This window comes from Pedobacter caeni (genome assembly GCF_900129215.1).
Taxonomy (GTDB): Bacteria; Bacteroidota; Bacteroidia; order Sphingobacteriales; family Sphingobacteriaceae; genus Pedobacter; species Pedobacter caeni.
In genome coordinates this window covers 115,343-230,685 of sequence record NZ_FQUQ01000008.1, presented here as the reverse complement: position 1 = coordinate 230,685, position 115,343 = coordinate 115,343, and the positions used below count along the sequence as shown (strand labels likewise).

The window sequence follows — 115,343 nt, the reverse complement described above, 5'->3', positions numbered from 1 at the left end:
TCCCCATTTTCCCTGATAATAGATGACCTCATTCAGATGGATGTCTTTGGCGTTCCTGATGATGATGGCCTGTGGTTGCACGCTTGATTTCAACATTTTTATATCCTTCAAACGGGCACCTTCAACATCTTCCAGGAATATGGCTGGCCTGTCATCTTTCTGCTCGAAATTGAAACTGCTGTTTTCCAGCGTCAGGTCCTTTGCATGCCGGGTCCAAAGGCCATAGGCCGGGATCGTCTTCAGGTTGGAAACATTGTATTGTCCAACGCCCAGTTCCGGCGGGGTCTGCTCCGAATCTGAAAGCGGATTGCCTCCTTTATCAAGAAAGTGAACATCTTTAAATACCACATTTTTTATATGCCCGGTATGCAAACCATTGGGCAAGCGAAAGTCGAGTCCTCCCTCAACAGCGGCAGAAGAGGGGAGTTGGTAACCGGCAATAATGGACGTTGATCTTTTTTGTGTGCCGTCATAGGCTTTCCAGCGATTTCCATTATATGAACTGCCATTGTAAACTTCACAAATGTCAATTCCCTGAATAATGATGTTTTCTACCCGTCCTATGTTTACATTTTTTACCAATAATTCTTCTCTTCTTTTTCCGTTTTCCAGGAAGGCATATTTTCCCACATCGGCACCCAGAATTCTTCCCCGGTTAGAGATAGAAATAAAGAAAGGAGCAGTAGTCCGGAACATCTTTGAACGGGAATGGATCTTTCCGGTATGGCCGCAATTGAGGTGAATATCCCTGATCAGTGCCCCATCATTGGTTGATATAGAGAATCCTGCTTTATTTGCGCCAAGAATATAGATATTATCTATACATATGTTTGTGATGTCATCCGCAGTTTCGGAACCAATCTGAAAGAGGTTGCAATTGGTATCCCCAATGATGTTTCTCACCCTGTAATTCTTCGCTGGTCTGGTAAAGCCGAGGGAACAATCAGAACCGGGCTTTACAATATCATCAGAACTTACCTTTGAGTAAATGTTGGTCACCTTTACCTCGTTACATCCCATAAAATCGTATATGTCCCGGGCATTAGAAACCTGATTCTTTCCAAAATAGGTGTCATGAACATTGATGGAGTCCGTTCCTGTGGCCAATAAGACAAAATGGCCTGCCCGTTCAATTTTGAGCATATTTTCGGAATCAAAGCGTTTAGTCCCATTTTTTGCCAGATAATAGGGCTCGTCTTTATCGGGGTCGTACCAAAGATCGTCTGAAGTATGGAGGCCGCCAATTTCCAGATTGCTGCAAAGTTTAAACGTAAACATCTTATCTCCGCGTTGCTCAGGGGGGTTGTTCATCACTTTATCGCTTGTTGCGAGGTTTCCATCTCCTGTGATCAAGCCCCGGCCTATGATTTTTACATTGTCCAGCCGCTCTCCGAAAAACATCGAATTCCTAAAATAATGATGGCCTACATCCTGTTTGGTCAGGTAGTTTTCCGGATCTTCATATGGACCAGGATCAGTAGGTGAAAGGCCGGATCTGTACTTTTTATCACTGAACCAGGTAGCTTCGGGGGCATCTGTCCCTTTGATTGCCTTGATGACGGCATCTTTAGCTACATACAAGTATACATTACTTTTCAAATGTACTGTCCTCACCCGATAGGTCCCCGGACTAAACAAAAGTGTTCCACCACCATTTTTGCTCAGCGAATCTATGGCCAGGTTGATGAGTTCAGTGTGGTCTTCCTGTTCATTACTCTTAATTCCAAATTCCTTAACATCGATTTTTCCAGTATAAAACTTAACCTCATTTGAAAAGTTCCGGGTGCTGCCATCAGTAACTTGTAGCTTAAAACGATATTGTTGATTTGGGATTAATCCTGAGATAACAGCGGTGGTGCTTTTTAAGCTTAGTCTTGCCGGAATAATTTTCCAGATTTTCCCTTCGTCTGTTGACTGAAGGACCTGTATTTTGCTGGCTTTAACAGGGCCACTCCATTTGAAATTCAGTTGAGTGTAGGTTTCGGGACCTTCTTTGTAATGTAAATCTCTGTATGGAAGTCTTTGGAAATCTGAAATATGAGCAACTGCAGAAAGAACTGCGACTTCAGTTCCTGTTCCGGGGCTTTGCAATGATTGGGGTTTGAAACTGCGGTATTGTGCTTTAAAAACATAGGTGCCGGTTTTAGCCAGGTTTACATTGCTAATGGTGATTTTAAGGTCGCTGCCATTGGCAGGTCGTAAATCCAGATGACTGAAAACCAATGTCTGGCCAGCAGATGGGCTCCCCCCAATTGTAACATTTCCTACTTTGGAATAAGAATAGTTTGTTCCTGTTCTTCCGATAGATTGGCTACCGAGATCCTTTAGTCTTCGCGCTCCGCGGCCAATTACATCAACGGTTGTATTTTCCATTGTTACCTCGATGCCTGCCGGAAGTTGAATGTTTATTGCTGCATCGGGACTCCGTTGTCCGGCAGTAAAGTACAGGGTTAGCTGCTGCGGACTATTGATGGTGATGTTTTGTCTGGACAGTGAGAGTTTCCCGGAAATTGCCATCTGTTTTACTGAAATATAATATGTCTTTTCGGATTTTCTATCTTCTGAAAATACAAAAAGACGATCTCCTTCAGCCAACTCTCCTGTCTCCTTTTCTAAACCGGAGCCATTGGTTACTTTATATTTTTGCAGGGAGTGATCTGCAGATCTGATTTGCCTGAACAGTCCTTTTACCCCGATGTTGGTGGAAACCAATCCCTGGTCTGTCGGGGTGTCCACGGTAAAAGAGTAGGTGCTGCCAGTGATTACAGTAATGGTGTCTTTATGAATTCCTGCAATATGGCTTGCATGATCAGCGACCAGTATGGCTGTTCCTGATGCCTTTTGGTTGGTAATCTGGGCATTTATGGGATTCAGCATCCGGCTGAAGAAAAATATAAGCAGAAGGAAGGACTTCTTCATTTTTATGAGGTTAAGAACAAACGTTAAAAATCGTCAATAAGTAATAAACTTTCCTGCCTAAGTACTCAGCAATACTGGCAATTGCTCTCTTTATCAGGGGAGTTAAAAATTAAATGAAAATAAATTCTATTAAATTAGTAGACTTTATTATATTTGCTCTCAGTAAGCTTAGAGAATAGAATTCTCAGCCCGCCCGGGCTGATGCTTAAAAAAAATTAGATGTTTGGTTAGATCTAAGTTTTGTTTGGTTAAAAGCCAGGTTGGATGACCTGGCTTTTTCATTTTCTATGCAGATTAAAGCCTGGGTGTTGTGGAATAAAATCTTAAATTACGACACACAAATAAATGAACTTGAAAATGACCAAACAACCATCAAAAAACAACATTTTTCCGATCCATGAAGACTGGGCAGTAGTTATCCTCGGACTCCTCGTCATCTTAATTTCTATTTTATTTTTCCAGGTTCCTGTTCCTGCTTTTAAATGGGATAATTCTGCTACCTTATTCGATAAAGTGCTGCATTTTGATAACCTTAAGGCTGTATTCCTGCAGTTCTTATTTATCCTTTCCATAGGAGCGGCAGGGACTTTGATCATGGGGAAATCGGTCAAAAACTTTGTCCTGGGTTTTCCCGTAGTTTACGTGCTTACCATTATTGCGTTGGTGATTGCAGGCAGTTCTACGATGCGTTCTTTCAACCTGGAGGCTGTAATTTTTAGCCTGATCATTGGTTTGGCTATTGGTAACTTCTTTAAATTGCCCGATTGGTTCCGTACAGCACTTTCTACTGAACTTTTCGTGAAGATCGGATTGGTGTTACTGGGAACGACAGTGATCTTTGCAGACATTCTGAAAGCAGGTTCTCTTGGTTTGATCCAGGCATTGGTAGTGGTGCTTTCGGTTTGGTATTTCGCTTTCTGGTTATGTAAAAAACTTAAAGTGGATGATGAGCTGACTATGATGATCTCCAGTGCAGTATCTATATGCGGGGTGTCCGCAGCGATTGCCACTTCCGGAGCGATTAAAGGGGACTCGAAAAAATTATCTTATGTCATCTCTATGGTGTTGATTACTGCAATTCCTATGATGCTCTTTATGCCCTATATTGCCAATTACTTCTCTTTCCCGCAGGCCGTAACCGGAGCCTGGCTTGGTGGAAGTATCGATACCAGCGGAGCGGTGGTGGCATCCGGCTCTATGGTAGGTGAGGAAGCCCTGAAGATCAGTACCATCGTTAAATTTTCACAGAACGTATTGCTGGGAATTGCTGCTTTTGCCATTAGTATTTATTGGTCATACACCAACCATAAGGACGAAAGCGGGGAACGGGTTAAGCCAACTATAGGTGTGATCTGGGAACGCTTTCCTAAATTTGTACTGGGCTTTATCGGGGCCTCTCTGCTGTTTTCTTTCTTCCTTTCGAAGGGGACGGTGACTGAGGTGAAAGACAGCCTGAAAAACTTACAGGGAGCCTGGTTTGCATTGGCATTTACCAGCATCGGACTGGAAACGAATTTTAAGGATCTCTTTAAGAACAACAGCAAAAAACCGCTTTATGCATTCTTAATTGCACAGCTTTTTAATGTGATCATCACCTTGATTGTAGCTTTCTTTTTATTCGGTTAATGTCATTCTTTTCCCGGAAAAGCGGATAATGGCAGGTTCCTTGCTGTTCTAATTACTTAATCAATAATTGTGATCCTGAAAAATGAGTAATACCTCCAAAAAGAGTTTATTTAAAGCGATTAAAGGAAAGATCATCATCGCGGTGTTATTGGCCTGTTTTGCACTGGTCATGGCCTGGGGGGTGAGTAAAGTAGCCTTTAATGAGATGCTGAATACTGTTGAAAACATCTCTGCTCCAAGTGAACGTCTGAGGATGGTGAATCTCATTTCACTTAAGATCAGTAGATTGGATCAGATGCAAAAGCGGCAGGCCTCCAATGATCCGAAAAACTATGGGAAGCTTTTCAAAGAATCCAGACAATTGAGAATGGTGCTGGATTCTTTGTCTATGTTGTACCATAAGGATACCGTGCAGCTTCACCGCATTGCAAGTATCCAAAAGCTTTTAAGTGAACGGGACAACCAGTTTGTGAACTATTTAAAGGTAAGGGAAGGATTGGTGAACAATAAGTCTTTTTCCACGCAGGTGCAAAACCTGAGCGATCTTGTGAATAAAAGTGGGAATGACAGTACCATCCTTGCTTCTCAGCAACAGACTTCAACCACTACCATTTACTCTACCGAGGATAAGAACAGAGGATTTTTCGGGAGGCTGTTTGGAAAGAAAAAAGAGAATACAGAAGACAACAAATCTTATAAAATCATCAACGAACAAAACGTAAAGGTGGACACCATTGCGCTTTCAAATGAGGAGAAAATCTCAAAAAGCCTGGAAGAATCCCTTCGGACTATTGAAAGAGAGCAAAGGATGAAAAGTGCAAGATTCCTCAATAAGGAGGCTGAACTGGCAAATGCAAATAACAGGCTGATCAACCAGATGCTGGATATCCTTAGGAAAGTGGAGTCTGAAGTCGTTACCCAGATTGAGCTCAATGGTATTCAGGCTAAACATGTGGTCAATACAGGAATCAATACCATCAGTATCATCATGCTGGTGTTTTTTCTGTTGATGTTGTTATTGCTATATTTCATCCTGACAGACATCACGCGAAGCAACCGGTATAAAAATGAACTGGAACTTGCCAGAGATGAGGCCGAATACCATGGACAGGCGAAACAGAGGTTTCTGTCCAATATGAGCCATGAAATACGAACCCCACTGCAATCTATTATCGGATATGCGGAAGTGATCCGTCAGCAGGAGCATCCCAAGGCCAAAGACATTGATGCGATTTATCATTCTTCTGAACATTTGCTGCAGATCGTAAATGAAGTGCTGGATTATAACCGGATTATTTCAGGCAAATTTACCTTCGCAGAGCAGCCTTTCGATATCATGAAGCTGCTCGATGAGGTCGTGTCGGTGATGCGGCCACAGGCAGAGCGGAAATCTCTGGGACTCTTTACAGAGGTAGCCCTTCATGATACCAGATACATTACCGGAGATGCTTTTCGCTTAAAACAGATCTTATATAATTTGTTGGGAAACGCCATTAAATTCACCAATCAGGGAGAAGTATTGCTGTCTGTGTTTTATAAAAGACAGGCAGAAAATCTCCATTTTACTTTTATGGTGAAGGATACCGGCATTGGCCTTTCTGAAGCTGCAACCGGGGTGATTTTTAATGAATTTGAACAAGTAAATGCGCCGGATCATGAAGTATTAAACCAGGCCGGGACGGGATTGGGATTAACCATCATCAAATCCTTAGTGGAGCATCAGGGAGGCCGGATTTATGTGAAAAGCAAAGAAGGAGAAGGAAGTGTTTTTACAGTATATCTTACTTTTAAAGTTGCTGAAGAGCCTAAAGAAGAGATTTTGCTGAGCGCAAAGGAAAAAGTATCCTGGAAACCCTTTAAAGTATGGGTGGTCGATGATGATCCGCTCATTCTGGATCTTTGCGGAATTATTTTTCAAAGGAATGGGATTGAGTATAAAAGTTTCAACTCGCCGTTGGAATTGTTGAATGAGGAGCCTGTTGATCATTTGAAATATATTCTGGTGGACATGCGGATGCCTGAGATGAACGGAATCACACTTTGTAAGCTCCTGAGGGAAAGAATGGGGGCGGAGGTAAAGATCTTTGCCATTACGGCACAAGTGCTGCCAGATGAACGGGAATTCCTTTTGAACAATGGTTTTGATGGTTTGGTGATGAAACCATTTAGGGAGAATGAGTTATTGGGGGTGTTTTCAGACGAAATTAGCTTTTCGGTCGCCACAGAAGTGCATATTGAAAAGGAAGACGGGAGAGGTGTGGAAGCCGAAAAAGCTGGTGATGAAATAGAACTGGATCTCGGACCACTCCGGAAGATGACTTTCGACGACGAAGATCAGTTGAAAAAGATACTGGCCAGGTTTACACTGGATTCTGAAAATGATGTGCTGGAAATCCAGGATGCCTTAAAAGAAGAAGATTCAGGAACACTTCGTCTGGTTACGCACCGTCTTGCGGGTAGAATTGCTCAGATTGGTGCAGGAAAACTCGCTGCTGCTTTCCGGGAAATGGAAATCACCTTATCTGAACAAAAGGTTCCTGATGAAAGCACCCGGAACCTCATAGCTGAACTATCAGCGAAATTAGAAATACTCATTAATCAGATCAAAAAAATCTGATTCTTATTCTATTTCATAACGTTCCATTTTACTGTACAGGGTCTTACGATCTATATTCAATAATTTGGCTGCCTTTGACTTGTTGTATTTAACTTTTACAAGGGTTTCTATAATCAGCATCTTCTCATTCACCTCGTTGATGGCCTTCAGGTCAGAGCCATTAGGCTTTGGAATCTGGTTAATAGAAATGATCATTTCTTCAGGTAAAGAATCTACTTCTGCCGTTTCAGTAGGGGTCAGTAAGACCATTCTTTTGATCACGTTCTTAAGCTCACGTAAATTACCTGGCCAATCGTACTGTAATAAAAGATCTTTTGCCTGTTGAGACAGGTTTTGCACATTCCGTTGTAACTCTGTATTGGAGAGTTTGATGAAGTGATTGATGAACAGTTCTATGTCTTTGCCTCTATCTCTTAAAGCAGGAAGCTGGATCTTAAATTCGTTTAAGCGATGGTAAAGATCTTCTCGGAAGGAGCCATTGGCAACACTGGATTTGAGGTCGTCATTGGTTGCGGTAATGATCCTTACGTCAACTTTTACTGTTTTTGTACTCCCCAGGGGTTGGATCACACGCTCTTGTAAGGCCCGTAGCATTTTTACCTGGACTTCGTAGCTGAGGTTACCCACTTCATCCAAAAATAAAGTGCCACCATTGGCTGCTTCAAACTGGCCTTTTTTATCGTTCAGGGCACCTGTAAAAGCGCCTTTTGCATGTCCGAATAATTCGCTTGCCGCCAAGTCTTTAGAAAGTGCGCCGCAGTCAATTGCGACAAAAGGTTTGTCCTTACGTTTGCTTTGCATATGTAGGGCCCTTGCCGCATATTCTTTTCCGGTTCCACTTTCCCCCTGAATGATCACCGACATATCTGTTGGTGCAACCAGGTTGATGTGCTCATAAAGTTTATCTGCAATGCTGCTTTTTCCTTTGATGGCATCAGCATGTTCTATAGAGTTGCCGGAACTGACCGTTTCTTTTTTACCCAGAGAGTTGTTGATGATCATCAGCAATTCATCAGGGTTTACGGGCTTGGTAATATAATCGAATGCGCCTAACTGGATTGATTTTACTGCAGTTCTTACATCATTGAAGCTGGTCATGATAATGACTGGCTGGGTTAAACCCTTCCCACGAACGTGGGATAAGACATCAAGACCTGTTCCGTCGGGTAAACGATAATCAACCAATAAAAGGTCAAAACTTTGCTGTTCTATTAGTTTTAGACTTTTTTTTACATCATTTACCGGAGTTGGTTCATGACCATGTTTGGTCAAAAATCCTTCCAATAACTGCGAAAAAGTGAGGTCGTCTTCAATAATCAGTATTTTTGCCATAGGGATTTCGCTTGTAATATATAGCAAAAATACAAAAGCCGGAGGACATCCGGCTTTTGTGAAGTATATTTAATTGATATTTATTGTGGGCTTACTCAATAACTGCACCTTCTTTAGATAATTTCAAAGAAGCAGTTTCTTCTCCTTTTTTAGCATCAACCTGATAGTATTCTGATTTATCTGCTTTAGTTACAAGGAAAGCAGCAGTTGGAGTCCACTCTTTATATTTATCAGATGCCAGTGTAGTTTTAACTGCATCAGGAAGATCTTTCAATTCAACCGGTGCTTTTGTCACACTGTCTTGTTTTACAGTTATTGCAACCGGACTTTTAACGTCACTTGCTTTTACTTGTGTTAACCCTGCGAATGCTAATAATGCTGCTGATAAGATGATCTTTTTCATAATGATATATTTTAAAAGTTTATGATTCTCATTTCAATGATGATCAGATAGGTTACATAATGATGCCAAAAGCACTGAAATCCTTTAAACTGCTTGTAATCAATGGTTTTTGGTGTTTCATCAGAAAAGACCTGTTGAATTATTCCACACTTTGTTGCTAAAAGAAACAGCGGAAGCTGGAAGAGCACAGACCTTGTCCGGGTTTAGAATCACGAGGATATCCGAAACATGCACGAACAATAGGAGTTCTGTTTCCCTACTTTATGTGGCGATCTTACGTTATGAGAAAGTAATGTATTTTTTCTTAACTTTGTATTTATGCTATCTAAGAAGACTAAATATGCAATAAAGGCGCTTGTTGCGCTCGGAAAAAATACTGGAAATCCTCCTATGCAAATCGTAAGGTTGGCAGAACAGGAAATGATCCCCAGAAAATTCTTAGAGCAGATCCTGTTGGACATGCGTAATGCAGGTTACCTATACAGTAAAAAAGGTGCTGGTGGCGGTTACAGTCTGAACAAAGAACCGGGTGATATTTACCTGGCAGATATTCTACGCATCACTGACGGACCTATTGCGATGGTTCCTTGCGCCAGTCTTAAATTCTACCGTAAATGCGATGAATGTCATGATGAAGTGACCTGTGGTATTAGAAAAACTTTTATCGACGTTAGGGATGCTACGCTAAAAGTGTTGGCTCAAACCTCTATTGCAGACGTTATTGCCCGCGAAACTGACGAAAGTATCGTCCAATAAAAGGTAAAATATACCTCCGCTAATATTTAATTTCAAATAAAGTCTACTACTTCTATAGTCTTTTTATATATTTGTATCCCGAAGACAAATATGTGATACCTATAAACGTAAGGCTATGATTTTAAATAAAATAGAAAGTGGTGTAAAAGAACCTAAAATTACATTGGTAGGAGCCGGTCCCGGTGATCCTGAACTCATTAGCCTGAAAGGTGTTAAAGCAATCGCAGCTGCGGATGTGGTTTTGTATGATGCACAGGTAAATGAAGCCTTGCTCAATCATGCCCCTGAAAAAGCAATTAAAATATTTGTTGGGAGCAAATCTGATGATGAATCATTTTCGCAGGATGCAGTAAACAAGTTGATGATAGACTACGCTTTGAACTTTGGTCATGTGGTCAGGTTAAAAAGTGGTGATCCCTTTGTTTTTGCCCGTGGTTTTGAAGAGGTTGATTATGCAGAATCCTACAGTATTCAAACGGAAATTATTCCGGGTATTTCGAGTGCTTTAGGCGTTCCCGGATTACATAAAATTCCAATGACCTATAATCACCTGAGTGATAGCTTTTGGGTGCTTAGTGGAACCAATGCTGCGGGAGAGCTTTCTCCTGATTTGCAGGTAGCCGCAAAATCAAAAGCAACGGTTGTCATTTTAATGGGAATTGAGAAAATCAGAGAGATTACCGCGATCTTCCAGGCAGAAGGTAAAAACAGACTACCTGTAGCAGTGATCGAGAACGGATCTTCTGTAAACGAACATATAAAAATAGGGGTGGTAGACACCATCGCTGAATTAATCGAAGACCATAAGATTTCAGCTCCGGCATTGTTGGTGTTTGGAGATGTGGTTTCCCTGCATCCTTCATTTGCCAGGATCAAGGATTTTTATGAGCTCTTGTCCCTGCAATAGGAAATTACCTTATTTTGTTGAAAAAGCCAGATATTAGTATCTGGCTTTTTACGTTTATGGGGTAATAGTTTGGTGATTGTCGCATATCTGTTATAAACACCATAACCTATTTATTAATTAACTTTGTTAAAATATCAATTTATGAATAAAATAAATGCAAATTTTTGCTACCGTGGGATTTTAGGATTGTCCTTATTGGCAACTATCCCATTCCTGTCGATGGCACAAAAGCCAAACTGGCAGAACCTGGACCTTAAAACAGATTCTGCTTTTGGTATCAGTACGGAAAGAGCGTATAACGAATTGTTAAAAGGAAAAAAATCCAAGCCTGTGATTGTTGCTGTTCTGGATGGGGGAGTAGATACCAACCATGAAGACCTGAAAACGATCATTTGGGTCAATAAAAAAGAAAAAGCAGGAAATGGAAAAGATGATGATAAAAATGGATACATCGATGATATCCATGGCTGGAATTTCTTAGGTTCAGCAAAAGGTTCTGTAAACCAGGAAACACTCGAGTTGACCCGTCTTGTACGCAGAGACAATGCTAAGTTTGGTAACGCGGATGCGACTTCCGTAAAAGCAAACGACCTGACTGCTTTTGAAACGTATCAGAAAAATAAAGCAGAGCTGGAGAAAGAACTGGCTGAAGCCAAAGACGGATATCAGCGCTTATCTGCAATTAAAACTGCAATTGATGATGTCGTAAAGAAAATAGGAAAAGAAAATCCCACGGCTGCGGATTTCGAAAGCTTTGTTCCTACCAATGATATGGAAAAGAATATTCAGAGAATCATGGTTCAGCAGTTGAAAAATGCGACCTATAAAGAATTCTATGAAGGACAAATTGCAGCGGGCTATGATTATTTCAAAACAAAGGTTGATTATAACCTGAACCTTGATTTCGATCCGAGAAGTATGGTAGGTGATGATCCTAACAATACAAAAGAACGTTTTTATGGCAATAATGATGTTGCAGGTCCTGACGCACGTCATGGTTCCCATGTTTCAGGTATCATTGCTGCAGTAAGAACGAACAACCTGGGCATTAAAGGTGTTGCTGATAATGTAGAGATTCTGGCTGTCCGCAATACACCCAATGGTGATGAACGTGATAAGGATGTGGCCAATGCCATTCGTTATGCAACAGACAATGGTGCTAAAGTGATCAATATGAGTTTCGGTAAGTCTTACTCATGGGATAAAAAAATCGTAGATGAAGCTGTTAAATATGCAGTTTCTAAAGATGTTTTGCTGATTCATGCCGCTGGTAATGACAACAATGACCTCGAAGTAGAGAAAAATTTCCCGAGTCCTCAGTATGAGGACGGTGGTGTGGCGAGCTCATGGATTACAGTAGGTGCTTCCGGCTGGTTAAATGACGAGTCAATTAAAGCGAGTTTCTCTAATTATGGTAAAACTACTGTAGATGTTTTTGCACCAGGCGTGAGAATCAATTCTACTGTTCCGGGTTCTAAATATGAAAATTTAGACGGAACAAGTATGGCTGCACCGGTTGTTGCAGGTTTGGCTGGTTTGATCCGTTCTTATTACCCTAAGCTGACCGCAGTGGATGTAAAGGATATTATCCTTAAATCTGTAGTGAAAGTAGATCAGGTAGTGAAGGTACAACAGGGAGAAACTACTAAGGATATTCCGTTTGCTGATCTTTGTGTAACTGGAGGTATTGTAAATGCTTACAACGCTTTAAAACTTGCGGCTGAATACAAAAAGTAGCAGGTTCATTCCGCAAAAAAAGAAAAGCCATTAATCAAATTAATGGCTTTTCTTTTTTTAACTGACGGTGACCAGTAATTTATGTGGTATTTTTCTTTCCTCCATAAAACATAAACGTTCATATTTATATTCGTTTACTTTTACAGGATCTTTCAGGTCTTTGAAGATGGAAATAATGACATCATACATCATGATACAATTCAGGTTCAATTCATTTCTTTTGAAAATCTGAATGCATTCATTTGAATATTCATAGGCAAGTACATATTCCCCTCGTGTCCGAAGTTGGTTGGCCTGCATCATCCTTAAAATGGCTTCAGAATATTCCGTTAATTTAAACCTTGTTTTGTTGTTATGGATCTCTATCAATATATGCTCTATCTGATCTGTTTTCTTTCCTGGATTTACCTTTGAACTTGATAAGGCAAAGACATTCATCATAAAGATGGTAAAGGCCGTTCTTTTGGAGAATACACGTGGGTGCAGTCTGGAAATTGTCCTGATGATTTTGATGGTTCCTTCATCACTGCCATAGAATGTATTGAGGATAAGGAACAATACATAAGCAATTCCTTGTTTAGTATCGAGTGCCGCTTTTGTCTCTAAGAAAGGGTAATTGAAATTTTCCAGATCCTGAATCATAGGGTGTGGTTCAATAGCCCTGTTGCTCAGCTTCAGGTAAATCAGCCAGGTCATTTCGTAAGGATTTACCGGCCATCCTTTTGTATCCAGCGAACTTAATTTGTTTAGTCTCAAAGCTACCCGGTCCTGGTCCATACTCATGATGTCAAAGATGGCGAGTATCGACTGATAAATTAACCTGTTTTCATCGGTGTCGGCAACATCGGCAAGCACAGTAACTGCTTCTTTATAACAAGAATCAACGAAATCAAAATTGATCAGTTGTTTGATCAGGATATCATGAAGTTTGTGCTCGGCTAAGAGCTTGGTGGTATCCGGACTATAGCGGGCACGGAACCGCAGGTTTTCTGCAATAAAAAGAATGAGGTAATTGCGTTCAAAATAGTTTAATTGCAGGTCGAAAATATGAGAAAGGGACCTGAAATCCCCAATCCTGATGATAAAGCGGATCGTCCACTGTAAAAGGTGGAAACGGACATTGTTGCTTTCATAGGAACTCTGGATAAACTGAAAGAAAGTCCAGTCTACCTGCAAATGAAATTTCTCCAGTAATTCAATAAACAGGAAGTACTCAAATATATGGGGATAGATAAAACGGACGTATTCCCTTGGCTGGTAATCATCCTGACTTTTTTCTTCCATCAGAATACCTTCCGACAAGAGTTCCATGTAAGCATTTTTAAATGCCGACAGCTCACTGATCAAAAGATCCTTTGGAACAGCATCTACTTTTTTGCCATAATCTGTAAGCTGAATCACTTTTTTTAGAAAAAGGATTTTCTCTGTGTAATAATTTGACCTGTAAATCTTCTCCTGAATAAATCTGGATATCAGTTCGTGAAAGGTGATACTCGTTGAATAATTAAAATACGGGTCTTCTTCTTTCAGCTGATAATACAATTGTATATATAAGGGAAACTTTAGCTGTGACTTAAGTTTAGGGTTTAATTCGTATACGTCTGAATGGTTGATTTTAGAAATAATCTGATCAACTTCTTTGCCCGTCAGGGGAGGGACGTTGGATACTTCATTTTGATTGAAGTAGTTTCCGGTAAACCATTTGGATTTTAAAAAAGCTGAATGTCTGATGCAATCATAAAATCTCATCCAGGTGGTGGAGCGCATACTCATCACCAGTTTGATGCAATCTATGTTTTCAATGGAACAAATGAAACTGATAATGCTCTCAAATAATTGTTTCTTTAAATCTTTCTTAATGATGAGTTCCGAAAAACCATCCAGGACAATGACGAATTTTTTACCAGTCTGACTATAGTTTTCCCGGATGTGATCCAGCAAACTCTCTTTATGATAAATCCCCAGTTGTATTTTTAGCTGGTCTTCGAAGTTGAGTGTAATGTGGTCCGCGTTGAAAAAACTATTTGCGGTGATGAACATTACAGTGGAGTCTTTGTGTGTCGAAAATTCGCTATTGAAGAATTTTTCTACCAAATGGCTAAGGAGAATTGTCCTCCCGTATCCTGGTTGAGAGATAAAACAGGTATAAGTGTAATTGCTTTTGAAGAAGTCATCAAAGTCGTGTTCTGCAAATTTTCTGCTGATGGTCATCTCATAAGGAATGCCAGAGCGGTTTTTAATCCCTTTTAAGGTAAAGTCTGTGATCTTTCTGGCATTGTGCCTGATATCTGTCCAGTTGGTGGCGCTTTCCTGTGCATTCAAATGAACGGGTGCAGACCAGTTTCCAATTTGCTCTTTATTAACGTATTCGGATAAAGTCGTTAGGGTGAACTTTGAAAAGTTATGTTTGACCACTGCAAATCCAAACAACCTTTTAATGGTTGTCTCACTCACATTCTTGTTTAACGTTTTACTGATTTCAATGGAGATCCTCTTACAATCAGCAGGAGTGATAGTTCGAATTCCTGTTTTTAATAGGATTAGACTCTTTACTTCATTTAAGGTAGATATATCGTCCATATACAGTACGAGTGAGCATTAATTTCTTCAACTAAACGAATATAATGCTTTCGGGACAATAATGAACGCGAAGATATGAAGTAAATAAATGAATGAAAATTGTTTTTTGGCACTAATGCATTGTCATATAGTGCTTTAGCTTAATTTTCGACAACTGAATTGAAATGGGTGTGATCGAAAATGAACAAAATGAATAGCCGATTCATTTTTCAAAATAGAAATGAACAATTCGAACGGGCATTGCGACGCATTCTATGATTAAAATTGCATCAAAGTAAAATTTTGACATCTCAATTCCGTTCATATGAAATGCACATCTACCCCGCCAGGAAAACTTAAAAAATCCTTTCTCGTCTTTTTAAGTATTATATTAGCTATAACGCTGATAAATCTAAAATCGTATGCCCAATCTCAACAACGTGTTTACGCGACGACCGCAGATGACGGAACTTTCGGCGTTTGTTTACTTTGTAGCGTATCGGCCCCAGGTCAGGCTGTGGATAACAATGTAAATACAGCATCGACTGTTACTGCCGGAGTCAGCTTGTTAGGAGGAGGAATATATCAGAACCTGATATTTCCAGCTGGTAACTTACCTGGAAATAACACCGGAGTAGTAGTTAAAGTATCTACGGGCACAACTTTATCACTAAGTGTGCTTGGTGCCATAAAAGTTCAGGCCTATTTTAACAATACGCCGGTAGGCGTTGTCCGCGATGGGGGAACAGCTTTATTAAATCTTCTGGCAAATGGGAATCAGGCGGAGATCTTTGTACCCGGTCCTGGTGTACCTTATAATAGAGTGCGGGTGACCGTGGATGGAGGGGCCTTGGCCGCATTAACTTCTATTAATGTTTTCCATGCTTATTATCTGCAGAATACCACAAACATAAACTGCGATGCACCGATAGATGAATTACATGGAATTTCCGGAACTGTTGGTGCACTTGGTGGGGTAAACAATGCGGCGAATGCCATAGATGGTGTTGAAAGTACTTACGCAACTTTAGGATCTGCATTAGGCCTGGTTGGCTTTGCTCAGGAAACTGTTGTTTTTCCGGGTTTGTCTGCAGCTACAGATTCGGTGAGGATGCTTGTTTCATCGGGACCAACGCTGCTCTCTCTTGAGTTACTGGGCTCGGTTAGCATAGAAACTTTCAACGGCAATGTTAGTAACGGACTGGTCCCTGGTACAGGCGGCTTGCTGAAGCTTAGGTTATTGAGCCCGGGAAGTAGCATCGGTGTACTGAGTTTTGCACCAGGCGTTCCCTTTGACCGGGTTCAACTGAGAATCGGTGGAGTAGCCAGTTTGCTAAATTCCATTAATCTCCATGAGGTTTCCCGTTCGATGGCTTTGCCAACAATAATAAATATAAATAGTACGGCTTCAGCAACTGGTATTGCATGTACAGGTGACGGAGTAGTTTTAAATATCAATTCACCTGAAGTAGGTGCCATCTATACCTGGTATACCCAGGCTACAGGAGGTACAGGAGTTACAGGTACAAGTTATACCCCTACAGGTTTAACGACTGGTGTTAATAATTTTTATGTATCTGGAAAAAGAAATGGATGTACTAATGAATCTCCACGCAAGCTGGTAAGTATCACTGTAAATAATCCAATCCTGCCGGTAGTCTCAACTGTTACTCCTATATGTAGCGGATCTAAAGCAACCTTGCAAATTGGTGCTCCGGTTGTCGGAGAAACTTATCGTTGGTATGATGCTGCTGTTGGCGGAACATTAGTATTTACCGGAGAGACTTTTTTAACACCAATATTAGCAGCTAACACTAGCTATTATGTAGAGTCTGTAATTGGTGCTTGTTCCAGTGCACGTCAGCAGGTAGATGTAACCGTCAACCCACTTCCGGCAGATGCACAGGTTTCTTCAACGAACGTAAATATCTCTACCGGACAAACAGCAACACTTACAGCAACGGCGCCAACAGCTGGAAGTACCATCAACTGGTATACAGTTGCAACAGGTGGAAGCCCGGTTGCAACGGGAACCAGCTTCACTACTCCGGCGCTAACTGTAAATACTACTTACTATGTAGGCACACAAAGTGCTGGTGGTTGCCTAAGTCAAAACAGAGTTGCAGTTAATGTGATCGTAACGAATGTCACTCCAGGGGTAACCTGTAAATCTGCGAATGCCCAAAGTAATGGTATTCAGGGAATCTGTATCGGCTGTGAAGTGTCGGACCCTAATTTTTCAGTAGACGCAGACCCTCTTAATTTTAGTAGCATTCGTCTTGCGGTGGGCGTATTAGGGGTTGGTTATCAAAAATTGATTTTTCCTACGGCAGGTGTACTAACAGATAGTATCCGTCTTGATTTAAGATTACCTGGAAACATCGTGGATCTTTCCCTTCTTGGAGGAATATCTGTGAATGTGAAGAATGGCAATGCTACGGTAGCATCTTATGATCTTAACTCTGCGCTGATACATCTTACGCTTTTGGGTGGCGACCGCTTTAAAGTAACTGTTCCTGCGGGTGGAGCTTATGATGCTGTAGAAGTACGCTTCGGTGCGGTACTCTCAGCAGTAACTGCACTTGATATTTTTGGTGCAGAAGTTATTTATCCAAAACCAACTGTTGCCGCTGCAGGTCTTAACATTTGTTCAGGTGCATCGACTACACTGACTGCAACCCCAAATGGTGGAACAGATCTGAAGTGGTATGCCGATGCAACCGGTGGTGTGGCCCTTGCTACAGGAAATACATTTTCTCCGGCAAACCTGACTGCAACCACTACCTATTATATAGAGGTAGGTAAAGGAAGCTGCGTAAATACAGAACGCGTGCCTGTTACAGTAAATGTAAACCCGGCGATTGTTTTTGCAACCGCACCTTTAAGTAATGCCACACTTGCTTCAGCTTATTCAAAACAAATTCCTGTTGCTACCGGAGGAACACCAGCATTTAATTATACACTGGCTCCAGGCAGTACACTACCTGCGGGATTAACACTATCGGCAACCGGACTGATTTCCGGAACGCCGACTGCAGTAGAAGGACCTTATACATTTTCTGTTCTGGCAACAGACAGTAAAGGTTGTACTGCGACCGCTGCATATAACTTAAACGTAACTGCTGGTTTATCTCTTCCGGCTGCAACCCTTCCAAACGGAACGGTAAATACAGTTTATCCAACACAAACCCTTCCGGCTGCAACTGGCGGAACAGGTCCATTTACTTATGTTGCTACTAACCTTCCTCCGGGATTAACCTTTGATCCGGTTACCCGTGAAATTACAGGTACGCCAACTCAAGCCGGAACTTATCCGGTTCATGTAACGGTAACGGATGTAAATGGAAATACTAAAACAGCAGACTATACCATTATTGTCAGAGACCCTCTTGCTTTACCTACGGCAACACTTGCCAATGGTACTGTAGGAATTCCTTATCCAACTCAGGCTATTCCAGCTGCGACAGGTGGGATCGGACCTTTTACTTACAGTGCTCCGGCAGCAAGTCTTCCTCCGGGATTAATCTTTGATCCGGTTACCCGTGAGATTACAGGTACACCAACCTTGGCCGGAACCTATACCATTCCGGTAACCGTTACAGATGGAGACGGAAAAACTACTACCAGAGATTATACCATTGTAGTAGGCAGCCCACTGGTTCTTCCTCCGGCAACACTTGCTGATGGAAATGTAAATGTGGGTTATACCTCGCAGCCTATTCCTTCCGCAACTGGTGGAACAGGCCCTTATACCTATGCTGCAACAAACCTTCCTCCGGGACTGACCTTTGATCCGGCTACCCGTGTCATTTCAGGCACGCCAACGCAATCGGGTTTATACTCAGTGAGTGTAACTGTAACTGATAATACAGGCACTACCGCAACAAATACTTATCCACTAAGGGTAATTGGTGCTTTGAACCTGCCAACAATGGTTCTTGCCGACGGTACAGTAGGAACTGTCTATACAGAACAGACTTTACCTGAAGTAACAGGCGGAACAGGACCTTATACTTATACATCAGCTGATCTTCCTCCGGGATTGAACTTTGATCCGGTTACACGTAAGTTAACTGGTACACCAACACAAGGTGGAACATTTACTTTCTCTATAACTGCGAAAGATGCAGCTAACAACTCAACAACAACAGCCTTTACGGTAAAAGTGAAAGTTGATGCGCCGGTTGCGGCATCAGTCAGCATCTGTTCAGGAAGCACAGCTACCCTGAGCGTAAGCAACACCTTACCGGGAGTAACTTATAACTGGTATGCCTCAACTGGAAATACACCTGTATTTACCGGAGCTACCTATACTACCGCTGCACTAAGCAGCAATACTACTTACTATGTAGAAGCGGTTTCAGGAACAGCAACAAGCAGTCGTACCGCAGTTACTGTAACTGCACGTCCAACTCCTGCATTAGCTGTAGTTTCTGCCGGACAATCCATCAGTGCCGGACAAACTGCTACCCTTACCGCTTCTGCTGAAGCAGGAAATACCATCAACTGGTTTACTACCCCAACAGGTGGTACTGCAGTTGGTACTGGTACCAGCTTCACCACACCAGCATTAAATACAACTACTACCTATTATGCCGAAACAGCAAACAGCACTGGTTGTGTGAGTGCCACCAGAGTTGCAGTTGTGGTAACTGTGACCAGCGGTCCGGTTAATCCTAACTGTAATGCAGCAACTGCTCAGGTAACAAAAATTGAATCTCTTCTCTGCTTACTTTGCGGCATAACTGATCCGGCTGGTTCAACAGATGCAGATCCTGCAACATTTACAACCATTAATCTTGGAGTTAATGTAGCCGGGGTCGCTTACCAAAAACTAATCTTCCCGAATCAGGGTGCAGCCACCGACAGTATCCGTTTAGATTTTGAAACTCCGGTAGGTCTTGCAGACATCGGGTTAATTAACGGTGGTACCATTACCGTTTATAATGGAAATACTGTGGTAAAAGTTTACCCGCTAAGTTCTCCTTTATTAAATCTTCAGCTTTTAAGCGGCAATAGAATTCTGGTTACAGTTCCTGCAACCGGCGCTTTTAATGCGGTCGAAATTCGTGTTGGAGCGGTGGCCAATTTGTTAAGCCGCTATAATATTTATGGTGCTTCTATCATCTATCCTAATCCAACGGTTGCTGCAACTGGCCAGACCATCTGTGCCGGAAATACAACAACATTAACTGCTACTGCAAATGGTGGTACTACTTTAAAATGGTACGATAGTGCCACCAGCGGAACAGTGTTGGGAACAGGTGAGACTTTCACTACACCTGCACTAACTGCAACAACAACTTATTATATTGAAGTAAGCAAAGCTGGTTGTGCGAATACTGTACGCGTTCCTGTTAAAGTAACCGTAACTGCCGCTCCAACAGCACCAGTGTTGGCAACTGTATTACCGGTATGTTATGGTTCTACAGCCAGCCTGGCAGTAAATGCCCCGGGAGCTGGAGTAAGCTATAAATGGTACACTGTTTCAACAGGTGGTACTTCAATATTTACCGGATCTACTTTCGTTACTCCGGCATTAACTGCAAATACTACTTACTATGTAGAAGCTTCGAATCCGGGATGTGGTACCTCTACACGTACCGCAGTTCCTGTGACCGTGAACCCGATCGTAACCTTACCACAGATTCAGGCTTCGGCTACAACTGTTGGTTCTGGCCAGACTGTAACTTTAAATGCAACTTCACCGGATGCAAATGTGACCTTTAACTGGTTTGATTCTGCAACAGCAACAACACCGAAATTTACTGGTGCAACTTATGTTACCGAACCACTTACTGCAACAACAACTTATTATCTGGAAGCAAAATCTAATGCAACAGGTTGTACTTCTGTGAGCCGTGTACAGGTGACGATTACAGTAGATAATAGTTTACCTAGCCCTGTTCCTTGTCAGGCGGCAGTTTCTGAAACACATGATGTGGTTGGTGTAGCATTGCTTTCTGCAATATTCAACCCACAACTGGCAATTGATAACGATACCAGAACTGGTTCTTCATTGGTGATGCCAGTTGGCCTTTTGGGTGCTGCGGTTTATCAACGCCTTGGTTTCGGTTCTGTATCCAGCATTGGAGATACTGTTAAAGTATTGCTAAGTGCACCAGGCAAATTGTTATCTCTGGGATTATTGTCCAGCATTCAGGTTGGAACCTATAACGGAGCAACAAGTAACAACGATGCCGTTTCTATTAATAATTCATTAATCCATCTGGAACTGTTAAGTAATAACAGTCAGGCTCTGATTAGCTTTGTGCCAACAGCAGCGTTTGATCAGGTGGAAGTTCGCTTAAATTCAGGTCTTGCAGGGGTACTTTCAACTGTAGATGTGAATTATGGAAGACGTGTTTTAGTCGCACCAGCATTAACTGCTGCTAACCCTACGATCTGTGCTACACAAACTGCAACTTTAACTGTACAGAATCCGAATGCTGCACTTACCTATAAATGGTATGACTCAAGATTACCGGCAGCAGTAGCTTTGGCTACAGGAACATCGTTCACTACTCCTGCATTAAACGCAACTACTAATTACTATGTAGAAGCCAGCAGTACTTCTGGTTGTGCGAGCTACAGAACACAGGTGACCGTAACCGTGACTCCTGCTCCGGCAGTACCAGAACTGGTAACAGCTAATATCAATACTTGCGTAGGAACGACGGTTACCTTAGCCGTGAAAAATCCATTAGCTGGAATTACCTATAAATGGTACGATGCTACCGGAGTTACTGAGCTTGCAACAGGAACAACATTTACTACTCCTGCGATAGCTGCAAGCATCAATTACCAGGTAGCTGCAGTATCAACGGCGTGTAATGTGCCTTCTGCTTCAAAAGCTTTAGCTCAAATTACAGCAACCGGTTTAGATAGCCCGGTAATTACGCCAACAAGTGCGACCGTAAGATCGGGATCTGCAGCAGCGTTAACTGCGTCATCAAGCACTGCAGGTGTCATCTTTAAATGGTACGATTCACAAGCTCCAGGTGCGACCCCGGTATTCACTGGTGCTAATTTTGTGACAGGTCCACTAACAAATACAGGTGCCACACCAATCGTATTTACTTACTATGTATCAGGAGAAATTGCTGGCGGATGTACATCTACCACGTTGACCACTACAACTATAACCGTATTGCCAGCTGTTAACCCGAATAATGACCTTCCTTGTGAAGTGGCCACTATTCAGAAAAGAGCAGGAGTCGATGGCGTAGCACTACTGGGAGGAGTTTTTAATCCTGGACTTGCAACAGACCTTAGTTCTACAACAGCTTCGTCACTGGTGATTCCGGTAGGACTTCTCGGTGCTTCGGCTTATCAGCATATCGGATTTACCGGTCTTTCCGTTGTCGGAGATACTGTCCGTATTGGTATCACTTCCCCTGGTAAACTGCTTACTTTAGCCGTTTTACCTTCTATAGAAATTACCACTTATAAAGATCTTGTAAGCAATGGTGATATGATGGTGCTGAGCAATAGCAATCCATTAATCAAACTGGAACTATTCAGTGACAATAGTGGCGGAGTTATTTCTTTTGTTCCTTCGAAACAATTTGATGGCGTAGAACTGAGATTAAGATCAGGTCTTGCTTCAGTTCTTTCGACTTTAGATTTTAATTATGCCAGAAGATCACTGGTTGTACCAACCGTATTAAGTGCAAACGTTTCTGCTTGTTTGGGAACTGCTGCAACATTAAGTGTTCAGAATCCAATAGCAGGAACTACTTACACCTGGTATAAAGGAACAGCGCCTGCTTCTGTCGGAACAGGAACTACTTTTGCAACAGAGACTACATTGACAGCAGGAACATATGATTACTATGTAACTGCAGACCGTAATGGTTGTGCAAGTGCGAAAACCAAAGTTACCGTAACGATACTTGCTGCACCAGATGCACCGGTAGAACTTGCTGGTAATCCGAAAACAACTTGTCCTAACGTTTCAGTATCACTTGGTGTGACTCCGGTAGCGGGTATCAGTTTCAACTGGTTTGATGCCTTAACAGGTGGAAATAACCTGGCAACAAATACCAGTACTTATACTACTGCTGCGAACCTGACTCCGGGAGTGTACAACTTCTATGTAGAAGCTTCGAATGCAAATTCATGTACCAGTACAGCTGCCCGTACAAAAATCACACTTACTGTTAACCCGCCTGCAACTCCTGCTGACATTACCGTAACAGGAGCTGATGCGCCATTGTGTAAAGATACCAAGGCAACTTTAACGGCGAGCAGTACAACTGTAACCGCTCCAGTATTTACCTGGTATAGGGATGCAGCTCTGACCGACCTGGCATTTACAGGTCCGTTATATGAACCGGTGATTACCGCCAGCACTACCTTCTACGTAAGTGTGAATGGTACCAATGTTTGTGCAAGCACTCCTGCAAACGCAAAAGTGGTAACCATTACGGTGAACCCACCTGCAATCGCAAGCGACATTACCGTAACAGGTGCAGGTGCTCCATTATGTAAAGGATCAAAAGCAACACTTACTGCAAGTTCAACTACAGTAACCAATCCTAAGTTCACCTGGTACGCTGATGCTGCATTAACTACTGTATTGGCCAGCACTGCCATCTATGAACCAACATTAACTGCAACCACTACTTTCTATGCAACTGTTAGTGGCGACAATAAATGTCCAAACCTGCCTGCTGATGCTAAAGCGGTAACCGTTACAGTGAACACTCCTGGTACAGCAGCAGACATTGCTGTTGCAGGAAATGACGCTCCGTTCTGTCTGGGAACAAAAGCAAGCTTTAAAGCCAGCACAACAACAGTAACCAACCCTACATTTATCTGGTATACCGATGCGGCCTTAACAACTGAAGTGTTCAGAGGAGCAACCTTTGAACCTACATTAACAGCAAGCATCACTTATTATGTAACCGTTAGCGGCGACAATAAATGTCCGAATGATCCTGCAGATGCAAAAGTAGTGGCCGTTGTGGTCAATACTCCTGCAACAGCCGCAGACATTACCGTTGCCGGAAATGATGTTCCATTCTGTAAAGGAACAAAAGCTAAATTCACTGCAAGCAGCACCACAGTAACTGCCCCGGTATTTACCTGGTACAGAGATGCTGATCTGACAGATGTTGCTTTTACAGGTCCGGTATTCGAACCAGTATTGAACGCAAATGCTACTTATTATGTAACTGTTCGCGGAACCAACAGATGTGAAAGCCTGAAAGCAGAAGCAAAAGTGGTAACTGTAGTGATCAATCCACCAGCAGTGTCCACAGACATCACGGTTGCCGGAAATAATGCTCCGTTCTGTAACGGTGCAAAAGCGCTGTTAACTGCGAGCAGTACTACAGTAACAAGCCCGGTATTTACCTGGTACTCTGATGCTGCTTTAACAACCGTAGTATCTACAGGACCAGTGTTTGAACCTACATTAACCGCAACAACTACATATTATGTAACCGTTAGCGGAACAAACAAATGTGCAAATCTATCTGGTGATGCAAAAATTGTAACGCTGATTGTGAACACGCCATCAGACGCCTCTGATGTGATCGTAACAGGAGCAGACCTTGCGGTTTGTGCAGGTGCAACCATTAAACTAACAGCAACCAGTACTACGGTAACAAGCCCTGTGTTTACCTGGTACACCGACGCTGCCCTGAGCAATGCGATATTTACAGGAGCAGTATTGGAAAGACCGGTTACCGCTGCAGTTACTTACTATGTAACGGTAAAAGGTGCTAACAAATGTGAAAACCTTGCCGGAACAGGTAAAGCAGTTGCAGTTTCAGTGAATCCACCTGCTACGGCTGCTGACATTAATGTTACTGGAAATCAAGCTGCCGTTTGTGCGGGAGCAAAACTGACCTTAACGGCTACAGCACCAACAGTAACCAATCCTAAATTTATCTGGTACAGTGATGCATCCTTAACAACCGAAGTGTTCAGAGGACCAATCTACGAACCAACAGTTACTGCAAACACTACTTATTATGTAACCGTTAGCGGAGACAACAGATGTCCAAACGGACCGGCAGATGCTAAAGTGGTAGCAATTACCACAAACACACCTGCTACCGCTGCAGATATTACTGTTGCAGGAAATGACGCTCCATACTGCGCAGGAACAAAAGCAACCTTAACTGCAGGTACAACGACAGTAACTAATCCGGTATTTACCTGGTATAGCGATGCCGACCTGACTACAGTAGTTGCCAATACTGCAGTATTCGAACCGACACTAACCAGTACCACTACCTTCTATGTAACTGTTCGCGGATCAAACAGATGTGAGAACCTAAAAGCAGGAGCAAAAGCGGTAACGGTAGTGATCAACCCACCTGCTTTATCAACAGATATCACAGTTACCGGAAATAGCAACGCATTATGTGCAGGCTCAAAAGCTTTATTGACAGCGAGCAGCACGACAGTAACCAGCCCGGTATTTACCTGGTATACTAATGCGGCCTTAACAAATGTTGCAGCTACAGGAGCGATATTCGAACCAACACTTACTGCAACCACTACTTTCTATGTAACCGTTCGTGGTGCCAACAGATGTGAGAATGCAGCAGCAGATGCTAAAGTGGTTACGGTAACAGTAAACACTCCGGCTGACGCTTCAGATGTAGTCGTAGCAGGAGCAGATGTCCCTGTTTGTGCTGGAACAACTGTTAAGTTAACTGCAAGCAGCACCACAGTAACGAATCCGGTATTTACCTGGTATACTGATGCTGCCTTAACTAATGCAGTATTTACAGGAGCAATACTAGAAAAAGTACAGAATGCAACCATTACTTATTATGTAACTGTAAAAGGAGACAATAAATGTGAAAGCCTTCCTGGCACAGCTAAAGTGATCACCTTAACTGTAAATCCTTTACCGGATGTACCAGTGATCGCAAATGCAAACAGCCTGGCTGTATGTTCGGGAGATGGAATCACATTGAATATCCAGAGCCCACAAGCAGGAGTTACTTTCGAATGGTACAATGCAGCAACAGGAGGTACCTTATTAGGTACCGGTACGAGTCTGCCAACAGGACCATTAGCGATAGCTACTGATTTCTACGTGCTTGCGAAAAGTGCTTCAGGTTGTGGTAGTACAACAGGCAGAGTTAAAGCAACAGTAACGGTAAGCCCTAAACCAGCTGTACCAACAGTAACTTCTGCTACAGCCACCGCCTGTCCTGGAAGTACCACCGTATTGAGTGTTTCTGGTCCGGTTCCCGGCATTACCTATAGCTGGTACGATGTAGCAACTGGTGGTACAGCACTGGGTACAGGTACCAACTTTACCACACCTGCAATTACTGCCGGTAAAACATTCTACGTAGGTGCATCAACCGCTACTTGTAGTAGCGATAGCCGTACCGCAGTGAGTGTGAGTGTACAAGTTTCTCCAAACGCACCTACTTCGGTGAATGGAGCAACAGACCCAATATGCGCCGGTAATACCACTGTCCTGTCTGTTAACAATCCGGATGCGGCACTTACTTATCGCTGGTATACTTCTGCAGCCGGAGGTACTTCATTATCCGAAGGAAGCAGTTTCACTACTCCTTCATTAGCCGCAACCACTACTTACTATGTTGAAGCGGTGAATAAAGCGACCGGATGTTCAAGTGCTACCCGTACATCGGTAGTCGTTACCATCCTGCCTAAACTGACTGCCCCGGTAGTATCAGTACAAGCAGCAACTGCAACAACTGTGAACTTCGCATGGGCTGCGGTAGCAGGAGCTAAAGGATATGAAGTCTCTGTTGACGGAGGAACAAACTGGATTGCACCAAGCTCAGGAGCTGCAGGATTAACACATCTGATCAGTGGTCTTAAACCAGATCAGGCAGTAACGATCAGGGTAAGGGCTGTAGGCCAGTTGCCTTGTCAGCTAAGTGATGCTGCAAGCCTGAACTCGAAAGCAGAAAATCCATTGGGTAATCAAATCTTTATCCCGAATACGTTCACGCCAAATGGTGATGGTAAGAATGATGTCTTGTATGTGTACGGAAATACGATAGCTAAATTGAAGCTTCGTGTCTACAACCAGTGGGGACAGTTCATCTATGAATCATTAAATGTTCAAAGCGGATGGGATGGAACCTATAAAGGAGAGATACAGCCTAACGGAGTATACGTATACATCGCAGAAGTAGAGTTCAATGACGGAACAAAAACAAGTAAAAAAGGAACAATAACCCTATTGAGATAATAAACACAATTGTTATGAAGAACCTAGTAAAAATTATAATAGCAGGAGCGTTTTTGAGTTTAGGAACGCAAAGGGTTATCGCGCAGATTGATCCTCATTTCTCACAATATTACGCACATCCACTGTGGTTAAACCCGGCATTGACCGGGGTAACCGATGGTGAGTACAGAGTCTCCATAAATGCGAAACAACAATGGGGCGGTGTTTCTAATTCATTCTTAACGGGGGGCGCGTCATTTGATATGGCCCCCGTTAAAAACCTCGCCTTTGGGGCTATGGTGCTGAACCAGAATGCGGGAGATATCAGTTATAACCACCTGAGTGTCCTGGCTTCTGCAGCCTATCGGATTCACTTTGGTGAAACCGGACAAAATATGGTCAACTTCGGTGTACAAGCCGGAATTCTGAACAAAAGTTTTGATGCTTCCAAGATTACATTGGGTAGTCAGTTTAATCCGGTAACGGGTTATGACCCTAATTTTGGAATCAGTGAATCTTTTGCTTCATCTAATACCCTTGTTCCAGATGTGAATGTCGGAGTGATGTATTTTGATGGAAACCCGGATCAGATGATCAACGTTTTTGCCGGTGCAACGGCCGCTCACCTAACCAGACCAATCGATAAATTTCTGGGAACAGACGTCCGCATGCCGATCCGTTACGCGGGTCATGGTGGTGCAAGGATTAAAGTAACCGACATGTTGGACATCACTCCGAATGCATTGTATATGAGACAGGGGAATGCGAAAGAAACCTCTGTGGGTGCTTATGCTAAAGTGATGTTGAACCCGGAAGCTGACCTAATGTTTGGAACGAACTACAGGGTAGATGATGCAGCGATTGCCTTCTTTGGCCTCAATATTAAAAACATGGTGTTTGGGGTGAGTTACGACTTCAATACCTCAAGTTTCAATAAAATGGCCCGTAGTCAGGGCGGTCTGGAACTGTCCATCTCATTCACCAGAAGAAGAGGAGTGACAGGCCCGAATTTCTTTTGTCCAAGATTATAATATAACGCGATATGAAACTTAAATTATTACTCGTCCTCTGCTTGCTTAGCAATGTTGTCAGTGCTCAATTTGTAACCAATAGCAAACGAGTTGCTGATGTTTATTACCTGAATAAGGAATATTATGCTGCGGCAGAATATTATAAAAAAGCGTTACAGATCTCGCCTGATAGCTCCGGTTTTGTGGTGCCTTATGGTTTTCAGACTAAACTGAAACAGGAGAGCCCAAAGAAAGAAGATTATGAATATAGTGTCTTCCAACTGGCAGAATCACTCAGGCAGTATAAGAACTTTACTGATGCAGAGAAATGGTATGCCATCGCTAAAGATTTCAATAACCCGAAATATATCCTGAGTACCTTTTGGTATGGGGTGACGTTAAGGGCCAACCAAAACTATACAGAAGCGATTACTGCTTTTGAAACTTTCCAGAAAAAATATACTGCAAAAGACGAATATGCAGCAAGGACTAAAACGGAAATTGCTTCCTGCCAGTTTGCCTTATATGAGGTGAGCCATCCACGCTTGTTTAAACTGGCAAGATTAAAGAATGACATCAACCAGGCAGGATCCAATTATACCCCTTTGCTAAGAGGTAATAATTTTTACTTTACCTCTTCCAGACCAATCGGAAGTGGAGGTAAAAATGTGGTGTTATCTGATGCAACGAGCAATTCAAAAGTTACGAGAAAACAGACGCCGTATGTAAATGCGATTTATGAAACTTCCGGAAACCCTTTAAAAGAAAGCATTTCAATCAAGAAAATTCCGGCAATCAGTAAAAATAAAGAACTTGCTACACCGGCTTTCCTTCCAAACGGAAAAGTAATGTTCATCACCGGATGGAGTGCCAAAGAAACCAGAAAGATTTATCAGCTGAATTCTGCCTCTGCTACAGGATCAGATTGGTCAGAACCCATAGAACTTGGAGGCAATATCAATGTGAAAGGATTTAATGCCATGCAGCCTTCAGTAAGTAAAAATGGTAAATATCTGATCTTCTCTTCTGACCGTCCTGGCGGGCAAGGAAAATATGACTTATGGTATTGTGCAATTCGTCCTGATGGATCACTTGGACAGGCTGTAAACATGGGCAGCACGATTAATACTCCAGGCGATGAAGAAGCTCCGTATTATAATGTGAAGACTAAAAAATTATTGTACAGCAGTAATGGAAAAGTCGGACTGGGTGGTTTTGACTTTTTTGAAAGTGATGGCGATTTCGACAGCTGGTCTGATCCGCGTAACCTTGGTTATCCGTTTAACTCTTCGAAGGACGATTTATATTTCACTCCTCTGGACGATAATGATGTGGAAGGTTATATCAGTTCAGACAGGGAATCCCTGTGCTGTCTGGAGATCTTTCATTTGAAACGCGAATACCTGAACATCAAGGGGGCGATCGTTGATTGTATCACCGGAAAACCATTAGACAATGTGGTGGTGACACTTGCGGATTCTATGCAACAGTTTAAATTTACAACAGGAGCGGATGGAAAATACAACTTCAGGCTGAACTCTAACCGTCAGATTAAAATTACTGCAGAGAAAGCCAAATACTTTATCAAAACCTTAAGCTATACCTATGATCAGCTGGCGCAAAAAGATACCTTGTTCAGCGAAGAGATCTGCCTGACTCCTTATGAAAAAGATAAACCAATTGTGCTTAAGGACGTACTGTATGAATTTGATAAAGCAGACCTGACCGCTGATTCAAAAGTGAAAATGGATTACCTGTACACGATCATGGTAGACAATCCAAAAATTGAAATAGAACTAAGTGCGCATACGGACAGTAAAGGAACACCGGCTTATAACCTGGACCTTTCCGACAGAAGAGCTAAATCATGCGTGGATTACCTCATTGCAAAAGGTATTTCACAAAACAGGATGACAAGTAAGGGCTATGGAATGACCATGCCGGTTGCGCCAAATAAACTTCCAAATGGAAAAGATAATCCTGCAGGAAGAGCACTGAACAGACGTACTGAATTCAAGGTTACCAAAAATTAAATACAAATTCTCAACTTAAGGCCCCGGTCTGAATATTTAAGATTTATGCTTAATATTCGGATCGGGGCTTTTACCTTTGCATCAAAAAGATATGCATACTGAAGCACATGTTAAAATGGTTGCGGATACCTTACTTCCGGGGTTCTTGCCAAAAGATCCCAATGAAAAGATACTCGTTTTTCATTTTACGTTACCTCCAAATGAGAATTATAAAGTTAGTTATCTTAAAACTGCTAAAAACGAATGGGTATTTAGCAGTTCGGAAAAAGTCGACAGATAGCAGGCCGAAATTGTTTTTTTAAGAAAATCGATGTTTTTGTTTACTTTTAACTGATATTCAGTTCTATAGCTGTTTTGGGTGTGAGGGCACCTCGATAGGGAAATGGGATAATATAGCGGATAACATGAATATGGCGTAGTAAAATAGGCTGATTAATCATCAAAGTGAGTAAAAATTGCCCGTATAGAATCATGGGCTTTTGCCAAAGCTTCTATTGGTCTTTAGGCTGGATGAAGGCATTTTGCCCTATTCAATCTGTTTATATTCACGATCTAGTTCTTCCTGTGTGCCAAATAGATAAGACCTCCCAATAGGTATGGTAATTGTTAAAGTGTATACGACTAGATTTTAATAAATTGGAAGATAACATAGGAAATACCTTGGTTCCGTCGGACGAAGAAGCCCGATTGGAAAATTTAAAAAAGTATAAGATTCTATATACTAAAACTGAGCCTATATTCGATCAGTTGGCTGCGCTTACTGCAACAATGATGAATACTCCCATTGCAATGATCAACTTTGTTGACCGGGATAAAGTATGGACTAAAGCAGACCAAAGCGGGCAGGTAGGACTGGAAGTAGACAGGGAAGTGAGTTTGTGCTCCCTTGCGATCTTAAACGATAGTGTGACGGTCTTTGAAGACCTGATCCAGGATCCATGCCTCATCTCGAATCCCCTCATTGTAGGAGAGTCCGGATTGCGCTTCTATGCTGCGACTCCCATTACAACAAATGAAGGCTTTAGAGTAGGTGCAGTGTGCATCGTAGATAAGAAACCAAGAACATTCAGGGATGAGGACCGGAAGAAGCTGGAGCTGATCGCATTGATGGTGAGAAGAGAAATGAACAAGAGGGTAGGGATCGCAGAATTTGAACCTCAAACTGCATAATTGTATTTTTGTATCAAATGAAGATTACAAAAATTAATGAACCCGTCCCAATGGATTTGTTCTTACTTGCAGATCCGGAAGAAAAGAGCATTCAGGGCTACCTCCCGGATTCATTGGTTTATATTGCCAAAATTAAAGAAGAAACCATTGCTGGCTATATCCTCCAACCAATAGGGGAAGCAGCATACGAACTTAAGAATATCGCTGTGATGCCCGGATATCAGAACCAGGGAATCGGCAGACAATTACTCGATCATCTTTTTAAGGTGGTAAAAGAACGGAATGGAGAAAGCGTTGAAGTAGGAACCGGAACCTTTGGTTATCAGCTGGCCTTTTACCAGCGGGCGGGATTCAGAGCCGACCGCATTGATAAAGATTTCTTTTTACTGAATTATAAGGAAGCCATTTTTGAAAATGGAATCCAGCATAAGGACATGCTCCGGTTAGTGATTAAACTGTAATTCCCTCTTTTCTCAGGATGTAATTATAAATCCCTTCAATAGGCTTCTGGTAAATCTTTCCTACCCTGACCTCATTGTTCAAACAAACTTCTCTCAAAATATCCTGGTAGTAGAAAGCAATGGAACCTACAAAATGGCAGTCCAGACTTTTATAATTAGCGTAATCTTTAATATTGCTGTCTACAAACTCCTGAAAGCCTTCCCGTAAAATATTAACAATGAAAGGGTGGTCTGTATGCTCTGCCATGAAACGGCTGATGGAGGCGAGATAGGTGTTTGGTGATGATTTTTGATAAAGATTGGTCACTACAGTTTCTTTATCAATCTGATAATCCTGTGCAAACTTTGCACTCAGCTCTGCCGGCATATTTCCGTAGAGATAACTTGTAATGAGCTTCCGTCCAAAAAAGGTACCCGAACCTTCATCTCCCAGTACATAACCAAGGCCGTGAGAGCCGCTATGAACGTTTTTACCGTCGTAATAAGAAATGTTGGAGCCTGTACCCAGAATACAGGTTAATCCCTTCTGATCGCCGCATGTGGCGTAAGCAGAGCCAATTAAATCATGTTCTACAGATACATAGGCCTGAGTGAAAAAGGAAGAAATCCCATTCGAGATCACTTCAACCTTATCCGGGGAAGAACAGCCTGCCCCAAAGAAATATATTTCCTTTACTTTCTCAGCATAAGATGCGATTTCCTTCTTCTTGGAAAACAGTTTAAAAATATCATGTGCGTTCAAAAAATAAGGGTTAATACCCTGTGTGCTAAAGCTGATGGTCTCTTCCGGGCTATAACCCATCCAATCAGTTTTAGAGGAGCCGCTGTCTGCTACTAAAATCATTTGCTAAAAATAACAATCTTATTGAATATTTAAAGTGCCGCTGATTTCTTTTAAGCTGATTTCTGTAAGTTTTGCCTGATATTGTGCATCCAGATAACGGGTAATTGCTGTTATGGAGTTTCTTTGTGCCTCTCTGAGCTCTAATGGAGAAATACTCCCCAGCCTGTATTTTTCAAGTGTGATGTCCAGGTTCTGTTTCGCAATGTCCACGTTGTTTTTCTCTATTTTCAACAGGTCAAGATTGGTCTGGTAGTTCTGATACGCAGAAAGAAGTTGTGCATTGATGTCTTGTTTCGCCTTTTCAAGATTCAGTTCTGTCGTATTGATCTGTACTTTTGCATTACGCTCATTCTGGCGTTGCAGGAAGCCGTTAAACAAGTTCAGACTTGCTGTAACCCCATAAGTGAAACCCCGTGCTCTGAATTGTGTGTTGAAGCCCGTCGGACTGGTGCTGTTAGAAAATTCGTAGCCACTGTTCAGACCTACAGTAGGATAACGCTGCCCTTTTACCTGTTTCAGGCTGAGTTCTGCAATTTTTTTATTGATAAACGCGGATTGTAAAGCCGGACTGAGTTGCTGAGCCAGACCAGACAATTCCGTATAGTTTAAATCCCTTTCTATTTTCATGTTCTGATCCACTTCGAAAACCAGGTTCAGGTCTCTGGCCATGACCTGGTTTAAGGTCACCATATTCGTCCTGAGCAGGTTCTTCTGTTGCAAATAAAGAGAAGTATCCGCATTATAATCTACGGTAGCGGAAAGGACATCCAGTTTAGAGCCTCTTCCAATCTCCAGTTTGTTCTTGGCAATGGTTAAGCGCATCCTTGAAATGTCGAGGGCACTGTCTGTTGCCAAAACCAGTTGTTGCTGTCTGACCAAAGCATAATAGCCATTGATCACATCAGCTACCGTGGCAATGACTGTTCCTTTTGCATTTACTTCTCCCAGCTTCTGCAATTCCTTAAGCCGGTCGTAATTGGCAAACATCTGAAAACCATCAAATATGGTCCATCCCAATGATGCTCCGTAACTCTGGTTGGTGCTCCTTGCCCCATCTGTTCTCCGTTCCGTTCCAGATGCCTGAGTCTGTACGGTATTCTGATTACTCCCTCCTCTGCTATAATCGGCAGTAAGTTTAGGAAGCATCCCCGCGTTTCCGGGATTGATGTTATTTTTCGCAATCTGGATTTCATTATTTACGAGCTTGATGTCGTAATTGTTCTTTAGCGCAGTGCTGATGGCTTCTTCCAAACTTAGCTTTTGCTGTGCAAAACCGGTACTGCCGCCACTAAGCAGCAGCAATACAAATAGAAGTTTCCTGGTTTTCATTTTCGTATGGAGTTGAAACTGGATCATGGGTTAATGTGCGGTTTTTTCTAGGATTTCTTCAGCTAAGGCCGCTTTCAGCGAAAGTTCTAATTCTGTATTTGCTTTGTGCTCTTTAGACCAGTAAGAATAAATGGCAGGGATCACAAAGAGGGTTAAGATCAGGGCGAACAAGGTTCCTCCAACGATCACAATTCCCATTCCCATCCTGCTCTTTGCTGCGGCACCTAAAGCCATGGCAATAGGCAATGCCCCAATTGCAATGGCCAGACTGGTCATCAGAATTGGTCTGAGCCTGGAAACCGAAGCTTCCCTGATGGCATCATGAACACTTTTTCCGGTTTCCTTCAGCTGATTGGCAAACTCTACGATCAGAATTCCGTTTTTGGTTACCAGTCCGATCAGCATGATCGTTCCGATCTGGCTGAAAATATTCCAGCTTTGGCCAAATAGCCAGAGTGATAAAAATGCACCTGCAACGGCCATCGGTACCGTAAGGATAATGATCACCGGATCTATAAAACTCTCAAACTGTGCAGAAAGAATCAGGTATACCAGCAATAAGGCAAGCCCAAAGGCAAATAAGGTATTCGAAGAACTTTCCTGGAAATCCCTGGACTCGCCACCAAGATCGGTAGAAAATGACTCATCCAGTATTTTGGCTGAAATTCTGTCCATGGCCTCAATGCCTTCCCCGATACTTTTGCCAGGTGCCAGTCCGGCAGAAACTGTTGCCGAGATAAAACGGTTGTTTCTGTACAATTGCGGCGGACTGCTTTTTTCTCTTGCCGTCACCATATTGTCTACCTGAATCAATTCGTTTTTGTTATTTCTTACATAAACAGAGCTCAGATCTAAAGGATCTTTACGGTCGTTCATCTCAAATTGCCCGATCACCTGGTATTGTTTGCCATTCATAAAGAAATAGGAGAAACGCTGGCCGCTTAAGCCCAGTTGAAGTGCCATCCCGATATCCGAGACCGAGACCCCAAGGTTTTTCGCCTTATCTCTGTCTATGGTTAAATCGATTTCCGGTTTATTGAATTTAAGGTCTACATCCGAAGTGGTGAAAGTCGGGTCTTTGGCTACTTCGTCCATAAACAAAGGCACTTTATCCCTCAGCTTCTCAAAGTTCTGGGCCTGGATGATATAGTTGACTGGTAATCCGCCTCTGCGTCCTACAGAAATCGTAGGTTGCTGGGTAACGACAACCTTTCCTTCAGTATACCTTCTGGTAATTCTGGTCAGCTTGGCTGCAATCTGATCCTGAGTAAGGCCACGGTCGCCGGGATCAGATAATCCCATCCTGATAAAACCACTGTTCGTTGATCCTGATCCGCCAAATCCCGGAGAAGTAATGGTAATGTTCACCTTTGTGTCCGGAATAGAATCGCTGATCATTTGCTGGATTTTCATCATGAACCGATCCGTATAGGCAAAAGAAGAACCTTCCGGTGTAGTCACGCGCATATTGATTGCACTACGGTCATCATATGGAGCCGTTTCCTTTGGTAAAATTTTCCAGAACAAGGCAATCATGGCTACGCAGACCACAATAATGGGAATCGACAGCCATTTTTTATTGAGGAATTTATTCAGGTTATCTGAATAACTATCATTCAGCTTTACAAAATAAGGTTCTGTAAGGTTGTAGAACTTAGATTTTTCGTGCCCTGTTTTTTTCATCAGGTAGGCATTCAGCATAGGTGTCAGTGTGAGGGAAACAAAGGCCGAAATGAGCACGGCTGCACCAATTACAATCCCGAACTCCCGAAAGAGTCGCCCGACAAATCCTTCCAGAAAGATCACAGGTAAGAATACAGCTGCCAGTGTTACAGAGATCGAAATGACCGCAAAAAATATCTCATTAGATCCTTTGATTGCTGCCTCAAAAGGAGAGTAGCCTTCTTCCACCTTTTTAAAGATGTTCTCGGTCACCACAATCCCGTCATCCACCACCAGTCCGGTGGCCAGAACGATGGCCAGTAAAGACAATACATTAATGGAGAAACCAAAAATATACATGATAAAGAAAGTGAAAATCAGTGATACCGGAATATCCAGTAAAGGCCTGATGGCAATTGCCCAATCCCTGAAGAAGAGGTAAATGATCAGGATCACCAGGATCAGGGAAAGGATAATGGTCTCTGCAACTTCCGTTACAGACATTTTAATGAATTTAGTGGTATCTAAAGAGATGTTCAGCTTAATGTCTTTAGGGACATCTTTCTGCAATTGCTCAAATCTTTTATCGAATTCCTTAGAGATGTCCAGGTAATTTGCTCCCGGTTGAGGAACAAGTCCTACAGCAACCATGGGTTTCCCTGATTCCCTTAATATGGTTTCTTCGTTCTCTGAACCCAGAACAGCATAACCTACATCTTTTAAACGGACCACATTGTCGCTGTCGTTTTTCAGGATAAGGTTGTTGAACTCTTCCTCATTGGTTAGTTTTCCCAGTGTTTTTACGATCAGTTCTGTATTTGCACCCGTGATCTTTCCGGATGGAAGCTCCACGTTTTCATTATTGAGTGCGGTAACGATATCCTGAGAAGTCAATCCATAGGCGGCCAGTTTATCCGGTGAAATCCGGATCCTCATTGCATATTTCCGTTGACCCTGAATCTGTACACTACTGACACCAGTGATGGTTTGCAGGCGGTCTGCGATGACATTCTCTGCATAATCACTCAGCTCCATTACATTGCGTTTATCACTTTGGATGGTCATCGTGATGACCGCATCGGAGTTGGCATCTGCTTTACTCACCACAGGATTTCCGTCGATATCTTTAGGCAGGCTTCTTGCTGCTTGTGATACTTTATCACGAACATCATTCGCTGCATCATCAATGTCCTTATTCAGGTTAAATTCTATGGTGATGTTGCTGCTTCCCTGGTTACTGGAAGAGGAGATGTTCCTGATCCCGTCAATCCCGTTAATGGATTTTTCCAGGGGTTCGGTAATTTGCGATTCGATGATGTCTGAATTTGCTCCCGGGTAAGAGGTCCGTACAGAAACGACTGTAGGGTCAATATTCGGATATTCCCGGACGCCCAGGAAATTATAACCGATGACACCAAAAAGAAGGATCATCAGGTTCATCACGATGGCCAGAACCGGCCTTTTTATACTGGTGGTTGAAATGCTCATAAGGATACTTAATTTTTAACCACAGTTACTTTTACAGGGGCATCCTGTTTTAAGGCCATTGCACCGGTAGTCAATACGGTATCGCCGACTTTTAATCCGGAAGTGATGACAATATTTTCGGCAGTCCGTGTTCCTGCTTCTACTTCAACTTGTTGCGCCTTACCATTTTTGCTGATGAAGACTATTTTCCCCTTTAATACCGGAATAATGGCTTCATTTGGAATCATGATCGCATCTTTGGTTGTGGTAAGGGCAAGTTTGATCTTTGCGAAAGATCCTGGAAAGAGCTCATTATTTGGGTTAGGCACAAGGGCCTTTATCTGCAAGGTCCGGGTCTGGGTATTGATTCCCGGCTCTATCGCAAAAACTTTTCCGGTAAACGTTTTTGAATAACCATCTGTAGTGAAGGAAACTTCTGATCCGTTTTTAATTTGTCCGATGTATTTTTCAGGAACAGAAAAGCTGATTTTTAATGGGTTGATGCTGGATAAGTTGGCAATGATCGCTGCGGGGGTTAAATATACCCCTTCAGAGATGGAGCGTAAACCAATCTTTCCACTAAAAGGAGCGAAGATCGAAGTCTTTGCCAGTTGCGCACGGATCAGTTGTGCCTGTGCTTTCAGAGACTGAAGATTGGCAAGGGAAGTATCGTACTCTTCCTGACTGATTGCGCCTTTTTCTAACAATTGTCTGGAGCGGTTTTCGTTGGTTGCCGAGAGCTTCTGTTTTGTTAAAGCATCCTGAAGTTGAGCCTGAATATCGCGGTCATTGATTTTAACCAGTAGACTGCCTTTGGTCACATTTGAGCCTTCTTTAAAATTGATGCTGGTGACCAGTCCGGAAACCTCGCTGTGCAGTTCTACCGATTCATTGGCTTCCAGTGTTCCTGTAACTTCCAGGTCGTTGCTAAAATCTCCTGTTCTGACCACAATCCCATTCACCTGTAATCCCTTTCCGGGGCCACCTTTTCCTTTGCTCATTCCGGCTCCTTCATTGGCGATTTTTTTATTGGCAGAAATCCGGTAATAAATTAAATAAGCAATACCCAGAGCGATCAGGATATAGATGATGTATCTTAGTTTCATATGTGGTGAATAGGATAAGTTAACGTGCAAAAATATTTAAATATACGGCCTGTAATAGCTTGTATTAAGGATGTTACAGCTTAATATTCTTTTTAAGGACGACGAAAAGAGATAAATTATACATTTGTTTATCGCCCGTAAAAAGTAAATTAGCGCCTTCTTTAACCTATGACTTAAAAGAACGGAGAAAGTTTAGCCTGGTTTAATTAGGTTAATATAACAATTATGATACTGAAAAAATAGTGCTGGTTCCGGGAAAGGCCAGATCAGGGGAAAAGAAGGGGTAAATAAAACAACAACATTAAGGAATGAAAAAATCAATTGCAGGATTAGTAATATTACTATCAGTAGGTATGACAGCCAGATCGCAGGTAAAAGTAGGATTTGAGGTGAGCTTTAAAGAGCCTCAGGCGCATTATGTAGAAATGGAGATGAATATTTCCGGATTGGTTAAAGACTATGTAGACGTAAAAATGCCGGTATGGGCACCAGGTTCTTACCTCGTTCGTGAGTTTGCAAAAAGTGTAGAAGATTTTAGCGCGACTGCCGGTGGTAAGTCCGTAAAAGTTGAAAAAGTAAAGAAAAATGCATGGAGGGTGTATTCCGCTAAATCCAATGCCATAAAAATTAAATACAGGGTATATGGTTTCGAAGTTTCCGTTCGTACCCCATTCATCGATGAACAACATGCATTTTTATCCAGCACTGGTATATTCATGTATCCAGATGGATTATTGAAATTGCCAAGTACAGTGAAAGTGATTCCTTTCAAAGGATGGAATAAAGTTTCTACCGGATTGGAGCCTGTGGCAGGACAACCTTTTACTTATACTGCTTCAGACTTTGACGTCTTGTTTGATAGCCCTATCGAAGTAGGAAACCAGGAGGTTTTTGACTTCATGGCTTCAGGTGTAAAACACGAAGTAGCCATGTTTGGTGGTGGCAACTACGATAAAGAACGTTTAAAGGTCGATATGGCTAAAGTTGTAGAACAGGCAACCGCCATATATGGAGAGAACCCGAATAAACATTACACTTTTATTGTTCATAATTTTGAAAGAGGTGGAGGTGGTTTAGAGCACTTAAATTCTACAGTTTTAGGGGCTTCCCGCAACGCTTACAATACTCCTGAGGGTTACCTTGGATTTTTAAATCTTGTAGCCCATGAATACTTCCATTTATGGAATGTGAAAAGAATGCGCCCGATTGCTTTAGGTCCATTTGATTATGACAATGAAAACTATACCACCAATTTGTGGGTAGCAGAAGGATTTACCTCATATTATGAGAACAAATTGGTGTTGCGTGCAGGTTTTGTAGACCAGAAAGCATTTGTGGATGGTCTGGTAACTGCCGTCGCTAACGTATCCAATACTCCGGGTGCCAAAGTGCAGTCTGCAGCAGAATCCAGCTATGATGCCTGGATTAAAGGTTACAGACCGAATGAGAACTCTAATAACACAGGTGTTTCTTATTACAGCAAAGGAGAAGTCGTAGGACTGTTGATGGATCTGGAGATTGCACAGGCCACTAAAGGAGCAAAAAGCCTGGATGATGTAATGAAAGCGATGTACCTGCAAGGTAAAACTTTAAAAAGAGGATATACCGATGCGGAATTTAAAGCAATGGTGGAGAAGATCAGTGGCAAAAGCTTCACTGATTTCTGGGCAAAGTATGTGAACGGAACCCATCCTGTAGAATATGATAAGTATTTTGGATATGCCGGAATCAGCATCAAAAATCAAAACGAAGGCAATAACATTCCTTATATCGGTGTGGCTTCTAAAAAAACAGAAGGCAGGATCTTCATCTCTGCAGTTTCGAGAAACTCTGCTGCATGGGTGGATGGCTTAAATGTAAATGATGAAGTGATCAGTGTAGATGGTGTAGGTGTGGAAGCTGCATTGGAGCGTATGCCAGTGGTAACCAGCAAAAAACCTGGTGATGTGATCACCGTGAAAGTAAGAAGAGACGGAATAGAGAAAGACATTAAACTGACTTTAAAAGCCAGTCCGAATATTAAGCTGGTAGCCGAGATTCAGAGTAATGCTCCGGAATCGCAGGTATCGGTTCGCAAAGGCTGGATGGGAATATAAATTCAGCTAAACAAAAAAAGCGGGGTTAAGAATGTACATTCTTAACCCCGCTTTTTTTATGAGTTCTTCCGACTTAGAAAGTATAACGTAAAGACAGACCAACACCAGAAGCATCAAAGTCTGTATCAGGAACCAATCCTATGGTTGGTTTCCAGTCTAATGAAATATTGATTGGCGCATCAGCAAATTTGTAATCCAAACCTAAAACACCATCAATACCTAAATAAAGGTCACTTTGGTTTTTTGGTTTGTATTTAACCGTTCCTACTGTACCACCCACACCATAATACCAGTTTAATCCTGCTGCATTGCTGATCGGGTTATAGATTTCATATAAACCGGTTACACGGAAATAGTTATAGTTGCTGTTCGATCTAAAGTTGGCAATGATATCTACCATTTTGTTTCCACCAAGCGTAGTTTTGAAAGTAACCCCATTTGCAGCGCCAAAACGACCACCAATAGCATTATCGTAACCTTGCGCGCTTGACTTTAAATTGAAAGCAAAGGTTGCAATCACGGCTAAACAAATAATAGTAAGTAATTTTTTCATAATCTGTGTTTTTATTAAATTTTCAATGATGATTTCTACCTTATCAACTATTGTGCCGATAAATTAAGAAATGTGCGATCTAACAAGCGTTTTGCCAGTAAACAAGCGATGATTATTTCGATCTGAGGAGGTAAGAAGCAGATTAAATACAGCTTGCAGAAAGCCTTGTTTTATCCCCCATATTCACTCGTTGCTTACCCGTCTTTAACACGCTTCTGACCGAGTGTGCACCGAGTTAGCACCGAGTATAGACCGAGCTTAGACCGAGTATAGGTAAAACCAGATATTAGCCTGTGTCTTGTACTGAAATAAGTTTACATAAAAAGTGTTTGATTTTGTGATTTTCCTACCAGATGTTTACAGCCTGACTTTACCTGAAAAAAATATTTGGTAAGCACTAAACCGATCCCAATTAATTATTACAGAAAGAAAACATACCAATATTTAAATTGGTTTTGATAGAGGATTTAATTTATTAGATTTGGGAAACACCAGGTACAAATTATAAAATCACGGTTATGGCTGTAACGATCACACGAGTATTTGATTTACTTCAATACAATTTAGAAAAGTTTCCAAAAGAAGAGTTTATAAGTGGTAAGATTAAGGGGGAATGGAAAAAATATAGCACCAAAGCGATTATCGAAGCAGCCGATGCACTGAGCCGGGGCTTGGTGGGTATCGGTGTAGCAAAAGGTTCCAGGGTTGCGGTAATGTCCCATAACCGACCGGAGTGGAACATTTCCGATTTCGCTATTGTACAATTGGGCGCTTATCAGGTGCCATTGTATCCTACCCTGGCAGAGCATGACATTAAATTTATCCTGACTAATGCCGAGATTACTGTAGTATTTGTCGCCGATGAAGAAATTTATAAAAAAGTAAAACCCGTTTGTGATGAACTGAATACTTCCATAAAGATTTATTCCTTTAATCCGATTGAAGGGGTTGCTTCCTGGGAAGAGCTGTTAAAGGCCGGAAGAGAAAATGCCAGCCTTGATCTGGAAGTCTATAGAAAAGAAGTTACTCCTGATGATATCTTAACCCTGATCTATACTTCAGGAACTACGGGTACTCCCAAAGGTGTGATGCTGACACACAATAACCTCGTGAAAAATTTTGAACACTCTTCGGTATTGGTGCCTCCGGGTTTGGATAAAGCCTTAAGTTTTCTTCCATTATCCCATATTTTTGAAAGAATGATCGTGTACCTGCACATGTATAAAGGTGCAGCTGTATATTATGCTGAAAGTACGGAGACCATTGTTGCCGACATTCAGTTTGTGAAGCCAAATGGTTTTTCTACCGTTCCCCGTTTGCTGGAAAAAGTTTATGATAAAATCATTGAAAAGGGAAAAGCACTCAGCGGCATAAAAAAAGGCATCTTTTTCTGGTCGCTTTCCGTGGCCGAGAAATTCGATTTCAACAATGGGGCTTTCTATAATTTTAAATTGGGAATAGCCCGGAAGCTGGTTTTTAAGAAATGGCAGGAAGCAATGGGCGGTCAGATCGTTGTGATTGTTTCAGGGGGAGCTGCTTTAAATCCCCGCCTGGCAAAAATATTTTATGCTGCCGGAATGCCGGTTATGGAAGGTTATGGTTTAACGGAGACTTCTCCGGTAATTACCGTCAATCGTTTTGGAGAAACCAGGTTTGGAACGGTGGGACCGGTGATTGAAGGAGTGGAAGTTAAAATCGCTCCCGATGGGGAGGTTTTAGCACGCGGGCATAACATCATGAAAGGTTATTATAACCGTGAGGACCTGACTGCTGAAGCGATCGATACCGAGGGTTGGTTCCATACCGGCGACATTGGTGAAATGATAGAAGGAAAGTATTTAAAAATAACAGACAGAAAGAAAGAAATATTCAAAACCGCAGGAGGAAAATATGTGGCTCCTCAGATGTTGGAGAATAAACTGAAAGAATCGCCGCTGGTAGAGCAGGTGATGGTATTGGGAGAAAACAGGAAGTTTCCTGCTGCTTTAATCGTACCCACCTTTGAAGCCCTGAAAGGCTGGTGTGGTAAAAAAGGAATTCCATATACCAACAATGAAGAGATCATCAAAAACCCATTGGTGATTAAAAAATATGACGAAATTGTGGCTTATAGTGTCAAAGATTTTGGAAAATGGGAACAGGTGAAACGCATTGCTTTATTGTCGAAAGAATGGAGCATTGTAAATGGTGAGCTGACGCCTAAACTTAGTTTAAAAAGAAAGGTCATCCTGGAAAAGAATGCCGCAACAATAGAAAAGATTTATGCAGATGCAGAAGGATATAAAGGATAGACATATTTCATTTGTGCTGGGGCTGGTCCTCCTGTTCGGGGCATTGTTCTCCGGATGTGCAGGTGGACAGCTGGGTAAAAAGAATAGTGAAGAATACCGTAATGGAATGGTGGTCTCGGCAAGTCCGGAGGCTTCAAAAGTTGGCCTTGATATTTTAAAGAAGGGTGGAAATGCCGTTGATGCGGCGGTTGCTGTTCAGTTTGCTTTGGCCGTGGTTTATCCTAATGCCGGAAATATTGGTGGCGGAGGCTTTATGGTGTACCGTTCTGCTGAAGGAGAGACAAATACACTCGATTTTCGCGAGAAGGCAGGGGCGGCAGCGCAGAGAAACATGTACCTGGACTCGGCAGGTCAGCCAATCGTAGATAAGAGTTTGTATGGGCAACTGGCTTCAGGAGTTCCCGGATCTGTAGCCGGAATGGTAACTGCCCATGAAAAATATGGCAAATTAAAATGGGCGGAACTACTGGAACCGGCAATTTTACTGGCCAGAAATGGATTCGCGATTTCGGAAAGACAAGCGGCCGAGTTTAATGGTCTGCATGATAAATTGGTAGAATTTAATCCGCTAGGTACCGCACTGATCAAAAAAGGTCAATGGATAAAGGGTGATTTGTTGTTGCAGAATGAGTTGGCAAACACCTTGGAACAGATTCGTGATAAAGGTAGGGCCGGGTTTTATGAAGGAGCGGTAGCAGACAGTTTGTTGCTGGAAATGAAACACGGTGGCGGGATCATCACTGCTCAGGATCTGAAGAACTATCAGGCCGTATGGCGCAAGGCCATTACCGGAAACTATAAAGGGTATAAAATCATTACGATGCCACCTCCTTCGAGCGGAGGGATAGCGCTGATTCAATTGCTGAAATCTGTGACACCCTATCCCCTGAAAAAATGGGGCCATAATGCCGATTCTACTGTTCAGGTTATCGTGGAAGCGGAGCGTCGGGTATATGCTGATCGGGCAACGCATATGGGAGATCCCGATTTTTATGCTGTTCCCGGGAAGGAATTGATGGCTGATGATTACGTTAAAAATAGAATGAGCACTTTTAACTGGGCAAAAGCAACAGCCAGTGCAGAAGTTAAAGCCGGAGTGGTAAAAGGTAAAGAACATGAGGAAACCACACACTTCTCTATTGTGGATAAAGCGGGAAATGCCGTTTCGGTAACTACTACATTAAATGGTTCTTATGGGTCTGCAGTTGTGGTAAAAGGAGCAGGATTTTTGTTGAATAACGAAATGGATGATTTTTCAGTAAAGCCTGGAGCACCCAACATGTATGGCCTGGTTGGGGGGGAAGCCAATGCAATTGCTCCCGGAAAGAGAATGTTAAGCTCTATGACGCCAACAATTATTGAAAAAGAAGGTAAATTGTTTATGGTGGTGGGTACTCCCGGAGGTTCTACGATAATAACGTCTGTTTTTCAGACCATATTAAATGTAGTGGAATTTGACCAGAATATGCAACAGGCAGTGACCTCAAAACGCTTCCATCACCAATGGTTGCCAGACGAAGTTTATTTCGAAGAAGGAGCCTTGGATAGTCTAAATCAGGCTAAATTGAGGTCCAGAGGATATATTCTTACACCAAGAGGTCCCATTGGCAGGGTTGACGCCATTCTGAAAACCAAATGGGGCTACTATCAGGGAGGTGCGGATCCGCGGGGAGATGATGACTCAATGGGATGGTAGCCTGTATAGAATTCTACACACTTAATCTCAAATAACAGTCGTTTAAAGCTGTTTTAATGATTGGCCTAAGTATTGAAATGAATTATATGATTAAACATTGTAACAATTATTTAATACTTATTTTATGAAACAAAATTTATTTAAAACCCTGCCTGTTGCTTTAGCTGCGCTCCTAATCGGAGGTTCTGTTCAGGCTCAGGATCAAGCAGGTACAAATTCAAATCAACTGACTACATGGTCATTTGGTGTTAATGCTGGGGTTTTAACTCCTACGTCTCCCCTTGGTGGTAAAAACGATTTCTCTAACAACAAATCAAGTTTAGGTTATGGTCTTTACATCAAGAAACAATTTACACCATATTTCTCATTGCGTTTAGACGGAGTTAGAGGTAAACTGAAAGCTGATAACACTGAAAAATGGAAAAGTGGTGGAACTAACACAGGTGCTGTAAATGCTTTCGAAACTGATCTTAGTTATTCAGGAAGTTTAAATGCAGTAGTTAATATGTTCAATATCGACATGTTTAACAAAACCAGTGCTTTGCAATTGTATGCTTCAGCTGGTGCTGGTTTAGCAGGTTACAAAGTTAAAACTTCTGCCAGCAATACTGGTGCGTTGACTAACTATGCTGGTGACAAAACTATCAGCGAACTAATCATTCCTGTAGGTATCGGTGCTAAAGTTAAATTATCTGAGAAGATCAATTTAGATTTAGGATGGACTGTAAACTTTGTTGATGGTGATAACCTTGATGGTTTCTACCGTGGACAAAACGATAAGTATTCATATGCTTATGGTGGTTTAGAGTTTGCTTTAGGAAAAGGAAAACAATTGGCATGGCATAACCCTGTAGCTTTAACTTATGATGAAGCATTACAGGCTAAACAAACTGCTAACGCTTTAAAAGGTGATTTAGATGCTCAGAAAGCTGAAAACGCCAGATTGAGATCAGAAATGAACGACTTATTGAAAGATACTGACGGTGACGGTGTTGCTGATAAATTGGATAAATGTCCAGGTACTCCTTCAGGAACAGTTGTTGACGGTTCAGGTTGTCCTCTAAAAGTTCCTGCTCCGGTTATTCAGGAAAAAGTAATCATCACTGAAGCTGACCGTAAGGTAGTGGATGAGGCGATCAGAAACTTAGAATTTGATTTAGGTAAAGCAACTATCCGCTCTAAATCTTATACTACTTTAAACAGAGTTGCTGCTTTATTAGTAGAGAAAAACTTTAGCTTGAAATTAGCTGGTCACACAGATAATACAGGTTCAATGGCTTTAAACTTACGTTTATCGAAAGAAAGAGCTGAGTCGATCAAAGCTTATTTAGTTTCTCAAGGTGCAAATGCTTCACGTATTGAAGCTACAGGTTACGGTCCAAACCAACCTATTGCTACCAACAAAACTGCTGCTGGTCGTCAGAAAAACAGAAGAGTAGAATTCACACTTTACTAGTCTGAAATAGAATTTAGTTTAGAAGCCGCCTTACGCAAGTAAGGCGGCTTTTTTTATGACATATTTTTTATTATTACGCTTGCATATAAGGTTTTAATTCTATAGCTTTGTTATGCAAGCATAGTAATTCATGAAACAACAAGAGACAGTAGATTATTTTTTGAAAGTGGTTTGGCAGAATGTTTCCAACACTTATAATCAGATCGCATCCGGATTCGGAATCACACAGGCCATAGGTTATGTGCTGATTAATATTGAGAAGGAAGGTACAGCGGTTTCCAAGCTGGCCGGATTGCTGGGCGTGAAGGCTACCAGTTTATCAAGAATGTTAAACAATATGGAAGAAATGGGGTTAATATACCGGGAGACTTCCATCGGAGATAAACGCTCAGTTAAAGTATATCTTACTGATCTGGGCCGTGAGAAAAGACAGCTTGCAAAAGGCGTGGTGATCTCTTTTAATGAGTATCTGAACGTACACCTCAGCGCACAGGAAAAGAACAACCTGATCTCAACGCTGCAGAAATTGAACAAACTTACATTGGCATATAAAATTCCTACAGAAAATTATGAACAAGAAGATAAATAGAGTAGCGGTATTGGGCTCAGGTATTATGGGTTCACGTATTGCTTGTCACTTTGCGAACATTGGAGTTGAAGTACTTTTGCTTGACATCGCTCCGAAAGATCTGAGCGCAGAGGAACAAGCCAAAGGACTGGCCCTGGACCATCCGGCAGTTAAGAACAGAATTGTAAATGCCGCTTTACAAAATACAGTGAAGACCAATCCTTCCCCTGTTTATACGAAAAGCGTCCTCAACAAGATTACAACAGGTAATTTTACTGATGATATGGCTAAGATCGCAAATTACGACTGGATCATCGAAGTCGTGGTAGAAAATCTGGACATCAAGAAAAAAGTGTTTGATCAGGTAGAGCAATTCCGTAAACCGGGTACCTTGGTTACTTCTAATACTTCCGGAATCCCTATTCATATGATGGCAGAAGGAAGAACAACAGATTTCAAAGCAAATTTTTGTGGAACACATTTCTTCAATCCTCCCCGTTATCTGCGTTTGCTGGAGATCATCCCTACTCCGGATACCGATCCGAAACTGGTAGATTTCTTAATGCATTATGGCGATAAATTTTTAGGTAAAACTACAGTACTTTGTAAGGATACCCCTGCATTTATCGCAAATCGTGTAGGTGTATACTCTATTATGTCTTTATTGCATCTGGTAGAGAAAATGGACCTGACAGTAGAAGAAGTAGATAAATTTACAGGACCTGCCCTTGGAAGACCTAAATCTGCTACTTTCCGTACCACTGATGTGGTAGGTTTAGATACCATGATTAAAGTTTCTAAAGGTTTATATGATAACTGTCCGCAGGACAAGGCCCATGACCTCTTTAAGCTGCCTGCTTATGTCGAAAAAATGGAAGCCAACAACTGGCTGGGCGATAAGACCCAACAGGGATTCTATAAAAAAACAAAAACTGCAGAGGGCAAAACAGAGATTTTAGCTTTAGACTTAAAAACACTGGAATACCGTCCTCAGCAAAAAGTGAAATCAGCAACGCTGGATCTGACCAAAACAATTGAGAATGTAAAAGACAGAATGAAAGTCTTTGCTTCAGGAAAGGACAAAGCTGCTGAATTGTTCCGCGCTTCTTTCTTTGGTTTGTTTGAATATGTATCGGATCGCATTCCGGAAATCTCTGATGAGCTTTACAGGATTGACGATGCGATGCGTGCAGGCTTTGCCTGGGATTTAGGTCCTTTCGAAGTTTGGGATGCCGTTGGAATCGCTGATGCAGTAGCCGGCATGAAAAAGTATGGCCATGAGGCTGCGGCATGGGTGCATGAAATGCTGGCTGCCGGACATACGACATTCTACAAAGTAGAGGATGGAATAAAGAAATATTACGATATCCCTTCGAAAAGTTATAAAGCAGTACCGGGAACCGAAGCCTTTGTGGTATTGGATAACCTGAGAGGAAATAAAACGATCTGGAAAAATTCCGGGGCTTCGATTATAGACCTTGGTGATGGAATCCTCAATGTAGAGTTTCATTCGAAGATGAATACGATTGGCGGAGATACCTTACAGGCCATTAATAAAGCAATTGACCTGGCTGAAAAAGAATACAGAGGAGTAGTGATCGGAAATGATGGTGCTAATTTCTCAGCAGGAGCCAATGTAGGGATGATCTTTATGATGGCGGTAGAGCAGGAATGGGACGAGTTAAACCTGGCGATCAGGATGTTCCAGAATACTTCTATGCGTATCAGGTATTCTTCTATCCCGGTAGTGGTTGCACCACATAACCTGACCCTTGGTGGTGGTTGTGAATTTAGTTTACATGCCGATCATGTTCAGTTGAATGCAGAAACCTATATGGGATTGGTGGAGTTTGGTGTAGGAGTGATCCCTGGTGGTGGTGGTACGAAAGAATTCGCCCTGCGTGCATCAGATGAGTATAAAGAAGACCAGATTGTTCAAAATGCACTGAAAGACAGGTTCCTGACCATTGGTATGGCCAAAGTATCTACTTCAGCGGTAGAAGCATTTGAGTTGGGCTATCTGCAGAAAGATAAGTATTCGATTTCCATGAACAGGAGCAGGCTGATTGCGGATGCAAAAGCTAAAGCAATAGAACTGGCTGATGCGGGATATACCAAACCCGTACAGCGTAAGGACATTAAAGTATTGGGTAAACAAGGTTTAGGGATAGTTTATGCCGGAGCAAATACCATGTATTCCGGTCATTATATCTCTGAGCACGACAAGAAAATCTCTGAGAAACTGGGTTGGGTAATGTGTGGTGGAGATTTGTCTTCCCCAACGGAAGTAACCGAGCAATACCTGCTTGACCTGGAAAGAGAAGCCTTCCTGTCGCTATGCGGTGAGCGTAAAACGCTGGAACGGATTCAAAGTATTGTGACCAAAGGAAAACCTTTAAGAAATTAATTTAGGCTAATAAAAGATACGGACATGCAAGAAGCATATATTATAGCAGGATATCGTACAGCAGTGGGCAAGGCCCCTCGTGGTGTATTTCGTTTTACAAGGGCCGATGATTTGGCTGCCGAAGTAATTAAACAGTTGGTGGCTTCAGTGCCTAACCTGGATAAAACACAAATCGATGATGTGATTGTAGGGAATGCAACCCCGGAAGCGGAACAAGGCCTGAACATCGGGCGTATGATTTCCCTGATGGGACTGGATACCGATAAGGTTCCGGGAGTAACCGTGAACAGGTATTGTGCATCAGGATTGGAAACCATTGCTACTGCAGTGGCGAAGATCAGAAGCGGAATGGCCGATTGTATCATTGCCGGTGGGGTAGAAGTGATGTCTGGAATGCCTTTTGGCGGATGGAAAGTGGTTCCAAATCCAGATGTGGCCATGAAAAATCCGGATTGGTATTGGGGGATGGGCTTAACTGCTGAAGCGGTGGCGAATGAATATAAAGTGAGCAGGGAAGATCAGGATGCTTTTGCGTATCAATCGAACATGAAAGCGGTGGAAGCGATTAAAAACGGACACCTGAAAGATGGGATTGCGCCAATCACGGTAGTGGAGAATTACCTGGATGCCAATATGAAAAAGAAAACCCGCAGTTATGTGGTGGACACGGATGAAGGGCCAAGAGCAGATACTTCACTGGATAAACTGGCTAAACTAAAACCTGTTTTTGCTGCCGATGGTAGTGTAACTGCAGGAAACTCTTCACAAACTTCAGATGGCGCCGCCTTTGTTTTGGTAGTGTCCGAAAGTAAAATGAAAGAATTGGGAGTAGATCCGATTGCCCGCCTGGTAAGTTATGGTATTGCAGGGGTTCCGCCAAGGATCATGGGAATAGGGCCAATTGAGGCGATTCCTAAAGCGTTGAAAATGGCAGGAATGAAACTGGAAGAACTGGACCTGATCGAGCTGAATGAGGCTTTTGCTTCTCAATCACTGGCTGTGATCAGAACTTTAGGGATCGATGCCACAAAAGTGAATGTCAATGGAGGTGCAATTGCCCTTGGACACCCGCTGGGCTGTACAGGGGCGAAATTATCAGTACAATTATTTAATGAATTAAAAAGAAGAGATCAGAAATATGGTATGGTGACCATGTGCGTGGGTAGCGGACAGGGTGCAGCCGGAATTTTTGAAATGCTTTAAGAAGATATTATGGAAACTACAGACAAAAAAACAATTAAAGGTGGAGAGTTTTTGATAACAGAAACCAATTACCAGGATGTATTTATTCCTGAAGAATTTGATGAAGAACAATTGATGATTGCACAGACCTGCCGCGATTTCTTAGTGGCAGAGGTTTACCCTAACCTGGATCGTATTGATATGCAGGAAGAGGGATTGATGCCTTCGTTAATGGATAAAGCAGGTGCTTTGGGTATCCTGGGGGTGTCTATTCCGGAAGAGTTTGGTGGTTTTGGAAAGAACTTTAATACTTCTATGCTGGTAGCTGATGTAATTGGCGCAGGGCACTCTTTTGCCGTAGCACTTTCTGCACATACCGGAATCGGAACTTTGCCGATTTTATATTATGGAAATGAAGCACAGAAAGCGAAATATATTCCTAACCTGGGAACAGGAGAGTGGAAAGCGGCTTACTGTTTAACAGAGCCAAACTCAGGCTCTGATGCGAACTCAGGAAAAACTAAAGCGAAATTGTCGGAAGATGGGAAACATTACCTGATCACCGGTCAGAAGATGTGGATCACAAATGCTGGGTTTGCGGATATCTTTATTGTGTTCGCTAAAATTGATGACGATGCCAATTTAACTGCTTTTATTGTAGAACGTGAGTTTGGTGGAATCACCATGAATCCTGAAGAACATAAAATGGGAATCAAAGGTTCTTCGACCAGACAGGTGTTCTTTAACGATTGCCCGGTGCCGGTAGAAAACATGCTTTCTGATCGTCAGAATGGATTTAAAATTGCGGTAAACATCCTGAATATCGGAAGGATCAAATTGGCTGCTGCAGCGATTGGTGCTTCTAAAGCAGTGATTGATACGGCTATTAATTATTCTAATGAAAGGATTCAGTTTGACCGCCCGATTTCAAAATATGGTGCCATCAGGTATAAACTGGCAGAAATGGCCGCTAAAGTATATGCAGTAGAGTCTGCAAATTACCGTGCGGGTCAGAACATCGATGATGCTTATGAAACATTGGTAGCCGGAGGAATGGATGCCAGTAAGGCAAAATTGAAGTCTACGGAACAATTTGCTGTGGAATGTGCCATTTTGAAAGTATGGGGATCTGAAGTATTGGATTATGTAGTGGATGAAGGCGTACAGATTTATGGTGGAATGGGCTTCTCTGCGGAGGCACCAATGGACAGGGCTTACCGTGATGCAAGGATCAACAGGATCTTTGAGGGAACAAATGAGATCAACAGGCTGCTGACGGTAGATATGATGTTGAAGCGTGCGATGAAAGGTGAATTAGACCTGATGACCCCTGCAACTGCCGTGGCTGCCGAGCTGATGTCTATTCCTGATTTTGGGGAAGAGGATGATACGTTGTTCGCTGCAGAAAAGAAAATCATTAAGAACCTGAAGAAAGCAACTTTGATGGTGGCAGGTGCCGCAGTGCAGAAGCTGATGATGAGCCTTTCTAAAGAACAGGAGATTTTGATGAATATCGCAGATATGGCTAGCTATGTATATGTAGCGGAGTCAACCTTACTGAGAACAGAGAAATTAGTAAACCTTCGTGGTGAGGCTGCTTGTGAAGGCCAGTTGGACATGATGCGCATTTATTTTGTAGAAGCCGTTGATGGACTTCAGAAAGCAGGTAAAGAAGCATTATGGGCTTTTGCAGAAGGAGATGAACAGAGAATGATGATGGTAGGATTACGCAGGTTTACCAAAATGGATGCCTTCAACGTAAAAGAAACCCGTCAGAAAGTAGCGCAACAACTGATTGCTGCAAATAAATATTGTTATTAAGATAACGATTCATAATTAAACTGAGCGCCCTTAATTTATTAAGGGCGTTTTTTATGAGGGTATTGGTAATTGTTAAAATTGGTTAAAAATTGTTCCGTCACTTAGAAAAGACTATTTTTGTCTATTATGTTAAAAAACAAGATTTTCCTGGGCTTTCTACTCCTGTGTGGCTTATTCGCAGCATGTGAGAAAAGGAAGGAATACGACCCGGAAACTCAGTTGCAAATTGACATCGCAAAAATTAAAAAATACGTAGCGGATAGCAATATCAGAAATGTGGTGAATGATCCTTCAGGTATGTCATATGTTATTCTTGCACAAGGTACAGACCCAAAGCCCATCTTAAGTGACAGCATTTATGTTTATTACAAGGCCAAAGTTGTAGGTGCAAGGAGTACATTTCAAGAGGTTCCGATCACAAAACCAATTTCACTGAAACTCGATACTTTAATCAAAGGATGGAGAATCGGGCTTCCGATGATTGGTAAAGGTGGACAGATCAGGATGATCATTCCTTCTACTTTAGCCTATATGGATTTTCAGGATGGAACGAGTATTCCTCCATTTTCAGTATTAGATTATACCGTTACCCTAGTGGATATTAATTATAAAAAACCCAAATGATTAAAAAGTTATCACTTTATACCTTTGCCTTCTTAGCGGCAGTTGTTCTTTTTAACTCCTGTAAAAAGGAATCTCAATCTGTTCAGATGCTGGATGATGGTAGATTGGCCGATTATCTGGCCAAAAACGATATTAAGGCAGTACCTGACCCGGCTAAAACCGGATATTTTTACGTGCTCACGCAACCTGCTGTGAGCGACAAGCCTACCTATAAACTATCGGACTCGGTTCGTTATAACCTGTCTGGAAAATCAATGCTGAACGGTACTGTTTATTGGAGTTCTCCCCTGATCCGTAACATGGGGATGTCTGCATATTATGCAGGCGATGCTAAGGAGAGCAGTGGTGGTTTTATGGGGATCAATGTTCCGGCAATCACTGAAGTTCTTACTCAATTGAAACCGGGAGGTAGTGCCAGGATCTTCCTGCCTTCTTATCTTGCTTTTGGTAAAAATGGATTTCCGACAGCAAATATTCCTTCGAATGAAATCATAGAATTGAATATCAGCACTTATGCAGAGAAGCAAGCCGTTTTAGATGAACAGCACATTCAGGCATTTATCACAGCGAAATCTTTGACGAATGTAATTAAAGATGAATCCGGTGTTCATTACATTGTAACAGATGCAGGAACAGGAACTGACCCGATTACCATCAATACAGACGTAAAGTTGAAATATACACTGAGAATGCTGGATGGAACAACCTCAGATTCAGGTGAATTTACTACTGCACCAAAAAGTCTGGTACTGGGAATGGAAAAAATATTGGTGAAATTTAAAAAAGGAGCGAAACTACGAATCCTCATTCCTTCAGTATTGGGCTATGGAAATACCTTTAAAAGCTCAGGTACTGGTGGTGGAATTCCAGCCAATTCTGTATTAGACTTTGACGCGGAGATTGTAGACGTTACTAAATAAATCTATTAAAAGGCATTTTCATTTAATGCTTCTTTAAAGACTTTCAATACTCTTTCTCTTGCAAAAGCATGTTCAACTATAGGTAGGACATGCTTTTGTTGCTTATAGGCCGGGAGCCAGCGGTTTATATACCTGGATTCAGGATCGAACTTTTTGGTTTGAAGTTCGGGGTTGAAGATCCGGAAATAAGGTGCTGCATCGTTTCCTGAGCCACATGCCCATTGCCATCCGCCTACGTTGCTGGCCATCTCATAGTCCAGTAACTTCTCTGCGAAATAAGCTTCACCCCATCTCCAGTCGATCAAAAGATGTTTGGTCAGGAAGCTGGCTACGATCATTCTGACCCGGTTGTGCATGTATCCGGTTTCGTTCAGCTGCCTCATCCCTGCATCAACAATCGGATAGCCTGTATTTCCCTGACACCAGGCTTCAAACTCTGATTCCTCATTTCTCCATTTGATATGGTCGTAGGCAGGTTTAAACGATTGGGTAGCCGTATAAGGGAAGTGCCATAAGATCATCATATAGAAATCTCTCCAGGCCAGTTCCGATAACCATTTTTGTGCATTCCGGGCAACGGCTTCCCTTGCGGCTTCCCGAATGCTGATCGTCCCGAACCTAAGGTGGATGCCAATATGAGAAGTGGCATCGGCTGCCGGATAATCTCTTCTGTTTTCATAAGCATCCAGCTTAGCGGCAAAATCTTTTGATGGGAAACTGATGGACGAAGCTTCAAAGCCCATTTCTGCAAGTGAAGGGATCTCCAGTCCCTTCAGGGGAAAGAAGTTGTCAGCGTATTTTTTTACCGGATAAGCTTTTATATAAAATTCATTTAATTTTTGTTGCCATTGGCGGAAGTACGGCGTAAAAACGGTATAAGGCTTGCCATCGGCTTTCGTGATTTCTCCTTTTTCGAAGATCACCTGGTCTTTAAACGTATGGAAAGCAATTTGTTCGGATTGCAGGTATTCGCCAAGGGTGTCGTCTCTTTCTCTTGCGGCAGGTTCATAGTCGTGGTTGGCATATACGGACCTGACATTGTACTTGCTTAAGACTTCTGGCCATACCTCTTCAGGAGTTCCATATTTCGCTAAAATGCCTGTTCCTGTTTTTTGAAGGCCGGAGTTTAGTTCCTCCAGTGTTTGCTGAATAAAAGTAACCCTGGCGTCCTTTTTGTCTGCCAGTTTGCTGAGGATATTTTTGTCGAAAATAAAAAGTAACAATACCGGGAAAGGGCCTTTTAATGCTTCATATAATGCAGCATTGTCTTCTAATCTTAAATCTCTTCGTAACCAACAGATGCTAATTTCTGATTTCATTATTTTAAGGGGGATTTTGTTAAGCGGAGTAAATATCGGTTAAAGCATCCTCAAGTTGAAGGTATTTAAATTGAAAACCAGTATCCAGGATTTTTTGAGCGGAAGTATTGTTACTGATCAGGGCCACACTGCTCATTTCCCCTAAGATCAGTTTAAGCAGCACTTCCGGAACATTTACCGGCCATACCGGACGGTGTATTTTTTTTGCAATCGCCCTGGTCAGACTGAGGTTACTCACCGGGAAGGGGGCACAAAGGTTGTAGGCGCCTTTTATGGATTCCTCTTCGACAGCGCTTACAAATGCCCCAACCACATCGGCCACATGTACCCATGGAACCCATTGCTTTCCGGTACCCAATCCGGCTCCGGCAAAAAAGCGAATGGGTTTTTCCAGGGCAGGAAGGGCTCCTTCGCCTTTACAAAGGACGAAACCTATCCTGCATTTTACAACCCTCAGGCCTAAACCTGTACCCTCGTCTGCTGCGGCTTCCCATTGCTGGCAGCATTCCGCAAGAAAGCCCTTGCCATTTGGACTTTCTTCAGTGAGGATTTCATCTCCTCCATCGCCATAATAACCTACGGCAGAGGCTGAAATGAACGTTTGTACACTTGTCTGCTGTTCTTTGATCAGCTGGTATAGCAGTTTTGCAGATAAGGTTCTGCTGTTGATCACTTTTTTCTTTCTTGCAGCGGTCCATTTCTCCCCGGCTACATTTTCTCCCGCAAGATGAACGATGGTGTCGATTCCTTCCAGGCAGGCAGGGTCGATTTTCTGCTGTTCAACATCCCATAAAAAGACCTTAACATCTTTTATGACAGCTGGTTTTCTGGAGAGGATCGCAATTTTATGTCCTTTTTCCTGTAAGGCCAGGATGAGTCTTTTGCCGATCATTCCTGTGGCTCCGCTGATCAGAATCTGCTTATTCATACTTTTATAACCGCTTAACGTCATTTTAGTTTGCAATTGCGTCTTTTTCTTGTAAATGTTTGTTGCGCTTATGTAAATATTGCTTTATGCATTCGTACTAACATAAAAATTCGTATATTTTTGTGAATTATATACTTTATGTCCCCCTCATTAATGAAGTCGAAAAGAATATTGGTTTGGTTTAGAAATGATCTTCGATTGCACGACAATGAAATGTTGGTAGAAGCCATTGCGAAATCTGACAGTATTTTGCCGGTTTATTTTTTTGATCCGCATTATTTTCAGTCCACTAATTTTGATACGGCAAAGACAGGAGCCAACAGAGCGCAGTTTCTGCTGGAAAGTATAGCGGCATTAAGGCTTGCTTTTCAAAAACTTGGCGGAGATGTGCTGTTGCTTCAGGGAAGTCCGGAAGAGCTGATGGCTGATCTGGTAGAAAAATATGAAATTTCTGAAGTTTACCACCACCGTGAGGTTGCACCGGAAGAGACCTTAATCTCTACTAAAGTAGAAGACCTCCTTTGGAAGCTTAAAATCAATTTGAGGCACTTTATTGGCCATACCTTATATAATAAAGAAGATTTACCTTTCCCCATTAAGGACATTCCTGATGTATTTGCTCAGTTTAAGAAGAAAACAGAAAGGGATGCCATTGTGAAGTCCTGTTTCTTATCCCCTGAGGAAATCATTTTTGTGGAAAATGAAGAATGGGGAGAATTGCCTTCAATGGCTGATTTAGGATTTGAGCCTGGTGTAGATATCCCATCAGAACAACCATTTTCAGGAGGGGAAGATGCAGGCTTACAACACCTGAAGGATTTGCTGGTAGAAGGCGCTGATATTTACCTGAAACCAGTGAAACATAGTGCCGATAAACAAGGGTTTTCTTCCAGGTTATCCGGTTGGCTGTCCTTAGGTTGTTTATCTCCAAGGAAAGTATACTGGCTGGTGAAGGAAGCTGAGGGGGCTTTTGGAGGGAATGCCAATTTCAACCAGATCCTTCTGGGCTTATTGTGGCGGGATTATTTCAGGTTTATGTTTAAAAAACATGGTATTGAATTTTTCCAGGAACCTGATTTTGAAAAGGAATTGTTCTCTGTGACCGATAATGATAACCCTGAACTGCAAAAATGGAAAACCGGAAATACTGGCCATACTTTGATTGATAAATACATGCAGGAGCTGAATGAGCATGGTTTTATTCCTCATGCAGGACGTTTATTGGTGGCGACCTTTCTGGTTCATGTCTTAAAAGTCCATTGGACAAACGGAGCGGTATATTTTGAGGATAAACTCATTGATTATGCACCGGCGAGCAACTGGGGAAACTGGGCAAATGTGGCGGGGGTAGGAAAAGATGCGAAATCAAAGAATACCTTTGACCTGGATAAACAAATCAAAATCCTCGAAACCGCTGTTTCTGACGCGGCCTCACTCGCTTAAAATCACTCAATAAAGTGCTTCAACGCCTGTTTTAGTGTTTATTTTACAGAAAAATTAAACAAAAATTGTTTTTTAAACAAAGTTGTTTAACATTTGTTGTAAACAATAACGTGAGGAAATTTTCAATAAGTGATATAGAGGGTCTAATTGGGATTAAAGCACACACGATCAGGGCCTGGGAAGTAAGGTACAATCTGGTGCCTCCCAAGAGAACACCTACCAATATTCGTTTTTACGATGAAGACGATTTAAAAATGCTGCTCAATATTGTGGCCCTGAACGAGAATGGCTATAAAATCAGCCGGATTGCGAAGATGACCCACAAGCAGATCTCTGATCTTGTTACCCAGTTAAAAACAGACTGGAGTAATGATTCTGTTCAGATGTTGAGCCTTTCCAATGCAACGATTGCCTATGATGAAGTAGAGTTTTCTCAGGTACTGGGAAAATGCATTGAAGAGATGGGCCTGATCAAAACCATGGATCTTGTTCTCTTTCCTTTCATGAAGCGGGTAGGAATGTTATGGCAGACCGGCACAATTGACCCTTCCCATGAGCATTTTGCGTCCAACCTGATCCGCGACCGTATTATCGTTGAAATCGATAAAGTGGAAAAACCGGAGAAAGCTGAACTGAAAAGATTCCTGCTTTTTCTTCCTGAAGCCGAAATGCATGAAACTGGCCTGCTTTTTGCCAGATACCTTTTGAAAAGGTGTGGTCATGATACCCTGTATCTGGGATCAGAAATACCTTACGCAGATCTTAAAAAAGTTGTAGCATCCTATCAGCCGGACTTCGCATTTATGGTGTTAACTTCTTTAAATCTGGGCAAAGACGTCAATAAAATCATAGGTAAAGTTATGGACAATCTGAATGTTCCCCTGTTAGTCGCAGGCAGTTTAATCTCCGAATTTGATATCCTTGTGAAGGATCGGCTAACCCCATTAAAGAATGTCTGTGATATGACCGATTTTTTGGAAGATTTATAAAGAAAATTGCCTGATTTAATAGGTAAAATCCTAATTTTGCATCACTTATAGCATATTCACACATAATGGATAATTTATCTTATCTCAACGGCGCAAATGCCGAATACATAGAGTCCCTTTATCAAACTTTTAAAGAAGATCCCAATTCGGTTGAATTTGGTTGGCAGAAATTTTTTGAAGGCTTCGACTTCGGCAGTGGCTCTTCTCCGGCAGCAGCAGGAGGGGAAACCCCTGAACATTTTCTGAAGGAGGTTAGTGTTTTAAACATGATCAATGGTTACCGTCAGCGTGGCCACTTGTTTACACATACCAACCCGGTAAGAGAAAGACGTCAGCACCTCCCAACACTGGACCTGGAAAACTTCAAGTTATCTGCAGCAGATCTTGATACCGTATTTAATTCAGGTATTGAGCTGGGTATTGGCGCAGCAAAATTAAGTGATATTGTTGCTTTCCTAAAACAGACTTACTGCCGCTCCATAGGTGCAGAGTACAAATATGTCCGTACACCGGAGGTATTGTCCTGGATCGAGCACAAGATGGAAAGTGTGCGCAACACTCCTAATTTCTCTATTGAAGAGAAACGGAGAATCTTAAAAAAGCTGAACGAAGCCGTAAGTTTTGAGAATTTCCTTGGAACAAAGTTCCTTGGTCAGAAACGTTTCTCGCTGGAAGGTGCAGAGGCTTTAATTCCTGCATTGGATTCTGTAATTGAAAAAGGTTCTGAGCTTGGAATCGAAGAATTTGTGATTGGGATGGCGCATCGTGGAAGGCTGAATGTTCTGGCCAACATTATGCAAAAAACCTATAAGGATATCTTTGCTGAGTTTGAAGGTAAAGGGTATAGCGCAGCATCACCTTTTGGTGGTGACGTAAAATACCACCTGGGTTACTCTACCGATGTAACCACTAATAATGGAAATAGTGTCCACCTGAGTTTATGCCCTAACCCATCCCACCTGGAAACAGTAAATGGAGTGGTAGAAGGAATGACCAGGTCTAAAATAGATTTTAAATACGGTGGTGATGATGCACGTATCGCACCAATTCTGATCCATGGTGACGCTTCTGTTGCCGGTCAGGGAATCGTATATGAAGTGATTCAGATGGCAGGCCTTGACGGTTACAAAACCGGAGGTACCATTCACCTGATCATCAATAACCAGATTGGTTTTACCACCAATTTTAAAGATGCACGTTCGAGTACTTATTGTACAGATATTGCTAAAGTAACCTTATCTCCGGTGTTCCACGTGAATGGTGACGATGTAGAGGCTTTGGTTTATGCGATCAATCTGGCAATGGAGTACCGTCAGAAATATAAAAACGATGTGTTCATCGATATTTTATGTTACCGCAGATTCGGACATAATGAGGCGGATGAACCTAAGTTCACCCAACCTTTATTGTATAAAGCAATAGAGCAACATGCCAACCCGCGTGACATCTATGTTCAGCAGCTGATCAAAGAAGGTAAGCTGGAAGCCAGCATGGCAAAAGAAATGGAAAAAGAATTCCGTGGTATTTTGCAGGAACGCCTGAATGAAGCTAAAGAGATTACTTCTACTTATCAGGATGTTAAATTCGGTGGTGCCTGGGCAGATATGCGTATTGCAACAGTAAAGGATTTTGAAACCTCTCCGAATACAGCGGTTAAGAAAACGACCTTGCTTGAAGTGGCAAAAAGAATCAGTACACTACCTTCAGATAAAAAATTCTTCAAGAAAATTGAGAAGCTTTTTGATGAGCGTAGCAAAATGGCAAATACAACTCATGTGTTTGACTGGGCTATGGGTGAACAACTGGCTTATGGTACTTTGCTTGCAGAAGGAAAACGTGTCCGTTTAAGTGGGCAGGATGTGGAAAGAGGTACTTTCTCTCATCGCCATGCGGTGCTGACCCTGGAAGATTCTGAAGAGGAATATATCCCATTGGCTCATGTTTCGGATCAGCAAGCTCCTTTCGATATTTACAATTCGCATTTATCGGAATATGGTGTACTTGGTTTTGAATATGGTTATGCGATGGCTAACCCTAATGCGCTGACGATCTGGGAAGCACAATTTGGTGATTTCTTTAACGGTGCACAGATAGTTGTAGATCAGTATATTGCCAGTGCGGAAACAAAATGGCAACGTGAAAATGGTTTGGTAATGTTACTGCCTCATGGTTATGAAGGTCAGGGACCTGAGCATTCATCTGCACGTATCGAGCGTTTTATGGAGCTTTGTGCAGATTACAACATGCAGGTGACCAATTGTACTACACCAGCGAACTTCTTCCATGCGATCCGCAGACAGTTTAAACGTGATTTCAGAAAGCCTTTAGTGGTCTTTACACCAAAGAGTCTTTTACGTCATCCTTTATGTGTTTCTAAATTAGAAGAGTTTACAGACAATAAATTCCAGGAAGTAATTGACGATGCAAATGTGAAAGCAGCATCGGTAAACAGGGTATTGTTCTGTAGCGGTAAGATCTACTATGAGTTGTTGGAAAAACAACAAAAAGATCAGATCAAAGATGTGGCTATTGTAAGGGTAGAACAACTGTATCCAACTCCGCTGGCACAAATGGAAGCGGTATATAAGAAATATAAAAATGCCAAAGAAGCCGTTTGGGTTCAGGAAGAGCCTGAAAACATGGGCGCCTGGCCATATTTGCTACGCAGGTTAAGAAAAACTACTTTTAATGATATTGAAGTGATCTCAAGAAAGGAAAGCAGCAGTACTGCATCAGGTTTTGCAAAACAACATGCAGATCAGCAAGCGTATATTTTGGCAAAAGCTTTCGAAATGCCGGTAACGGAAACCGAAAAAGAGATTGCTAAAAAGTCTGTGAGTAAAGTTTATAATGTAGATTAGAAAATATAATACATCAGTTATGAGTATAGAAATAAAAGTTCCGCCGGTAGGCGAGTCAATCACCGAAGTTGTTTTATCACGTTGGGTGAAAAATGATGGGGATGCAGTAGAAATGGATGAGGTAATTGCTGAGTTAGAATCAGATAAAGCAACTTTTGAATTAACTGCAGAACAGGCCGGAACTTTAAAAACAGTGGCTAGCGAAGGCGATACATTGGCTATAGGTGCAGTAGTTTGCAAAATTGAAGATGGTGGAGCTGCTCCTAAATCTAAAGAAGAGCCTGCAGCACCTGCAGCGGAAAAAGCTGCTGTTACAGAAGACAAAAAACCTGCTCCGGTAGCAGAAAAGTCTGGAGATAGCTATGCAACAGGTACTCCATCACCGTCAGCAGGAAAAATCCTTGCAGAAAAAGGCGTAGATGCCGGATCTGTAAAAGGAACAGGTGTGGACGGAAGAATCACTAAGGAAGATGCATTAAATGCAGAAAAAGCACAGCCTAAAGCTGCTGCTCCTGCAGCGGCCCCAGTTGTTGCCCCGGTTGCGGGAGCAAGAAATGAGCGCAGACAAAAAATGTCGCCATTACGTAAAACCGTTGCAAAACGTTTGGTAGCAGTGAAAAATGAAACGGCCATGTTAACCACCTTTAACGAGGTGAACATGAAACCGATCATGGATCTTCGTGGAAAGTATAAAGACCAGTTCAAAGAGAAATATGGTGTTGGTTTAGGCTTTATGAGCTTCTTTACCAAAGCGGTTTGTGAGGCGATGAAAGATTTCCCTGCAGTAAATGCAAGGATCGACGGAGAAGAGTTGGTTTACAATGATTTCGTAGACATCTCTATCGCTGTTTCTGCACCTAAAGGATTGGTTGTACCAATTATCAGAAATGCAGAAAGCTTAACACTTGCACAAATTGAAAAATCAGTGATCGAATTGGCTACTAAAGCACGTGATAGCAAATTGACAATTGAAGAAATGACAGGCGGAACATTTACGATCACCAATGGTGGGGTATTTGGTTCAATGATGTCTACACCAATCATCAATGCACCACAATCTGCCATACTAGGTATGCACAATATCATTGAGCGCCCTATCGCAGAAAAAGGTGAAGTAGTGATTCGTCCGATGATGTACCTTGCATTGTCTTATGATCACCGCATCATTGATGGAAGAGAGTCTGTAGGTTTCTTAGTAAGGGTAAAACAATTACTGGAAGATCCTGCAAGATTGCTTTTAGGCGTGTAACCGTCAATATAAAGCATAAAAAAAGCCGGACTCCTTAACGGAGTCCGGCTTTTTTTATGCTTTATTTCCAGCGTAGATCCTGGATGTTCTAGTCCATCTTTCTTACTTTCCCTGAACCACCAATAGCTTTGGTCACTGTTGGGTTTCCGGTATAGTTGATGTTTCCGGATCCTCCGATAGCAGCATTGATTGTTTTTTCTGCATTGATGTTAATATTTCCTGAACCACTGATGTGTGCATTCACCTCATCTGAGGAGAGGCTGTTGCCAGAGAAACTTCCGGATCCGCTAATGGCTACATCTGATTTTTTTGCTTTGCCTGAAAGAATCAGTTTTCCTGATCCACTGATTGCAGCTTGCAGGTTCTTCGCATTGATCGTTGCTTTGATGCTTCCTGAACCACTGATTGCTGCATCAAATTCATCTGCATTAGCGGTATTTTCTACTTCGATACTTCCTGAGCCGGACATCGCTAAAGCGGTTAATTTCTTTACTGTAATGTAGGCAGTGATTTTTGAATTTGATCTTCCAAACCAGTTATTGGAGTTCGACTTTTTTGGTCTGATGTTTAAGCTGCCATTTTTTACCTCTGTGATCAGTTCATCTATACCTTCCTGATCTCCTTCCAATCTCAGACTTTCAGTATTCCCGATTTTGACAAAAACTTTAAGTGGTCCGGCAATGCCGATTGAAGTAAAGTTGCTTACTTTTCTTTCTTCATCACGGAGACTGGAACTGCTGATCCTGATTGGGTTTTCAGCTTTGCTGATGGCAACAAGGCCGAAAAAAGCAAATGTTAATATTAAGCTAAATTTTTTCATGTTGTTTAAGGTTTCCTATAAGACGCAACCTATATCCTGATTGTTGCAGAATGATGAAAAATTATTGCACATTTTTAGTTTTAACATAAAAATTTGGGTCCGCCTGGAAGTTATCCCTGGTGATTTCTTTGCTCACTGGCTCGCTTTTCCAGTGAGTACCAGGATGAATGGTTTCAAAGCCTTTGTTTTTTAAGGTGACTTTCAATGGCATGTCAAAATCTTTGACACAGGCAGTCCATCGGTAAGAGAGCTTTCCAGCCCCAATTTTGTATTCCAGGACAGGAACCATCGTTGTTCTTAAATACTGGTCAAAAACCTTATTTAGTTTTAAGCCGGACTGTTTGATGATATAATCTTCTACCTGTTGGGTGGTTACTGTCTGGTGATAAAATGTTTTGTTCATGCCCCTCAGAATTGCCCTGAACTGCTCGTCGTTGTTGATGAGCTGCCTGATCAGGTGAACCAGATTTGCCCCTTTGTAATACATATCTCCCGAGCCTTCATGGTTGACGCCATAGGTACCGATGACCGGAACATCATTGGCAATACTTTTTCTTACCCCGATCACATAAGCTGAGCCGGCTGCTTTTCCCTGGGTGGATTCTGTAAATAAGGCTTCAGAATAATTGGTGAAACCTTCATGAACCCACATGTCGGCAATATCTTTTGTGGTGATGTTGTTCCCGAACCACTCATGGCCACTTTCATGAATGGTGATGAAATCAAATTTCATTCCCCATCCTGTACCCGAAAGATCCCTGCCCAGATAACCCATTTTAAAGAGGTTTCCATAAGCTACGGCACTTTGGTGCTCCATGCCCAGATGAGGGGCTTGTACGAGCTTATATCCATCTTCATAAAAAGGGTAAGGGCCGAACCAGTGTTCAAATGATTTAAGCATCGGCTTGACATCCGCATCCCAATGTGGGCGGGCCTTGGTACTGTCTTCTTTCAAAGACCAGTAATCGATAGAAAGTTTTCCTTTCTCGCCCTGATACTGATCTGTCCAATGGGCATATTTGCCAATGTAAAAACTGACATTATAATTGTTGATGGGATTACCTACAAACCAATTGTATTTGGTGTATCCGTCCGGACGTTCTTCGATGCTTCTTAAACGTCCATTTGATATTTCCTGAAGTCCTTTCGGGACGCTGATGCTGATCAGGATACTGTCTACCTCATCGCTTTGGTGATCTTTGTTTGGCCACCAGCTGCTGGCGCCTAAACCCTGACAGGCGACTGATACCCATGGGTTTCCCGATTTATCCTTGCTGAAAATGAAGCCGCCATCCCATGGCGGGGTTTTGGCAATGATGGGATTTCCGGAGTAGAAAACCGTAAAGCTTTCCTTACTGCCTTTGCTGATGTTTTGCTGAAAATCAACAAATACTGCGTTAAACTCCCGCTTAAACGGCACATTCTTGTTTTTATAGACCACCTTTTCTACCCGGAGGTTTTCGAAGAGGTCGAATTGTAACTTGCTGAAATCCAGGGTTGCCGTAAATTGAAACTCATTACTTCCGCTAATGTACTTTTGGTCGATATCCACCTTTACATCCAGGTGGTAGTAATTGATGTCGTAACAACTGCGCAAAGGGCTTAAAGTTCCTCTTAAGCTGTCTGCACGACTGAATTTATTTTTCGGAGTCATCAACTGGGCCTTGCTGAACTGTGTGTAGCTCAGCAAGGCCAGTAGTAAATATAAAGTCTTCTTCATGGTTGGTGTTATGGCTTTAATACCGTCACGGATACGGATGAAGGATTTTGTCCATCATGGTAAATGCGATGGATTGCTTTCTGGAAATCACTGTCTGATGCATGGTAGATGTCTGTGAATTTCTGAGGGTTGCGGTCTACCAGCGGGAACCATGAGTTTTGAACCTGAATCATAATCCGGTGTCCTTTTTTGAACGTATGTGCCACATCAGGAATGCTGTAGTTGACTTTCGTTACCTGTCCGGGTACAAATGGTTCGGGTTTCTCAAAACTGTTTCTGAATTTACCACGCATCACCTCTCCACGTACCAGCATCTGGTATCCTCCCATGATGATGTTCTTTGGATTAGGTTGCATTGGAACTGCATCTTCCGGATAAACATCGATTAGTTTTACCACATAATCGGCATCTGTTCCGGAGGTCGAAACCACAAGATTGGCATTAACAGGACCCGCTAAAGTGAAATCCTCTTCAAGGACTTCCGTTTGGAAAACCTGCACATCCGGCCTGCGGGCAGCAAAACGCTGGTCATCGATCATGTATTCCCTTGTTCTTCTGGCCTGTACACCATCCTGATAAGGTACGGGATTGGCCGGGTCGCTTTCATATTGATTGTAACTGTTTGAAGCTGTAGGTTTCTGAAAGCTGAGTTTGCCTTCCGGTTGAAAATACAAGGTTTTATTTTCCGTATTCTTTGGTGGCCAGGTTTCAAAACCTTTCCATTCATTGCTTCCGGTGAGGAAGATGTTGGCTTCAGCAAGCTTCGCATCCGGAGCATCTTTCAGGTACTGCATGAAGAAAGGGAACTCCAGATTTTTCTGGTACCAAGTGCTGGTTGCCTGTCCGAAGCTGATGTCGCCAAAGCTTTCGCCTGTTCCTCTGGACCAGCCTCCATGAAACCATGGGCCCATTACGAGGTTGTTCTTAGTTGCAGGATTTTGTTTTTCTATGGCCTGATAAGTATGCAGGGCGCCATAAGCATCTTCTGCATCAAAAAATCCACCTACCACAAGTACAGCTGGTTTTATTCCGGTTAAATGTGGTCTGATGTTCATTCCTTTCCAGAAGGAATCGTAAGTGCCGTGCGCCATCATGTCGTCCCAGAATTTAATGCTGTCGCCAAAATATTTTTGTTTTACATTTTTCAATGCACCAACACTCAGGTAAAAGCGGTAATTATCCGTGATCGGGTATTTAAAAGGTTTAGGCCCTTTATCCGGAGTAATTGGTTTTGGTCTTGGAACACCAAATGAAGAGTAGAAACTGAAGGCATCTGCGAGCATAAAAGCGCCATTATGATGGAAATCATCACCCATAAACCAATCGGTAACGGGTGCCTGAGGAGATACTGCCTTTAATCCGGGATGTGCGCCGGGAAGAGCAGCAGTGGAATAAAATCCCGGATAAGAGATTCCATAAATCCCTGCTTTGCCATTGTTATCCGGAATGTTTTTGATGAGCCAGTCTATCGTGTCATAAGTGTCTGAACTCTCATCAATGTCTTTTTTGCCTTTTTTCTGATCGAGATGAGGGCGGACATCCACAAATTCGCCTTCACTCATCCATTTTCCACGGACATCCTGATAGACGAAAATAAATCCTTCCCTTAAAAACAAGGGGGATGGGCCAAGGGTGGTTTTATATTTATCTTCCCCATAAGGAGAAACGGTATAGGGAGTCCTGTTGATCATAAAGGGATATTTTTTGCCTTTATTTTTGGGGACATAAATTGCGGTAAATAATTTAATACCATCGCGCATAGGGATACTGCGTTCGATTTTTGTGTAATTCTCACGTACATACGCAGAATCGGATTGCTGGGCGAAGCCTGAAGCACCTGCAAAAAGCAGGATCGTCATTAACCAGGAAAATTTAAAGCGGGTCATGTTGGGTATCGGTTTTTATTGAAGCTTAAATATACAGAAAACGTCTGCTCATTTTGGTCATTGTAACATTAAAGATGAGGAAAGAATTGGAATATGGGCGATTATTAGTGTTAGGTTTATTAACTTTGTGCAACAAAAAAAATCCTTTATATGCAATACGATGTAGTTGTTATTGGCTCGGGCCCGGGCGGTTATGTTGGAGCAATCAGATGTGCCCAACTAGGTCTTAAAACGGCAGTGATAGAAAAATATAAAACTTTTGGCGGAACCTGCTTAAATGTAGGTTGTATCCCTTCAAAAGCATTGTTAGACTCTTCAGAGCATTTTCACAATGCGGCACATACTTTCCAGACTCATGGGATCAACCTTAAAGATCTGAAAGTGGATATGCCACAGATGATTGCACGTAAGGATGATGTGGTGACACAGAATACGGTTGGAATCCAATATCTTTTCAAAAAGAATAAAATTGATTCTTTTCAGGGAGTAGGGTCATTCGTAGACAAAAACACGATAAAAATCACTAAAGAAGATGGAACTACAGAAACGGTGACTGCAAAAAATGTGATCATTGCTTCGGGTTCGAAACCTACTTCTCTGCCATTTTTACCAATCGATAAAAAGAGAATCATTACTTCTACAGAAGCTTTAAATATCAAAGAAGTTCCTAAAGAAATGATCGTGATCGGTGGTGGTGTAATTGGTCTGGAATTGGGGTCAGTTTATGCACGTCTGGGTACTAAAGTATCGGTGGTTGAGTTTATGCCATCTATCATAGGAACAATGGATGCCGGCTTAGGAAAAGAGCTTCAACGTGTGTTGAAAAAATCTTTAGGCATGGAGTTTTACATGGGACATAAAGTAACAGGTGCAACTGCCAAAGGTAAAAGAGTAACGGTAACTGCAGACAATGCAAAAGGAGAACAGGTAAAACTGGAAGCCGATTATTGTATCGTTGCTGTAGGACGTACCGCTTATACTGCTGGTCTGGGTCTGGAAAATATTGGCATCACACCAGAAGAACGTGGTAATAAAATTCCGGTAAATGAGCATTTGGAAACTGCTGTTCCCGGCGTATATGCAATCGGCGATGTAATTAAAGGCGCAATGCTTGCACATAAAGCAGAAGATGAAGGGGTGTATGTTGCGGAAACTATTGCCGGACAAAAACCACATATCAATTATAACCTGATCCCGGGAGTGGTATATACCTGGCCAGAGGTTGCTTCTGTAGGATTTACAGAAGAACAACTGAAAGAAAAAGGTACTGCCTATAAAGCAGGGTCATTCCCTTTCAAAGCAAGCGGACGTGCGAAAGCAAGTATGGATACTGATGGTTTTGTAAAAGTATTGGCTGACGCTAAAACTGATGAAATCCTGGGTGTTCATATGATTGGCCCACGTGCGGCAGATATGATTGCTGAGGCTGTTGTAGCAATGGAATTCCGTGCTTCAGCAGAAGACATTGCAAGAATTTGCCATGCTCACCCAACTTATACAGAAGCAATTAAAGAAGCGGCAATGGCGGCAACTGAAAATAGAGCAATACACATGTAATCATTTGTCTATTGATCATGAAGAAAGGCTGCAGATTAATCTGTGGCCTTTTTTATGCGCTCTGGATAGCTTTCTCTCAATGCCCTGACTCCGGCCTCTATTAACATCAGATTGTCTTCCAGGTGTCCGTGCTGTACTTCCACGTTCAGATAAGGAATTTTGTGCTTCATGGCATAAATAGAAAGGGAGCCATCGTCTTCTGCTTCCCGGTGTTGCAGGACCACATTCACATTTTCTTTTTTTAGTTTACTGAATAACACTTTTTCGGTAACCAGGATCATGTCATCCGGATCCATCATTGGGTTAATATGTACCGAGTCTGCAACGCTTTCCAATTCTTCACCCGGGAGATAGGAGGAAATCCCAAATCCTTCATCTGCATTGTTATGAAGCGTAAATATATAACCCAGTTTTGCCGGCTGATAAAAGTTTAAAATTTCTTTACCTATCTGTTCCAGCTGATCGGATACCACTACATCTGTTTTTCCATATTTTTCCAGACCAAAGGTTATACCTTGTCTGGAGTAGATGCTGTTTGGGTCTGTCTGAAAATTCTGTCCGTTGTAACTGAATGCAAAATTCCTTTGTCCTCCGTACTGGCAGTCGATAATGGTTCCCCCGTTTAAGCGGATAAAATCGAATGCCGCTTTTACACCTGTGTCTTCATCATCATGAATGGCAAGGAAGCTGATTTTTTCGGATCCATATTTATATTTCACGAGCTCAACAGGGAGGTCGTTTAATTCCAGGATGGTAGAATCCATGGTCATCCCTTCAAAGACAGGAGGATGCTGGGCGTTTGAGGTCAGCCAGCCAAGACTGAGTAAGATCAATACAACATGTTTCATGACCTGTGTATAGCAAAACTCTGACCATTAATTTGTAATAAAAAAAGAGGAACCCTTTTACGGGGTTCCTCTTTGATTGGATCAGGGATGGCTGGTTTAATGCCCGCCTTCCAGATCGTATTCTTTTACTTCTTTATGGTCGTAAGGTTCTGCAATCAGTTCCTCCATACTTTTGCCTTTTTTATTGAAGCCAAAGCGTTCTAAGATGCTGTCAAATACCTGGTACATTACCGGTACAACGATCAGCGTCAGGAACAGGGAACTGGTTAATCCACCCACGATTACCCATGCCAGACCATTTTTCCATTCCGCACCTGCGCCACTTGCCAATGCAATTGGAAGCATACCGATTACCATGGCAATGGTGGTCATGAGGATCGGACGTAAACGGGCATGGTTGGCTAGTACTAATGCCTCATGCGTTGACTTTCCTTCTGCTTTCATCTGGTTCGTGAAATCGACCAGGATGATCGCATTCTTCGCCACCAAACCAATTAACATGATCAAACCTAAAATGGTAAAGATACCCAGCGAGTTATTGGTTAATGCCAGTGCAAGTAAGGCCCCGATTACCGATAACGGAATCGAGAACATCACCACAAAAGGATAAACAAAGCTGTCGTACAAGGCTACCATGATCAGGTATACCAGGATGATAGAGGCCATTAAGGCGATCCCTAAGGTACCAAAACCTTCGCTTTGGTTCTCCTGGTCACCGGCCCATACATAACTTACACCTACGGGTTTTTTCAATTGACCATTTTTCTCCATTTCCTCCAGTTTCGCCTGTAGCTCGGCTACGATAGTACCTGTTGGCCTACCGATAGATTGTGCTTTTACAGAAACCGAAGTACTCTTATCCCTACGCTCCAGCTGACTAGGCCCGGCACCTTCTTTAATATCGGCGAACTGAGATAGTTTTACCTGTTGTCCGGATGAATTGATGAAAATAAGGTTTCTTACATCATCAATATCTTTACGGTTGAAAGTCTGGTAACGGATGTTAATGTCGTATTCGTATTCTCCTTTACGGTATTTACCATCTGTATTTCCACTAAATGCAGTTTGCATGGTGGTACCCACAGTTTGTAAGGTTAAACCTAAAGCAGCCATTTTATCACGGTCTACCTGGACATTGATCTCCGGACTACCTTTCTCTACAGAAAGTTTGATCTCCGCAGAACCCTGGATTTTACTCAGCACTTTCATTGCACCTTCTGCATATTTCATGGCACTGTCCAGGTCTGAACCCATAACTACCATATCGATAGGAGCATTTTCAGCAATACCTAAAATACTGATCGGTACTGTTTTTACTTTCGCGCCGACAAGGAATTTGGCCAGCTCGCGACTAACTTTAGTGGCATAAATACTGGATTCATCCTCACGATCTTTACGTTCAACGAGTTTTACGTTGATCTCTGATTTGTAAGCCGTAGCCTGAGTACCTCCAAAGTCACCACTTGATTGTCCTACGGTAGTAATCAGCTGTGTAATCTCTTTCTTTTTCGTTAAGAAAGCTTCTGCCTGTTGTGTGATCTGGTTTGTTTTCTCAATAGAAGCATCTTTAGGAAGTTCTATCTGCACCAGGAACTCTCCTTTATCACTTTTAGGGAAAAACTCTGTTCCAATGAAACCACCGATGGTTAGTCCGCATGAACTGAGTAATAAAAGGAATACACCAATTAAGGTGATTGCTTTATGGTGTAAGGTCCATTCTAAGATACCAGTTACCCAAACCGTGAATTTATGCAGCTGACTTTCGAACCAAAGGATGAAACGTCCAAATACATTTTTACCCTCAATTTTTTCCAGTTTACCGAAGCGTGAAGACAATAACGGAACGATGGTAAATGAAGTGACCAATGACAGGAGGGTAGCGATAATTACCACCACACAGAACTGGCGCAGGATGTTGGATACCAATCCTGAACTCACTGCAATCGGGAAGAACACCACCACAATTACAAGGGTGATGGAAACTACGGTAAACCCGATTTCGGAAGTGGCATCATATGCCGCGCGAACCCTGTTTTTACCCATCTCCATGTGTCTGTATATATTCTCCAATACCACGATCGCATCATCCACCAGGATACCTACCACCAGGGAAAGGCCCAGTAATGACATCAGATTCAGGGTATAGCCAAATAATCCGATCCCGATAAATGTTGCAATCAGGGATGCAGGAATGGATACCATTACAATTGCCGCATTACGTAAACTGTGCAGGAAGAACAACATCACAAATGCCACGAGGATAATCGCAAGGATTAAATCGTGGATTACCGCATCTGCAGATTCCAGTGTAAAGATGGAACTGTCATTTACGATCAGCATTTTTAAGTCATTGGCTTTATAATCTTTCTGAAGGGTTTCTACAATTTTATGCATTCCCTTACTCACCTCTACGGCATTGGCATCAGATTGTTTAATGATCTGAATTGCAATCGCGCCTTTTCTGTCGATACGTGCGATTTTCTCTACCTCTTTCTGCGCATCCTGAACGTCGGCAACATCACTTAATCTGATTTGTGCTCCGGCTTTGCTGGTTGCTACTACCAGATTTCTTAACTCGTCTATCGATTTATATTTACCAGATAAACGAATCAATACGTCCTGGTTTTCAGTCTTCACACTTCCGGTAGGGAAATCGAGGTTGGACGTTAGAATAGCTTGCTGAATTTGCGGAACAGAAAGGCCGTAACCTTGTATTCTGTCTGCATCAAGTCCGACAACGATCTCACGTTCCTGTCCACCTACCAGGTTGACCTGTGCTACCCCTGTTACCCTGGAAAGGATCGGGGCAATACGTTTGTCGATTAAGTCGTAAAAAGCAGCATCGTCCATTTTTGCGGATGCCGACATGGTAATTACCGGTAAATCATCCAGTGAGAACTTATTCAGGGATGGTGGTTTTACGTCTGTAGGTAGATCTGCAAGGATCGCATTTACTTTACGCTGAGCCTCATTTAGTGATAAATCCACATTGGCTTTATCATTTAAGGTGATGGTTACCACGGATAAACTTTCATAAGATACTGCGTTCAGTTTCTTAATGTTCTCCATGGAGGAGACCGCATCCTCAATCTTCTTGGTCACGGTGTTTTCCACCTCATTTGGTGAAGCTCCGGGATATATGGTGGAAATGGATACTACGTTGTTCGAGAACTTCGGTAACAACTCGTAACTAAGCCCAAAGTAGCTCAATAGCCCCATCAGTGTTAATACGGTAAAAACCACAATAACAAGGGTCGGGCGCTTTATAGAAATTTCTGTTATTTTCATCAGAATGTATTTATATTTTTCATTGTAAGGGCCTATTCTATTTTACAGGAGCAACAGGGGTACCATCAATAAGGTTGATCTGACCACTGGTGATTACTGTCTCGCCTTCTTTCAGACCATCAAGGATTTCCACATTCTCTCCAAGAATTCTTCCGGCAACTACTTTACGCAATACGGCTTTATTACCTTCTCCTAAAACAAAGATCTGGTTACTGCTTACACTACCTACAAACGAACCACGTGGGATCGTTAATGAAGGAGCCTGACTAGGGAACTTGAAGATGGCAGTACCGTACATTCCTGCTTTGATGGTATTTTTCTTGTTGTTCTCTACCATAATCTCAATAGGGAAGTTTAAAGAAGCATCAGCTTTAGCGGCGATGAAAGTGATTTTACCCAGGTAATCATCTGTAGGGAATACATTAGATTTGATTTGCACCTGGTCGCCAACTTTAAGGTTAGCTACCTGTGATTCGTTTACACTTACTTTTAATTTAAGCTTGGAAACATCCACCAATTCAAACATCTGGGTACCCTGTGCATTTACAAAAGCACCTACTTCAATGTATTTTTTGTTGACAATACCGTTGATCGGAGATTTGATGTTGGCATCGCTTACTCTTCTCTGGCTGCTTTGTAGCCTTAGTCTTGCATTCTGAACAGCCAGTTTTGCCTGATCTAATTGCTGTTGCGTTACGCCACCTGTTTTGAATGAACTGCTATATCTGGCTTCATCTCTGATGGCATTTTGAAGGTTTGCTTCTGCAGTTTCTTTATCTGTATTTAAAATCTCAGCATCAATACGGGCTATAGGTTGTCCTTTGGTTACTCTGTCACCTTCTTCTACATAGATTTTGGTTACACGTCCTGCGTTTTCTGAAAGAAAATTCAGTTCCTGATTAGGAGCAAATGTTCCGTTTGCACTAAAATCAAGATTGATCGCCTGTCTTTCAATCACTGCTGTACGAACACTGATCGCACCGCTACCTTGAGCTACAATTGCCGTTTTTGCCGCATTTTTCTTTTTATTATTGGTTAATACCAGGACGATGCCTGCGATGGCAAGTATAATTACTAAGGCTGTAATAATTCCTCTTTTCATTGTAGTAGTGATTTTATATTTCCGTTTGATTTGATTAATTGAATTTCGGCAATTTTATAGTTTAATAATGCCTGGGTATAGCTGTTCTGTGCTTCTGTAAGTGCATTTTCTGTATCTAAAAGATCAGTTAGCGCAGCCAGACCGTTGTTGTAGTTGTTTTGAGTACTATTGTAAATTTCCTGAGCCAACAACACATTCTGGCGTTGGGAATTGATGGTGTTGATGTTATTTCTTAATTCAATTTTAGCATTCTCATAAGAAAGGTTCAGGGAGTTGCGGGTTTGTCTCCTGTCTTCTTCTGCTTTTTTAAGATCCACATCTGCCTGACGCACTCTTGAACGTGTGGCGAAACCATTAAAGATCGGGATTTTCAGGGTAAGACCTATTGCTGAGGCATCGTACCAAATGGCAGGACTGTTACCTCTAAAGAGGTCAAACTTATCGCTTTGTCCGGTATAACTGTAATTGGCGGATAATGCCAATGAAGGGTAATATTCTGCTACATAGGCTTTCCTTTGTAAAGTAAGTAAGTCCTTTTGTATGTTTAGCAGCTTCATTTCTGTCCTTCCGTTTACGTTTACACTATCGGCAAACTGAGGTAAGACTGGCTTACTGTTTAGTTCTGTTGCCGGCAGCAGGATAACCGTCTCTATTGGCATACCCATCGAAAATTTCAGCTGGTTTTCCAGTTGAACAATTGCATTTGAAGTTTGTTCACGCCTGGTTTGCAGATTGGTCAGGTTCACTTTAATCCGGTCTACATCAATTTTTCTTGCCAGGCCATTCTTGTATTGATTGCCTATGATCTTCTCTACCACTTTCACGTTTTTGATATTGGTATCAATGACGTTTAGTTGTTGTCTGTTGACTAAAACCTGATAATAGTTATTAGCAACCTGCTCAATAATCTGTTCGTCAGTTAATTCTGCAGTCATGTTGTAATAACTTTCACTTGTCCTTGCTGCTTTTAATCCAGTGAAGACCTGTTGGTTAAACAGCTGTTGGTTGAGTTGAATTCCTGCGTTGGCATTCCATGTTTTTCCCATTGGAATTTTGAAATCACCAGCCACCAACTGGCCAATTACCGCATTGTAAGTCATTCCTGCATTACCACTGATGTTTGGTAAAGCCTGAGCTCTTATTTCTTCGGTTTTGTATCTGCCTCCTTCAATATCGAGCTTCGCTTTTCTCGTATTTGAGCTGTTCTGAACGGCGTAATTTAATGCATCCTTAAGGCTCAGTGTTTGCTGGGCTATTGCTGCATTCGATAATAATAACCCCAGCAGCAGTAGTGGAATCAATCTTATCTGTTTAATTAAAGTATTCATGTTTATGATAATTTGTGGTCTGTTTTTATTTTAATCCTTTGATAAATATTTTAGATAAGCTAAGTTGCTTCTCCAAGATGGCTTTCATGTCTTTTTTACTTGGGAACAATTCTTTGTTGCCATGGAGCAGACATAGAGAAGTGATTCCCGACAGGCTGTCTAAATACAATTCTGCCATTTTATTCACGTCGCAAGGTGCAATTTCCTTACTGTCAATTGCTCTTTGCAGAATTGTGGCATGAAGGTTTTCATTTTTTGTTTTCATTTTCATGAAGGACTCCCTGAGCTCATCGGAACTAAGAGAGGCGTCCGGGCTGCCACCTGAGAGGTGTAGCATATAATATTTCTGAAAAAAGCGATGTTTGACCTCAACGAAGGCTGCTAAACGCTCTTCCAGGGTGTCTTTCGCAAATTGATCTCTTTCCAGAATTTCAAAATAATCCGAGAAAATCCTGGCGATCACTCCCATTACCAGGCTACTTTTATCCGGAAAATAATAATACAAGGAAGGTTTGGATACCGATAGGTCATCAGCAATCTCATTCATTGTGGTCTTGTTAATTCCATAATGGATAAAACGCTTTATCGCACCCTCTATAATCAACTCCCTTTTTTTATCTGTCTCTACCATTCTACTTTTCTACTTTCTGACTTTTTTCTTTGAACGGTCAAAAATACTGCCATATTTTAGCAATGGAAATTTTAGTATGAAAATCACACAAAAGTTACATAAAAATGACGAATTTTATTGTTTTATTTTTAGCCCGTTAAGAAAGATGTCGGCAAACATTTTTTCTTTGAGAAAAATCTGTTTGAATTGTTCCTTTCCCGGGAACATGCTCTTATCCTTGGACAGGATATTGAAATGAATGCCAGATAAGGCATCAATGAATATTTCGGTGGCTAATTTGGTGTCTGAGATCGCGAATTCTTTATTCGTTACTCCTCGGCTAAACAGGGAACCAATAATGATAAACTCGAAAGTCCGGGCTTTATGGAATTTTTCTGCAAGGTTTTCGGGAAGTTCATTTCCAATGATCTGACTCGATTCCAGGATGTTGTAGTATTTTTGGATAAAAGCCTGTCTTTTTTGTAGCAGTTTAAGTACACCTTCAGTAGCTGTTTTTGTCTTGTCAACAGATTTAACCAGATCTCTGCTGATGATTTGCATCAGATGTTCTATCGCGCTGACGTAAAGGCTCAGTTTATCAGGGAAATAGTAATAAAGTAACGCCTTTGAAAAAGAAATATCTTTTGCGATTTCTGTCATAGTTGTCTTTGACAAACCATAGTGAGCAAATCGCTTTAAAGCAGCCTCAATAATTAAAATTCTCTTTTTATCCTGATTTTCCATACAAATTCTAATGCTCCCCCTTCTGTCGCCAATGGTTTTTAGTTTCAATAATCGAGACGAAAAATAGACAAAATTTTTAAATATTTATTTAAACATGTTTATTCCCCTCCTTAACAATTACATTTGTACCCTATAGCAAATCAGTTCATTTTATCTATGACCATCTTCCAGGAAAATATCTCGTTAAAACCTTATAATACCTTTAGTATACCTGTCAGCGCCCATTATTTTGCTGAAATATTTACCCCCTCTGCATTGGAAGAGCTGTTGGAATCCAAACTCATTAAGGAGCAGCCGCTATTGATTTTGGGAGGTGGAAGTAACCTGTTATTTACGAAAGATTTTAATGGGCTGGTGATCAAAATAAGCATCCCGGGGATTTCAGCTAATGTTCAGGGGGATGACGTGATCGTTACTGCAGGTGCCGGAGTGGTCTGGAACGACTTTGTAAACTATTGTGTACAAAATGGTTTTGCAGGTGTAGAGAACCTGAGTCTGATTCCTGGTACAGTAGGAGCTTCACCAATACAAAATATTGGGGCCTATGGTGTAGAACTTAAGGATGTGTTTGCATCTTGTTCGGCTTATGAGATTGCTACTGGTAAGCGCAGGGAGTTTAATCATGAGGAAGCCCGGTTTGGATATCGTGACAGCATTTTTAAAAATGAATTAAAAGGGCAATATATCATTGCAGAGGTGAGTTTCAGGCTGAGCAGGGTAGCTCGGATCAACACGCAATATGGCGCAATCCAGGAAGAGCTGACTAAACGGGGTATTGATCTGCCAACGATCGCTGATGTCTCTGCAGTTGTTGCTCATATCCGGGTAAGCAAGCTTCCTGATCCTTCTACAATTGGCAATGCGGGGAGCTTTTTTAAGAACCCTGTAATTGAAGAAAAAGCCTTTAAGGAGGTGCATGAAAAGTTCCCTGAACTGGTGCATTATCCTGCTGGAAAAGGTAAAGTTAAACTTGCAGCGGGTTGGTTAATAGAGCAATGCGGATTTAAGGGGAAGGTGGTTGGACAAACGGGTACCTGGAAAAATCAGGCCCTGGTACTGGTCAATCATGGACAAGCAACTGGACAAGAAGTGTATAGTTTTTCAGAAAATATTATAGATACCGTAGCGGCCAGATTTGGTGTCAGGCTGGAAAGAGAAGTAAATATTCTGTGACATAGGCTCCTTTGTCATTGCCAACCCGAAAAAACAATTTGTTAACATTCGGATTGATTTTTTGGTACATATGTTGTATAGCATTTAGTGTATAAGATTAAACAAACTTTGAGCGCCACTCCTAAAAACTGTTTGTTTGCTTTTTAACCTTAAAACTTAAAACATTATGACAAAAAATGAATTCAACCTCCAGTTAAACGACCATTCGGTTTCTTTGCAGTCATTCGCTTTAAATTTTACGAAAGACATTGAAGACGCAAACGACCTTGTACAAGATACCATGCTTAAAGCGGTAACTTATTACAGTAAGTTTAAAGAAGGTACCAATCTTAAAGGATGGTTATTTACCATCATGAAGAACACCTTCATTAACAATTACAGACGTTTGGTAAAGACCAATGCATTAATTACTAAATCAGACGATATTTCTTCTGCCAATCTGCACTATAGTGCTGCAAAAAACACGAGCGACAGTAAGTTTATCATAGGTGATATCAATAAAGCCCTTTCGACGCTTCAGCCGGAATATTATGTTCCTTTTATCAAATACTTTGAGGGATATAAATATCATGAAATTGCCGAAATGTTAGAGATACCAATAGGTACAGTAAAGACCAGAATCCACGTTGCCCGTCAGATTCTTAAGAAATATCTGAAAACCTATTCTAAAGAAATTTTGGGTGCGGAGGTCGCATAACCCTTTCTAAAGTATTTAGAAGCGCTTTAACCCCGATGTTAAAGCGCTTTTTTTATGCGATAAAAAGAAAATTGGTAAACGCCATCAAAATCATATTTTTGGGCTTAACTAATTAAATAAATGAATTTTACTTATCTGTTGCTGGCACTTGCCATGCTGGTTGTTCCGGTAATGTTGCTCTTTGTTAAAAAGATAGGGTTTATCAGGATGATAAAGCCAGCCATTCCTGCAGTACTGATTACGGGCCTTGTGTTTTCCATAATAGCTGCTATACTGGTGTTAATGGGAGCCTGGAATTTTCATCCGGCTTACCTGACAGGTGTTTTTCTATGGAAAGTCCCGGTAGAAGAATTTCTTTTTTCTATGACGGTTTCTCTGGCCGGAATAGGGGTGTATGCGACTTTAAATACATTCTTTCCCAACAATGCTTTAGATAAATTCAGCCTTTCTTTTAGCAACCTGCTGATGGGCATAGGCGTTGCTATGCTCATTTTTACCTACACAAAATGGTATAGTGCAGCTTCATTCGGGATATTGTTCCTGCTGATTTTTTATATAGAATACCTCAATAAACTCCGCTTTATGTATCGGTTTTACAGGAGCTTCCTGGTATCACTGGTTCTTTTTTATGTGGCTTATGGTGTCATTTCTACCTTACCCATTATTTCTTATACTGATGTGATCAATTTGAAACTTGGGGCAATTCCTTTTGAAAGCCATTTTTATTTTATGGGAATGCTTTTGATGAGCATTTACCTGTTCGAGCTATTTAAAAGTAAGGCTAAAGCGTAATGGATCTGCCCATCTATACCAAACAGCAGCTGGCACTCCGGAACGGTCAGGATAAACCGCAGATCTGGGTGGCTTACAGAGGATTGATTTACGATGTTACGGAAAGTCGTTTGTGGCGTAATGGCAAACATTATGAACACTGGGCCGGACAGGACCTTACGGATGAACTACCGGATGCGCCGCATACAGAAGCTGTTTTTGAGAAATTTACAGCAATAGGGAAACTAAATAGCTATACAGAGAAGCCTATTTAGGACAGTCTCTGTGTAGCTATTTGGTCTTTTTATGGGACTTATCTATGCATCGATGGTAAAAGCACTCAGTTTTACAAATTCCTGAATACGTGCAGCTACTTCTTCGTCTGTAAGGTTGAGGATCTTTTCCGTTCCAAACTTCTCTACACAGAAAGAAGCAAGGGCAGAACCATAGATGATGGCATTTTTCATGTTATTGAAGTTGATCGTACCAACTTTTGCCAGATAGCCAATAAAACCACCTGCAAAGGTGTCACCGGCTCCTGTTGGATCAAATACTTCTGCTAATGGTAAAGCCGGAGCAGAGAAGATTTTGTCTTCATGGAACAACAATGCGCCATGTTCACCTTTTTTAATGATCAGGTACTTAGGTCCCATCGTTAAAATCTTTTTAGCGGCTTTAACCAGGGAGTATTCACCTGAAAGCTGACGGGCTTCTTCGTCATTAATGGTCAATACATCTACCAGTTTAAGCGTTTCCTTAAGGTCATCCATCATGATGTCCATCCAGAAGTTCATGGTATCCAGAACGATTAGCTTTGGTCTCTTTTTTAAGCGCTCAATAACTGTACGCTGTACAATAGGAGTCAGATTTCCCAGCATCAGGTATTCACAGTCCTGATAGCTTTCTGGAATAACAGGATCAAAATCAGCTAAAACATTCAGTTCAGTAACCAAAGTATCTCTGCTGTTCATATCATTGTGGTACTTCCCTGACCAGAAGAAAGATTTTTCGCCTTCTTTTACCTGTAGTCCTTCGGTGTCAATTCCATGTTCATTAAAAGCATCAATGTCTGATTTTTGAAAATCATCACCAACAACAGCAACGATTTTTACTTTGTTATAGAAGTAAGAAGCAGCTAAACTGGCATAAGTGGCAGCTCCTCCAACTATTTTATCCGTTTTTCCGAAGGGAGTTTCAATGGCATCAAATGCCACAGTCCCTATGATTATCAGGCTCATAGATATATTTTTAAAATTATTTTCAATTATTTTGCTACAAATATTGCATAAATAAATTAAAACCCCTAATATTGCATTCCCAAAACGAACGAAACTTAATGTTGTTTAAGACTTCAAAAAGCCGTTTTTTTGGATAACCAGTACTCCCGAGTAGCTCAGCTGGTTAGAGCATCTGACTGTTAATCAGAGGGTCACTGGTTCGAGCCCAGTCTCGGGAGCATCAATCTGCAAGTCGGCAGATATTTAAAAACCCCGTTTCTTTATTGAGAAACGGGGTTTTTTTATTGCATGATCGCCAACCGCCCCTCCAATGAAGGGACCAATGTCAAATGTTGTGGAGCGCTAATATGTTTTTCGATTTTACACCTAGCGTTGAGTTGGGCCACCTTTTCTGCTGAACTTCTCTAAAAACCGTTACAAATACGTTACAAGATTTTTCCCCGTTTTCCTGGTTGTTCTGGTCACCAATTAACTAAAGACGGTTATCGGGCAGCGATAATTTTGTGTAAACTCCGTTGTATTTTTAGTTTATAATCTTATTTTTGTTTAAAAATTATAAACATTTATAGCTCTCAAATAGCAACTGATACATTCGCTAGAGTTGATAACTAAATTTTATTTTAATGAAAAAGACATTAACAATCCTCATCCTGGCATTTCTCTCATTCAATGCTTTCTCTCAATTCAATGTAGGTAGAACCAAAGCCGAAGTTAAAGCGGACGAAGCAAAAGCGAAGCCCAAAAGAATCGGAGTTAAGCTCACCATATTGACACCGGATTATGAATTGTATTCGCTGGGAGATACTGAATTCCTCAGGTATGGAACTAAGGGGGGCGGAAACTCTCAGATTTATGAAAATATCCACTTTTCATCAGCAAAAGAAGAAGCTGATTTCTACAATTATATTTTAGGCTTGTTTGATGAGTTTAAAGACAATGAATTTACTGTAAACGGGACCAGAATTGTGCCTCATCCGATGAAATTATTGGGCATCAATAACATCATGTTTGATGTTTATCCTTACAAAAACAATAAGAATTTCAAACAGGAAACGATAATGCTTTCCAAGAAAGCCTGGATCAGACTTTTCGAAAAATCCAGAATTCACGCCTTATAAAGAGCTTATTGATTGATTTTTCCAGAATAATTAACTTTCAATCTCTCTCTTTATAATACACATCTTTCCGGGTCTGTCCATACAAAGCCTATCAGTACTGACAGGCTTTTTTGTTTTTAGTACTCTTAAATCCCCTCTTAAATTCCTATATTAATAAATATTTATCACCATTTGGTGATCTATCTTATGATAATGGAAAATATGGATTCGATAAAAAGAAGAAATTTTATTAAAATAGCTGCACTTTCCTCAATTCCACTTAGTCTGCCCATTCTTCCTGCTGTAGCCAGTGCAGAGAAACCATCATTAAATCCTGAAAAGGATACGGAGCGTGTCTATTTTGTTTATGATGGTATTTTTTATCAACCCATAGATTTTATACAGAAACTCCAGGATATACAGCAGTTGCGTCCAATCCAAAAAGATTTTTATGCTCAGGGTGGAGTCATGAAAGATTTGTTGGCAAAGTGCTGTGAGATCACCGGAAAAGAAGCCGCAATTTATATGCCTTCAGGTACAATGGCTAATCAGCTTGCGATTCATGTATTGGCTGGAACAAAACCAAAGGCTCTGGTTCAGGAAACAAGTCATGTTTACCGTGATGAAGCTGATGCTGCTCAGACGGTTTTTAATAAGCGGTTGATTCCGCTAGGGAAGGGGATGGCTGATTTTACCCTTGAAGAACTGAAAGAGGTGATTGGTTACCATAAGTCAGAAGAGGCTTTTGAAGCTGATATAGGTGTGTTGTCTATTGAAACACCAGTTCGGAGGGCTACAAACGCATTTTTTCCTTTCGAAGAAATGAAGAAAATCACAGCCTATTGCCGGAGTCAGGGGATACGGACACACCTTGATGGAGCAAGATTGCATATGTCAGCAGCATTCACAAATCGCAGCATTATGGAATATGCCCAGCTTTTTGATACGGTGTATCTTTGTCTCTACAAATATCTTGGTGCACAGGGAGGGGCCGTATTATGTGGCGAGAAAAAGGTGATTGATCAGATGCATCATCTTGTGAAAGTCCATGGAGGAAGTATTTTTAACAACTGGAGCAATGCAGCAATGGCACTACATCATTTGCAGGACATAGATATGGTCATGAAAAAGGTGATAGAGAAATCCGAAGCCCTTATTGTTGCGCTAAATAAAATTAAAGGCATTAAAATCAGTCCGATTGTGAACGGAACAAACATCTGTCATCTCCGTTTTGATAAATCTGTTGATGTTTCTAAAGTGAAGAAATGGCTTCGTGATCAGAAGGGTATTATTCTAGGAAAGCTTAATGATGATGGGCTGATCGGGATGGCTTTGAATCCTACCTTACTCAGAATGGATAATGAAACATTGATCTCAGCTTTCAGGGAGGCATTATCCCAATAAAAATTTCAATGACAGCTGTTAATAAGTTCAGCAGCAATAATACAATGTTGATCCTGACTGACTTTTTATCATAAACCCATAATGCAATAATAAAAAACAGAAGGAAACAGAAACCTATGATCATGGTGTAGTTAGAATAGTATTCACTACTGGAATAATACCATGGAACAGTGTTTTTTGAACCAAAAGTATAGTCAGAAGTTTGGTCAAGTACTCCGACTTTAATCCATTCGTTTAGATTAATGGAAGCAATTAATCCGGCAAGCAATATATTGATGATGGCAAATAACCGGATACGTTTTGCAAACATAGAGATCACTCTTTAATGGGATTGAAATCTATGGTAAGATAATGATCGGGTGAGGAGGCGGCAAAAAATAGAAACATTCCACCCCGGGAACTTACATTTTCTAAAATAAGCGTTCCTTTTGCAGATTTGCCTATTCTGGTTTTCTCTGAAAAAACGGCCCAATAGATGGGAGGGATACCTGTCAGATTCGTTTTGTCGCTTAACCGGAAATATCCTTTCCTTAACTTGCCCTTAAAGATCCGCTGTTCTATTTCAATACCCCCGCTGAAAAGTGTGGCTTTAAGCCGCTTCTTATTCATCATTTTCAGATCAATAGAGAGGTCTTTCAGTAGTAAGGTTTTTTCCATAGGCTGTCTGCTGAGGCAGGACCATAAATTGAAATCATTAGATGATGTGGAAGTGTCAGTCCGGGCCGTGTATTTACCATTAATCAAATGATAATTGCTGGAACTTATCGGGACGATTGATCCCTCCCGGGGGTTCTTAAATGCTCCGCAGCCTGTTAATGAAACCAAGAGCATACCAGCGATGAGGATTCTTTTCATGTGAATACAAATTGGATAAATTCCTGATCAAGGATATAAAAAAGGATTCATGGAAATCCGGAAGATTAGTAAACGCCTGGGCCTGATTAAAATACGTAAGGTTTTGGTGTGTGTTTATTTTTGCGCAGCCAGATGAGCAGGTGCTTTCTTTAGAATGTGAAAATTATTGTTAGATTCGTTAGGGGATAAAATCATTAATCCTTTTTAATAATTTATTTGGTTCCTACAGGATTCATTAGTTAAAAGCAAAAGCGTAAATTAAAATTGAAAAGAATACTAGTTGTAGAGGATGAGCCACTTATCCGCAATTCGATTGTCAGGATTTTTGATAACCGGACTGATGTCGTGGTGGTTGGTTCCTGTGGAAGTGTAGAAGCTGCGCTGGTAATGATTTCTGGTACTTCACCAGATATCATTCTATTGGACATTAACTTGCCTGACGGAACTGGTTTTGATATCCTTGATCAGGTGAGGCCGGGTGGTTTTCATGTGATTTTCATTACTGCATATAATGATTTTGCCATTAAAGCGATTAAATATGGGGCTCTGGATTATTTGCTGAAACCATTAAATGAAGAAGAACTGGAACTGGCAATAAGAAAGATTATGGAGGAAAAGACTCCAGGAATTCATGAGAACCAGTTGTCAGTGAGTAAACAACATTACAGGGAGCCTGAGAAAGACAATAGAATCGTACTTCGTTTCCAGCAGTATTTTGATATTGTGTCATTTGAAGATATCGCGTTTTGTAAGAGTGATGGTGGTTATACTACTTTCTTTATGACAGATGGACGGGAAATCATGATCTCTAAAACGCTTAAAGAATACGAAGAATTATTACCTGAAAAACTCTTTATCCGTACCCATCGTTCCTATCTGGTGAACAAACGATTTATTGACCGTTACCATAAAGAAGGTTATCTGGTTTTGAGAAATGGCAAAGAAATTCCTATTTCTACCCGCAGAAGGGATTATGTGATGGACTTTCTGGATTCTTTTTTAACTGTATAGCTTTTAATTAAATCAGAGTTTTGAAGAGGACCGCTCCCTATCTTTTATTGTTTTTTTTGATCTGTTTTTACGGTAGCTGTAAAGAAAAAAAAACAAATTCCAGCGCTTTACAAGGGAACATATTGAAGGAAGAGCGCATGATGGCTTGTTTGAAAAAAGAAGTCAATCCGTTATTTGGGGAGTTGGAATTTCAAAAGGCAGGAAAGAAACTGGATAGTCTGGGCAGACTCCTTGATGAAAATAGTACTTACGGCATGTTATGCTCGTTCTGGAGACTTAAATCGACCTATCATCTAGGGGAGAAAGAATATGATAGTGCCAGGTTTTATCTGATAAAGGCTCATGAATTGGCCTTGGAAAAAGACACCATAAAGAAACACATCATTGGGGCAACCATTCAGTTTGCAGATCTTTACGAAGGAGAGAAAGACCTGCCTAAGGCCCTGAAATATGCCAGGGAAGCCTATTTGATGACCGACAAAACAGACAGCAATACGATTTCCTTTATTTGTGTACGCTTAGTAAAGCTTTATATGAATATGAACGATCCGGAGTTGTCTTATAAATATGCAAAAGAGGGTTTTCGATTGAGCCCGGATCCCGGACGTAAGCTGAGCTGCGCAACTAATATCGCCAATTATTATACCAATAAAGGTAAACTGGATTCCGCAGAAATCTTTTATAAAAAATACTTATTGTCAGATACTATTTTCAAACACCCTGCTTTTCAGGCTACGAATCATGAAAATTATGGACTTTTTCTCCTAAAAAAAGGTGACCTGAAAGCTGGTTTTGAAGAACAGCAGTTCGCATTGTCTATTTATCGGAAGATGGATATGCTAGATGCGGAAACCTGTTTTAATATGGCCTCGACTTACCATAAACTGGGGAAATATGAAGTTTCAAACCGATACCTTGATACTGCGCTGGTACTCTCCTATGAGGAAAGTGAGCTGAGCAATCTGAAAAAAAACTGGTCATTAAGGGCAAATAACCTACAGGCGCTTAAGCATTATAAAGAAGCTTTTAGCGCGTTGGATTCTTCTTATACTTATTATCAGCAAGAAGTTGGAGAATCGTTAATCAGCCAGGCCAGAGAATTGGAAACCAAATATGAGGTAAAAGTAAAAGATCAGAAAATTGAATTACTGACGGTCAGCAATGCTGCAAATAATAAGATTGCCAGACAGAATAAGATTCTCGCGATCGCATTGACCGGCCTGATGATCCTACCGATCATTGTTATTTTCCTGCTTTCCCGTCGCAGAAAGTTAAAACAGCAGCTGAAAGAAACGGAACTGGAACAGCAGCTGTTGAGAAGTCAGATGGAACCTCATTTCATCTTTAATACCTTATCGGTTCTGCAGGCCCTGATCAGAAACGGAGAAAAGGATCGGGCAGTGGGGTATCTGAGTAAATTTGCCGGGCTGTTAAGGTTAAATCTGAAAAACTCCAGAACAGGATTGGTGCCGCTTTCTGAAGAGCTGGAGGCTTTAATCCTATACCTGGGTTTACAGTCCACCCGCTTTGAAGGAACTTTTGATTACGAAGTAAACTGTTATGAAGATTATGAAGAGGATGAGATCATGATTCCTCCAATGCTCCTGCAGCCTTTCGTTGAGAATGCCATTCAGCATGGCTTGCGAAACCTTCCTTACAAAGGAAAACTGAACATTACCATCTTAAAGCAGGAAGAGCACCTGATCTATTGTAAAATCGAAGACAATGGCTGCGGGGTAAATGCAGTCCGGACATCGGCAGAAGGGAACTCCCTTTCTACCTCAATTACAAGGGAGCGGCTGGCTATCTTTGGAAAGAAAACGAAGCTTCAGGCAAGTTTGAAGATCACAGACAGAAGTGATTTTGGAGAACAGGGAACATTGGTAGAGCTGGTCATTCCGGCACCATAGTTTCTCGTTGAGCGATTAAATTTGTAATTTCACGGTATTACATATCTATTCTATCTTTTATCTATTAATCATTATCTATGAAAAAAACAGCCTTACTATTGATCATTTCTTGTTTTAGCCTGATGGGCTATGCCCAGGAACCCGCCGCAACGGATACCACAAAAAGATGGACTATCCATGGCGAGAACACCTTTTTAATCAACCAGAGCTCGTTTTCGAACTGGGCCGCAGGTGGTGTAAATGCCTTTGCAGGAAACCTGCTTTTTAATTACGACTTCAACTATAAAAAGGACAAATGGAGTTGGGACAATAAAGCAATCGTTGGTTTCGGGTTGAGTAAACAGGAAGATGTAGGTGTTCGTAAGAATGACGATAAGATCATTTTAAACAGTTTGGTAGGGTATAAGGCCGCGAAATACTGGATGTATACCTTTTATGCAAATTTCCAGACCCAGTTTGCAAAAGGTTATTCTTACAAAGCAGACGGTACAAGAACTTTGATCTCATCAGCTTTCGCTCCCGCGTATCTTACTTTCGGGCCTGGTTTTGCTTATAAGCGTTCTGATAATTTCAGAATCAATATCTCTCCTGCAGCATCAAGGATTGTAATTGTTACCGATAAAATGCTCAACTCTCGGCCTGAAGGTGCTTTCGGGGTTAAACAGGGAAAAACAATTGATTACCAGTTTGGAGCCTCTTTAGATGCCTACTATAAAGTAAATCTAATGGAGAACATCAGCTTCGAGAACATCTTAAAGTTATATGCCAACTACCTCGATAAACCGCAAAATGTAGTTACTGATTATACCGGTAATATATTTATGAAAGTAAACAAGTTTGTAACGGTGAACGCCGGAGTACAATTGATTTATGATGATAAGACTAAAATCGAAAGAGAGAATGGTGATAAAGGTGCTGCCTTACAAGTGAAGCAGATCTTTGGTGCCGGACTGACTTATAAATTCTAAACATGAAATTTATCTATTTATTTGTAGCGATTCTTGCAGAAGTAATCGCTACAAGTGCTTTAAAAGCATCAGAACAATTTTCTAAACTCATTCCTTCTCTTATCGTAATTGCAGGATATGTAATCGCCTTTTATTTTCTCAGCCTGACTTTGAAAACAATGCAGGTAGGTATTGCGTATGCATTGTGGTCAGGTGTAGGAATTGTACTGGTTTCTGCTGCAGGATACTTTTTATATCAGCAAAAACTGGATTTGCCGGCAATTTTAGGAATTGGATTGATCATCCTTGGTGTAATTGTCATCAATGTGTTTTCCAAATCAGCAGCCCATTAGGTACCGTTGTTAAACCATTTCTTTGATGAAGATTTCTTCAATCATTTTGATCTCATTTGCATAGATGGTCTTTTTACGGGTGGAAAAATAAAGGGTATTTTCAATCACATCATTGCCTTCCCAGATCACTTTAATATTGCCGCTCTCAATTTCTTTTTTGCATAAAAAGTCGGGGATGATGGCCACCCCATTCTGACCGCTGATGCAACGTACAATTGAGCTCAGGTTGGGTACAATATAGTTTGGCTTAAAGTCCGGACGTTTATTGAAATTGAGGTGCCAGAACCTTCTTAAATGCTCCATGTCTGCAGTGGTGCCGTACCAGGTCTGCTTTTTAAGCCAGGCGTGGACTTCTTCCATGTTTCCTTTTTTGATCAGTCCCTCAAAATCAGCAGTAGGGGTTTCCGATCCTCCCACCAATACAATCTTTTCTTTTGAAAAAGGAAGATAATTGATGTTACCGGACTCGCCTTTTTGAGGAGTAATGATCAAATCAAGAATGCCATTGTCCAAATCGCTTAACATCTCCGGATACTCTCCAAACTTAATGATGACGTTAAATGGCAAACCCGGAAGATAGGATTCTAAAGTAAACTGAAAGGTTTCAAAACACATCCCTATACTGATCGTAGGAGTGTCTTTTTCTGTACTCTTATGAAAGTGATGCTCCGCAGCTTCCAGCTTGGTTACCGCATCCAGTACATAGTTGTAAAGAACCTTACCCCGCTCTGTGGATACCATCTTCCGCGAAGTCCTGTCGAACAGCTTATAGCCTACATAGGCCTCCAGGGAATTCAGGTGCAGACTGACTCCTGGTTGAGAAATGTACAATACTTCTGCCGCTCCGGTTAGCGTTCCGGTTTCATAAATCGCTTTAAATGTTCTGAACCATTCCAGATTAACCATGATCTTGTGTATTATAATTATGATACAAAGGTATGATTTAAGTTATTTTAATTATACATCTTCTTGTCCTAATTTTGTGGTCACAATAGAAAAATAAAAAGAGGGCATAAAGAAAATGAAAATATTTATCATAAACGGCGGACAGGTTTTTGGTCATTCGGGTGGTCGTTTCAATGCAACAGTTACAGCGGAAACCATTTCTTTCTTTGAAAATCAACCAGGATTTGAAGTTAAAACCACGAGTGTAAATGACGATTATAATCCTCAGGAAGAAGTAGAAAAATACAAATGGGCAGATGTGGTCATTTATCATACACCAATCTGGTGGTTTCAGGTACCACATGGTTTGAAAAAATATATTGATGTGGTTTTTACTGCAGGGCACAATAAAGGCATCTATAAAAGCGATGGACGCTCCTCGGATAACCCGGCAATTAATTATGGTACCGGAGGAATGCTCCATGGGAAAAAATACATGTTAACCACTTCATGGAATGCACCTAAAGAAGCATTTACCTTACCGGGTGAGTTTTTTAATGAAAAGAGTGTTGATGAAGGACCTTTGTTTGGCTTTCACCGGATGAATGCGTTTACAGGAATGAAAGCTCTGGCCGGGATCCATTTCCATGATGTAGAAAAGAATGCGGATATCAAAACCGATTTAAAACGTTACAGAGCCCATTTGGAGCAGACATTTGTGGCCGAATTACAAGAAGAATATAGCTTATAAATACAAGAAAATAAAGAAATGGAATATAGAAAATTAGGTAAATCAGACCTGGAATTATCGACGATCACTTATGGTGCTTTTGCGATTGGCGGAACGATGTGGGGTGGAAATGAGAAGCAAAATTCAATAGATGCCATTCATGCATCCTTAGACCATGGGATCAGTACCATCGATACTGCACCATTCTATGGTTTTGGCTTAAGTGAAGAATTGATTGGCGAAGCAATTAAAGGAAAAGACAGAAGTAAAATTCAGATCTTAAATAAGTTTGGTCTGGTCTGGGACGGGAGTAACCATGGCAAAGGAGAACATTTCTTTGATGCAGAAGATAATGGAAAAACCTTGCCCATTTATAAATATGCAGCTAAAGAGAATGTGATCAAGGAGCTCGAAGAAAGTTTAAAACGTCTGGGTACAGATTACATCGACTTATTGCAACTGCACTGGCCTGATGCCAGCACTCCGATAGAAGAAACTATGGAGGCATTGGAAATCCTGATCGGGCAAGGTAAGATCAGGGCAGCAGGGGTGAGTAATTACAATCTGGATCAAATGAAAACGGCTAATGAAACGACTGCTTTGTCTTCCAATCAATTGGCTTATAGTATGCTCAACAGGGGAATTGCAGACGATATCATTCCTTATGCAATAGACAATGAGATTGCGATCATTGCTTACAGCCCGTTGGAAAGAGGTTTGCTGACCGGAAAGTATTTCAAAGATGCTACCTTAAAGGCCAATGATCACCGGAACGGGTATTTTGGGCAATTTGATGCAGAGAAGGTAAAAGGGTTTTTGGCTGCCATTCAGCCAATTGCAGATGAGAAAAATGCTTCTTTATCTCAATTGGTTTTGCGCTGGACAACACTTCAGCCTGGGATTACCATCGTGTTGGCAGGTGCAAGAAATGCCAGTCAGGCGATAGACAATGCCAAAGCAATGGAAATCACTTTTAAAAGAGATGAAATTGATTTTATCAATGAGCAGCTGAATAAGATCAGCCTTTAACAGTATAAAATGCAAGCAAAAAGCCTGGCCCCGAAAGAGCGCCAGGCTTTTGTATTTAGGGCTAAAATGTGCTTTCTGCTTCAGAAGGCGGAGATTTATTGTTACCTTACCACTAAATGACACCTATGAACATCGAACAAGTTAATGACGAAAAAAAAGGCTTTTTCAAAGCCCTGGAAAACGATAAAGAAGCCGGAATGATGACCTATGTCTGGGCTGGCCCCGGGAAAATAATTATTGACCATACAGAAGTGAATCCCGAATTCTCTGGTAAGGGAGTAGGGAAGGCATTGGTATTGGAAGCTGTTCGCTACGCCAGAGAAAACAAAGTGAAAATTCTTCCTTTATGTCCATTTGCTAAAAGTGTTTTTGATAAGAATGCAGATTTGCAGGATGTCCTTTTCTAAACAAAAAAACGATACACATGAAAATTTTGGCTTTTGCCGGTAGTAACAGCAGCAGATCAATCAACAGGAAACTCGTTATTCATACGCTTTCCCATTTTCAGGAAGAGAAGATCACGCTTTTAGATTTAAACGATTTCGAGATGCCTCTTTTTTCTGCGGATAGAGAACGTGAGGAAGGCTACCCTCATAAAGCCCATCAGTTGTTGGAACTCATCGAGTCAGCCGATCTGATCATCCTGTCCCTGGCAGAACATAACAATAGTTATACAACCGCTTTTAAGAATGTAATGGACTGGTGTTCGCGTATCAATGGAAAGTTTTTTCAGAATAAGCCAATGTTATTGATGAGCACTTCCCCCGGGGGTTTTGGTGGAGGCAATGTGATGAATTCTGCTAAGGCTTATTTTCCGAAATGTAGCGCCAACATTCTGGATACCTTTTCCCTTCCTTCTTTTAATCAGAATTTTGATGAAAATGAAGGAATCATTCATCAGGAGATCAGGGAAGAATTTCTCCATAAAATCAGGGAGCTTAAGGCAGGCTTAAAAAAATAAGCCGGAAGATCCCCCCCGGCCTATCCTTATTAATCTCCCCTAAATAACTATATTTATGTATAGCTTGTATCAAATGTATTTCTAAATATGAAGCAAAAAAATACCTAATATTAGGTATTTTTTTGCTTCATATAACAAGGTGTAAATGAGGGTTTAGTGATTGAAACGATCGTGAAATGCCCGGTCAAGTGCTTCCCGGTGCATGGGATGTGCAAGACTGATCAATGCCCTTGCTCTTTGCTTTAAACTCTGCCCAAACAGGTTCACTTTGCCATACTCCGTTACGACCCAATGGACGTGCCCTCTTGTGGTAACGACCCCTGCGCCTTCTTTCAAAAAGGGAACGATCCTGGAGATTCCTTTTGAGGTAACTGAAGGGAGCGCGATGATCGGCTTACCGCCCTCAGAAAGTGAAGCACCATGGATGAAATCCATTTGCCCGCCTATTCCTGAATATTGATAAGTACCCATAGAATCTGCACATACCTGTCCGGTTAAGTCGAGTTCAATTGCTGAGTTGATTGCCGTTACCTTAGGATTCTGACGGATGATACTCGTGTCGTTTGCATAGGAAATGTCCATCACCCTGATGCTGGGGTTATCATCCACAAAGTCATAAAGCTTTCTTGTTCCGATCATAAAGGAAGTGATGGATTTACCCCGGTTTATTCTTTTCAGGCTGTTGTTGATCACCCCGCTTTGAATCAAGGGGATCACCCCATCGGAAAGCATTTCTGTATGTAAGCCGAGATTTTTATGGCCGCTCAGATTTTTCAATACCTGATCAGGGATCCCGCCAATACCTAATTGTAAGGTCGCACCATCTTCAACGAGATCGGCAATATTTGCACCAATGGTCACCATGGCCTCACTGGTTTTTGAACCATAATCTACTTCCGGTAATTCCTCTTCATGCCATACCAGTGACTGGAATTTACTGATGTGGACAAAACCATCCCCATGAGTTCTGGGTACTTTTGGATTCACCTGGGCGATGATGTGTTTTGCAGTGTCTACGGCAGCCCTCGCAATGTCAACAGAGGTACCTAAAGAACAATATCCGTGCACATCGGGTTCCGATACTTGAATCATGGCCACATCAAGAGGAAGAAAACCTTCCTTAAATAGTTTTGGAATCTGACTCAGAAAAACAGGGACATAATCTCCGTAAAGACTATTGGCTACTGCGCGGGTATTTGCCGAAACAAACAAGGAGTTGAAGAAAAAACTTTCCCGATATGGAGCCGCGTTGAAATCAATATCCCCAAGTGTGGTGATGCTGGTGATTTCAACGTTTTTTAACTCATGATGTCTTGCCTGTAAGGCTTTTACCAAATGAACGGGAGTTGCGGCACTACCATGGATAAACACACGGTCGCCTGATTTTATAGCCTGGACTGCTTGTGCAGCAGTCAGATAAGTCGGAGAATTCATTTGCTTAATGGGCTTGGGTAAAAATTAATGGATCCGAAGGACCTAAAATACCTTGCTTTACAGATTGGAAGTCCTCAAACAAGGTGTTGATCTCCTTTTCCATGTTCAAATGCTTATTGAGTAGCAAGATAGTGATATTTTGAGTTGAACCGAGTACCAATGGTTCCAGAAATTTAAGATGGGCATGGATATTTACGGATACTTCTTTAATCCTCTGTTCCAGAATTTCTGTTTTTTGAAGCAGCAAATGAAGGTTGCCTATTTTTCCTTTGATATTACTGATGTAACCGGAAGATAACTTCCTGAAGAAGCTCAGTTCTCCTTTACAAAATTCAAGTCCTGAAATCCAGTATTTGGTGACGAGGTACAGTTCCTGTAGTTCATTTTCCAGTTGAAGATCATCTATTGTTTTCATGCTTTCCCGGTTTTAATTGCTACCGTAAATTTCTGGATAAATCTCAGGGGGATAAGTGATATCGGTCATGCTTAACCTTGATAGTCATCAGTTAGATGACGATTTATGAACTTTAAGAAGCCAGGAAACAGCCGCTGAAATTAAGGTGAGATAAAAAAATAGTAGCTGAATATCTTTTAGAAAAGATACTCAGGCCTACTTTCCGGAAGATAACTCCTGTTGGATAAACAGGTCTATTTCCTGTAAGACCCTGTGGTCAGTTAACAATTTCGAATGACTGGTGTCCTGATATGCAGCCGCTCTTATCTCCGGGTTCTCCTTTAAAAATCCTTCTATATCACTGCTTGGAGAGACAAGGTCATTTGTATCGTATAGCAGCAGGTGTTTCAATTGGTCTGAAAAGTCGTAGATCTTATTCAACAAAAAGTCTTCAGTTTTTTGATCAAACAATCGTTCAAAATCTTCAAAGAATAGTGTTTGTGCTTCATTGGCCGTATTTACTGAGTTCATAGAAGCAATAAAGTTGTCCTTTAAGTTGACCAATGGGGCGATGCTGATCAGTAGTTGCGGATAACTTTTTATTTGTTGTAAAGCCAAAGCATTAGCCATTCCGCCCAGAGAATGACCGATCATCACCTCCGGCGTTGTTCCTATATGTTCAAAAAGTTGTTTAATGGATGCAGCATAAAGGAAAAGATTGCTGATCTCCCCCTCAGAGCTTCCGTTTCCGGGAGCATCAAAAGACCAGATCTCGAAGTTTTCGTTTGTTCTCAGCATGGAAATGATTTCAGAAAAATCACTTCCTTTAGAGCCCCAGCCATGACAAAGGAGTATTTTAACAGACCCATTTCCCCATTTAAAGCAATTAACGTTCAAATCAGACTTGCTAAAATATTGGTCGTATACCTTTAAGGGGATAATTTCCGATTCATCCAGCAATTTTTGCTGATGAAGGCGGCTGGGTATCTTTGGTGAGTAACAGATCAGCTGCCACAGTAAGGACTGCAACTGATCCGGATCTGTTAAGTTTTGGATGTCGGCTACGATCTTCCTCAGTTTCTTCATGATTTTGTACTTATCTCATTTGATATCCAAAATTGATCAATAAAACCGGAAGATTATTCAGCTCCGGGTCAGGATTGATCAACCAGTTCTTTTTGCAGGCTCTTGGAGGTTTTACTGCTTCCATTGTGGCTCCATCCCGGAGGATACAGGATATATTTGATCTTGTTTTTCCATCCCGGTGCTTTTTTAACATCACTGGAAAGGGCAACCAGTTCATGAAAAATAATGTTCACTGCTCCCGGTTCCGGCTGACTGGTCAAACCGTATTTGATTTCTTCTCCCGGAATCTCCTCCTGAAAAGTACCAAACATCCGGTCCCAAAGGATCAGCACCATACCCATATTTTTATCCAGATAACGGACATTACTGGCATGGTGTACCCGGTGATGAGATGGGGTTACTAAAATATATTCAATAATCGGATGTAGTTTTCCAACTGCCTGGGTATGTACCAGGTTTCCATAGATCTGTGTAATCAGATAGGCAAAAAGGATATCGTAAGCATTGAAGCCCATTAATGCCAGCGGGAGGTAAAAGAATACCCGGTATAATGGTTCAAATACAGTCGAACGGAAGCCTGTGGTCAGGTTAAAGTACTCTGAGGAATGGTGTGTCACATGCATTGCCCAGAACAGACGCACATAATGTCCGGTGGCATGGAGTACCCAATACAGGAAGTCCTGTGCAAGGATCAATACGGTCCAGTAAAGGAATAAATTGGAGATTTCAAAAAAACGGTACTCGTGGTAAAAATAATCGAGTAGAAAAAAGGTGCCGGTTTTCATGGTCAGGTTGATCACAAAAGCGGCAGTCATCAGGTATACGTTGGTCCAGGTATCACGCCCATGATAAACTTTTTTATCATGGGCGTAGCTGAAGTACATTTCTACTAAAGTAAGTAGGATAACAAATCCAAAGAGGGAAACTATGCTCAGGTTTTTGTCTAATAACTCATTCATTTTTACGGAATCACTAAAGTTCTTTTTTGAACGGTGTGAGCACTGAAAAAACCAAGAGCACCACCGTTTATGTTACTTATCGGGTTGGCTGGCGAAGCTCCATTATCAGAGCCTTCGGCATTGCCTAAACTGTGAAGGTAAAGATAAGCAGAAGCATCAATACTGTGCATTTCTGCTGTTAATTTGTCTCCTTTTTTAAAATCCCTTGACAAATCATCGGTTTCATTCTGAAAACTTACCGTCGTGTTTACTTCCTGACCAGGCGTAAATTCATCGTTCATCAACGAAAAATTCCTTTGTTTTTTATCATTGACAAACAACTGAAACCAATAGTAGTTCTGAGGTTCCAGCGGGTCTTTATATTTTACATAGGCAGTTGTCCGTTTTTTGCCGAAATCCGATGCCTTCATATAGAAATCATCAAAAGGGACATTTTCAGGCATGGTGCTGGAAGCTGTAAATGTTTTTCCATCAACAGTAACGGTCATCAGATAAGTCTGACCCGGAGTTCCATTAATGGTATTGACCTTGTAAACACCGGGGCTGCTTTCCGGAAGTATCACTGCCACACCATTGTTTTCTATTTTAACAACCGCTCCGCTAACTCCGATAAACTGATTGTCGTCTTTAAAGTTTTTTGTTTTACTTAGCAGGACCGAACAAACACCAGGTTCATTGGTAATCGTTCCCTCGATCACATATTTTACTTCATTGTCGGCACGGTCTAATTCTATCACTTTTTCACAAGAGCAAAACAAGGTAGAGAAAAGTGTCAAAAGCAATAATTTCGGTATATTTTTCATATTAATTACTGTTTGCAGGGGGGATGCGGATGATGTTTTCATCTGTATATTTTGAATAGTAGGTTTAAAACTTGAAATCATAAGAAACTGAAGGAACAAACCTGAATAAAGTGGTTTTCACTGCTTCAGTTTTGGTAGGGTCATTTTCATTTTCCCTGAAATTGATTCTATATGCATTTGATCTTCCATAAGCATTGAACAAACTAAAGTTTAGCTCAGAAGAGAACTTTTTCGTCTTTTTCAGGGTACGTGTAGCACCAAGGTCTAACCTGTGGTAAGCCGGCATCCGCTCTGCATTCCTGCTGGAATAATAGTAATAACTTTCTCCCAGTAAGTTGTATTTCGCATTGGGATAGGTAACCGCATTTCCTGTAGCAAAAACCCAGTTGGCAGATAAAGACCATTTTTTATTGAGCTGATACATCGTCACGATGGAGATATCATGGGTTCTGTCCTGTCTGGTATTGTACCATTCGTTATTATTGATCCCATCTACCTGTCTTTCTGATTTAGAAAGGGTATAAGCGATCCATCCGGTGAACTTTCCTGTTTTCTTTTTAATCAGCCACTCTATTCCATAGGCACGGCCTTTACCAAAAAGCAATTGGGTTTCTATCGGCTTGTTGGTATAGATATTGGCTCCGTTGCGGTAATCAATCTGGTTTTTAAGGTCTTTATAATAGGCCTCAACAGTAAACTCATAAGCATTTTGGGCAAAATCTTTATAATAGCCTAATGAAACCTGATCGCTTGTTTCCGGTTTGATGATGTTTGTACTGGCTACCCACCTGTCTAAAGGAGAAGAAGCATTTGAGTTGGAAATTAAGTGAAGGTTTTGTGCATTACGGACATAAGAAGCTTTAATCGCTGTTGACTCGTTCAGCTGAAGGGCTGCAGCAAGCCGGGGCTCCAGGTTCAAATATGTTTTTACGATTTCTCCCTTTTTGTAACTCGTTTGACCAGTAACTGCGCCCGCCTCATTGATTGTGTAGTACTCACCTTTTCCGAGGATACTGAAGGCTGATAACCGAAGACCGTAAGTAAGGCTAAATGCATCGCTGGCCTTCCAGGTGTTGCTGGCATATATCGAATTTTCCAGAGAGAACCTGTTTTGCAGGTCTTGTGAAATCATCCCTGAATTTCCGGATGCGCGGACCTCTCCCGGTTTTATGGTATGGTATATTGCATTCAGACCAAAACTTAAAGTGTTTTTATTGTTGATGTACCACTGAAAGTCCTGCTTGAAGTTCCAGTCTTTAATCTGTGAAAATAAAGAAAGCGAACTCTCGTCCTGGTCGGTCTTGACCTCATAATTGTAATTGCTATAGATGATGGAGGTATTGGAGAAAAGTTTGCTGTTAAAAATATGATTCCAGCGGACTGTCGAAGTGATATTGCCCCAATCTATTCCATTTACCTTATCCGCACCCAATACATCACGCCCTAAATAGGCAGAGACGAATAAGCGGTCTTTATTTCCCAGAATGTAGTTTGCCTTGGCATTAACATCATAGAAATACAACTTTGCATCTTTTACTGTAGAATCAGAAGACAGTTTTAGGAAAGCATCCAGATAAGTTCTCCTTGCAGAGATCAGGAAAGAAGACTTTTCTTTTTGTATCGGACCCTCTACATTGATACGTGCAGCGATCAGGCCTACACCTCCGCTAACACCAAATTTTTGATTGTTTCCATCATTCATTCTCACATCCATCACAGAAGATAAACCTCCTCCATACTGAGCGGGCATTCCACTTTTATAGAGGGTTACATTTTTAATGGCATCTGAGTTAAAGGTCGAAAAGAAACCAAGCAGGTGAGAGGCGTTATAAACAGGGGCCTCATCCAGAAGGATCATATTCTGATCTGCACTTCCTCCACGAACAAAAAGACCACCGGTACCATCTCCTGAAGATTTAACCCCTGGCAGCAACTGTAGTGTTTTTATCACATCCCGTTCCCCAAGTACAACAGGAATATTCTTTGTTTCGCTGATGTTCAGGCGTTCCATTCCCATTTGTGGGTTGTCCAGGTTTCTTTTTGCAGTTACCGCACTAATGGTTACCGTCTCAAGCTCATTCGCATCATCTTCCAAAGCGATATTCATGGTCATCGGTTTATTCAGCTCTATTGATTTTTTTAGCGTTTTAGAACCGACTGCACTGATTTCCATCACATAGTTTCCACTGGGAACTGAGAGCGAGTAGAAACCATACTCATTACTCATGGTCGCAAATTTGGTTCCGCTTAGTCTGATCGTTGCAGCAATCAGCGTTTCTCCATTTTTAGAAGAAGATATTGTACCACCTATTGTATGTCTTTCTTGATTTAGTGCCGGATTCGCCGCCGGGTCGGCTATGGACTTTTTTGCTTTTTCAGCATCATAACGGATGTAAATTTCGTTATCCAGTTCTGAAAATTTAAAAGGATGATTGGAGAAAGCAGTAGTCAGGATCTCATTCAAACTCTTGTTTTGAGCCTGGACACTCAGCTTTACTTTACTGTTGGCAACCTGTTCGTTATAGGTGAACTTAACCCCGCTGGCGGTACTGATCTTATCTAAGGCTGTTTTTAAGGGCTCATCTTTAAGGCTGATGCTTGTTTTTTTCTCCAATGGGGCCTGGGCATACGTTCTTGCCTGGACAAATACCAAAATGAGTAATAGAAGGGCAATAAATGCCAGGAACCTTTTAGGTCCGTATTTTTTCATAACTTTATGTTTAAATATTGATTTTGATTTGCCCTATAGTTCTCAAGGCTCGGGCATTTATTAAGTTGATTCAGATACTTGTCCGGGATTCTAGCGCTAGAACCCGGACATTTATTTTAGGATTACATACTGTCCTCCGTCTTTTTTCCAGTTGGCTTCCATTACTGTGCTTAATTTATTGAGTGTTTGTGTGATGGTCTTTGTCATGTCCAGGTTGCCATAAAACATGCTGTTGTTCAGTTCCGGGCTTAACTGGATTTTAATTTGATATTGAAGTTCCAGATCTTTAACTACTTCTGCTAAAGGACTTCCTTTATAATCGAAAAGCCCCAATCGCCTGTTTAAGTAATCACCAGCATGGGGATAATCTGTTTTACTGATTTTTCCTTCCGCTTTGTTGACCGTTACACGTTGATTGGCAGTGATCATGACCTCGTTAATATTGTTCAGGGCAACAGCAACTTTTCCGGTCACCAGTGTTACGTTGATATTGGGGTTTTGGGCATAGGCCGAAACACTAAAGCTTGTTCCCAATACTTTGGTCTTTACCTGTCCGCTTTGAATGATAAAAGGATGACTGGCATCGTGTGCTACTTCAAAAAAAGCTTCGCCATCCAGGCTAACCAAACGCTGTTCTCCTCTGAATTGATCAGGATATGTCAACTTACTGTTTGGGCTAAGCCATACCTGGGTGCCGTCCGAGAGTTGCAATTGTTTTCTTTCCGACTGTGCACTAAGGATCTCTACCTGATGAACAGGGTTGATGGTTTCCCATACGTTTGTTCTGAAAAAGAATAGCCCTGTAATTATAAGCAGGATTGCTGCGGCTGCAGCAACAGGCCAGAAGCCGTAGCGAATCCTGCGGGTTGGGGGAAGTTTAATCTCTTTTGCTGTTACTGGAAGGAAATCTGGAATAAGACCTGTTTCAGGAACGTGCTCGGTTTGATCCCAGCTGGCAGACATCAGTCCCAGAATGGTTTCATCTTCCTTACTGTTTTTAATGAGCACAAAGAAGCGTTCCAGTTCTGCTGCTGAACACTGGTTTGTCAAATACAATTGATATAGCCGTTTTAATTCTTCTTTTTCTTCCATGGTCTTGACCCTTTCCTACATACTATACAATCGTAATGCAGGGAGGGACTAGTTGGAATGAAAATAATTTGAAGAAGCCATGATGAAACAGATAATTCCACCGTTTTTACGGACATACTCGCGGACAAACCTGCTGGCTTCCACCATATGGTTCTTCACGGTATTTCTGGAAATGTTTAATTTTAATGCAATCTCCTCATGACTGAGTTCTTCCGTCCGGCTCATCTGATAGATGAGTTTCTTTTGCGCCGGAAGCTGAGTAATCGCCTCTGCATAGATTTTTCGGAGTTCCTTTTCCAGTAACTCATCTTCAGTGCGGTTATGGCTGACTTCAATCAGCTGGAAGACTTCTTCCTGCAGGGATTTTTCTCTTGATATTTTCTTCAGGTGATTTAAAACATGGTTGAGCGTGATTTTCTTGATATACCCGTTAAAAGAGAGGCCAACATTGATCTGTTCCCTTTTTTGCCAGATCCGGATAAATACCTCCTGAACAATTTCTTCAGCAACATCCGTGGATTTGCTGAGCTGATAAGCATAAGTATGTATTTTATGGCGGTATTGATTGTATATTTTCACGAACGCAAGCTCATCGCCCTCCCTGAGTTTAATCAGTAGGTCCTTATCTTCGAGCTGTTCTGATGAATATACCTGCATTGCTTTATAATGCATCAATGTTAAATAAATTTTTCCAGATAAGGATGTTTAACCCGTGATTTGGACATTCTGCTTATAAACCCTGCCAATCGGAAGCTCATGTCCGGATTTTAATTTGGCCATACTGGAAGAATAAGATTCGATATCCCGGGCAATAACCAGATATGACTTGTGGATTTGAATAAAACCTAAATAGCCATATTGAGCAATAAAATCACTCATCCGCTGCAATAAAGTAAAGGTTTTAAAGCGGCCAACAATTTTCAGGTATTCCCCAAAACCTTCTATCCATAAGATGTCTTGCAGCTTCATTTTCTGAATCATATAATCAGCCTTAAACATAATGATTTGATTTTCTGTGTCATTAACGCTGGTAAACCTTTTATAGTCTAGTGCCTTATTCACGGATTTTTGAAAACGCTCAAAAGAAACAGGCTTGATCAGGTAATCGATCACATCCAGTTCATAAGCCTGAACGGCATAACCGGGGTCGGCAGTAATAAAAATGCAAAGTGGTTTATAATTTAGCTTTCCCAGCAATTCAATCCCGCTGAGTTCAGGCATTCTGATGTCCAGTAATAACAGGTCTGGCTTTGTTTTCTCTAAAAAAGCAATGGCTTCTGCCGGTTTTGAAAAGGTACTTAACAGCTCGATCTCCGGGACTTTGCTGCAATAATCCTGCAGGAGCTTGAGGGATGGCAATTCATCATCAACACAAATTGTTTTTATTTTAGTCATAACTGAATAATAAGGGTTGCCAGATGGGTCTCTTTTTCAATTGAAGTTGTTAAACTATACTTTTCCGGGCCAAATTCAAGGTTTAGTAATTGCCTGATTGTAGCAATCCCTATGCCTTTATAATCGTCGTTGATCCTGACTTGTTCCGGATGTGCAATGCTGTTGATCAGGCTGAAATGAAGTCCTTTGTCATCAAGATTGGCATTGACACGAATCCAGGCTCCCGGAACATGGCCTATTGCCGCATATTTTAAAGCATTTTCATATAGAGTGAAACATACTGTCGGAGGAATTTCCACATCTTCTATCCAGTCTGAGGTAGGTAAGTCCAGCTGAATATCCAGTTGATGGTCGTATTTCAATTGATACAGGCCAGTCAGGGATTTGATCATCTGAAGCTCTGTGGCAAAGCTGATCCGCTGATGTGCCGTTTCATAAATGGTATATTGGAGCAGCTGACTCAGGTTGAGCACAGATTGCGACTGCAGGTCTTCAGTATGGTTTCCGGCAGCATAAATGTTGTTCAGTGTATTGAGTAGAAAATGAGGGTTGATTTTGGATTTAATCAGGTTCAGGTCTGCTTCTTTCTTTACGATTTCCAGGGCCTTGATGTCGTTCTCAATGATAAATTTGTGTTTAGAGATGCCCAGCAGGCTTGCCGTAAGGATCACCACCACCTGGCTGGTGTAAATGAAAATAAATGAAAAACCATCAATCCCGGGTTCTGTCAATATCCTCAATAAGCTGACCAGCACAAACACCAGCATGGTGTAGAAAATGTATAAGGCATATTTTTTTGTCACATAAAAGGCAGGGACAAAATAGTTGAAGACGAGGTAATAAATTGCCGCATTGATCAGGAGTGCTATTCCTGCACGGAATAAGCTATTGGGGAATCCGACAAAATAAGTGTAAAAATAGACGGTGACAAAGGAAAAGCACAACCAGAACAACACATGCTGTACGGTTAATAAAAATTGCCACTGCTTCCGTAAAATAGATTCAATAATCCTCTTTTCAAAAGACAAGCGCAAAATGACCAGCAGCACCAAAATATTGATCAGCATCATGATCAAAGTTAATATTTAAGCATGGTTTTCCTCAGCTTATCATTTCAATTCTCAAAATCCTGCAAGCTGAATGTCGTTGATCTGGTTTTTGTGTCGTTCACTGAGTTTATTTCCGTTATCCTCTTTATAGCTTAATATTTGGTTTTGAGCAACCTAATCCTAACCAGATATAAGACCATGAAGTACACATTATGTAAAGGCATTGCTGTCCTTTTATTTTTAATGACCGCAACTCTGATTGGCAGGGCACAACCCGGAAAGTTCAATCAGTTTTATATGCTCAGTGTTAAATCAAAACTCAGCAGTCAATGGCAGCTGACCACTTTAGCGCAGTACCGGGCTTATGAAGGCGACATCACCAATACCCGCCTGTTTCTGGTCAACACTTACCTCGATTATAAGCTAAAGAATGCTCCCGTTCAATTTGGAGGGGGCTATATGTTTCTCAAAATTATGCCTTTTAATGCTGCCGGAGAGAAGTTTTCTTTGCCTGAACACCGCGTTTTTCAACAGGTCAGCATTGCGCATAAGCTGTCAGAACACTTTAACCTGTCCCAGCGTTTTCGCTTTGAAGAGCGTTTCCTGTTCTCCGACCGCTTTATCATCCGCGCCAGACATATGCTTACTGCAACCTATAAGCTCGGGGATGCCGAAAGTTCAAAATGGTCGCTTATTGCTAAAGAAGAGATCAGGATGAACCTGAAGAAAGAGGAAGCGTTTGACAGTTTCCGGCTATGGGGAGGAGTTGGTTATAAAATCAGCCCTTCCCTGGAAATTGAACCCTATTGGATGACACAGTTTGAAACCTTAGGCGCTTCACATTTTGCAGTGTTATCCGTCCGTAAAAGCTTTGACTTTTCTAAAAAACAATAAGTCCGGATCTGCATCTACCTTGTTTCACCGGCTTCCCTCTCCTTCGGGGAGGCCGGTAACCGGACTAAACCTTCCTGATATTCACCATAATTAAATATAAACGATATGTTAGTTTTCCTGGGATTTTTAATGATTATCACTTTTATGCTCTTAATTATGAGCAAAAAAATGTATGCCCTTACCGCCCTGATCCTTGTTCCTGTGTTTTTTGGCCTGATTGGCGGATTTGGAATGGAGCTGGGAACGATGATGATGGATGGCATCAAAAAGATAGCCCCAACAGGGGTGATGCTCATCTTTGGAATTGTATACTTCAGTATTATGATCGACGTTGGGCTGTTCGATCCCCTGGTCTCCAAGATTTTAAAAGTGGTAAAAGGCGACCCTTTGAAGGTAACTATAGGTACAGCAATCCTGACGCTGTTGGTTTCTCTTGACGGTGATGGGGCAACCACCTATCTCATTGTGGTTTCTGCCATGCTCCCCCTATATAAAAAACTGGGCATTAACCCGCTGAAATTAACGGCGATCATTATGTGTGCGGGGGGAGTGATGAATGTTTTGCCCTGGGGCGGACCAACGGCAAGGGCGATGACCTCCCTGCATTTAAGCTCTGCAGAGCTGTTCATTCCTGTGATCCCTTCTATCATTGTGGGCAGTCTTTGGGTCTTGTTTATGGCCAGAATCTTTGGGATGCAGGAGCGGAGAAGAATGAAAGCTGCCGGGATTTGTATTGACGCCCTGAACCTTGATGCCGATAACAATGGCTATACTCAATTTGCTGACCATGGGGATCAAAGCCTGAAACGCCCGAAGTTATTGTGGTTTAATTTTTTGCTGACTTGCACCTTATTAATTTGTATGGTGCTGAACATATTGCCTTTAGCGGTTTTGTTTATGATAGGTTTTGCATTGGCTATTGTGATCAATTATCCTAAACTGGAAGATCAGCACAATAAACTGAGGAGACATGCCGATAATGCTTTGTCGGTATCTGCAATGATTTTTGCTGCGGGGATCTTTACAGGAATCCTTTCGGGAACAAAAATGATGGATGCGATGGCAACTACGCTCATTAGTGCAATCCCTGCAGCCTGGGGAACACATCTGCCAATCATCACCGGACTTGCCACTCCTCCACTCACCTTTTTTATGAGCAATGATGCCTTTTACTTTGGCATTTTGCCCCTTATTGGTCAGACAGCCGAACATCTTGGAGTTCCGGTTGCAGAAGTAGGAAGGGCTTCTTTATTTGGAGGTCCGGTACATTTGCTGAGTCCATTGGTTCCTTCTACTTATTTGCTCGTTGGTCTGGCTGGGGTGAGTTTTGCGGATCACATGCGTTTTACCCTGAAATGGGCAAGCATTACTTGTCTGGTGATGTTGTTTGCCGCTTTTGCCTTTGGTGTGGTTAGCTTATAATTTATAAGCGATGTTATAGAGATTAGTCATAAATTGCAGATCGATCATGTACAGCCGTTTGACCCAGATATTTTCGAACCTTGCTTTTCAGGTGCTCATCGCGTTGATTCTAGGATTGGCGCTGGGCCATTACTTTCCTGCATTTTCCATTAAACAACATTTTGTAAGTGCTTACTTTATTGCCGCTGCCGAATGGTTTGCTGCACCAGTGATCTTTCTGACCGTTGCCAGTGGAATTGCCGGGATTGCCAGCCTGAAGAAATTAGGAAGGATCATTTTAAAGTCGGTGGTCCTGTTTGAACTGGTCAGTACCCTTGCCATTGTCTTTGGCCTTGTGATGGCGGTATGGTTAAAGCCCGGAGTGATCAATACGGATAACCTTCATGAACAGGTTGGAAAATATGCGGAATTGAATGTCAACAGTCTTAAAGAAGGAGGGCAGGCCTTTTCACAAAGTGCACTGATTGTATTGGTGCTGGCAATTCTTGTTGGGCTGTTGCTGCATTTACTTCCCGCCAGAGACCGTTTTATCCAGGGTCTGGATAAAGTGCGGGATGGCGTATTCAGGCTGATCACGCTCTTCTTTAGGTTAACTCCTTTGGCTGTACTCAGCGGTATGGCTTATACCGTGGCCAGCTTTGGTTTACATTCTATCCTGCCAATGGGCAAGCTGATTGCTGTCATGTACCTTTCGGTGATCATTTTTGTATTTGGCTTCCTGGGCCTGATGTTGTACTTATACCGGTTTAACATCTGGCAGCTGCTGGTACTGATCCGCGATGAGCTCCTGATTGTTTTCGGAACTTCTTCTTCCAGATCTGTTATTCCTTTGGTGATCGATAAGCTGGATAAGTTTGGTTGTAGTAAACCGGTAACGGGCTTTGTCCTTTCTGCAGGATATTCCTTCAACCTGATCGGAACTTCCATATACCTTGGGATGAGCATCATCTTTGTAGCCCAATTGTACCATATCCACCTTGTGTTTTCGGACTATCTGGAGATTATCCTGGTGCTGATGTTGGTGTCTAAAGGGGCTTCAGGAGTTCCCGGAGCTGGGTTTGTGGCCCTGAGTTCTGCGGTAGCACTGCTTCCTCAGATTCCTTTTGAAGGACTGGTGTTCATCTTCGCTGTAGAGCGTTTTCTGAATGAAGCGCGCTCCATCACCAATACCATTGGCAATGCAGCGGCAACGCTTGTCATCGCAAGGACCGAGAACGATTTTATCTCCCCGTCAGGTCAACCGTAAAACGGTCAAATAAGCTGGCTTCCTGATCGGTATGTTGACTGTCTTTTCCGGGAAGGGTATAATACTCTCCTTTGATGACGAAACTGAAAGGTGTTTTTTCAATGGCAATCTTTAGGAAACCATGTCTGTTGTCGCAATAGTTTTCCAGTTCAACCTGCTCAAATAACTCGCTTTCGGCACGGTAATTCGGTTCGTAAGGATCGGCCAATCCATGAAGTTCATCAAAACCTCCGGCTCCGGCAACGATAAAAGGAACTGTTTTCCCATCCGCATAATGTTTGCTGAACCGCTGATAGTTGTGTACATGTCCGCTAAAAATAATGTCCGGTTTAACTCCTGCCTCTTCAAAAGCAGATTCCAGGAATTCTATCATTGGCTGACTGGAACCATGATTCACATCTGCTGAATAAGGAGCATGGTGCATACATACGATAATGGCTTTATCAGCGCTATGTTTTGCCGCTTCTTTAAGTTCTTTGATGAACCAGCTTTTCTGTTCTTTTTGAATGCATCCGTATTTCGGAACATTGGTATGAAGACCGATAATGGTTGCTAAAGGAGCCTGCATGGTCCAGTATACATTCGGTTGAACCTGACTTTTTCTTTGAAGCCCGCTGGCGAAATGAATGGTGGCAGGGCAGGTATTGCAGAATGCTGCATAAAAAGCTTCCAGGCTTTCGTAATGTTCGCAGCAATCAGGGTTGATATCTGTATCATGATTTCCGGCAATGGCATAAATAGGCCCCGGATAGGTTTCATAAGGCTCCAGGAATTGAGATTCATACTGATCTGCTTCTCCATAATGATAAACAATGTCTCCCAGGTGATATAAAAAGGAAGGGCGATCTTCCGGGCATACTGCATTTAAATATTGTTGAGCCATTTGTCCGGCAATTTGTTTTTGCAGGTCTGGCTGTTTGAATCCACCGGTATCACCTACCATATGAAATACCATGGCCTGAGGTGCTTCAACAGCAGGTTCTGTTTCCAGCTTTAAGCGGTATGGATAACTTCCTGAAGGCAATGGCAGAGGCTGAAAAGTATGACTGTCATCAATCTGATCTGTTTTAAAAACTGCTTTGTAAAGAATTTTCGTGCTGATCATAGTTGTAGATTTTTGGTTTGTCATGAAGTTAAGGCATCCATATTAACGCATCATTAAGTGTAAAATATTTAACAGAAGTTTAAAGTAATCCTAACACAGGCCCTGCGTTTTATCAGAAAAATTCATGGCAAAAACAGGGGATTCCAGAAATCAGATATAGCATGTATCTTTGAAAAGAGAATAAAACTTTGAAAAAAATAAAATGGACGGCACTGAAACCCGAAGATTGTCCAGGCTTACGGCAATATTAACGCAACTTCAAAGCAAGCGGCTGTCGACTGCGACTGAACTGGCGAAAAAATTTCAGGTCAGTATACGTACCATCTATCGCGATATCAGAGCCCTGGAAGAGGCAGGGATTCCTGTGTTTGCGGAAGAGGGAAAGGGGTATTCTTTGGTAGAAGGTTACCGGCTTCCTCCGGTTAGTTTTACGGAAAGTCAGGCCAATGCATTGATTACTGCCGAGCAACTGGTGCTCAGAAATAAAGATGCTTCGTTTGTAAGAGAATATACGGAGGCCATCACAAAGATAAAGGCAGTTTTACTTCATCAGACAAAGGATAAGGCCGATCTGCTTTCTAAAAGGATTGCGATCAGAAATAACCCTGAAAACAGCAGCACGAGCAATAGTATGTCGGCGATTCAACTGGCGTTAACCAATTTCAATTTATTAAAAATGGATTATCAGGCTGAGCAGGCAGCGCTGAGCACGAGAGTGGTGGAGCCTTTTGCCATCTACAGTACACAGGAAAACTGGATCATGATCGCTTTTTGCCGGTTGCGACAAGAGTACAGGGCTTTCCGCCTGGATAGAATCAGAAAACTGGAAATTCTTAAAGAACATTTTGAACCTCATAAAATGACTCTTCCGGAATATTTTGCCATTTGTTTAGAAAAATCCAGACCCCTGACATAGGGCTGTCAGCAGCCAGGGATAATTTTGCTTCCATAATCAATTGAAAAAAATCAAATGGAAAAAGAAACACTTAATCCCTTCTACGTGCTGGGAATTTCAGTTAGAACATGTAATGCAAACGGAGCTGCGGCAACCGATATTCCGGCGCTCTGGAACAGGTTCAGATCAGAAAATATCGGAGCAAAGATCGACAATAAATCAGGAGAGGAGGTCTATAGTATTTATACCGACTATGAGGGCGATCATACCCAGCCTTATACCACGATCATCGGATATGCGGTTGAGCATCTGGATCATATTCCTGAAGGGATGCGGGGATTGACCGTAGAAGGAGGCCCTTATGAAAGGCATCGGCTGAAAGGAAATTTATTACAGGGCCTGGTCTATAATGCCTGGGTAGCCATCTGGAATAAGGAAATCCCCCGTGCCTATACTGCCGACTTTGAAGTGTATGGTGCAGGCGCTCAAAATCCGGAAGATGCTACCGTAGACATCTTCATCGCCACGCGTTAATTTACCCCTCGTTAGGTCCCATTCCATATCTTTTGTTAAATTTGAATCATACCTAAATATTTTTTATGATAAAAATGAAAAAATCTATTGGAATTCCTATGGTAGCAGGTTCCATGTTATTTCTCGCTGCTTGCAGTAACTCTGATACTAATAAAGAGCTGCACTCGGGAATCATCCTTAAAAATATGGATACCACAGCATCCCCGGGAAATAATTTTACGGAGTATGTGAATGGTACCTGGATGAAAAATACGAAGATCCCTTCGGATAAGGCTTCCTATGGCGTAGGTGCTATCGTTAACGATAAGGCTCAGGAAGATGTCAAGGCAATTATCGAGAATGCAGCCAAAGGCAGCGCTGCTGAGGGATCTGATGAACAGAAGATCGGTGATTTCTATGAAGCTTATATGAACATGAAGGTTCGTGATTCTATCGGACTGGCACCAATCGCTGCAGAGTTTAAAAAAATTGATGCGATTGCTTCGGCAAAAGACCTGTCTGCATATTTTGCTTATGCAAATAAGATCGGAAATATTATTCCTTTTAATGTAGGTGTTATTGAGGATTTTAAAGATCCCAAGAAATATATGCTGTATACCTGGCAAGGTGGTTTAGGGCTTCCTGAACGTGAATATTATTCATTGACAGATGCAAAATCCAAAGAGATCCGTGCTAAATATCAGGTTCATATTGAGCGCATGTTAACTCTTGGCGGTGTGGCCGATGCGAAGGCGAAGGCTGCTCAGATTATGGCACTGGAAACACTGATTGCTTCTAAACACATGAAGAAAGAAGAAACCAGGAATATGACTGGCTTATATAATAAATATGCCATCAAAGACCTGGGTAAATTGATGCCGGATTTTGACTGGACAACTTTGCTTTCTGAAGCAGGCGTTAAAAACCAGGATAGTTTGGTGGTAACGCAGGTTGCTTATACTAAAGAGTTGAATGCAATTCTGAAAAACACACCATTAGATACCTGGAAGACCTACCTGAAATGGAGCGCCTTAACCGGAGCGTCATCAGCACTGAATACAGCTGTAGATCAGGAGAATTTTGATTTTTATTCTAAAACACTCTATGGTGTGAAAGAACAAAAACCGCAATGGCGCAGGGCAGTAGATGTGGTGAATGGCAGTCTGGGTGAAATGGTCGGTAAACTATATGTGGAGAAACATTTTCCACCTGCAGCAAAAGAACGCATGCTTAAACTGGTAGGTAATCTATTGAAAGCTTATGAATCAAGCATTAAAGAGCTGGACTGGATGAGCCCGGAAACGAAAAAACAAGCTTTAGAGAAAATCAGCAAGTTCACCCCTAAAATCGGATATCCTGATAAATGGAGAGATTACTCTGCATTAAAAGTGGTTAAACATGACCTTTATGGCAATGAGAAACGCGCTGCGGAATTTGAATATAACCGTACACTGAATAAATTGGGTAAACCTGTTGACCGTACAGAATGGGGAATGACGCCTCAAACGGTGAATGCATATTACAACCCTACAATGAACGAAATTGTATTCCCTGCTGCGATCTTACAACCTCCTTTCTTTGATATGAATGCAGAAGATGCTGTAAATTATGGTGGTATCGGAGCTGTAATTGGTCATGAAGTTGGTCATGGTTTTGATGATCAGGGCAGTACTTTTGACGGAGACGGAGTAATGCGTAACTGGTGGACTGCAAAAGACAATTCAGAGTTCAAAAAAAGAACGAATGCTTTAGTGGCACAATACAGTGCATTTAAAGTGTTCCCGGACCTGAATGTAAATGGTGAATTTACACTTGGTGAAAACATCGGTGACCTGGGTGGATTGAGCATTGCCTTAAAAGCCTATAAAGCAAGCCTGAATGGCAAAACTGCTCCAGTGATGGACGGTTTTACCGGTGAGCAACGTGTGTTTATTGGCTGGGGACAAGTATGGTCGAATAAATCTAATGCAGAAGCATTGAGAAATCAGGTAGGTACAGATCCGCATTCTCCTGCAAAATTCAGGGTAAATGGCGTGGTTAGGAATATTCCTGAATTCTATACTGCCTTCAAAGTGAAAGCTACAGATTCCTTATATCTGGCACCAGAAAAGAGAGTTAAAATCTGGTAATCGTATCGAAATGATCATAAAGGCGGCCTTGTTTAAAAATAAGGCCGCCTTTTTTATTTAACTGCTGATATAGCTCTCCAACTGGGAGATGGTTTGTTTCTGATCTTCCATGATAAATTTAACGACATCACCGATGGATACCATCCCGATTAACTGGTTTTCCTGAATCACAGGCAGGTGACGGATGTGTTTATCAGTCATGGTTTGCATGCAATGGTCCAGGCTGTCTTCCGGTGATACCGTGATCGGTTCGGCAGTCATGACTTCACTCAACAAAGTGTCCACTGAAGCTTTTCCCTGAAGAATGATCTTTCTGGCATAATCCCTTTCCGTAAATATTCCCAATAACTTACGCTCCTCCAGAATGAGTAAGGCACTGATGTTCTTTTCCATCATGACCTGAAGGGCTGTTAGAACGGATGTGTTTGCAGGAACAGAAAAAATGTTCGCTGATTTAGTGCTGAGTAGATGTTTTACGGTTTTCATAACACATTAATAATTAGCTAATTAAATTTACTGAAATAAAAGCTGATTTACAATGGGGTTATGCCGAAAAATTCTTTTTACTTCATCATAGGCAATATTTCGTCCACATAAGTCCGTTCGTTGGCCAATCTCGGTACTTTATGTTGCCCGCCCAATTTTCCTTTAGACTTTAACCAGTTGTAGAACGTGTTGTAAGGAGCATTGTGGACTTTTGGCCGGCGTAACGCCATGTCTTTAAAACGTTTTGCATCATAATCAGAATTGACCTCCCGAAGGGTCTGGTCTAGGATGTCTACAAATTTTTCAAAGTCGTTGGGTTGCTGATCAAATTCGATGATCCATTCATGGCCTCCCACTTCTTCCCCTTTAAAATAAATAGGACAAGCGGTATAATCCTTGAAAACAGCTCCCGTTTCGGTACATGCCTTACAAATGGCCTGTTCTGCATTGTCGATGATCACTTCCTCTCCAAAAGCATTGATGAAATGTTTGGTCCTTCCGGTAATTTTAATGCGGTAGGGGGAAAGACTGGTGAATTGAATAGTATCGCCGATCATATAGCGCCATAGACCTCCGTTGGTAGAGATGATAATGGCGTAATTTTTATTTAACTGTACCTGATCCAGGGATAAGGTATCCGGATTTTCGTCTTCTAATTGCTCGATGGGCAGGAATTCATAATAAATACCGTAATCCAGCATCAACAGTAGTTCATCGGAATTGACTTCATCCTGAATGCCAAAGAAGCCCTCAGAAGCATTATAAGTTTCCAGGTAATACATTTCACTAGAGGGAATCAATTCTCTGAACTGCTCTCTGTAAGGCTTGAAATTTACGGCACCATGAATGTATAGTTCCAGGTTTGGCCAGACTTCCAGCAGGTTCTGCTTTCCGGTCATTTCCAGCACCTTTTTTGCCAGGACAATCGTCCAGGTCGGCACCCCTGCAATATTGGTCACATTTTCTTTGATGGTGGCCTCAGCCATTTTTTCCATCTTCTCCTCATAGTTGTCCATGAGTGCGATGGAAATGTTTGGTGTGCGGTAATATTCTGCCCACATCGGCAGGTTTTTGATCAGTACCGCAGAAAGATCGCCATAAAAGGAATCTTCATTGAGCTGGTTGATCTGATGGCTTCCACCAAGGACCAGGCCCTTTCCCGTCAGGATCTGATTGTCGGGACGGTTATTGCAAAAGATGGATAAAAGGTCTTTACCTCCTTTGAAATGGCATTCCTGCAAAGATTCTTCCGATACCGGAATAAATTTACTCCTGTCGCTGGTTGTACCTGAAGATTTTGCGAACCACTTTATTTCCGATGGCCAAAGGATGTTTTGTTCTCCTTTGAGCATCCGTTCGATATAAGGTTTCAGGGTATCATAATTTTGTATGGGAACCCTTTGCTTAAATTGTTTCGGGGAAAGAATGGAGCGGTATTCGTATTTCATCCCCCATTCTGTATCCGCTGCGCTGGAAATCAGTTTCTGAAACCATTCTTCCTGTACATCATGCGGGTATTTCATGAAAAGCTCGATCTGATGAACGCGCTTTTTCATATACCAGGTAAAAATCGAATTTACAATTGCCATCTGTTACGGTGAATAAGGGTTATAGTTTTTTAGTACGGAGCACGAAGTTTGATCCCAGATATACTCTTCTTACCATCTCATTGGCAGCGAGGACTTCTGGTGTTCCGGATTCTAATATTTTACCTTCAAATAGTAAATAAGCCCTGTCGGTGATGGAAAGTGTTTCCTGCACGTTATGGTCGGTAATTAAGATGCCTATATTTTTTTGTTTTAATTTCGCTACAATGCTTTGGATCTCTTCTACCGCAATCGGATCGACCCCTGCAAAAGGCTCATCCAGCAGGATGAAATTAGGATTTGCAGCCAATGCCCTTGCAATTTCTGTTCTCCGGCGTTCCCCACCTGAAAGCAGGTCACCGCGGTTTTTACGTACTTTATGTAAACTGAATTCACTGATGAGTTCTTCCAGTTTCTCATGACGTTCTTCTTTGTTCATCTTAGTCATCTCCAGGATGGCCATAATGTTATCTTCGACGGATAGTTTACGGAATACCGAAGCTTCCTGTGCGAGGTAACCAATCCCTTTCTGTGCCCTTTTGTACATGGCATCAGAGGTGATGTCCTCATCATCTAAAAAAATAGTGCCTTCATTGGGTTTGATCAAGCCGACAATCATATAGAATGAGGTCGTTTTTCCCGCTCCGTTAGGTCCAAGTAAACCTACAATTTCCCCTTGGCTCACAGAAAATGAAACGTCATTTACTACGGTTCTCTGTTTGTATTTTTTGATTAGATTTTCAGCTCTTAATATCATTTATATCTTAATCCCTTTAATATTCAATTGCAAACGTCTCTGTTCTTTCCAGATATTTTCTTCTATTGTATAACAAATAGAAAAAGGCTGGTTTGGTTGTAAAAGTGTTTCAAACTCTGCCAGGCCAAATCCAATGCTTTCAAAAATAGCTGAATTTTGTTGTTTTACATTCAATTTTAAATGTTTTGTCGCCACAACATAAGGTTTTGCTACCAGACTTACGTTATGCGTTACAAAAACAGGTGCCGGATTATGTGGCCCAAAAGGTGCCATTTGAGAGATAATACGTTGAAATTTACCGTCAATCTGTGAAAAATGAATCTCAGTATCTATCTTAATTTCAGGGCATAAGAGGTCGTCAGTAATGGTGGCTGCAACAATGTTTTCAAATCTTTCTGAAAAAGCATCAATATTCTCCGGCTTCATGGTGAGGCCTGCGGCGAATTTATGGCCGCCAAACTGTACCAGCAAATCTTCGCAACCAAGTAAAGCTTCATAAAGATCAAAACCGGCTACAGAACGTGCGGAGCCGGTGAGTAAACCATTGGATTCCGTCAGCACAATGGTGGGACGGTAATATTTTTCTGTCAGACGGGAGGCCACGATACCAATCACGCCTTTATTCCAGCTTTCATGATAAACTACAGTGGTTTTTTTGTTGATCAGGATCTCACAGTCTGCAATCAAAGCCAGTGCTTCGGCCGTGATGTTCTGGTCTGAGACTTTGCGGTCTGTATTCTGCTGGTTGATGAATTCGCTTTGAGAAAGGGCAATGCTGTCTTCTGCACACAATAACATTTTTACTGCTTCATTGGCATGGTCCATCCTGCCGGCGGCATTGATCCTGGGTGCCAGTACAAAAATCACATCGGTAAGGGTATAATCCTTATTTTTTCCGGAGATGTCCATTAATGCCTTTAGTCCCATGCAGGGATTCTTGTTCAGTTTGATCAGCCCATGGTAGGCCAATATTCTGTTCTCATCTTCTACAGGAACAATATCTGCTGCGATACTGACCATTACCAGGTCTAAATATTGCTCATATCTTTCTGCGGGAAGTTCATGGCGGATACAATAGGCCTGTGCCAGTTTAAACCCGATCCCGCAACCAGCCAATTCTTTAAAAGGGTAGGGGCAATCGTTCCGCTTAGGGTCAAGTAAGGCTGCTGCTGCGGGCAATTCATCTCCCGGAAGGTGATGGTCGCAGATGATAAAATCGATACCCAGCGAATTTGCATAAGCGACTTTATCCACCGACTTGATCCCGCAATCCAGGGCAATAATGAGAGTTTGTCCGTTTTTATGGGCATAATCTATCCCTTGTGTAGATATGCCGTATCCTTCTTTATGCCGGTCGGGAATATAATATTCAATGTTTTCTGTAAACTGGCTAAAGAAGCTATAAGCCAGGGCTACGGAAGTCGTTCCATCAACATCGTAGTCGCCATATACGAGTATCTTTTCATGATTACTGAGGGCCATATCAATTCTGACGATCGCCTTATCCATGTCTTTCATCAGGAAAGGATCATGCAATTGTGCCATTTGCGGCCTGAAAAAATCTTTCGCTTCCTCAAAGGTTGAAATGTCCCTCTGTACTAATATCTGTGCTAAGCTGTGGTCTATATTTAATTGCTGTGCAAGCAAATCTGTTGTTTCTTTATTCCCCTGTACAACTTGCACCCATCTTTTTTCCATTAGTGGTTATTCTCTTTTTTTGTTGGATTATTTGGTTTTGCCGGCCGGCTCTTCCGGGCTGCTGAGGCTTCCTTGCGCGGTTATGACGCTGCTATGAACCTCTTGCTTGTGTTTTTAAGCGATAAGTTCCTGCAGGTTCTCTATCTTTGCAACGATTCGTAAATATATCATTAAATTATTTCTTCTTACTAATAACTACGCCAT

Annotated in this window: 86 protein-coding genes and 1 tRNA gene (2 of these 87 running past the window's edge); 48 read left to right on the top strand and 39 right to left on the bottom strand. The window is 41.7% G+C overall.

Going from position 1 to position 115,343, the window contains the following annotated elements; genetic code table 11:
• Positions 1-2,919, bottom strand: partial view of a glycosyl hydrolase family 28-related protein gene (locus BUC20_RS31500; protein WP_073238157.1) — the 5' portion only. The gene continues 39 nt to the left of window position 1, outside the view; only the first 2,919 of its 2,958 coding nucleotides appear in the window; the start codon lies at positions 2,917-2,919; its stop codon lies off the left edge, out of view.
• A 357-nt stretch (positions 2,920-3,276) separates the two neighbouring features.
• Here BUC20_RS31500 and BUC20_RS31495 point away from each other — a divergent pair, with 357 nt between their 5' ends.
• Complete coding sequence (locus BUC20_RS31495) at positions 3,277-4,545, top strand: YeiH family protein (protein ID WP_073238439.1); 1,269 nt, start codon at positions 3,277-3,279, stop codon at positions 4,543-4,545.
• 82 nt (positions 4,546-4,627) lie between these two features.
• Entirely contained in the window at positions 4,628-7,162 is a 2,535-nt protein-coding gene (locus tag BUC20_RS31490; protein WP_073238154.1) for an ATP-binding protein, read from the top strand.
• Positions 7,163-7,165: 3 nt separating this feature from the next.
• Here the strand turns inward: BUC20_RS31490 and BUC20_RS31485 are convergent, their stop codons facing one another.
• Both BUC20_RS31485 and BUC20_RS31480 read right to left on the bottom strand, forming a co-directional pair.
• Positions 7,166-8,494 (bottom strand): sigma-54-dependent transcriptional regulator, encoded by a 1,329-nt coding sequence (locus BUC20_RS31485; protein WP_073238151.1) that lies wholly within the window; start codon positions 8,492-8,494, stop codon positions 7,166-7,168.
• 91 nt (positions 8,495-8,585) lie between these two features.
• Positions 8,586-8,897, bottom strand: a complete 312-nt coding sequence (locus tag BUC20_RS31480; RefSeq protein WP_073238148.1) for a hypothetical protein — start codon at positions 8,895-8,897, stop codon at positions 8,586-8,588.
• 318 nt (positions 8,898-9,215) lie between these two features.
• Here BUC20_RS31480 and BUC20_RS31475 point away from each other — a divergent pair, with 318 nt between their 5' ends.
• The 3 genes from BUC20_RS31475 (at position 9,216) to BUC20_RS31465 (ending at position 12,297) form a co-directional block, all read left to right on the top strand.
• Positions 9,216-9,653 (top strand): RrF2 family transcriptional regulator, encoded by a 438-nt coding sequence (locus tag BUC20_RS31475; RefSeq protein ID WP_073238145.1) that lies wholly within the window; start codon positions 9,216-9,218, stop codon positions 9,651-9,653.
• 115 nt (positions 9,654-9,768) lie between these two features.
• A complete protein-coding gene (cobA, locus tag BUC20_RS31470; protein ID WP_073238142.1) occupies positions 9,769-10,560 on the top strand; it encodes a uroporphyrinogen-III C-methyltransferase in 792 nt (263 codons plus the stop codon).
• A 141-nt stretch (positions 10,561-10,701) separates the two neighbouring features.
• Entirely contained in the window at positions 10,702-12,297 is a 1,596-nt protein-coding gene (locus BUC20_RS31465) for a S8 family peptidase (RefSeq protein WP_073238139.1), read from the top strand.
• A gap of 57 nt (positions 12,298-12,354) precedes the next feature.
• Here the strand turns inward: BUC20_RS31465 and BUC20_RS31460 are convergent, their stop codons facing one another.
• Positions 12,355-14,751, bottom strand: a complete 2,397-nt coding sequence (locus BUC20_RS31460) for an NACHT domain-containing protein (RefSeq protein WP_234994633.1) — start codon at positions 14,749-14,751, stop codon at positions 12,355-12,357.
• Positions 14,752-15,181: 430 nt separating this feature from the next.
• On the opposite strand from BUC20_RS31460, the gene BUC20_RS31455 reads away from it, so the two are divergent.
• The 6 genes from BUC20_RS31455 (at position 15,182) to BUC20_RS31430 (ending at position 31,711) form a co-directional block, all read left to right on the top strand.
• A complete protein-coding gene (locus tag BUC20_RS31455) occupies positions 15,182-27,058 on the top strand; it encodes an Ig-like domain-containing protein (RefSeq protein WP_084529465.1) in 11,877 nt (3,958 codons plus the stop codon).
• A gap of 14 nt (positions 27,059-27,072) precedes the next feature.
• The gene (locus BUC20_RS31450; RefSeq protein ID WP_073238131.1) at positions 27,073-28,068 is read left to right on the top strand and encodes a PorP/SprF family type IX secretion system membrane protein; all 996 of its coding nucleotides are present in this window, start codon (positions 27,073-27,075) and stop codon (positions 28,066-28,068) included.
• An 11-nt stretch (positions 28,069-28,079) separates the two neighbouring features.
• On the top strand, positions 28,080-30,080 hold the full coding sequence (locus tag BUC20_RS31445) for an OmpA family protein (protein WP_073238128.1): 2,001 nt from the start codon (positions 28,080-28,082) through the stop codon (positions 30,078-30,080).
• A gap of 91 nt (positions 30,081-30,171) precedes the next feature.
• Positions 30,172-30,360 carry a hypothetical protein gene (locus BUC20_RS31440; RefSeq protein ID WP_073238125.1) on the top strand — a complete coding sequence of 63 codons (189 nt, stop codon included), beginning with the start codon at positions 30,172-30,174 and terminating at the stop codon, positions 30,358-30,360.
• A gap of 356 nt (positions 30,361-30,716) precedes the next feature.
• A complete protein-coding gene (locus tag BUC20_RS31435; protein WP_073238122.1) occupies positions 30,717-31,250 on the top strand; it encodes a GAF domain-containing protein in 534 nt (177 codons plus the stop codon).
• 17 nt (positions 31,251-31,267) lie between these two features.
• Positions 31,268-31,711, top strand: coding sequence for a GNAT family N-acetyltransferase (locus BUC20_RS31430; protein ID WP_200801111.1), 444 nt, complete (start codon positions 31,268-31,270; stop codon positions 31,709-31,711).
• Here the strand turns inward: BUC20_RS31430 and BUC20_RS31425 are convergent.
• The 4 genes from BUC20_RS31425 to BUC20_RS31410 are packed head-to-tail and all read right to left on the bottom strand — an operon-like array spanning position 31,701 to position 38,119.
• Complete coding sequence (locus BUC20_RS31425) at positions 31,701-32,555, bottom strand: N-acetylglucosamine kinase (protein WP_073238120.1); 855 nt, start codon at positions 32,553-32,555, stop codon at positions 31,701-31,703. The genes BUC20_RS31430 and BUC20_RS31425 overlap by 11 nt on opposite strands.
• An 18-nt stretch (positions 32,556-32,573) precedes the next feature.
• Positions 32,574-33,884 carry a TolC family protein gene (locus tag BUC20_RS31420; RefSeq protein ID WP_073238117.1) on the bottom strand — a complete coding sequence of 437 codons (1,311 nt, stop codon included), beginning with the start codon at positions 33,882-33,884 and terminating at the stop codon, positions 32,574-32,576.
• Between the two features lie 30 nt (positions 33,885-33,914).
• A complete protein-coding gene (locus BUC20_RS31415; protein ID WP_073238114.1) occupies positions 33,915-37,034 on the bottom strand; it encodes an efflux RND transporter permease subunit in 3,120 nt (1,039 codons plus the stop codon).
• An 8-nt stretch (positions 37,035-37,042) separates the two neighbouring features.
• On the bottom strand, positions 37,043-38,119 hold the full coding sequence (locus BUC20_RS31410) for an efflux RND transporter periplasmic adaptor subunit (protein WP_073238111.1): 1,077 nt from the start codon (positions 38,117-38,119) through the stop codon (positions 37,043-37,045).
• Positions 38,120-38,427: 308 nt separating this feature from the next.
• On the opposite strand from BUC20_RS31410, the gene BUC20_RS31405 reads away from it, so the two are divergent.
• The gene (locus tag BUC20_RS31405; protein ID WP_073238108.1) at positions 38,428-40,215 is read left to right on the top strand and encodes a M61 family metallopeptidase; all 1,788 of its coding nucleotides are present in this window, start codon (positions 38,428-38,430) and stop codon (positions 40,213-40,215) included.
• Positions 40,216-40,288: 73 nt separating this feature from the next.
• Here the strand turns inward: BUC20_RS31405 and BUC20_RS31400 are convergent, their stop codons facing one another.
• Entirely contained in the window at positions 40,289-40,768 is a 480-nt protein-coding gene (locus BUC20_RS31400; protein ID WP_073238106.1) for a porin family protein, read from the bottom strand.
• 518 nt (positions 40,769-41,286) lie between these two features.
• On the opposite strand from BUC20_RS31400, the gene BUC20_RS31395 reads away from it, so the two are divergent.
• From BUC20_RS31395 to BUC20_RS33650, 9 genes are all read left to right on the top strand, one after another.
• On the top strand, positions 41,287-43,059 hold the full coding sequence (locus BUC20_RS31395; protein WP_073238104.1) for an AMP-dependent synthetase/ligase: 1,773 nt from the start codon (positions 41,287-41,289) through the stop codon (positions 43,057-43,059).
• A complete protein-coding gene (gene ggt, locus BUC20_RS31390) occupies positions 43,037-44,755 on the top strand; it encodes a gamma-glutamyltransferase (RefSeq protein ID WP_084529461.1) in 1,719 nt (572 codons plus the stop codon). Before BUC20_RS31395 ends, ggt begins: the two co-directional genes overlap by 23 nt.
• A 124-nt stretch (positions 44,756-44,879) precedes the next feature.
• Positions 44,880-46,211: a DUF6089 family protein gene (locus tag BUC20_RS31385; protein ID WP_073238102.1), complete on the top strand. Its 1,332-nt coding sequence runs from the start codon at positions 44,880-44,882 to the stop codon at positions 46,209-46,211.
• Between the two features lie 130 nt (positions 46,212-46,341).
• The gene (locus BUC20_RS31380) at positions 46,342-46,800 is read left to right on the top strand and encodes a MarR family winged helix-turn-helix transcriptional regulator (protein ID WP_073238100.1); all 459 of its coding nucleotides are present in this window, start codon (positions 46,342-46,344) and stop codon (positions 46,798-46,800) included.
• Complete coding sequence (locus BUC20_RS31375; RefSeq protein ID WP_200801110.1) at positions 46,781-49,186, top strand: 3-hydroxyacyl-CoA dehydrogenase/enoyl-CoA hydratase family protein; 2,406 nt, start codon at positions 46,781-46,783, stop codon at positions 49,184-49,186. The genes BUC20_RS31380 and BUC20_RS31375 overlap by 20 nt, the downstream gene beginning before the upstream one ends.
• Before the next feature lie 24 nt (positions 49,187-49,210).
• A complete protein-coding gene (locus BUC20_RS31370) occupies positions 49,211-50,389 on the top strand; it encodes an acetyl-CoA C-acyltransferase (RefSeq protein WP_073238096.1) in 1,179 nt (392 codons plus the stop codon).
• Between the two features lie 9 nt (positions 50,390-50,398).
• On the top strand, positions 50,399-52,189 hold the full coding sequence (locus tag BUC20_RS31365; protein ID WP_073238094.1) for an acyl-CoA dehydrogenase family protein: 1,791 nt from the start codon (positions 50,399-50,401) through the stop codon (positions 52,187-52,189).
• Positions 52,190-52,315: 126 nt separating this feature from the next.
• Positions 52,316-52,813: an FKBP-type peptidyl-prolyl cis-trans isomerase gene (locus BUC20_RS31360; RefSeq protein ID WP_073238093.1), complete on the top strand. Its 498-nt coding sequence runs from the start codon at positions 52,316-52,318 to the stop codon at positions 52,811-52,813.
• Entirely contained in the window at positions 52,810-53,733 is a 924-nt protein-coding gene (locus BUC20_RS33650; protein ID WP_084529459.1) for an FKBP-type peptidyl-prolyl cis-trans isomerase, read from the top strand. The genes BUC20_RS31360 and BUC20_RS33650 overlap by 4 nt, the downstream gene beginning before the upstream one ends.
• A 5-nt stretch (positions 53,734-53,738) precedes the next feature.
• Here BUC20_RS33650 and BUC20_RS31350 read toward each other — a convergent pair whose 3' ends face one another.
• Together BUC20_RS31350 and BUC20_RS31345 are read right to left on the bottom strand one after the other, a co-directional pair.
• Positions 53,739-55,052, bottom strand: a complete 1,314-nt coding sequence (locus BUC20_RS31350; RefSeq protein WP_073238091.1) for a cryptochrome/photolyase family protein — start codon at positions 55,050-55,052, stop codon at positions 53,739-53,741.
• Between the two features lie 19 nt (positions 55,053-55,071).
• Complete coding sequence (locus tag BUC20_RS31345) at positions 55,072-55,980, bottom strand: TIGR01777 family oxidoreductase (protein ID WP_073238427.1); 909 nt, start codon at positions 55,978-55,980, stop codon at positions 55,072-55,074.
• A 153-nt stretch (positions 55,981-56,133) separates the two neighbouring features.
• Between BUC20_RS31345 and BUC20_RS31340 the strand changes: the two genes are divergently transcribed.
• The 4 genes from BUC20_RS31340 (at position 56,134) to odhB (ending at position 62,522) form a co-directional block, all read left to right on the top strand.
• Complete coding sequence (locus BUC20_RS31340; RefSeq protein WP_073238088.1) at positions 56,134-57,423, top strand: DASH family cryptochrome; 1,290 nt, start codon at positions 56,134-56,136, stop codon at positions 57,421-57,423.
• 110 nt (positions 57,424-57,533) lie between these two features.
• Positions 57,534-58,412 (top strand): MerR family transcriptional regulator, encoded by an 879-nt coding sequence (locus BUC20_RS31335; protein WP_234994632.1) that lies wholly within the window; start codon positions 57,534-57,536, stop codon positions 58,410-58,412.
• Between the two features lie 65 nt (positions 58,413-58,477).
• Positions 58,478-61,273 carry a 2-oxoglutarate dehydrogenase E1 component gene (locus tag BUC20_RS31330; protein ID WP_073238082.1) on the top strand — a complete coding sequence of 932 codons (2,796 nt, stop codon included), beginning with the start codon at positions 58,478-58,480 and terminating at the stop codon, positions 61,271-61,273.
• Between the two features lie 19 nt (positions 61,274-61,292).
• The gene (gene odhB / locus BUC20_RS31325) at positions 61,293-62,522 is read left to right on the top strand and encodes a 2-oxoglutarate dehydrogenase complex dihydrolipoyllysine-residue succinyltransferase (protein ID WP_073238079.1); all 1,230 of its coding nucleotides are present in this window, start codon (positions 61,293-61,295) and stop codon (positions 62,520-62,522) included.
• An 88-nt stretch (positions 62,523-62,610) separates the two neighbouring features.
• Here odhB and BUC20_RS31320 read toward each other — a convergent pair whose 3' ends face one another.
• The 3 genes from BUC20_RS31320 to BUC20_RS31310 all read right to left on the bottom strand — a co-directional run bounded on the left by BUC20_RS31320 (position 62,611) and on the right by BUC20_RS31310 (position 66,948).
• Positions 62,611-63,342 (bottom strand): head GIN domain-containing protein, encoded by a 732-nt coding sequence (locus BUC20_RS31320; protein ID WP_073238076.1) that lies wholly within the window; start codon positions 63,340-63,342, stop codon positions 62,611-62,613.
• A gap of 61 nt (positions 63,343-63,403) precedes the next feature.
• Positions 63,404-65,062, bottom strand: a complete 1,659-nt coding sequence (locus BUC20_RS31315; protein ID WP_073238073.1) for a M1 family metallopeptidase — start codon at positions 65,060-65,062, stop codon at positions 63,404-63,406.
• A gap of 8 nt (positions 65,063-65,070) precedes the next feature.
• Positions 65,071-66,948 (bottom strand): CocE/NonD family hydrolase, encoded by a 1,878-nt coding sequence (locus tag BUC20_RS31310; protein WP_084529455.1) that lies wholly within the window; start codon positions 66,946-66,948, stop codon positions 65,071-65,073.
• A 150-nt stretch (positions 66,949-67,098) separates the two neighbouring features.
• On the opposite strand from BUC20_RS31310, the gene lpdA reads away from it, so the two are divergent.
• Positions 67,099-68,505, top strand: a complete 1,407-nt coding sequence (gene lpdA / locus BUC20_RS31305) for a dihydrolipoyl dehydrogenase (RefSeq protein ID WP_073238071.1) — start codon at positions 67,099-67,101, stop codon at positions 68,503-68,505.
• Between the two features lie 35 nt (positions 68,506-68,540).
• Here the strand turns inward: lpdA and BUC20_RS31300 are convergent, their stop codons facing one another.
• The 6 genes from BUC20_RS31300 to BUC20_RS31275 all read right to left on the bottom strand — a co-directional run bounded on the left by BUC20_RS31300 (position 68,541) and on the right by BUC20_RS31275 (position 76,425).
• Positions 68,541-69,353 (bottom strand): hypothetical protein, encoded by an 813-nt coding sequence (locus BUC20_RS31300; protein WP_073238068.1) that lies wholly within the window; start codon positions 69,351-69,353, stop codon positions 68,541-68,543.
• A gap of 96 nt (positions 69,354-69,449) precedes the next feature.
• Positions 69,450-72,641: an efflux RND transporter permease subunit gene (locus tag BUC20_RS31295; RefSeq protein WP_073238065.1), complete on the bottom strand. Its 3,192-nt coding sequence runs from the start codon at positions 72,639-72,641 to the stop codon at positions 69,450-69,452.
• Positions 72,642-72,678: 37 nt separating this feature from the next.
• On the bottom strand, positions 72,679-73,743 hold the full coding sequence (locus BUC20_RS31290; protein ID WP_073238062.1) for an efflux RND transporter periplasmic adaptor subunit: 1,065 nt from the start codon (positions 73,741-73,743) through the stop codon (positions 72,679-72,681).
• Positions 73,740-75,071: a TolC family protein gene (locus BUC20_RS31285; RefSeq protein ID WP_073238058.1), complete on the bottom strand. Its 1,332-nt coding sequence runs from the start codon at positions 75,069-75,071 to the stop codon at positions 73,740-73,742. Before BUC20_RS31285 ends, BUC20_RS31290 begins: the two co-directional genes overlap by 4 nt.
• A 25-nt stretch (positions 75,072-75,096) precedes the next feature.
• A complete protein-coding gene (locus BUC20_RS31280) occupies positions 75,097-75,702 on the bottom strand; it encodes a TetR/AcrR family transcriptional regulator (RefSeq protein ID WP_073238055.1) in 606 nt (201 codons plus the stop codon).
• Between the two features lie 114 nt (positions 75,703-75,816).
• The gene (locus BUC20_RS31275) at positions 75,817-76,425 is read right to left on the bottom strand and encodes a TetR/AcrR family transcriptional regulator (RefSeq protein WP_073238052.1); all 609 of its coding nucleotides are present in this window, start codon (positions 76,423-76,425) and stop codon (positions 75,817-75,819) included.
• Between the two features lie 156 nt (positions 76,426-76,581).
• On the opposite strand from BUC20_RS31275, the gene murB reads away from it, so the two are divergent.
• The 4 genes from murB (at position 76,582) to BUC20_RS31255 (ending at position 79,341) form a co-directional block, all read left to right on the top strand.
• Complete coding sequence (murB, locus tag BUC20_RS31270; RefSeq protein WP_073238050.1) at positions 76,582-77,598, top strand: UDP-N-acetylmuramate dehydrogenase; 1,017 nt, start codon at positions 76,582-76,584, stop codon at positions 77,596-77,598.
• 166 nt (positions 77,599-77,764) lie between these two features.
• A complete protein-coding gene (locus BUC20_RS31265) occupies positions 77,765-78,295 on the top strand; it encodes an RNA polymerase sigma factor (protein WP_073238048.1) in 531 nt (176 codons plus the stop codon).
• A gap of 120 nt (positions 78,296-78,415) precedes the next feature.
• Complete coding sequence (locus BUC20_RS31260) at positions 78,416-79,087, top strand: lycopene cyclase domain-containing protein (protein WP_073238046.1); 672 nt, start codon at positions 78,416-78,418, stop codon at positions 79,085-79,087.
• Positions 79,087-79,341: a cytochrome b5 domain-containing protein gene (locus BUC20_RS31255; RefSeq protein ID WP_073238044.1), complete on the top strand. Its 255-nt coding sequence runs from the start codon at positions 79,087-79,089 to the stop codon at positions 79,339-79,341. Before BUC20_RS31260 ends, BUC20_RS31255 begins: the two co-directional genes overlap by 1 nt.
• Before the next feature lie 42 nt (positions 79,342-79,383).
• Here BUC20_RS31255 and BUC20_RS31250 read toward each other — a convergent pair whose 3' ends face one another.
• Positions 79,384-80,304, bottom strand: a complete 921-nt coding sequence (locus BUC20_RS31250; protein WP_073238042.1) for a PfkB family carbohydrate kinase — start codon at positions 80,302-80,304, stop codon at positions 79,384-79,386.
• Positions 80,305-80,448: 144 nt separating this feature from the next.
• Here BUC20_RS31250 and BUC20_RS31245 point away from each other — a divergent pair.
• The 3 genes from BUC20_RS31245 (at position 80,449) to BUC20_RS31235 (ending at position 82,805) form a co-directional block, all read left to right on the top strand.
• Positions 80,449-80,522 (top strand) — tRNA-Asn (locus BUC20_RS31245).
• Between the two features lie 405 nt (positions 80,523-80,927).
• Positions 80,928-81,422 (top strand): hypothetical protein, encoded by a 495-nt coding sequence (locus tag BUC20_RS31240; RefSeq protein ID WP_073238040.1) that lies wholly within the window; start codon positions 80,928-80,930, stop codon positions 81,420-81,422.
• A 201-nt stretch (positions 81,423-81,623) separates the two neighbouring features.
• The gene (locus tag BUC20_RS31235; protein ID WP_073238422.1) at positions 81,624-82,805 is read left to right on the top strand and encodes a threonine aldolase family protein; all 1,182 of its coding nucleotides are present in this window, start codon (positions 81,624-81,626) and stop codon (positions 82,803-82,805) included.
• Here BUC20_RS31235 and BUC20_RS31230 read toward each other — a convergent pair.
• Positions 82,783-83,115 (bottom strand): hypothetical protein, encoded by a 333-nt coding sequence (locus BUC20_RS31230; protein ID WP_073238038.1) that lies wholly within the window; start codon positions 83,113-83,115, stop codon positions 82,783-82,785. The two genes, BUC20_RS31235 and BUC20_RS31230, sit on opposite strands and share 23 nt — an antisense overlap.
• Positions 83,116-83,120: 5 nt before the next feature.
• On the bottom strand, positions 83,121-83,660 hold the full coding sequence (locus BUC20_RS31225; protein ID WP_073238036.1) for a hypothetical protein: 540 nt from the start codon (positions 83,658-83,660) through the stop codon (positions 83,121-83,123).
• A 264-nt stretch (positions 83,661-83,924) separates the two neighbouring features.
• On the opposite strand from BUC20_RS31225, the gene BUC20_RS31220 reads away from it, so the two are divergent.
• The 4 genes from BUC20_RS31220 to BUC20_RS31205 all read left to right on the top strand — a co-directional run bounded on the left by BUC20_RS31220 (position 83,925) and on the right by BUC20_RS31205 (position 87,881).
• On the top strand, positions 83,925-84,671 hold the full coding sequence (locus BUC20_RS31220; RefSeq protein ID WP_073238034.1) for a LytR/AlgR family response regulator transcription factor: 747 nt from the start codon (positions 83,925-83,927) through the stop codon (positions 84,669-84,671).
• Between the two features lie 122 nt (positions 84,672-84,793).
• Positions 84,794-86,581, top strand: coding sequence for a tetratricopeptide repeat-containing sensor histidine kinase (locus BUC20_RS31215; RefSeq protein WP_143166982.1), 1,788 nt, complete (start codon positions 84,794-84,796; stop codon positions 86,579-86,581).
• A gap of 77 nt (positions 86,582-86,658) precedes the next feature.
• The gene (locus BUC20_RS31210) at positions 86,659-87,549 is read left to right on the top strand and encodes a DUF3078 domain-containing protein (protein ID WP_073238028.1); all 891 of its coding nucleotides are present in this window, start codon (positions 86,659-86,661) and stop codon (positions 87,547-87,549) included.
• Positions 87,550-87,551: 2 nt separating this feature from the next.
• Entirely contained in the window at positions 87,552-87,881 is a 330-nt protein-coding gene (locus tag BUC20_RS31205; RefSeq protein WP_073238026.1) for a DMT family transporter, read from the top strand.
• Positions 87,882-87,890: 9 nt separating this feature from the next.
• On the opposite strand, the gene BUC20_RS31200 is transcribed toward BUC20_RS31205, so the two are convergent.
• A complete protein-coding gene (locus BUC20_RS31200; protein ID WP_073238024.1) occupies positions 87,891-88,787 on the bottom strand; it encodes a LysR family transcriptional regulator in 897 nt (298 codons plus the stop codon).
• A gap of 115 nt (positions 88,788-88,902) precedes the next feature.
• On the opposite strand from BUC20_RS31200, the gene BUC20_RS31195 reads away from it, so the two are divergent.
• The 4 genes from BUC20_RS31195 (at position 88,903) to BUC20_RS31180 (ending at position 91,486) form a co-directional block, all read left to right on the top strand.
• Positions 88,903-89,517: an NAD(P)H-dependent oxidoreductase gene (locus tag BUC20_RS31195; RefSeq protein WP_073238022.1), complete on the top strand. Its 615-nt coding sequence runs from the start codon at positions 88,903-88,905 to the stop codon at positions 89,515-89,517.
• 18 nt (positions 89,518-89,535) lie between these two features.
• Positions 89,536-90,525 carry an aldo/keto reductase gene (locus tag BUC20_RS31190; protein WP_073238020.1) on the top strand — a complete coding sequence of 330 codons (990 nt, stop codon included), beginning with the start codon at positions 89,536-89,538 and terminating at the stop codon, positions 90,523-90,525.
• A 125-nt stretch (positions 90,526-90,650) separates the two neighbouring features.
• On the top strand, positions 90,651-90,932 hold the full coding sequence (locus BUC20_RS31185) for a GNAT family N-acetyltransferase (protein ID WP_073238419.1): 282 nt from the start codon (positions 90,651-90,653) through the stop codon (positions 90,930-90,932).
• Positions 90,933-90,949: 17 nt separating this feature from the next.
• Positions 90,950-91,486, top strand: a complete 537-nt coding sequence (locus tag BUC20_RS31180; RefSeq protein ID WP_073238018.1) for an NADPH-dependent FMN reductase — start codon at positions 90,950-90,952, stop codon at positions 91,484-91,486.
• A 153-nt stretch (positions 91,487-91,639) separates the two neighbouring features.
• Here BUC20_RS31180 and BUC20_RS31175 read toward each other — a convergent pair whose 3' ends face one another.
• The 10 genes from BUC20_RS31175 to BUC20_RS31130 form a co-directional block, all read right to left on the bottom strand.
• The gene (locus BUC20_RS31175; protein ID WP_073238016.1) at positions 91,640-92,920 is read right to left on the bottom strand and encodes an acetyl-CoA hydrolase/transferase family protein; all 1,281 of its coding nucleotides are present in this window, start codon (positions 92,918-92,920) and stop codon (positions 91,640-91,642) included.
• A gap of 4 nt (positions 92,921-92,924) precedes the next feature.
• Positions 92,925-93,335: a hypothetical protein gene (locus BUC20_RS31170; RefSeq protein WP_073238013.1), complete on the bottom strand. Its 411-nt coding sequence runs from the start codon at positions 93,333-93,335 to the stop codon at positions 92,925-92,927.
• Positions 93,336-93,530: 195 nt separating this feature from the next.
• Positions 93,531-94,400: an alpha/beta fold hydrolase gene (locus BUC20_RS31165; protein WP_073238010.1), complete on the bottom strand. Its 870-nt coding sequence runs from the start codon at positions 94,398-94,400 to the stop codon at positions 93,531-93,533.
• A gap of 68 nt (positions 94,401-94,468) precedes the next feature.
• Complete coding sequence (locus BUC20_RS31160) at positions 94,469-95,359, bottom strand: sterol desaturase family protein (RefSeq protein WP_073238007.1); 891 nt, start codon at positions 95,357-95,359, stop codon at positions 94,469-94,471.
• 2 nt (positions 95,360-95,361) lie between these two features.
• Positions 95,362-96,162, bottom strand: a complete 801-nt coding sequence (locus BUC20_RS31155; RefSeq protein WP_073238416.1) for a DUF4249 domain-containing protein — start codon at positions 96,160-96,162, stop codon at positions 95,362-95,364.
• A 64-nt stretch (positions 96,163-96,226) separates the two neighbouring features.
• Positions 96,227-98,872, bottom strand: coding sequence for a TonB-dependent receptor (locus BUC20_RS31150; RefSeq protein ID WP_084529450.1), 2,646 nt, complete (start codon positions 98,870-98,872; stop codon positions 96,227-96,229).
• Positions 98,873-98,983: 111 nt separating this feature from the next.
• A complete protein-coding gene (locus BUC20_RS31145; protein ID WP_073238004.1) occupies positions 98,984-99,964 on the bottom strand; it encodes a FecR family protein in 981 nt (326 codons plus the stop codon).
• Between the two features lie 48 nt (positions 99,965-100,012).
• Positions 100,013-100,636, bottom strand: a complete 624-nt coding sequence (locus BUC20_RS31140) for an RNA polymerase sigma factor (protein ID WP_084529448.1) — start codon at positions 100,634-100,636, stop codon at positions 100,013-100,015.
• Positions 100,637-100,669: 33 nt separating this feature from the next.
• Positions 100,670-101,359, bottom strand: a complete 690-nt coding sequence (locus BUC20_RS31135; RefSeq protein WP_073238001.1) for a LytR/AlgR family response regulator transcription factor — start codon at positions 101,357-101,359, stop codon at positions 100,670-100,672.
• Positions 101,356-102,429 (bottom strand): sensor histidine kinase, encoded by a 1,074-nt coding sequence (locus tag BUC20_RS31130; RefSeq protein WP_073237998.1) that lies wholly within the window; start codon positions 102,427-102,429, stop codon positions 101,356-101,358. The genes BUC20_RS31135 and BUC20_RS31130 overlap by 4 nt, the downstream gene beginning before the upstream one ends.
• 177 nt (positions 102,430-102,606) lie before the next feature.
• On the opposite strand from BUC20_RS31130, the gene BUC20_RS31125 reads away from it, so the two are divergent.
• The 3 genes from BUC20_RS31125 to BUC20_RS31115 all read left to right on the top strand — a co-directional run bounded on the left by BUC20_RS31125 (position 102,607) and on the right by BUC20_RS31115 (position 105,970).
• Positions 102,607-103,302, top strand: coding sequence for a DUF2490 domain-containing protein (locus BUC20_RS31125; RefSeq protein ID WP_073237995.1), 696 nt, complete (start codon positions 102,607-102,609; stop codon positions 103,300-103,302).
• A 105-nt stretch (positions 103,303-103,407) separates the two neighbouring features.
• The gene (locus BUC20_RS31120; protein WP_073237992.1) at positions 103,408-104,724 is read left to right on the top strand and encodes a CitMHS family transporter; all 1,317 of its coding nucleotides are present in this window, start codon (positions 103,408-103,410) and stop codon (positions 104,722-104,724) included.
• Between the two features lie 46 nt (positions 104,725-104,770).
• Positions 104,771-105,970: a cation:dicarboxylate symporter family transporter gene (locus tag BUC20_RS31115; protein WP_073237989.1), complete on the top strand. Its 1,200-nt coding sequence runs from the start codon at positions 104,771-104,773 to the stop codon at positions 105,968-105,970.
• Here the strand turns inward: BUC20_RS31115 and BUC20_RS31110 are convergent.
• The gene (locus tag BUC20_RS31110; RefSeq protein WP_073238409.1) at positions 105,945-107,075 is read right to left on the bottom strand and encodes a metallophosphoesterase family protein; all 1,131 of its coding nucleotides are present in this window, start codon (positions 107,073-107,075) and stop codon (positions 105,945-105,947) included. The two genes, BUC20_RS31115 and BUC20_RS31110, sit on opposite strands and share 26 nt — an antisense overlap.
• A gap of 202 nt (positions 107,076-107,277) precedes the next feature.
• Between BUC20_RS31110 and BUC20_RS31105 the strand changes: the two genes are divergently transcribed.
• From BUC20_RS31105 to BUC20_RS31095, 3 genes are all read left to right on the top strand, one after another.
• On the top strand, positions 107,278-107,991 hold the full coding sequence (locus BUC20_RS31105; RefSeq protein WP_073237987.1) for a helix-turn-helix transcriptional regulator: 714 nt from the start codon (positions 107,278-107,280) through the stop codon (positions 107,989-107,991).
• A gap of 54 nt (positions 107,992-108,045) precedes the next feature.
• Positions 108,046-108,504 (top strand): GyrI-like domain-containing protein, encoded by a 459-nt coding sequence (locus BUC20_RS31100; protein WP_073237982.1) that lies wholly within the window; start codon positions 108,046-108,048, stop codon positions 108,502-108,504.
• Positions 108,505-108,578: 74 nt separating this feature from the next.
• Positions 108,579-110,612, top strand: a complete 2,034-nt coding sequence (locus BUC20_RS31095) for a M13 family metallopeptidase (protein WP_073238406.1) — start codon at positions 108,579-108,581, stop codon at positions 110,610-110,612.
• Between the two features lie 57 nt (positions 110,613-110,669).
• Here the strand turns inward: BUC20_RS31095 and BUC20_RS31090 are convergent, their stop codons facing one another.
• The 4 genes from BUC20_RS31090 to recJ all read right to left on the bottom strand — a co-directional run bounded on the left by BUC20_RS31090 (position 110,670) and on the right by recJ (position 115,139).
• Positions 110,670-111,098: a CBS domain-containing protein gene (locus BUC20_RS31090; protein ID WP_073237979.1), complete on the bottom strand. Its 429-nt coding sequence runs from the start codon at positions 111,096-111,098 to the stop codon at positions 110,670-110,672.
• A 77-nt stretch (positions 111,099-111,175) separates the two neighbouring features.
• Positions 111,176-112,687 carry a GH3 auxin-responsive promoter family protein gene (locus tag BUC20_RS31085; protein ID WP_073237976.1) on the bottom strand — a complete coding sequence of 504 codons (1,512 nt, stop codon included), beginning with the start codon at positions 112,685-112,687 and terminating at the stop codon, positions 111,176-111,178.
• Between the two features lie 19 nt (positions 112,688-112,706).
• On the bottom strand, positions 112,707-113,441 hold the full coding sequence (gene lptB / locus BUC20_RS31080; RefSeq protein ID WP_073237973.1) for an LPS export ABC transporter ATP-binding protein: 735 nt from the start codon (positions 113,439-113,441) through the stop codon (positions 112,707-112,709).
• Complete coding sequence (recJ, locus tag BUC20_RS31075; protein ID WP_073237970.1) at positions 113,442-115,139, bottom strand: single-stranded-DNA-specific exonuclease RecJ; 1,698 nt, start codon at positions 115,137-115,139, stop codon at positions 113,442-113,444.
• Between the two features lie 203 nt (positions 115,140-115,342).
• Here recJ and BUC20_RS31070 point away from each other — a divergent pair, with 203 nt between their 5' ends.
• Position 115,343: a 1-nt sliver of an MBL fold metallo-hydrolase gene (locus BUC20_RS31070; RefSeq protein WP_073237967.1), read on the top strand. It continues 764 nt past the right edge of the window; only 1 of the gene's 765 nt is visible here; only part of the start codon is in view: it crosses the right edge, with 1 base visible at position 115,343; the stop codon falls past the right edge of the window.

Bases quoted from the DNA above. Each gene is read 5' to 3' on its own strand.
- BUC20_RS31235 (WP_073238422.1), top strand. From the start codon at position 81,624: ATGGATTCGATAAAAAGAAGAAATTTTATTAAAATAGCTGCACTTTCC.
- BUC20_RS31275 (WP_073238052.1), bottom strand. From the start codon at position 76,425: ATGGAAAATCAGGATAAAAAGAGAATTTTAATTATTGAGGCTGCTTTA.
- BUC20_RS31375 (WP_200801110.1), top strand. From the start codon at position 46,781: ATGAACAAGAAGATAAATAGAGTAGCGGTATTGGGCTCAGGTATTATG.
- BUC20_RS31395 (WP_073238104.1), top strand. From the start codon at position 41,287: ATGGCTGTAACGATCACACGAGTATTTGATTTACTTCAATACAATTTA.
- BUC20_RS31085 (WP_073237976.1), bottom strand. From the start codon at position 112,687: ATGGCAATTGTAAATTCGATTTTTACCTGGTATATGAAAAAGCGCGTT.
- BUC20_RS31130 (WP_073237998.1), bottom strand. From the start codon at position 102,429: ATGATGCTGATCAATATTTTGGTGCTGCTGGTCATTTTGCGCTTGTCT.
- BUC20_RS31345 (WP_073238427.1), bottom strand. From the start codon at position 55,980: ATGAATAAGCAGATTCTGATCAGCGGAGCCACAGGAATGATCGGCAAA.
- BUC20_RS31205 (WP_073238026.1), top strand. From the start codon at position 87,552: ATGAAATTTATCTATTTATTTGTAGCGATTCTTGCAGAAGTAATCGCT.
- BUC20_RS31415 (WP_073238114.1), bottom strand. From the start codon at position 37,034: ATGAGCATTTCAACCACCAGTATAAAAAGGCCGGTTCTGGCCATCGTG.
- BUC20_RS31160 (WP_073238007.1), bottom strand. From the start codon at position 95,359: ATGAATGAGTTATTAGACAAAAACCTGAGCATAGTTTCCCTCTTTGGA.
- BUC20_RS31135 (WP_073238001.1), bottom strand. From the start codon at position 101,359: ATGACTAAAATAAAAACAATTTGTGTTGATGATGAATTGCCATCCCTC.
- BUC20_RS31260 (WP_073238046.1), top strand. From the start codon at position 78,416: ATGAATTTTACTTATCTGTTGCTGGCACTTGCCATGCTGGTTGTTCCG.
- BUC20_RS31145 (WP_073238004.1), bottom strand. From the start codon at position 99,964: ATGGAAGAAAAAGAAGAATTAAAACGGCTATATCAATTGTATTTGACA.
- BUC20_RS31285 (WP_073238058.1), bottom strand. From the start codon at position 75,071: ATGAATACTTTAATTAAACAGATAAGATTGATTCCACTACTGCTGCTG.
- BUC20_RS31360 (WP_073238093.1), top strand. From the start codon at position 52,316: ATGTTAAAAAACAAGATTTTCCTGGGCTTTCTACTCCTGTGTGGCTTA.
- BUC20_RS31290 (WP_073238062.1), bottom strand. From the start codon at position 73,743: ATGAAAAGAGGAATTATTACAGCCTTAGTAATTATACTTGCCATCGCA.
- BUC20_RS31155 (WP_073238416.1), bottom strand. From the start codon at position 96,162: ATGAAAAATATACCGAAATTATTGCTTTTGACACTTTTCTCTACCTTG.
- odhB (WP_073238079.1), top strand. From the start codon at position 61,293: ATGAGTATAGAAATAAAAGTTCCGCCGGTAGGCGAGTCAATCACCGAA.
- ggt (WP_084529461.1), top strand. From the start codon at position 43,037: ATGCAGAAGGATATAAAGGATAGACATATTTCATTTGTGCTGGGGCTG.
- BUC20_RS31495 (WP_073238439.1), top strand. From the start codon at position 3,277: ATGACCAAACAACCATCAAAAAACAACATTTTTCCGATCCATGAAGAC.
- BUC20_RS31330 (WP_073238082.1), top strand. From the start codon at position 58,478: ATGGATAATTTATCTTATCTCAACGGCGCAAATGCCGAATACATAGAG.
- BUC20_RS31120 (WP_073237992.1), top strand. From the start codon at position 103,408: ATGTTAGTTTTCCTGGGATTTTTAATGATTATCACTTTTATGCTCTTA.
- BUC20_RS31265 (WP_073238048.1), top strand. From the start codon at position 77,765: ATGACAAAAAATGAATTCAACCTCCAGTTAAACGACCATTCGGTTTCT.
- BUC20_RS31480 (WP_073238148.1), bottom strand. From the start codon at position 8,897: ATGAAAAAGATCATCTTATCAGCAGCATTATTAGCATTCGCAGGGTTA.
- recJ (WP_073237970.1), bottom strand. From the start codon at position 115,139: ATGGAAAAAAGATGGGTGCAAGTTGTACAGGGGAATAAAGAAACAACA.
- BUC20_RS31165 (WP_073238010.1), bottom strand. From the start codon at position 94,400: ATGAAGAAACTGAGGAAGATCGTAGCCGACATCCAAAACTTAACAGAT.
- BUC20_RS33650 (WP_084529459.1), top strand. From the start codon at position 52,810: ATGATTAAAAAGTTATCACTTTATACCTTTGCCTTCTTAGCGGCAGTT.
- BUC20_RS31185 (WP_073238419.1), top strand. From the start codon at position 90,651: ATGAACATCGAACAAGTTAATGACGAAAAAAAAGGCTTTTTCAAAGCC.
- BUC20_RS31210 (WP_073238028.1), top strand. From the start codon at position 86,659: ATGAAAAAAACAGCCTTACTATTGATCATTTCTTGTTTTAGCCTGATG.
- BUC20_RS31405 (WP_073238108.1), top strand. From the start codon at position 38,428: ATGAAAAAATCAATTGCAGGATTAGTAATATTACTATCAGTAGGTATG.
- BUC20_RS31255 (WP_073238044.1), top strand. From the start codon at position 79,087: ATGGATCTGCCCATCTATACCAAACAGCAGCTGGCACTCCGGAACGGT.
- BUC20_RS31465 (WP_073238139.1), top strand. From the start codon at position 10,702: ATGAATAAAATAAATGCAAATTTTTGCTACCGTGGGATTTTAGGATTG.
- BUC20_RS31095 (WP_073238406.1), top strand. From the start codon at position 108,579: ATGAAAAAATCTATTGGAATTCCTATGGTAGCAGGTTCCATGTTATTT.
- BUC20_RS31425 (WP_073238120.1), bottom strand. From the start codon at position 32,555: ATGATTTTAGTAGCAGACAGCGGCTCCTCTAAAACTGATTGGATGGGT.
- BUC20_RS31180 (WP_073238018.1), top strand. From the start codon at position 90,950: ATGAAAATTTTGGCTTTTGCCGGTAGTAACAGCAGCAGATCAATCAAC.
- BUC20_RS31400 (WP_073238106.1), bottom strand. From the start codon at position 40,768: ATGAAAAAATTACTTACTATTATTTGTTTAGCCGTGATTGCAACCTTT.
- BUC20_RS31125 (WP_073237995.1), top strand. From the start codon at position 102,607: ATGAAGTACACATTATGTAAAGGCATTGCTGTCCTTTTATTTTTAATG.
- BUC20_RS31455 (WP_084529465.1), top strand. From the start codon at position 15,182: ATGAAATGCACATCTACCCCGCCAGGAAAACTTAAAAAATCCTTTCTC.
- BUC20_RS31490 (WP_073238154.1), top strand. From the start codon at position 4,628: ATGAGTAATACCTCCAAAAAGAGTTTATTTAAAGCGATTAAAGGAAAG.
- BUC20_RS31370 (WP_073238096.1), top strand. From the start codon at position 49,211: ATGCAAGAAGCATATATTATAGCAGGATATCGTACAGCAGTGGGCAAG.
- BUC20_RS31340 (WP_073238088.1), top strand. From the start codon at position 56,134: ATGAAGTCGAAAAGAATATTGGTTTGGTTTAGAAATGATCTTCGATTG.
- BUC20_RS31420 (WP_073238117.1), bottom strand. From the start codon at position 33,884: ATGAAAACCAGGAAACTTCTATTTGTATTGCTGCTGCTTAGTGGCGGC.
- BUC20_RS31380 (WP_073238100.1), top strand. From the start codon at position 46,342: ATGAAACAACAAGAGACAGTAGATTATTTTTTGAAAGTGGTTTGGCAG.
- BUC20_RS31225 (WP_073238036.1), bottom strand. From the start codon at position 83,660: ATGAAAAGAATCCTCATCGCTGGTATGCTCTTGGTTTCATTAACAGGC.
- BUC20_RS31150 (WP_084529450.1), bottom strand. From the start codon at position 98,872: ATGAAAAAATACGGACCTAAAAGGTTCCTGGCATTTATTGCCCTTCTA.
- BUC20_RS31230 (WP_073238038.1), bottom strand. From the start codon at position 83,115: ATGTTTGCAAAACGTATCCGGTTATTTGCCATCATCAATATATTGCTT.
- BUC20_RS31475 (WP_073238145.1), top strand. From the start codon at position 9,216: ATGCTATCTAAGAAGACTAAATATGCAATAAAGGCGCTTGTTGCGCTC.
- BUC20_RS31105 (WP_073237987.1), top strand. From the start codon at position 107,278: ATGGACGGCACTGAAACCCGAAGATTGTCCAGGCTTACGGCAATATTA.
- BUC20_RS31195 (WP_073238022.1), top strand. From the start codon at position 88,903: ATGAAAATATTTATCATAAACGGCGGACAGGTTTTTGGTCATTCGGGT.
- BUC20_RS31315 (WP_073238073.1), bottom strand. From the start codon at position 65,062: ATGAAGAAGACTTTATATTTACTACTGGCCTTGCTGAGCTACACACAG.
- cobA (WP_073238142.1), top strand. From the start codon at position 9,769: ATGATTTTAAATAAAATAGAAAGTGGTGTAAAAGAACCTAAAATTACA.
- BUC20_RS31280 (WP_073238055.1), bottom strand. From the start codon at position 75,702: ATGGTAGAGACAGATAAAAAAAGGGAGTTGATTATAGAGGGTGCGATA.
- lpdA (WP_073238071.1), top strand. From the start codon at position 67,099: ATGCAATACGATGTAGTTGTTATTGGCTCGGGCCCGGGCGGTTATGTT.
- BUC20_RS31410 (WP_073238111.1), bottom strand. From the start codon at position 38,119: ATGAAACTAAGATACATCATCTATATCCTGATCGCTCTGGGTATTGCT.
- BUC20_RS31350 (WP_073238091.1), bottom strand. From the start codon at position 55,052: ATGAAATCAGAAATTAGCATCTGTTGGTTACGAAGAGATTTAAGATTA.
- BUC20_RS31365 (WP_073238094.1), top strand. From the start codon at position 50,399: ATGGAAACTACAGACAAAAAAACAATTAAAGGTGGAGAGTTTTTGATA.
- BUC20_RS31115 (WP_073237989.1), top strand. From the start codon at position 104,771: ATGTACAGCCGTTTGACCCAGATATTTTCGAACCTTGCTTTTCAGGTG.
- BUC20_RS31200 (WP_073238024.1), bottom strand. From the start codon at position 88,787: ATGGTTAATCTGGAATGGTTCAGAACATTTAAAGCGATTTATGAAACC.
- BUC20_RS31190 (WP_073238020.1), top strand. From the start codon at position 89,536: ATGGAATATAGAAAATTAGGTAAATCAGACCTGGAATTATCGACGATC.
- BUC20_RS31170 (WP_073238013.1), bottom strand. From the start codon at position 93,335: ATGAAAACAATAGATGATCTTCAACTGGAAAATGAACTACAGGAACTG.
- BUC20_RS31175 (WP_073238016.1), bottom strand. From the start codon at position 92,920: ATGAATTCTCCGACTTATCTGACTGCTGCACAAGCAGTCCAGGCTATA.
- BUC20_RS31430 (WP_200801111.1), top strand. From the start codon at position 31,268: ATGAAGATTACAAAAATTAATGAACCCGTCCCAATGGATTTGTTCTTA.
- BUC20_RS31090 (WP_073237979.1), bottom strand. From the start codon at position 111,098: ATGAAAACCGTAAAACATCTACTCAGCACTAAATCAGCGAACATTTTT.
- BUC20_RS31140 (WP_084529448.1), bottom strand. From the start codon at position 100,636: ATGCATTATAAAGCAATGCAGGTATATTCATCAGAACAGCTCGAAGAT.
- BUC20_RS31110 (WP_073238409.1), bottom strand. From the start codon at position 107,075: ATGATCAGCACGAAAATTCTTTACAAAGCAGTTTTTAAAACAGATCAG.
- BUC20_RS31250 (WP_073238042.1), bottom strand. From the start codon at position 80,304: ATGAGCCTGATAATCATAGGGACTGTGGCATTTGATGCCATTGAAACT.
- BUC20_RS31100 (WP_073237982.1), top strand. From the start codon at position 108,046: ATGGAAAAAGAAACACTTAATCCCTTCTACGTGCTGGGAATTTCAGTT.
- BUC20_RS31295 (WP_073238065.1), bottom strand. From the start codon at position 72,641: ATGAAAATAACAGAAATTTCTATAAAGCGCCCGACCCTTGTTATTGTG.
- BUC20_RS31485 (WP_073238151.1), bottom strand. From the start codon at position 8,494: ATGGCAAAAATACTGATTATTGAAGACGACCTCACTTTTTCGCAGTTA.
- BUC20_RS31240 (WP_073238040.1), top strand. From the start codon at position 80,928: ATGAAAAAGACATTAACAATCCTCATCCTGGCATTTCTCTCATTCAAT.
- BUC20_RS31385 (WP_073238102.1), top strand. From the start codon at position 44,880: ATGAAACAAAATTTATTTAAAACCCTGCCTGTTGCTTTAGCTGCGCTC.
- BUC20_RS31450 (WP_073238131.1), top strand. From the start codon at position 27,073: ATGAAGAACCTAGTAAAAATTATAATAGCAGGAGCGTTTTTGAGTTTA.
- BUC20_RS31310 (WP_084529455.1), bottom strand. From the start codon at position 66,948: ATGACCCGCTTTAAATTTTCCTGGTTAATGACGATCCTGCTTTTTGCA.
- BUC20_RS31440 (WP_073238125.1), top strand. From the start codon at position 30,172: ATGCATACTGAAGCACATGTTAAAATGGTTGCGGATACCTTACTTCCG.
- lptB (WP_073237973.1), bottom strand. From the start codon at position 113,441: ATGATATTAAGAGCTGAAAATCTAATCAAAAAATACAAACAGAGAACC.
- BUC20_RS31445 (WP_073238128.1), top strand. From the start codon at position 28,080: ATGAAACTTAAATTATTACTCGTCCTCTGCTTGCTTAGCAATGTTGTC.
- BUC20_RS31320 (WP_073238076.1), bottom strand. From the start codon at position 63,342: ATGAAAAAATTTAGCTTAATATTAACATTTGCTTTTTTCGGCCTTGTT.
- murB (WP_073238050.1), top strand. From the start codon at position 76,582: ATGACCATCTTCCAGGAAAATATCTCGTTAAAACCTTATAATACCTTT.
- BUC20_RS31300 (WP_073238068.1), bottom strand. From the start codon at position 69,353: ATGAAACATGTTGTATTGATCTTACTCAGTCTTGGCTGGCTGACCTCA.